Origin of the sequence: Kribbella sp. NPDC056861 (assembly GCF_040687575.1) — a bacterium.
Classification (GTDB): domain Bacteria; phylum Actinomycetota; class Actinomycetes; order Propionibacteriales; family Kribbellaceae; genus Kribbella.
On the sequence record NZ_JBFBNQ010000001.1, the window covers coordinates 1133760 to 1247282 of the forward strand.

The window sequence follows — 113523 nt, forward strand, 5'->3', positions numbered from 1 at the left end:
CCAGCTCGTCGGCCGCGATCTCGGTGGCGAACTGCTCGATCACCTTGTTCTTGAAGTTCACCTTGCGGCCGCCCGTGACCAGACCCGGGGTGCCCTTACCGTCGACCTCCGAGGACGGCAGCCCGGTGCCGTGCACCGCGCGCAGGTAGAACTCGGCCTCGAGGTACTCCAGGTTCAGTGCGAAGTTCAGTACTGCGCCATCGCTCGGCGCGGCAGCCGATGCCTCGCTGATCAGCCCCGTCGAGATGGCTCCCGCGGCGGCGACCCCCAGCCCCGCTACGCCGGCCGAGCGCATGAACCTGCGCCGGTCGAGCCCGTTCTCGGCGCTGCGGTCGATCGCTTGGCGGACGAACAGTTTGTCGAACATACGTCTTCACTCCCGGTGTCCGATGTCACCCGATCGGAAAGCCCGAGCGGGTGCCTCCCTGTGCCGGCCGGTAACAGCTGCGGCGACCAGCGCGAGGCATTCGGAGCCGGAACAGGCCCGGATGGGTCAGATCGGGATGATCACTGCCGCCGGCATGGTCGGTTGCTGCGAGCCACCATCTGGTTCGACCGTGACGCCGAAGGCGACCTTGCCGGTGACTCCGCCGGCCAGGATCTTCGTCTCGCTGGACGACGCCAGGCCGACCGAGTGCGCGGCCTTCGAACTGTCGATCAGCCACAGCTGGTAGGTCTTCTTCGACGGCAGAGCAGGCAGCCCACTCAGTACGACGACGGCCGCGTCGCGCCCATCGGAAGCCACCACGGTCGCTGCCCCGCCACCCGTCAGCACACCGCGAACGGTGCGTGCGTCAGGTTGAGCCAGTACTGCGGCGATCTGGTCGTTGGCGTCCTGAGTCGCGGAGTTCTTCCGGTACTGATCCACCGCGATGCCACCAGCCCCGGCGACGATCACCAGAGCAGCGGCCAGAGCCAGCAACGAGCGCCGCCCGAACCCCGGACGCGCCACCACCGCGGCCGGCTGCGCAGCCACCGAATCCCCAACCACCGAAGCAGATCCAAAAGTCACCGCAGGCGCAGAAGTATCAGCAGGCAGCGGCGGCAACTGCTCGACCTGAGCGATCGACGCCATCACCGAACTCTTCATCGCCGGCGGCGGATACATCGAGACACCCGTGCTCAGCTTGACCGCGGCCTCTCGCAGCTCCGCGACCTCAGCAGAGCAGACCACGCATTGCGGCAGGTGCTGCTCGAACAGCCTGCGCTCGTCGCCGTCCAGCGCGTCCAACGCGTAGGGACCTGCCAGCGTGTGGATGTCGTCACCTGTGCTCTCAGTCATCTCCATCACTCCCCCGCGACGCCGAGGCAGTCGCGCAGCCGCACCAGACCGTCCCGCATCCTCGCCTTGACGGTCGGCACCTTGGCCTCCAGCAGTGTGGCGACCTCGGTATAGGTGTAGCCCTGGTAGTAGGCCAGCGTGATCGACTCACGCTGCAACTCGGTCAGCGAGCCCAGACAGCGGCGTACCTGCTCAGCCTCGAACTGGTTCACCACGGCGTCGCTCACCTGGTCGAAGTCGATCTCCGCGGAGCGCGCCCCGACCGCGTGATCGCGATCGCTGGCCGCCTGCTCGGACCGGACCCGGTCGATCGCCCGCCGGTGCGCCATCGTCAGCGCCCACGAGCTCACCGAACCCCGGGCGTCGTCGTAGCGCGACGCAGTGCGCCAGATCTCGACCATCACTTCCTGCGTCACCTCCTCCGACAGCGCGGGATTGCGCAGTACGCGGCGGATCAGCCCGTAGACCCGGGGCGACAGCAGATCGAACAAGGTGCTGAACGCCTCGGTGTCCCCGCGGGCGACTCGCGCCATCAGTTCGCCGTCGAGCGACGGCGGTGGGACCTGGCCGCCGTCCGCCGGCCTGGGCAGGCCAATGGGTTGGCTCACAAGTCAGCCTTCCTGTTCGACGACTACGGTAGGCGGACCTGATTCTTACCACGCCGGCTGGGTTTACGTTGCGTCGCGGTCAGGTGACACCCGAGTACTACGCTCCGTCGCGTCGGCGCCGGTGTCCAGCCTCGCGGCCGTCCTGTCCCGCGGACCGACCTCTTCCTCCCAGATCTTCTTCGACTTGCCGAGCTGCTTCACCAGCGCCGGCAGCTTCGCCGAGCCGAACAGCAGCACGACGATCGCCAGGATGATCAGCCATTCCGGACCCTGCGGCATTCCGAGCAGTGTGAGCATGACGTCTCCAGTTCGTTGAGTACAGCCACCAGGGACTTCGGCGCCACCCGGCCTGGAGATAGGTCTGCCTCTGCACCGGACCTCGTCGCGCCTCCCCCGAAGAAATGCTGCCGAGTCACCTATCCATTGGCGCGATGCCTCCGAAGTCCCCGCTGATGAACCGCTTCGTGAGGAGATGGTCAGCGGTATGAAGACCTGGAAACCGATCTATCGGTGGCTGGCGGCAAGTATCGGCTTCGCCACGCTCGTCGCGGTCGGTGTAGTGGTGTTCGGGCCCGACGGTGAGCAAGCGACCTCGGCCGGCGGGACACAGAGCGTCAGCAGCCCCTCGGCAGCGGCATCGCCGAGCGCTCCGGCCGCCGAGGAGCCAGAAGCCCTCGTGAACCGGATGCTCGACCAGCTCCGCAACGGCAAGCCGGTCGAATCGCAGTTCGCGCCGGGTGAGGGCAATCCGGCCGACGGGGTGCCGATCGAGGCGATCAAGGCCCGGCCTGGCGAGCAGTTGCAGCTCGGCCGGCTGGCGATTCCCAAGCTGGGGGTCGACCAGCAGTTGAACAACGGAGTGGACGAGGCGGCACTGGTGAAGGGCGTCGGGCACTGGCCCGGTACGCCGTTGCCCGGTGTGGCCGGTAACAGTGTGATCAGCGGTCACCGCAGTACGAACGGAAAGCCGTTCCTGTATCTCGACAGGCTTCGGCCGGGCGACCCGATCAAGGTGACCGTCGGCGCGAAAAGCACGACTTACAAGGTCGTGAAGACCACGATCGTGCCGCAGGACGACTACGTGAAGTTCGTCCTGAAGCAGCCCACCGATCCCGGCGCCAAGGTCATCACCTTGTTCGCCTGCAATCCCATCACCGCTCACTTCCAGCGCATCGTCGTCGAGGCGCGCGCCACCTGAGTGTCAACTCAAGGAGAGTCATGGGTATCAAGGATATTTTCGGGGGCCGTCCGGTTCTCGAGTTCGCGGACGAGCACAACCGGCGCAGCTTCCTGCGCAACGCCGCCCTGGTCGGTGTCGGGATCACGTACGTCGCAACGCAGGCAGGTGACCCGGTGGCGTTCGGTACTGCGGACCGCGGTTTCGGCAAGGCCGACGCGAACGCGAGTGATCTGGACATCCTCAACTACGCGCTGACCCTGGAGTACCTGGAGTCGGCCTTCTACACCGCGGGCCTCAAAGCCAAGCTGCTCAAGGGCCGTGACCTCGAGCTGGTCGACCCGATCCAGCAGCACGAGGCCGAGCACGTGGCGGTCGTCCGGTCCACCATCGTGCAGCTGGGCGGCAAGCCGGTCGCGGCGCCGAAGGTGAAGTTCCCGGCCGGCACGTTCAGCAGCCGGGCGTCGTTCCTGAAGACCGCAGGGGTCTTCGAGGAGCTCGGGGTGAAGGCGTACCACGGTCAGGTCCCGCTGGTGAAGAGCGGCGAGCTGCTCGGCGCCGCGGCCTCCATCGCCGGTGTCGAGTCGCGGCACGCCGCGATCATCGCCCAGATCACCGGTGGGAACCCGTTCCCGCGGCCGATCGAGGCCAACCTGGCGATGGGTCCGGTCCTGCAGGCCGCCATGCCGTTCATCGCGAAGTAGAAGGGGCTAGTCATGACTGACACCACAGCTGATCTGATCCACGGCAACGCCTCCGCGGTCCCGGCCTCGGTCGCCCTCGGCGCCCTGAACAACGGCTTCACGCTGGCCAGCGCGAAGGACTTCAAGAACGACCTCGAGGTGCTGAACTACGCGCTCGCGCTGGAGTACCTGGAAGCGGAGTTCTACCGCCAAGGCAACGCCGCGAACCTGGTCAAGGGCAAAGAGAAGCAGTACCTGATGCAGATCGGCGCCGACGAGGCCTCGCACGTGGCGACCCTGACCGCGACGATCCAGAAGCTGGGCGGTACGCCGATCGGCGCACCGGCCGTCGACTTCGGTGGCGCGTTCGAGACCCGCAAGAGCTTCCTGACCACGGCGCACATCTTCGAGAACAAGGGCGTCGGCGCCTACCTCGGTGCGGCCGGGTTCGTGAAGGACAAGATGATCCTGCAGGCCGCGGCCGGCATCTTCGGGGTCGAGGCCCGGCACGCCGCGGTGGTCGGCAACCTGCTCGGTCTGAAGGCCGAAGGCGGCGTCTACATGAGCTCCTTCGAGAAGGGCATCGCCAAGGGCGACGTCCTCGCAGCGGTCGCACCGTTCCTGGTCGACCCCGGCAAGGTAGTTGCCGCGATCACCTACTGATCGCACGAACTGGTGCGGGCCGGCCTTCCAAGGGGGATGGCCGGCCCGCTCCTCTTTACACCTGACCTCTGAGCACGACCTGGTCCGCGTCGTCGAGCACCTCGAAGCTGCGGGCGTCAGGACGTAGTACCGAAGAGTTCAGGTTGCAGGACATCCGCCGGTCACCGGTGCCGATGAACTCCCCCGCCGGCGCGACCCGGCCCGCCTCGTCGAGCACGACGACGTGGTACCGCTTCCCGGCCTCGTACCCCGTGCCGACCAGTTTGATCTCCATCCCCCACGTGTGCGGAACCACATCGGCGGTCGACCGGACACCGGCCGCGATCGCCGTCACCGGGACCGGCTCGAGCGGGATCTTCGGCGGGTCCGGTGCGAGCCCGTAGCCCAGCCCGATCCCCGCTCCCCCGATCACCACGACAGCGGCGGCAGCCAGCAGCCACCGCCCCTTCGACCTGATCCGTCGAGGTTCGGCCTTGATCGCTGTGAGGATCGATGTCTCCAGCCAGTCAGGCGGACCAGCAGGTGCCTGATCCAGCCTGGCAGGGTCGATCAGCTTGAGCGGCGCGGCCAGCGGCGCGATCGCGCCCAGCTCGGCGCGACACTCAGCGCAACCGTCGAGATGAGCCTGTACTGCGGTGCGCTCGGCCGGAGTCAACTGGCCCAGCGCGAAGCCGCCCAGCAGTTCGCGCAGCCGGCGATGCTCGTCGAGGTTCACAGCTCCACTCCCATCTCGTCCATCGCCAGTCGCAGCGCCTTGAGGCCGTAGAAAACCCTGCTGCGCAAGGTGCCGACCGGGATACCCTGCTCGGCCGCGACCTCGTCGTACGGGCGGCCGCGGAGGTAAGTCTCCACCAGCGCCGAGCGTGCCTCCGGTCTGATCCGGCCCAACGCCTCCTCGACCAGCCAGCTCATCACCGCCCGGTCGTCGGGGTTGTCGGTCACCGGACCCAGCTCGGTCAGCAACTCGTGCGGTTGCGGAACAACCGGCCGAGCCGCTCGGCGGCGCGACTCGTCGACCACCAGATTGCGCGCGATCGCGAACAGCCAGACCCGCAGACTCGCCAGCGACGGATCGAACCGGTCAGCAGCCCGCCACGCACGAACAAAGGTCTCCTGGACGACGTCCGTCGCGGCGCCCTCGTCGTCGAGCTGCCGCAGGGCGAAGCGATACAGCTCCGCACCGTGTTCGGAGTACGCGGCGCGGATCCCGTCATCACGACTGAGGTCGTACTCCGTCGTGGTCGTGCGGCGCCGCGGTTGGGATCTGGGCACGGTTGTCGTCCTCTCGCACAGGCGGGCCGCCGGGGGTGAACCCGGCGGCCCGTGGACTCAGCGAGCGGCGTAGGCGAGGCCGACGACCTCGCCCAGCCCGAGCGCGAGCAGCGGCGTGGTGCGGCCGGTCCGCAGGTCGACCCGCACCAGCTTCGAACCGTTGAACAGACCGTGCTCGCCCTGGACAGCGGCGATCGCGTCGTAGTCGCGCGCGTTGTAGGACCCGGCCACCTTGCCCTTGCCGGTGATGTCGAACCCGTTCACGGCCGAGATGTCGGCGCCGAGGCGGCCGACGGTGAAGAGCTGACCCGTGTTCGGCGACACGGCCGGCGTCGTACCGGGGAGGGTGCCTTGGGTGACGAGCGTGTCGCGGCGGGCGTCGAGGCCGTACAGCCCGGTCGTCGTCGCACCGGCGAAGCTGTCCGTGTACGCCGCTGCCGCAACCTTGGGCACTGAGCCGCCGGCCGCATAGGCCAGCGTGGTGTCGACTCCGGCGACCGCTCCGGTGTCGGGGTGCAGTCGCAGGTTGCGGCCGTCGCTCTGGACCAGCCTGATCCGGTCGACGGTCGGGTTGAAGTCGAAGCCGACGGTGGTGCCGACCGCGCCGGCGGCCGCAGTACCGACGGCTGAGGCGCGGCCCGACTTGACGTCGAGGGTGTAGAGCTGGCCGGACTTGCCGATCGCGTAGAGCTTCGCGGTGGCCGGCCGGACGTCGATACCGACCAGGCGGTCGTGGGCGTTGAGCCCGTTGACCTTGACCCGGTGCAGGGCCAGCAAGGGGTGCTGCGAGTCCCGCACGCTCAGGGTCCCGTTGCCTTCGAGCAGGTAGAGGCCGGGCTCCGCACCGCGACTCGTGGCCGACGCGGCCGGTGCCGCGGTCAGGCCGGTGGCGAACATGGTGCCGAGAGCAACAACCGCTGCCAGCGTTCTCTTCATGACGAGCTCCTCGAATCAGTGGATGACGCGAGTGAGTACGGCGCCGGCGGTCTCCGCGTTCATTGCTTGGCGAGGTTTCTGCTCAGCCGCGGAAGGTGAGGACGATCAGGACCACGTTGAGCGTGGTGATCGCGGTGGCGACCAGGCAGGCGATGACCGTGGTGTGCACGCGGTTGACGAACTCCCCCATCACTCTGCGGGAGGCGGTGAGCCGGACCAGCGGCCACAGCGCGCACGGGATACCGAAGCTGAGCACCACTTGGGAGACCACCAGAGCACGACTCGGGTCGATGCCGATCGCCAGGATCACGAGGGCCGGAAGCAAGGTGATGAGGCGGCGGACGGCGAGCGGGACATGCCGCTTCCAGAAGCCTTCCAGGATCACCGACCCGGCGTACGTGCCGACCGAGGACGAAGCGAAACCAGAGGCGAGCAGGGCGAGCGCGAACAGCAGCGCGGGCATCCGGCCGAGGTTGTCGCCGAACGCCTGATGAGCGGCATCCAGCGTGTCGGCACCTGATCCTCGGAGGGCGGCCGCGGCGACCACGACCATCGCGAGGTTGACCGCGCCGGCCAGCGCCATCGCGATCCCGACGTCCAGTTTCGTTGCCTTGAGCACCTGCAGCTTGCCGACCGTCGACCGCAGCGTCTTGCCGTGCCGATCGGTGACGAGCGCGCCGTGCAGCCAGATCGCGTGCGGCATCACGGTGGCGCCGAGCATGCCGGCCGCGAGGACGAGCGAGTCGGTGCCGTCGAGGCGCGGCACCAGGCCGCCGATGACCGCCGAACCCGACGGGTGCGACTGGATCGTGGAGACCACGAACCCGATCAGCACCACCGCGAGCAGCCCCACGATCGCCGCCTCGAACGGCCGCTGACCCCGCTTCGACTGATAGATCAGCAGCGCGAAGGACACCAGCCCGGTGATCGCGCCGCCGAGCAGCAGCGGGATCCCGAACAGCAGGTTCAGCGCGATCGCCCCGCCGACCACCTCGGCCAGGTCGGTCGCGATCGCCACCAGCTCGGCCTGCGCCCACAGCCCGGTCGACGTCGACCGCTTGAACTGCTCGCGGCACAGCTGCGGGAGGGTCCGTCCGGTCGCGATACTCGCCTTGGCCGCGAGGTACTGAACCAGCACTGCCATCAGGTTGGCCCCGACGACGACCCAGCACAGCATGTAGCCGTACGTCGTACCGGCCGCGATGTTGGTCGCGAAGTTGCCGGGATCGACGTAGGCGACCGCCGCCACGAAGGCGGGACCGAGCAGCAGCAGACCCGATCGGTTCAGCTGACGTTTCAGTGGAGCCGGTGCGTACATCCGCCAGCCTCTCGCTCGACGACCCAGACCTGAGCCATTCGGAGCCACCGGGCCGCCAGATCGGTGCGGACCGTCAACTGGATGGATGGTCACGCAAAGTAATTGTCGGACGACACGCAGTTTCGACCCATCCGGAGGTGGGGCTGCGCCGAAGCGACCCGGATGGCTGGTCGCGTCAACCGCTCTTGAGACGGCTCGCTGTGACCGCCGGGTCGGCCGACCCGGCGAAACTCGACTCGGGAGTTCGAATGTTCGACAAGCTCTTCATCCGCAACGCGATCGATCGGAGCGCCGAGAACGGCGTCGACCGGCGCAAGTTCCTCCGCGCCGCCGGTGTCACCACCGTCGGCGCCGGACTGGCCGGCGGTGGCCTGCTGGCCGGCGGTGTGCTCAACCCGGCCAACGCCGACACCGCGGACCTGGATCTGGGCCTCGGTCTGGACAAGCACCACCCGAGCGCCGCGCCGAGCGACGGCGCAGTCCTGAACTTCGCCCTCAACCTCGAGTACCTCGAGGCGGAGTTCTACCTGCGCGCGGTCCGCGGTTACGGTCTGTCCGGCGCCGACGTGCACGGCAAGGGCAAGCCCGGTGGCGTCAAGGGCGGCCGCAAGGTCCGGTTCAAGTCCAAGATCGTCAAGGCGTACGCCGACGAGATCGCGGCCGACGAACTGGCCCACGTGAAGTTCCTGCGCAAGGCCCTCGGCAGCGCGGCCGTGGCGCGTCCGTCGATCGACATCGACGCGGCGTTCACCTCCGCGGCGCTGGCGGCCAAGCTGATCAAGCCCGGGCAGAAGTTCGACGCCTACGCCAACGAGGACAACTTCCTGCTCGCCGCCTACGTCTTCGAGGACGTCGGCGTCACCGCGTACAAGGGCGCGGCCCCGCTGATCACCAACAAGACCTACCTCGAGGCCGCCGCCGGCATCCTCGCGGTGGAGGCCTACCACGCGGCCAACATCCGCTCGACGCTGGTCGCGCGCGGCCTGGAGGTCCCCTCGGTGGCGATCTCCGACGCCCGCGACAGCCTGGACGGCAAGGCCGACCTGGACCAGGGCACGTCGTACAAGGGCAAGATCAACATCGTGCCGACCGACGAGAACGGCATCGCCTTCAGCCGCGGCGCCGACCAGGTCCTCAACGTCGTCTACCTGACGCCGAAGAAGGCCACCAAGGGCGGGTTCTTCCCGGCCGGCGTGAACGGCGAGATCAACACCAGCCGCGCGAACGCCTGATCTGAGACTCGGGGCCGGCCGCACGGGCGGCCGGCCCCGGCCCTCAGCGTGCGGCGACCCGGCTGGCGAAGACGACGATGTTGTCGCGGTAGCCGGACGCCTTGTCATAGGTCCCGGCGCAGGTGATCAGCCGAAGCGATGGCACCGGCGTGGGACCGTAGACCCGGGCTGTCGGGAATGCCGTCTTGGAGAACTGCTCGACCGAGTCAACGTGGAAAGCGACCGCGGTCCCGTCGCCCCGCTTGACGGTGATGATCTCTCCGGCCTTCAGCTCCGACAGCCGGTAGAAGACCGCCGGGCCGTCCTTGGAGTCGACATGACCCGCGAGGACCGCAGGACCTGGATCCCCCGGCGCTGGACCAGCTTGGAGCCAGCCTGCCAGCGCAGGATCCTTCGGTACGTCGATCGTCCGGCCGGCACCGATTCCCAGCAGCTCGAGCCCGGCGTCGACCTTGATCGCGGGGATCAGCACCCGGGTCGGCTTGCGCGCCGCGGGGACGTTCACGGGCTGGAGTTGCGGCACCGGGATCGGTCGGGGTGCTGCCTGGGCTGAGGCCGCTACCGACGGTGTCGCGGATGCCGTCGCCTCGGTCGCTGCAGGTGCTCCGGCATCAGGTGTCTGAGCGCCGCAACCCGTCACCACAAGCAGGGCGAGTACGGCGAGCACAGTCGTCGGCCTTCTCATTGGGTCGCGCCTTCCGGGCAGGGAGAGATGGGATCGGGTCGACCATCGAGCCAGATCGAGCCGAGCGCGGTCCAGGCCGCTCCGTAGTACGTCGGAGTCCGTTGGTTGAGCTCAGTCGCGGCCTCCGTCAACCTGCCTGCCGCCTGGTCGTCTCCCGCCGCATCAGCGGCGGCAGCTGCTGCCACGAAGGCCAGCGGATGCTGCCAATCCACGGTCTTCCCGCCACCGAGGTCGTAACCGCCCCGCACCTCGCCATTGCTCTTGGCAAGTACCGGCGCGAGCCGAGCAGCCTCGGTCCGGTCCGAAGCCAGGCACGAGATCGCCGCGCGGACCGGAACTCTGGCCGCGTCGAGACCGAAGCCAACCGGCCCGTTGTCCGGCGGAGGCATCGGAGCGACCTTCGCCTCAGGAGTGATCTGCACCCAGTCGGACGGCAGCGCAGTTCCTTTTCCGGCCAGCAATTTGCCGTAGCCCGCAGTGAGTTCATCCCAGCGCGGATCTCCGCTGGCCGTGGACAACACCTCGACCGCGACGGGCGAGAGATAGCTGGGGTTGACCGAGTACGGCGCGGTCGTCGCCCAGGAGCCGCCCAGCAGCATCCGGCCCAGCGGCGTCTGCTTGGTCTCGTGGTCGAGGATCGCCTTCCCCAGCCGGATGCCCTCGGAGCGGAGTACGGGCTTGTCGAAGGTTGCCGCGGCCGCGACCAGCGCGTGCGCCGCATCGAGATCCGCGTCGGCGGCCGAGTTGGCGTCCACGATCTGGCCGTCGTACTTCCACGACAACAACCCGTCGGACCTGGTCAGGTTGGTCCTGGTCCAGCTCCACACCTTGTCGAAGGTCGCTTCGTCGTCAGCAGCCACGGCCAGCAGCATCGCGTAGGCCTGTCCCTCGCTGACCGTGTCACCACCTTGGTCCCGCCGTACGACGCGACCGTCGGGGTCCACGTAGTCCTTCAAGAATCCGCGGACCGGGTCAGCGCCAGGTTCTGGACGAGGCGCCTCTCCGGCCTCAACCGTCGGCGCGGCGGAGCGCGACTGGTGCAGCGTCACGCCGGCCAGCAGAGCGGCGACGACCACCGCTACCGCGGCAGTTGCCAACAGCATCAAACGGTTCCTGGGCCACTTCATCCGCATCAGGCTCCGGTCCGGCGGCGCAGCGCGATGCCGCCACCCAGCAGAAGCAGCGAGCCGGCTCCGGCCAGCAGCATCCACTGGTTCCCGGACTGCTCAGTCGTGCCACCAAGACCGGTCTCAGCGCCCTTCTCGGGCATCGCCACCATGCCTGCGGCGTCGAGGACAGGCTGGATCCGGAGCGGCTGCGAGGCCGTTCCGAGCACCAGCAGCGTGTAGACGTTGCCGGCCCGGATGTCGAGCTTGCTGCTTCCGGCGAGCGAGGCAGCGCGTCCCGCGCCCTTGGCCTCGACTGTCCAGCCGCGACCCGGCACTTCGCCGTACTTCGTGGCGGTGCCGAACGGCGCGCCGGCGGCGAGGCTGGGTCCGTCCAGCGCGGAGACGTCGATCGTCTTCGATCCGGCGGCAGCGTTGATCAGCCGAACCCGAGCGTTACCGGCGGTCGGCGGCGTGAGGTCGTCGGCCAGCGTCTTGACCTGCGGCGCCTTCGGCGTCCCGAGTACGGCGATGGTGGTCGCGCCGCCGGCCTCGGTCCGCAGTGTCCCGGTGATGATCGGCGGCGCGCTCTGCGCCGCTCCGACCGGCCGGACGGTGATGCTGTAGACGCCGGTGGGCACCTGGCGGTACTCGCCGAGCTTGCCGTAGCCGGCGGTCTCGGTGATCGCCAGCATGCCGTTCTCGCTCGGCGCGGCCGGGACCTGTCCCTCGGCCATCGTGGCGCCCTTCGAGCCGTCGAAGGGGGTGAGGCCGACGATGACCTCACCGAAGCCCGGGACGAGGTGTCCGGCTCGGACCCAGGAGGTTGCGGTTGGCGCCGCGGTAGCCGGCGCGACGGTGAGACCGGTTGCGCCGAGCAACAGCATGGCACCGGCGACCGAACGAATGATGTGCTTCACAGAAAGTCTCCAGAGGTGGTTGGTGATAGGTCAGCCGCCGTACTGCGAGGCGACCCTGAGCTCGTAGGTTTCGTTGCCGTTGACCACCAGCTCGGCCCGGAACCGGCCGGACTGCGCCTGCAGCAGCGCCCGCAACTTGTCGGCCTCGGCCGCGGTGACGCCGGTCAGCAGCGCCCGGCGGCGTGGCACACCTGCCGCGTCCTCACCGGCCACGGCCGGGAAGTCGGCCAGCGCCACTTTCTGACCACTGGAGGCTGTGACCAACAGAGTCATCAGCGCGCCATCGACGCGGCCGTCGCGGAGCAGACCGCGAGCCGGGTCGGCGATCGCGAACGCAGTACTGCCTGCGAGGGCCTGGCCGGCGACCGTTCGCGCGGACGCTTGCTCCTCAAGCGCCGCCGGATCGACGGGAGCCGCCAGGATCCGGCGTACCTCGACCAGCTGATCGCCGGTGCCGAAGCTTGCCGCGACCACCGATCTCGCCAGACCGGACTGCAGGGTCGGGAACGCGCCGGGGTCGGCCCGCACCGAACCGGTGGAGACGATCCACTGGTAGTTGTCCGCACCGGACGGCACTCGACCGTCGGTGTCGGCCTTGTAGTACCAGACCACGTTCTCGCGCTGGTAGCCGGCGCGGACCAGGTCGACCCACAACGCGTCATCGGTCAGAATGCGATCGTTCTTGCCGACGTGCGCCGTGATCCAGCCGGTTGCCTGGGTCATCGGTCGGTCCAGCGGCGCGATCGCCAACCCGCGGAGCTGCCCGGCCCAAGCCGGTACTGCGACCACCCCGCCCGCGATCGCAGTACCGGCGAGCAGTAGCGCACCGCCGGTCGCCAGGCCACGCTTCCCCATCCCACGCCACTCCCCCGCCGCGGTCCGCCGCCGCAGGCCGGCGCGGATCGTCTGCCAGGTCCGAGCGGCGACTCCCGCGATCAGCAGCACCGCGATCGGGAGCATCAGGATCACGAACGGCACCGGCAGGTAGCCGCCGGGACGAACGATCATCACCAGCAGGAGCAGGAATACCACCGCCAAGGGGCGGAAGCGCTTGATCAGCAGAGCCAACGGTGTGGCGACGACGGCCAGGATGGGCAGCACCAGATCGAGCTGCAGCCAGATGGCCATCGTCTTGTGGCTGAGACTCGCGCCGTCGAACACGCTGCCACTGCTCTGCCTGCCGCCCAGCTGGAACTTGATCCCGTTCACCAGGCTGGTGTGATCGGCACCCGGCGTCAGCTCGCCCTTGACCGCGGCCAGCAACACGTAGCCACCACCGATCAGCGCGAACATCGACGCCGCGACCGCGACGGCGTACCGGCGGGTGCCGCCCGAGCTGCGGCTCCACAACATCCAGGCGAGCGCGGGCAGCAGAAGCAGCGACGTCTCCTTGGTGAGTACTGCGATCGCGAAACACACCGCCGACGCCGTGAACGCGCCGAGGCGCCGCTGCGGGGTGAGCACGAGCACGAAGGCGGCCAGCAGCCACGGCGTCGCCACGTTGTCCAGATAGACCGTGCGGTGGAACTGGATCGCCAGCGGCGACAAGCTGAACAGCACGACCGCGACAGCCGCGGCCCAGCGAGGCAGCGCCAGTCTGCGGGCGAGAACCCACAGCAACGCGACGCTGACCAGCTGGATGACGAGCATGAACTCGCGGCCGGCAGCGACTGCGTTCGGGGCCCGATCGAAGGCACCCGTGAGACCGCTGTAGCCGGCCAACTGCAGCCAGCCGAGCGGCGGATGGTCGTACCAGTAGGTGTAGTGCGTCAGCTCGCCGAGATTGAGCACCGCCCATGCCTGCGCGACATAGGTGCCCTCGTCATCGATCCGCTGCGGAGCGCCGAACATGCCGACGGCATGAACCACGGCGGCCAGCACCAGCAGAGGCGCGAGGACCGCGAGGTCCTTCCGGTTGAGACGCCACCAGCCGCGGTCAGGCTCGACAGCGCGGAGCTTGGGTGGCAGTTCTGGGTGTATGCGTTCAGGAGCAAGGATTGCCATGCGGAGGTCTCCAACCAGGGGGCAGAGCTGGATCAGGCAGCGGACTGCAGCGCGGTCGGCTGCTCTTCACGGTGGGCGCCGGTATGGGCGGTCTTCTCCCAGCTGCCGTCACCCCGCGCTTCTCGCAGTACCGCCCGGACCGAGGCTGCGGCGAGCATCATCTGGTACGGGAAAGTGCCGAGCAGCAGGCGCAGGTAGTCGCGGGGACGGACCTTCACGCCGTACGCGCGGGAGAACTCGCCGAGCCCCGCAGCCTCGACCGCGAGGGTGACCAGGGTCGGCACCAGCGGCAGGAAGCTGATCAACGCGACTCCGGTCGGGACCTTCGCGAACAGCATCACCGCGAGGGAGATCGGAATCATCAGACCGGTGAAGGCCTGCAGGAACGGCATCGCCAGCGTGTACCAGGCCAGCAGCCGCTGCCGCCGGGTCGGCAGCTGACGCCAGATCCCCTTGCGCAGTACCTGCAGGAAGCCTTGCGCCCAGCGGGTCCGCTGCTTGATCAGGGCCGGCAGATCGCCCGGTGTCTCCTCACGAGTGACGAGCTCCGGGTCGTAGGCCACGGCAACCACCGCGCCGCGGGTCGAGAGGCGTACGCCGAGCTCGCAGTCCTCGGCCAGGCATTCCGCGTCCCAGCCGCCGATTTCGCGGAGCAGCTCGGTGCGAACGAAGACGGTGTTGCCGCCCAGCGGGATGAAGCGCGCGCCGGCGTGGAAATGCAGCCGGGACCGGAACCAGAAGTAGTACTCCAGAACGTTGCGCAGCGACCACCAGCTGGTCTGCAGATTCATCAGCTGGACACCGCCCTGGACCACATCCGCACCGGTCTCGGCGAAGCGCGCCGCGATATGCGGCAGCAGCCCGACGTGGACCTCGTCCTCGGCGTCGAACACCCCGACGACCTCGCCGGTCGCTTCCACGAGGGCGGTGTTCAGCGCCTTCGGCTTGTTCTTCGGGACGTTGTGGTCGATCACGACCCGCACCCGGTCCGGGTGGCGGGCCGCCGCGCCCCTGGCGACCTGCTCGGTGCCGTCGTCGTCGTGACCGATGATCGCGATGATCTCCAGGTCGTCGTACTCCGAGGCCGCGAGCCGGTCGAGGGTGTGGCCGAGCACCGCCTCCTCATGCCGCGCGGGCACCAGCAAGGTGAATCGGGGCAGCGGCGCATCGCTCTTGCCGCCGCGGCGGAAGCGAGTGGCCTCGAGGTGCTCAGGCGTACGCCAGGCGTGCAGCATCCAGGCCAACGTTGTAAAAGCCACCAGGGTCAGCGCCAGTGAGACGAGAACCAGCAGCACGAGGCCGGCCCAGCCCAGCACCGAGGTCGGCAACGCTGTCCGCCCCGCCGGGGCCAGTGGTGCTTGTTCCGCCACGGCTGCAGGCGCCGGGGGCACCAGATCGCTGCCCGGGATCGACGAGCCATCCTCGGCAGGCGGCAGCAGCGGATCCTCCGCCGCAGCGACCTGAGTGGACGCCGGCGAGGGCGGTGCGGCGGACGAGACGGCAGCGGGAGCGAAGGCGAAAACGAGGGCGACGGGGGCGGCGATCAGGACGGATCTGACACGAGCAAGGCTCGGCAGCACGGGGAACTCTCCTCACAGAGTGGCGCCGGGCTTCGACCGGCCGTACCCCCTCGATTCGCACCTGTGAGGCTTTTGGATAGGTCTAATGCAGATTAATTCGATGTAAATGGGAGATGACAGGAAAAAACACGTCACCAAAAGACAGATCGCGTCACTGTGTGTCGAAAAGGTGTTTTCGGACACAGTGCCTTTTTGGCTAATATTTCGTGTATTTGGCGGAGTCGAAAAAGGCGGTCAGCGGCGTGCCCGGGTAGTTGAACGGGCCCAGCCAGCCGTCGACTCCGATGCCGGGCCAGAGGTTCAGCATCAGGCGTTGCGGGTGGGTCGGGAGCGGCCCGCGGGAGCCGTTCTCCTGGTGCACCAGGCGGCCGTCGACGAACCAGTTGATCGTGCCCTGGTTCCACCACTCGATCGCGTAGTCGTGATAGCCGGCCGCGGCGTCGAAGCCGAGGTTGATGATCGTCTCGTGACCGCCGACGCCGTTGGTGAAGTAGTTGGTCTGCAGTTGCGTGGTGTTTTTGCCGAGGATCTCGATGTCGATCTCGTCCCAGGGCTGACCGTCGCTGGACCCGGTGTAGGTGAAGAAGCCGGTCACCGTCCCGGACGCCTTGACCGCCTTCATGCGCACCTCGAACCGCCCGTACGAGAGCAGGTCGTTGGTGCGATATTCACCGGACGCGTAGGGCTTGCCGGAGCAACCGCCCGGGCAGGTCGCGGTGTCGAGATTGATGCCCGCGACGCCGCCGTTGAACCAGACATGGTCGGCGCGCCACCCGACGTTGAACATGCTGCCGTTGCTCCAGCCGTCGGCCTTGTGCCACCGTCCGGTGTCGAAACCGTCGAAGTTGTCGACGAAACTGCCACCGATCGCGGCCGGCGCCGCCTCACTGGCGACAGGGACCGTCACGGCACCAGCGAGACCGAGCGCGGCGAGGGCGAGAACTGCGAGAGCACGGGATCTGATCACGGAGCGCCTCCAAGGTTTTACAGATCGTGCCCGTGGGAGCGCTCTCAGTCAACAGCTCAGCTCGGCGGATACGGCTGGGCCTTCAGCAGCCGGGCCAGATGGGCGGTGTTCGCCGCCAGGGTCTTGGTGGCCGCGCCGGTGGTGTCGGGCTTCGGTCCGGCGTCGTTGTAGTCGACCTTGCCCATCGCCTCCCCCACCCAGTACGTCGAACCGTTCGCCGCGACGCTGAAGCCGACGTCGTTCAGCCCCTGCAGCACCTCGGCGGTCACGTGGTGCGCGCCGTCCTCGTTCCCGACCACCGCGACCGCCGCGACCTTGCCGAAGGTCAGCAACCGGCCCTGATCGTCCGTCTCCGCCAACTCGGCGTCGAGCCGCTCCAGTACGACCTTGGCCACGCTCGACGGCTGCCCCATCCAGATCGGTGTCGCGATGATCAGGATGTCCGCCGCCAGCACCTTCTCCCGGATGGTCGGCCACTCGTCGCCGTCCCCCTCGTCGGTGGAGACGCCGAACTTCACCGTGTGGTCGACGATCCGGACCACCTCGCCGTCGGTGTCGTGGTCGGCCAACGCCGCCAGCACCTCCCGGCCGAGCAGCTCCGAACTGGAGGGCGCCGGAGACTTCTTCAGCGAACATCCGAGCACCAGCGCACGAAGCGTCGTCATCAAAACTCCTTAGTGGGTCAGCAAAACCGGTCTTGCGGACAGCCCGGTACCCACGGCCGGGCCGGCGAACCCGGGTGAATGGATGCCAACGGCAACAGCCTGACGGCGGCCGTGAAGGCACCAGCACGACGAGGCCGCCGGGGTGGGCAGCTGTCCCATCCCGACGGCCTTGCTGAGGAGTTCGGCTCTAGGTCGGCCAGTCCGCCTCGGTCACGTGGCCACTGTGGACCTCCACGGTCAGTTGCACCGGCCCGTCCGGCAGGACGTGCAACTCGTAGGTGCCTTCCGGAACGTCGAAGAAGACCGCCGAGTAGATCACCTCGCCGTCCGGTGCCGGGCGAGGTACCACCGCGACGTGCGGGAACCCGGAGCCGTGCCCGTGCCCGTGGCCATGCCCGTGGTCGTGGTCGGCGTGGTCATGGCTGTGCCCGTGATCGGCCCCGTGACCGACCGCCGGGTCATGACCGTGCTCGCCACCTGCCACCTCGGCCGACCACCCGACCGGGCGGCGTTCGATCTCGGCGTCGTCCAGCTCGGCCGGCATCGTGATGACGACCGCGCCGACCCCGTCGCCGATGTCGAGCAACACCGAGGAGCCTTGCCCCGCATGCGGGTTCTCCTCGGCGTTGGTCAGCGGCTTGCTCATGACGCGGCCGGGACGCCCGGCTTCGACTGGTACCCGCCACCCGGCGTACCGAGGTACGGGAACACCTTCAGGTAGTCGGAGTTCGTGTTCGAGGTACCGTCCTGGACCGCCGAAGCAGCACCGTCGGGGGTGAACGTCGGGTCGACCAGCGGGATCGTCAGACCCGCGACCGCACGGATCTCGACCGTGACGACGTCGTCGAAGACCCGGCGACCGTTCGGGAACCCCGCGGCATCGCCCGCCACCAGGCCGAGCGGGTTCGGCGTCTTCGCCGGCGGCACCGCGACGTTCAGCCGCAGCATGTCGGCCTGCACCGGACCCGTGTAGTTCTGGAACCCCGGTACGACGCCCTTCGGGATCCCGGTCAGCAGGATCGCCGCCAGGTCGGCCCGAGGCTTCTTGTACGCCGCCAGGTTCGGGAACACTCCCGGGTACAGCACCGGCAGCAGCCCGGCCAGCTCCGGCTTGGTCACGTACTGCGCGTACTTCTTGTCCTCCGACGGCGGCCGGCTGTTCCACTTGTCCTTCTCGGCCATCGGCACGATGACCTCGTTGAACAGCGGGTTGCCGAGCCGGGAGACCTGCTTGTGTGGACCGTGCCACAGCGAGATGCCGAGCAGGTCGTCGAAGATCTTCGACTGCTGGCGGCTCGCGGTCGCGTAGACGCCGATCACGGACTTGGCGTCCATCACGTCGGTCGGCTTCTTGCCGTCGCGGGTCAGGTCGGTGATCGGCACCTGGAGCGCGATCGTGTGCACGTTCGAGCCCTGCAGGCCGTTGACGCCCATCGCCGCGGCGGACGGGATCAGGTGCGCCGCCTGGAACGGGCGCAGCGTGCCGAGGTCGAAGATCGCGCCGAGGTCGGCGAAGAAGCCGTCCGCGCGCTGACCGGCGAACACCTTGCGGTTGGTCCCGAAGGTGTGGATCGCCTCGCCGGCGAGCTTGGCGTAGTTCGGCGTACTGCGCGGGCCGACGTTGACCGGCGGCGCGGCCAGTTCGCGGGCCAGGATCCGGGACCGGCCGTTCTCGACCCGGGTGACCGAGTAGTACTGCGGCCGGTTCCAGGTGGTGTCCTTGATCGAGGTGATCGGGCCGGTGTTGTACAGGAAGGTCTTCTTGTTCCGGATCTCGGCGTGGAAGCGGAACTGGTAGCTGATGTCCGCCTTCCCCTGACCGCTGTTGGAGATGTGGATCTGGTAGAGCACGTCGTCGCCGAACTCGTAGAAGTTCGGCCCGCCGAACGGGTTCTGGAACGGGATGAAGTTGGCGATCAGCGTCACGGTGTCCGGCTTGTCCGGGCTGACGAACGCGTACACGTCGGTGTTGTCGGCGACCGGGTCCTTCGAGATCTCCGGCGCTTCGCGGTGCGAAGACATGAATGTTCCTCCAGTGAGAGCAGCGATAGCTGAGATGGACTGCTGACGAGCCGCGGAACGCGAGCCCATGACTGTCGCGCTAGGCGCCGGCGGTCGTGACCCCGGCCAGCCGCGCGGCCAGTTCGCGGTCGGTGACGGTGACCTCCCGGTCGCCGACCAGGATCACCAGCTCACCCTTCTTCACGTCCCTGACGTGCACGACGAACGACTCGGCGTTCGCCAGATCCGCCGCCTCGAGCTGAGCCGCGGCATCGGCGGACTGCTCACCGAAGATCTGCGGTACGGCGACCGCGCCGACCGCTGCCGCGGTACCGGCACCCGCGAACACCAGGAAACCGCGGCGTGTTGCGTCACTCATGACTGCCCCTTCCCTCTCCGAACCTGCAGGACGGCCCAGCTGCGACTCGATCGCATTTGTGATCTGGATCACAACCTCGGCCACAGGGCATTCGGCGCCACCCGGCGAGCGGATGGGCGGAAGGTTCGACTTCTCTGCGGCAGCTCAGGCCGACGCGAGCGGTACGACGGGCTGGAGTTCCCCGGTCGCGGGCACGGTCGGGCGGACGGAGCCGCCGCGCGGCTCAACGGTCACGCTGAAGGCGACCTGGCCGGCGATCCCACCGGTCACCACCGTGGGCTTCAGCGACCTGCCATCGGTCAGGCCGATGGAACGCGCGTTCTGCGCGCCGTCGATGAGCCACAGCTGGTAGGTCTGGCGGCTCGTCAGCGGCTTGAGGTCGCGGACCAGCACGACCGCAGCGTCCTTGCGACCGGACAGCACCACGGTCGCTTGGCCGCCCCCGGTGACGGTGCCATGAACGGTCCGGGTGTCGGGCTGAGCGAGCACCTCGGCCGCTCTGGTGCTGATGGCTGTCGTCGCCACGTTGTCGCGGTACTGGTCGAGCGCGATTCCGCCACTGGCCGCGATGGCCAGGAACGCGGCGGCCAGCGTGAGCGAGCGCTGAACGACTCGCACCCGGGCGGACTTGGCACGACCGGTGCCACTGACCTCGAAGCGGGATGCCGGCGCGAGTTGCCTGGTACGACCGGCAGCGCGGAGGACCCTGGGTTTGAGAGCTGCTGGTGGCTGCTGGGCGACGTACACGCTGAGTTTGGTGGCGGCCTCGCGGAGATCGTCAACCTCGGTGCCGCAGTCGGGGCAGGCGGCGAGGTGCCGCTCGAAGTCGGCGCGCTCTTGGTCGTCCACGGCGTCCAGGACATAGGGACCGCTCAGGGCATGAATGTCGGATGGAGAGGTCACTTGGTGTCGCTTCCCTGGAGCCGTCGCGGTCGTGAAGTGGATCAGGCCGTGTCGCGTTCCTCGTCTGGTGGGAGTACTGAGTACGGACGGTGGTGCCTCCCCGGAGTGGGGAGACACCACCGGTGCTGCTAGCTGACGATCACGCGGCCGGGGGCATCAGGACGGTGTCGATCAGGTACACGGTCGCGTTGGCGGTCTTGACGCCACCGCAGATCACCTTGGCGTTGTTGACCATCAGGTTGTCGCCGGAGCCGGTGACGGTGACGGCGCCCTTCTCAACGCTGACCTGCTTGCCGACGACCGCGGCCGGGTCGAGCTGACCGGGGATCACGTGGTAGGTCAGGATCTTCGACAGCAGCGCGCTGTCGGTCTTCAGGGTGTTGATCGTCGCGGCCGGGATCTTCGCGAACGCGGAGTCCACCGGAGCGAACACCGTGAACTCGCCACCGTTCAGCGTGGAGACCAGGTCGACCTTCGGGTTCAGCTTGCCCGACACCGCGGCGACGAGGGTCTTGAGGAGCGGGTTACCGGACGCGGCGGTGGCCAGCGGCGCGGCGGCCATGCCGTCGACCGAACCGGCGCCGGTCGGGTTCGCCTTGGCGTAGTCGGCACAGCCCGGGCCGACCAGACCGGCGGCGTTGTCCATCGACGCGGACGCCGACGGGGTCTCCATCGGGGCCGAGGACGAGGAGGTGGCCGACGGGCTGTCGCCGGCCTTGGTGTCGTCGCTGCCACAGGCAACAGTTGCGAAGAGCAACGAAACGGCGGAGGCGGCGAGGGCTACACGCTTGATGGTGTGGGACATGACGATGTCTCTCTTTCGATAAGTATTTGAGCCGGGGCGACTGGCAATTCCTGCGTGCCGTTCAATAACCCGGCTCGTCGCCACCAGATGCTTTTGAATCGCCTTGTGCGACTCGCAGCTGACATCACTACTTCGGCACCACCGCAGGGCCGGATGGGTCGAACCGGCAACATTTCTGTGGGCGGCTCTCTCGAGCCACCGCAACCCGCACGACACTGCGGCGCCCCGAAAGCTTCCGGTAATCAATTCCTCATCTATTCCACCCATCCGGAAGACCTTAGTGACACGAACTGGGGGTGACCTGTTGAACCTTCCCCAGTTGGAGTGACCCCATGTTGACGCTGGCCTTTATCGGATTGGTGGGCGGGCTGATCACCGGGGTCTCCCCATGTGTCCTGCCGATGCTCCCGATCATCTTCTTCGCCGGTACGAGCGGTAAGACCGAGCCCGCGTCGGCCGCCGGCGCCAAGCGCGGCCGTAAAGCCGGTACGCCGGACGGCGACGTCCTGGTCGCTGAAGCCGACTCGAACGAGGCAGTGAAGCCGAAGCGGGACTTTCGGCCGCTGAAGATCATCGCCGGGATCATCGTCAGCTTCAGCGTCTTCACACTGGCCGGCTCGGTCATCCTGTCCGCGCTCGGCTTGCCCGACAGCTTCCTGCGCTGGGGCGGACTCACCATCCTCACTCTGGTCGGCCTCGGCCTGATCTTCCCCGCCCTCGGGCACTGGATCGAGAAGCCCTTCTACCGGCTGCCCAAGATCAACCGCAACAACAACGGCGCCTTCGTCCTCGGCCTCGGACTCGGCACCCTCTACGTCCCCTGCGCCGGACCTGTCCTGGCAGCAATCACGGTGGCCGGCGCGACCGGCAACGTCGGCTGGCGGACCGTAGTACTGACCGTCACCTTCGCCATGGGCGCAGCACTCCCCCTGCTGATCTTCGCCTCCGCCGGATCGCGGATCTCCCAACGCGTCAAGGCCTACCGCGACCACCAGAAGGGCTTCCGGATCGGCGGCGGGATCGTGATGATCCTGCTCGCGATCGCGCTGGCCTTCAACATCACCGACGTCATCCAGCGCTCGCTGCCCAGCTACACCAGCGGACTGGAGAAGAAGGTCGCCGAATCCAAGACGGTCCAAGGCGCGCTCGCCCCTGCCATCGGGAACGACGCAAGCGCCGACCTGGCCAAGTGCACCCCCGGCGCGGCCGAACTGGCTTCCTGCGGCGCCGCACCCGAATTCCGGGGTACGCAGAAATGGTTCAACACCCCGGGCGGGCAGGCCGCCACGTTGAGCGGGCTGAAGGGCAAGGTTGTCCTGGTCGATTTCTGGGCCTATTCCTGCATCAACTGCCAGCGTGCGACTCCGCACCTGCTGGCCTGGGACAAGGCGTACAAGTCGCTCGGGTTGCAGATCGTCGGCATCCATTCGCCGGAGTTCGCGTTCGAGAAGTCCGCCGGGAACGTCCAGGCCGCCATCACCAACGAAAAGATCGGCTACCCCGTCGGTCAGGACAACAACCTCGCCACCTGGACCGCCTACCGCAACCAGTACTGGCCCGCGAAGTACCTGGTCGATGCCGAAGGCACCGTTCGCTCGATCAAGTTCGGTGAAGGCGACTACGGCCAGACCGAGAACCAGATCCGCGAACTGCTGAAGGCAGCAAACCCGGGCGTCCAGCTCCCCTCACCGGTCGACGGCACAGTCAAGGCCGACTCGATCGGCGCCGAAGGCACCACTCCCGAGACCTACCTGGGCTACTCCCGCTCAACAAACCTCAACGGCACCGGCAAGCTGACCCCGAACAAGACCGTTGCCTTCGGCCTCAATGACGCCCAGCCGAACGACACGTTCAGCCTCGGCGGCAACTGGGCGGTCGGCACCCAGAGCAGCACCTCCACCAAGGGCTCCCAAGCACGCCTGAACTTCCAGGCAGCCAAGGTCTTCCACGTCCTGTCCGGCGAAGGCACCGTCACCGTCTCCATCCCCGGCGAACCCGACAAAACCATCAAGGTCTCCGGTACGCCGAACGCCTACCAGCTGGTCGACAAGCCCAACCCGGAACGCAAAACCATGACCCTGACCTACAGCACCGGCGTCTCCGCCTTCACCTTCAGCTTCGGTTAAACCGAAACCCCCGAGAAAGAACCTGCCATGTCTCTTCGCAACGTCATCATCATCGGTTCGGGCCCGGCCGGTTACACGGCCGCGGTCTACGCCGCGCGCGCCCAGCTGGCGCCGCTCGTCTTCGAAGGCTCCGTCACGGCCGGTGGCGCGTTGATGACCACCACCGAGGTCGAGAACTACCCGGGCTTCTCCGAGGGCATCATGGGCCCGGCGCTGATGGACGAGATGCGCACCCAGGCCGAGCGCTTCGGCGCCGAGCTGATCGCCGACGACATCACCGCCGTCGACCTGACCGGTGAGATCAAGTCCGTCACCGACTCGGCCGGCACCGTGCACCACGCCAAGGCCGTCATCCTGGCGATGGGCTCGGGCTACCGCAAGCTCGGCCTGCCCGACGAGGACCGGCTGTCCGGCCACGGAGTCTCCTGGTGTGCGACCTGTGACGGGTTCTTCTTCCGTCAGCACGAGATCGCCGTGATCGGCGGCGGCGACACCGCGATCGAGGAAGCCACCTTCCTGACCCGGTTCGCCGACAAGGTCACCATCGTGCACCGCCGCGACGAGCTGCGCGCCTCCAAGATCATGGCCGAGCGCGCCTTCGCCAACGACAAGATCGAGTTCGCCTGGAACTCCGAGGTGGCCGCGATCTTGGGCGACGAGAAGCTGTCCGGCATCGTGCTGCGCGACACCGCCACCGGCGAGACGCGAGATCTGCCCGTGACAGGGCTGTTCATTGCCATCGGCCACGACCCCCGCTCCGAGCTGATCAAGGGCCAGATCCACCTCGACGACGAGGGCTACGTCCTGGTCCAGCCCAACTCGACAAACACCAACCTGCCCGGCGTCTTCGCCGCCGGCGACCTGGTCGACCACACCTACCGCCAAGCCATCACCGCGGCCGGCACCGGCTGTTCCGCAGCCCTGGACGCCGAACGCTTCCTCGCCGACCTCGACTACCGCTCCACCATCACCGAACCCGTCACCGAGCCCATCTCCTGCCTGACCCGAACCTGAGGAACCGATCATGAGCGACAAACTGAACGACGTCACCGACGCCGACTTCGACGCGACCGTACTGAAGAGCGACAAGCCCGTCGTCGTCGACTTCTGGGCCGAGTGGTGCGGCCCCTGCAAACAGGTCACCCCGATCCTCGAAGCCCTCGCCGCCGAACACGGCGACCGGCTCACCTTCCTCAAGCTGAACATCGACGAGAACCCCGCCACCCCCGGGATGTACGGCGTGATCAGCATCCCGACCATCAACGTCTACGTGGGCGGCGAGCTGGTCAAGTCCATCGTCGGCGCCAAGCCCAAAGCCGCCCTGCTCAAGGACCTCGCCCCGTTCGCCGGCCCGACCGCGTAGAGTGACGGAACCCCCGCTGTGCGGGGGCGAAAGTGACTTCCTGTCGTTTTCCGCGCGTCCCTCACGGCGCGCGGACTGGGGTGAAGGAGCCACGATGGCGATCGGCAACGAGCAGGCACCGCGGCACTGGATCCCGGTCGAGCATCGATGGTTCGGCCTGGACCGCCGGTCACTGCGGCCCGGACTGATCGCCCTCGTCATCGCGCTGGCCCTGATCTACGGCTTGCCCGCGATCAACTCCGCCATCCCCTGGCACAACGAGATCCGGGCCGGCCAAGTGCTTGACCTGGGAAATGGTGCGACCGCCGTCCCGCCAGTGGGCTGGCAGCTCGAGAACGGCACACTGACCGGCGGCAACGCGACCAGCCTGCAGGTGCTGCTGGCCACCGGTGGCGCCACGATCGAGCTGAACGGTACGACGTACGACGGAACAGCTGACGCGTTCCTCGATCAGGTCCGCCGGTCCGAAGGTGATCGGGCGGGCGTCGACGGCTCTCGCGGCACCCTGACAACCGACGCGGGCCTGGTCGGAGTCGTGCTGAGCAGGACGCTGCCCAGCGGCAACGACGAGGTCGACGCGGCCTTCAAGATGGCCACCGGCAGCCCCGACGCGGTCAAATCCGCACCCGCTCTGCTGGTCCGGATCCACACCGCCGGCGGCCAGTTCGCGCAGTACCAGGCCGAAGTCTCAGCGCTGCTCCGCAGCATCACTCCCGGAGCCGCCCGATGAGCGCCCCCGACGACAAGGCCGCACAGCTCACCGCGATCGAGGAGTCCGGCTGGGGACAGCCGTACGTGTTCCTCCAACCGCACAATATCTCGTTCTGGGTCTACCTGGTCGGCATCGGCGGCGGCGCCCTGACGATGCTCCGCTACTTCGGTGCCTCAGGCACCTTCTACACCCCCGCCCTGGCCGGCGGCGTCCTGCTCTTCGGCCTGTACCTGATCCCCTGGCTCCTGCTCCTCCGCCACCACAACCGCTTCACCGCCCAACCAGCCGGCCTGCTGGCCACCGGCTTCCTGTGGGGCGGAATCGCCGCCACCTTCTGGATCGCCCTCCCCGCCAACGGCGCCCTGCTGGAGATCTGGTCCAAGCTCGGCGGCACCACCTTCGGCTCCGCATGGGGCGCCGGCCTCACCGCCCCGATCAACGAGGAATGGGGCAAGGCGCTGGGCCTGGTCCTCCTGATCGGTCTCGCCCCACGCCTGATCCGCAGCGCCTACGACGGCTTCATCATCGGCGCCTTCATCGGCCTCGGTTTCCAGGTCTTCGAGGACGTGCTGTACGTCTACAACGGCGCCGCAGCGCAGTACGGCACAGACCAACTCGGTACTTCGCTGCAGGTGTTCCTGATCCGCGGCGCAGCCGGCATCGTCTCGCACGCCTTGTTCAGCGCCATCTTCTGCGCCGGCCTCATGTGGGTCCTCGGCCGGACACGTGGCGAACGCAACGTACTCCGAGGCGTCCTCACGATGCTGGCAGCGATGCTCTTCCACTTCGCCTGGGACGACATGACCGGCCTCTCCGGCGACGGCCCCGCGGCTGCGGTGCTGCCCTTCGTCATCGCTGCGGTGGAACTTGCGGCGCTGTTCTACGTACTACGCCACGCTGCGGCGCAGGAGCGAGCGTGGACTCGCGCACTACTGACACCTGAACTGGCGACCGGGGTTGTCGACGAACCGCTCCTTGATGCGGTCAGCGGGTTGCACCGAGACCGGAAGGGCTATCGAAAGCTGTTGCATAGTCGGAGGACTGCGAGGCATCGAGTCGAGGCCGCGGGAGATCTGGCGAGGGAGCTGGCGCGTGCTGGTGGCAGGGAGTCGGCCGGTGTAGTGCACGCACGCGGTGAGTTGCTGCGGCTGCAGGGGAAGAGTCAAGCGCCGCGAGGGTAAGGGGACGCGCGCCCGCGATCACCCCCGGGCATCTGCCTTGGCGACGGATCCAGCCACGCTGGCAACCACTCCGTCTTCCTCCAGCCCCGCTCTCTGACGATCGAGGCACACCAGCGCTCACGCGCTTTCACCAAGCGGGCGACGCAGGAGCCCGCGCCCCGGGGTGGGTGGGAGCTAAGCGCCGTGTGAGCGACGAAGGAGCGAGCGTGGCGCCAGCGCGGGCGCAGTACTAGCCAAGCGACTCTGAGAAGGCACTCTGCGCATCCTCAGCAAAATGGCACGACACAGTCTGCCCCGACGCGATCTCCCGCAGCTCCGGCACATCAACCGAGCAGCGAGCCTCGGCCCGCAAACACCGGGTGTGGAACCGGCACCCAGAAGGCGGGCTGACCGGCGACGGCGGGTCCCCAGCAAGCACGATCCGCTTCCGCCCCTGCCGAGCCAACCCGGGCTCGGCAGACAACAGCGCCTGCGTATAAGGATGAGCCGGTACGTCGTACACCTCGTGGTGCTCACCCAGCTCGGCCACTCGGCCGAGGTACATCACCGCCACCCGATCCGACACATGCCGGACCACCGACAGGTCATGCGCCACGAAAATGATGCTGAGCCCCAACTCCCGCTGCAGCCGCATCAGCAGGTTCACCACCTGCGCCTGCACCGACAGGTCCAGCGCGGACACCGGCTCGTCGCACAGCAACACATCAGGATTCAGCGCAATGGCCCGCGCGATGCCGATCCGCTGACGCTGCCCGCCGGAGAACTGATGCGGGAACCGTGTCTCGTCCTCAGCGCGCAGACCGACAAGCTCCAGCAACTCCCGCACCCGGGTCCGGATATCCAGCCCCTTCGACACATCCGGATGCACCTCGAGCGGCTCGGCGACAATCTCACCGACCCGCATCCGCGGATTCAGACTCGAATACGGATCCTGGAAAACCACCTGCACATTGCGACGCCAGCGCCGCAGCTCCCGGCCACCCATCTTGCTGACATCCGCACCGCCGTACATCACGGACCCCGACGTCGGCTTCTCCAGCGCGGCCAGCAACCGCACCAGCGTCGACTTACCGCAGCCCGACTCACCGACGATCCCGAGCGATTCACCCTTTCGCAGCACCAGATCGACCCCGTCAACAGCCCTGACCACGGTCTTCTGACCGAACGAGAACGCCGGGCTGATGTCGTAGTGCTTCACCAATTCCGTTGCCCTCAGCAACACGTCACTCATCAGACCGCCTCCTGCGCGGGGATCGACGTACGGCGGATGCAGGCAGCGTCTCGCCCGGGCGCGACCGTCAGCAACGGCGGCACGAGTACGGCGCAGTCCTCGATCGCGTGCGGACAGCGGGTCCGGAACGCGCACCCCGACGGGATGGAGCGCAACGACGGCGGCGTACCGGGGATCGTCGGCAACTCCTGACCCTTCAGGTCGGCCGACGGCATCGAGCCCAACAGCCCTTCGGTATAAGGATGCACCGGATGCTCCAGCGCCGCGGCGGTAGCGGCCCTCTCGACCACGTGCCCGGCGTACATCACCACCACGTTGTCAGCCACGTCCGCGACCACCCCGAGGTCGTGAGTGATCAGCACGACACCCATGTCCCGCTCGGCCTGCAGCTCCTCGATCAACTCCAGGATCTGCGCCTGCACGGTCACATCCAGCGCAGTCGTCGGCTCATCGGCGATCAGTACGTCGGGATCCAACGCGAGCGCCATCGCCAGCATCACCCGCTGCCGCATCCCACCGGAGAACTCGTGCGGATAGTCGTGCACCCGCTTCGCCGCCGCCGGGATCCGCACCTGATCCAGCATCTCGGCCGCACGCTTCATCGCATCCGACTTCGACATGCCGCGATGCACCCGGTAGCACTCCGCGATCTGCTTGCCGACCGACTGCACCGGGTTCAACGCGGACAACGAGTCCTGGAAGACCATGGTGATCCGGTCGCCGACGATCTTGCGGCGTTCCTTCACCGTCATCGTGATCAGGTCCACCCCGCGGTACTCCGCGGTGCCGGACACGATCCGTCCCGGCGGCATCTCCAGGATCCCGGTCAGCGCCTGGGTCGAGACGCTCTTCCCCGATCCCGATTCCCCGAGAATCGCCAGCGTCTCACCGGCCCGGACCTGCCAGGACACCGAGTCGACGGCCCTCACCCGCCCGTGCGGGGTCTCGAACTCGACGCTGAGGTTGTCGACCTTCAGCAGTACCTCGCCAGTTTCGGTCATCTCAGCAACTTCGGGTCGAGGGCGTCGCGGATCGAGTCGCCGATGATCATGAACGAGATCGTCATCGTCGAGATGAACAACGCCGGCCAGATGAACAGGTGCGGGGTGTCCCGGTACGACGCGGCGACACCGAACTGCGAACCCCACGAGATCGACGGCGGCTGCAGCCCGACCCCGAGGAAGGTGAGCGCCGCCTCGAGCCCGACCATGCCGCCGATCCCCAGCGTCGTCATCGCCAGCAGCGGCGCCATCGCGTTCGGGAAGACGTGCTTGCGCAGGATCCGCAGCGGCGGTACGCCGACCGACCGCGCGGCCAGCACGAACTCGCGGTTGCGGATGGTGAACACCGTCGACCGCATCAGCCGCATCCCGCCCGGCCAGCCGATCACCAGGATGACGCCGACGATGATCCAGATGCTGCGGTTCGGCACCGAGTTGAGGATGACGATCAGGATCACGATGCCCGGTACGGCGAACAGCACGTCCGCGGTTCGCGAGATGATCGCGTCGACGGCGCCCGGGAAGTAGCCGGCCAGCAGGCCGAGTGAGCCCGCGAGCACGAAGATGCCGAAGCTCGCGACCAGGCTGACCAGCACCGACGGGCGAGCGCCGTACACGACGTTGGCGAAGTAGTCGCAGCCCTGGATGTCGAAGCCGAACGGATGTCCCGGTCCCCTGCCCTGCCGGGACTTGCCCAGCTCGCAGAACCGCGGATCGACCGAGGTGAACAGCTTCGGCACCGCCGCCATCGCGAAGAAGACGAGCAGCAGCAGGCTGCACACGACGAACTGCGGCTTGCGCAGCAGGGCTCGCAGCAGCTCCCGGTTCGACAGCGTCCGGCCGTCGGCGAGCTCCTGCGCCTCGGCGCCGACAACCGCCTGGATCTCAGACATTGCGCACCCGCGGATCGAACAGGCCGTACAGCACGTCGACGAGCAGGTTGATCACGATGAAGGAGACGAACGCCAGCGTTGACAAGAGCACCACGACACCGCCCTCCTTGAGCTTGATCGCCTGGAACATGAACTGGCCGAGGCCGGGCAGGTTGAAGATGCTCTCGGTGATGATCGCGCCACCGAACATGCCGGCCAGGTCGATCCCGATGAAGGTGATGATCGGCAGCATCGCGTTCGGCAGGATGTGCCGCCACAGCACCCGCTGCTCCCCCAGGCCCTTGGCCCGGGCCGTCTTCACGAAGTCGGCGTTCACCGTCTCCACGATCGACGTCCGCATCAACCGGGCCAGCCCGGCGAAGCCGAGCAACCCGATCACCAGCGCAGGCAGCAGATACGCGTGGGGGAAGCCTTCCCGTACGCCGGACACCGGGAACCACTTCAGCTCCACGCCGAACAGGTACTGCGCCGCGAAGTACGCCACCAGCCCCGGTACTGCGAGCAGCACCAACGTGACCAGCAGCAGCGACCGGTCCACGAGCCCGTTGCGCTTGAAGCCGGCGTAGATCCCGAACAGCAGTCCGAGCGTCCACTGAAACGCGTTCGCGAGCAGCGTGAGCTTGAGCGTCACCGGGATCCGTAGCCGCAACTGGTCGGCGATGTCCGCGCCGGCGAACGTCGTACCGAAGTTGCCGGTCAGGATGTCCTTCATCGACAGCAGGTACTGCACCAGGAACGGCTGATCCAGATGGAACTGGGCCCGCTTGGCCGCCAGCACGGCGGCCGGGATCGGCTTGTCACCGGCCAGTTCCCGCAGGGGGTCCCCAGGCATCGCGAAGACGAGCGCGAAGACCCCCAGCGTGACGATCAGGCCGATCGGCACCGCCGCCAACCCGCGGCGCAGGATGAACCGGGTCACTTGAAGGTGGAGTAGAGCGCCTGGACGCCGGTGTACTTCGATACCCGCGGCTCGATCTTGGCCGAGTGCAGGAAGGCGTTCTGCTTGGCGTACAAGGGGATCAGCGGCATGTCCGCCAGGGCGATGTCCTCGGCCTGCTGGTACAGCTTGATCGCGGCCTCCGGGTCCGACTGCGCGTCGCCCTGGGCGAGCACCTTGTCGAGCTCGGGGTTGTTGTAGCCGGAGAAGTTCGCGTCACCGGTCGACTTGAACATCGGCGTCAGGTAGTCCTCGATCGACGGGTAGTCGTGGCCCCAGCCGCTGAACCGCAGCCCGTCCAGCTTGCGGGTGTCGGCCAGCTCGGTGATCTCCGAGCCCTGCTTGCCGGTGTACTTCACCTCCAGGCCGAGGTTCTGCCGGAGCATGTTGCCGATCGCCTCGGCGAAGACCTGACCGGTCGCCGAGGTGGTGTTGTAGTTGATGTTGACCGCGCCGGAGAAACCGCCGGCCTCGGCCAGCAGCGCCTTGGCCTTGGTCACGTCGAAGTCGCAGACCTTGCAGGCGTCGGCGCGGTAGCCGTCGATGTCCGGCGAGATCAGGCCCTTGGACGGGGTGGCCAGACCGACCAGGTCCGACAGCGCCTTGCGGTCGATCGCCAGCGAGAACGCGTGCCGCAGCTTGGGGTTCTTGTAGCGCTGGTCCCAGGCGGGCATCGTCAGGTAGTTCGCGCCGGAGCTCTCACCGGTCACCCAGCCGTCGGGCGCGTCGGTCTTGAACGTCTTCACCTTGGTCGGCGGCACATCGACGAAGTCGACCGTGCCGGCCAGGAACTCGTTGTACGCCGTGTCCGCGTTCGGGATGTAGCGGTAGGTGATGGACGTCGCCTCGGGGGCGTTCGGGCCCTTGTAACCGTCCCACTTGGCCAGCTTGATGTCGCCGCCCGCGCTCCAGTCGCCGTCCAGCTTGAACGCGCCGTTGCCGATCGGCTTGCGCTTGTACGCGTCGGGGTTCTTCCGGACCTCCTCGGGCAGCGGCGCCAGACCGAGGTACTGCAGGGTCAGGCCAAACTGCGAGAAGGGCACCTTCAGCTTCACCGTGAAGGTGAGGTCGTCGACCAGCTTGAGGCCGCTCAGTGTCTTCACCGTGGTCGGCTTCGGGGTGGCGCCGTCCGGGGTCTCCGGGTTCAGCGCCTCGTACCCCTCCACCTTGGAGAAGAAGCCGTTGTTCTTCCACGCGGTGGAGCCCTGCGCGGTCAGGTTCCAGCTGTCGACGTAGTCCTTCGCGGTCAGCGGCTGACCGTTCTGGAACGTGTTGCCCGACTTCAGCTTCACCGTCCAGGTCTGGCTGGACTTGTCCGGCGTGACCGAGTCGGCCATCACGTTGACGGTCTTGCCACTGGTCGGGTCGGTCGCCACCAGCGGGGCGAACATCGCCTGCGCGACCTGGATCCCGGCGCTGCCGTTCTCGTTCAGCGGGTTGATGTACTCGAGCGGATCCGCGGCGATCGCGATCACCACGCTCTTGTCCCCACCGGCTCCCGAGCCGTTGCCGCTGCTCTTGCCATCACCACAGCTGCTGAGCACCAGGGCGAGACCGAGCGTCACCCCCAGAACACCAGTGACACGTCGCACGTCGAACCAACTTCCTCGGCGGAGCGCCGGTAGGCGGAATAGCCGCCATGTTTGCCGCTCCAAACTGCTCATGTCAACGTTGTCAGCGACAAACCCGAGGCAAGTAACAAACGCGTGACCTTACCGAGACCTCAGAGCACCCCCGGCACACCGAGCCTGCGCTGGTCAAGATCTGAGCCCAATTACCCCAAGTCATCAGACCTCACCACAGCCCATCACCGTGGGTAAGCTCATGTCATATGACTGCAGAACCGAACCACCACAACGCGACCATCCTGTGGATCGGTGGGCCGGCGGCGGCTGGGAAGACGACGGTTAGCCGGCTGCTGGCGGAGAAGTACGGGTTTCACTGGTACAGCGTTGACAGTCATGCTCGTGAGCACGAGGAGCGGGCGGCTGCGGCTGGGTTGCATGTGATGGGGACCGGTCCGGGTGACTTTGATCGGAAGCCGATGATCATGGACGACCTTCGGGCGCTCCCCGCGGGCACCTCGGTGGTTGTCGAGGGGGCCGCGATCACTCCCGGGATGGCTGGGGTGGCTGCCAATGCGGTGTGGTTGATGCCTTCGCGGGAGGAGCAGGTCGCCAGGCTGCAGCGTAGGCATCCCGAGGGTGGGATCGATGGTTATGTCTGGGGCTGGGGGTTGGTGCAGAGCCAGCTCGAGGGGACCGGCGCGAGTGTCATCGTGGTTGATGGTCAGAGCGTTGAGCAGACGCTGGAGGCGGTCGAGGGGCAGTTCAGCGCTGAGCTGGCTTGCTGAAATCGACGAAAGCCGCAGCCTGTAGGGGCTGCGGCTTCGTCGGTGGAGCTGGGTCAGACGGTGAAGACGGACTTGTCGTCGAAGGGGCCCATGACCGTGAGGGTCTGGTTGCCGGCGTAGAGCTCGGCGGCCAGTTCGGCGACGTCGTCGAGGGTGACCGCGTCGATCCGGGCCAGGATCTCGTCGACCGTCGGGAGTTCGCCGTAGACCAGTTCGGCCTTGGCGATCCGGGTCATCTTGGCGCCGGTGTCCTCCAGGCCCATCACCACCGAGCCGCGCATCTGGCCCTTGCCGCGGAGCAGTTCGTCCGGGGTGATGGTGCCGTTGGCAATGTTTGCCAGCTCGGCGCGCACCACCTCGAGCACCTCGGGCGCCTTCTTCGGCAGGCAGCCCGCGTAGACGCCGACCATGCCGGAGTCCGCGTACGCCGCGCCGAAGGTGAAGACCGAGTACGCCAGGCCGCGCTTCTCCCGCACTTCCTGGAACAACCGCGACGACATCCCGCCGCCGACGATGCCGTGCAGCACACCGGCGGTGTAGCGGCGCTCGTCGTTGCGCACCAGCCCGGGCATGCCGAGCACGAGATGCGCCTGCTCGACGTCGCGGTGGTGAACCTCCACTCCCCCGTACGTCGGAACGCGGCGCGCCGTCCCCCGGCGTACCGGTGACGGCGTTGCCTCGCCGGTGACCCAGTGCCGCTCGAACGCCTTGCGGACCAGGCGCAGTACGTCGGAATGCTCGACGTTACCGGCCACCGAGACGACGATGTTCTCCGGCAGGTAGCGGCGTCTGTACCAACCGCGGACCTGGCGAGGCGTCAGGCCGGCCACCGACTCCGGCGTACCGGTGATCGAGCGGCCGAGTGGCGTCTCACCCCACAGTTGCTCGGCGAACAGATCGTGGATGTGGTCCGACGTCTCGTCGGCGTGCATCGCGATCTCTTCGTCGATCACGTCCCGTTCGCTCTCGATGTCCTCCTCGGTCAGCGTCGCCGAGGTGATCATGTCGCAGATCACGTCGACGGCCAGCGGAAGGTCGGAGTCGAGCACCCGGGCGTAGTAGCAGGTGTACTCCTTGCCGGTGAACGCGTTCATCTCGCCACCGACGGCGTCCAGGGACGCCGAGATCTCCAGTGCGTCGCGGCGCTCGGTGCCCTTGAACAGCAGGTGTTCGAGGAAGTGCGTCGCGCCGGACAGGTGGACCGGCTCGTCGCGGGAACCGACGCCGACCCACACGCCGAAAGTGACCGAGCGGAAGCCCGGTACGGACTGGGAAAGCACGCGGAGCCCGGAGGGCAGGACGGTCCGTTTGACCGGACCGCCTGCCTCCGAGCTCAGCAGCGTGCTGGTGATGGCACGTGTCACTCGGCGGGAGCGACCTCTGCGTCATCAGCCTTGGCTGCATCGTCAGAAGCAGCAGCAGCGTTGTCCTCGTCCAGAACCGGGATCAGCGACAGCTTGCCGCGGTCGTCGATCTCGGCGATCTCGACCTGGAGCTTCTGTCCGACGGACAGCAGGTCCTCGACTGCCTCGACCCGCTTGCCACCGGCCAGGCCGCGCAGCTTGGAGATGTGCAGCAGACCGTCCTTGCCCGGGAGCAGGGAGATGAACGCGCCGAAGTTGGTCGTCTTGACGACCGTTCCCAGGTAGCGCTCGCCCTTCTCCGGCATGGTCGGGTTGGCGATCGCGTTGATCATCGCGCGCGCCGCGTCGGCCGAGGGGCCGTCCGTCGCACCGATGTACACCGTGCCGTCGTCCTCGATGGAGATGTCGGCACCGGTCTCGTCGGTGATCTGGTTGATCATCTTGCCCTTCGGGCCGATGACCTCGCCGATCTTGTCGACCGGGACCTTCACCGAGATGACCCGCGGCGCGAACTCGCTCATCTCACCCGGGGCGTCGATGGCCTTGGCCATCACGTCGAGGATGGTCAGGCGGGCTTCCTTGGCCTGGGTCAGCGCGCCGGCCAGCACGCTGGCCGGGATGCCGTCGAGCTTCGTGTCCAGCTGGAGGGCCGTGACGAAGTCCTTGGTGCCGGCGACCTTGAAGTCCATGTCGCCGAACGCGTCCTCGGCGCCGAGGATGTCGGTCAGCGCGACGTACTCGAGCTTGCCGTCGACCTCACCGGAGATGAGGCCCATCGCGATACCGGCGACGGGCGCCTTCAGCGGCACACCGGCGGAGAGCAGGGACAGCGTCGAGGCGCAGACCGAGCCCATCGAGGTGGAGCCGTTGGAGCCGAGCGCCTCGGAGACCTGACGCAGCGCGTACGGGAAGTCCTCGCGCGACGGCAGCACCGGCACGAGGGCGCGCTCGGCGAGGGCGCCGTGGCCGATCTCGCGACGCTTCGGCGAACCGACCCGGCCGGTCTCACCGGTCGAGTACGGCGGGAAGTTGTAGTTGTGCATGTAGCGCTTGCGCGTCTCCGGAGAGAGCGTGTCGAGCTGCTGCTCCATCCGGAGCATGTTCAGCGTGGTGACACCCATGATCTGGGTCTCGCCGCGCTCGAAGATCGCGGAGCCGTGCACTCGCGGCAGCACCTTGACCTGCGCCTTGAGCGGACGGATGTCGGCCAGACCGCGGCCGTCCATCCGGACCTTCTCGGTCAGCACCCGGTTGCGGACGAGCTTCTTGGTGAGCGAGCGGAAGGCTGCGGACAGCTCCTTCTCACGCCCTTCGAAGGACTCGGCCAGCTTGGCGACCACGGCGGCCTTGACGGCGTCGGTGGCGTCGTCGCGGTCGTGCTTGCCGGTGATCGTGAGGGCCTGGGTCAGCTCCTCGGTGGCAGCGGACTCGATCGCGGCGAACGCGTCGTCCTGGTAGTCCGGGAACAACGGGAACTCGCCGGTCGGCTTGGACGCCTTGGCGGCCAGCTCGGACTGCGCGTCGACCAGGGTCTTGATGAAGCCCTTGGCGGCCTCCAGGCCCTCGGCGACGACCTCTTCGGTCGGCGCCTGCTTGCCAGCGGCAACCATGTCGAAGGTGCCCGCGGTGGACTCGGCCTCGACCATCATGATGGCGACGTCACCGGCGTCGGTGACCCGGCCGGCGACGACCATGTCGAAGACGGCGGTGGCGATCTCGGTGTGGGTCGGGAACGCGACCCACTGGCCGTCGATCAGCGCGACGCGGACGGCGCCGAGCGGGCCGGAGAACGGCAGGCCGGCGATCTGGGTGGACATCGACGCGGCGTTGATCGCCAGGACGTCGTACAGCTTGTCCGGGTTGAGCGCCAGGACCGTGATGACGACCTGGATCTCGTTGCGCAGGCCGGAGACGAACGACGGCCGCAGCGGGCGGTCGATCAGCCGGCAGGTCAGGATGGCCTCCTCGGAGGGACGGCCTTCGCGACGGAAGAACGACCCCGGGATCCGGCCGGCGGCGTACATCCGCTCCTCGACGTCCACCGTCAACGGGAAGAAGTCGAACTGGTCCTTGGGCTTCTTGCTGGCCGTGGTGGCCGAGAGCACCATCGTGTCGCCGTCGAGGTAGGCGGCGGCGGAGCCGGCGGCCTGCTGGGCCAGACGGCCCGTCTCGAAGCGGATGGTGCGGGTGCCGAAGCTGCCGTTGTCGATGACGGCTTCAGCGAACTCTGCGCCCTCCATGGGCGCGTTTGTGGATCCCGACACGGGATACCCCTCTCTCACTTGAGACGACTGTGAGGCGCGAGCTCCGGGGGTGCCGGTCTTCGATCGAGGCCCGCGGGTGGAGCGCTGTCGCGCTGTCCCGAAAGCCACTACCGAGGACCGGTCGTCGGCCGGTACGCGAATCGCGTCGTCTCGTTGTCGTTGATTATTCAGTTGTGCCGTACCTGGGGCCGTATGCCCCGGGCACAGATACGCGAGAAGCGGCCACCGGAATGCGGTGGCCGCTTCTCACGACGTCATCGACGGAGGCCGAGCCGCTCGATCAGGGACCGGTAGCGGTTGATGTCCTTCTTCGACAGGTAGTTCAGCAGCCGGCGGCGCTGGCCGACCAGGAGGAGCAGACCACGACGGCTGTGGTGGTCGTGCTTGTGCTCCTTCAGGTGCTCGGTCAGGTCAGCGATGCGGTGCGTCAGGAGCGCGACCTGGACCTCGGGGGAACCGGTGTCGCCCTCGGTCAGGGCGTACTCGCCGATGATCTTCTTCTTCGCCTCAGGATTGGCTGACGACACGTAATGATCCTCTCGATGTCCGTTGCGCGGCGCACCGGGGCTTATGTCACCCGGGCACTCTCGATCCGCGGCCGTTCAGACGGCAGCGCCCACGGTACCAGTCCGTGGACGCGTCACCCTAATTCTGGGTAAGGATTCGGCGTGCCCCGTCGACGTCCAGCTTCATCTGGACCAGCAGGTCGTCAATGGTGTCGAACCGGATCTGGGTACCGCGGAGCCGGCTGACGAAATCGACCGCGATCCGGGCGCCGTACAGCTCCAGGTCGTCGCGGTCCAGCACGTACGACTCCACCCGGCGGTCGACGCCGTCGAAGGTGGGGTTGCTGCCGACGCTGATCGCGGCCGGCAGCGGTTCGGCGTACTGCGGAGCGCCGGGTGCGGCTTCGAGGACGGTCAGCCAACCGGCGTACACGCCGTCCAGCGGGACCGCTGCACCCGGTACGGCGGGGATGTTCGCCGTCGGGTAACCCATCTCGCGTCCGCGCTTGTCGCCCTCGATGACGACTCCCGTGACCCGGAGCGGCCGCCCGAGCGCCTCGGCGGCGCCCTCGACGTCGCCGCTGGCGATCAGCTCCCGGATGTACGTCGACGACCACGGCTGCGCGTCGCCGGCCAGGGTCAGCCCCTCGACCTGGAACCCGGCCGTCGCACCGGCGGCGACCAGCGTGTCGACGTGCCCGGCGGCCTTGTGGCCGAAGCGGAAGTTCTCCCCCACCACGACCGCCTTGGCGTGCAACGTGCCGACCAGGACCCGCTCGATGAACTCCTCCGGCGACCAGGACGCGACGTCCTGGTCGAACGGCAGGATCAGCACCGCGTCCGCGCCGGCCGCGCCGAGCAGCTCGGCGCGCTGACTGGGCTCGCTGATCATCGCAGGGGCGTGCCCTGGCCGCAGTACCGACATCGGGTGCGGGTTGAACGTCATCGCGACCACCGGCAGGCCACCCAGTTCAGCGGCCCGCGCCCTGGCGTGCCGCAGTACCTCCTGGTGACCGCGGTGCACGCCGTCGAAGTTGCCGATGGTGACGACCGACGGCCCGTACTCCGGGTCCACCTCGCCCAAACCGTGCCAGACATGCATACGAGAAGGATTCCACGTGCGCCGCGGCGATCGTGCAACAGGTCCCTTGGTCACCCCTTGTAATCGGGTAGTGACTCAACCTAGGGTAGGCCCGCACTCTTTCGCACCCTCGGAGGTCCCGTGAAAGTTCAGCGCCTGGTCGCCGCCTGCACCTCGGTGGCACTTGTCGGTTTGATGTCCGTCACGAGCACCGCTCAGGCTGCCGCCCCGGCCTTCGCGCCAGTCACCTTCTCCCGGTACGTCGCCCTCGGCGACTCCTACACGTCGGCGCCGCTGGTGCCGCTGCCCGAGCTGTTGTCGCTCGGGTGTCTGCGCTCGATCAACAGCTACCCCAAGCAGCTGGCCGCGCAACTCCACGTCTCGTCGTTCGTCGACGCCAGCTGTGGCGGCGCGGACACCACCCACATGACCCAGCCGCAGAGCACCACGCTCGGGACCGCGCTCCCGCAGTTCCACGCGCTGCGGTCCGACACCGACCTGGTCACCGTGGGGATAGGTGGCAACGATTTCGGAGTCTTCGGCTCGATCGTCGGCACCTGCCCCGGACTGCGGGCCGGCGACCCGGCCGGCGCGCCGTGCAAGGAGCACTTCACGGTCGGCGGCAAGGACACCCTGGCTGCCAAGCTGGTGCAGACCCAGGCGCGGATCACCGAAGTGGTCAACGGCATCAAGCAACGGTCGCCGAAGGCGAAGATCGTGCTGGTCGGCTATCCGAAGATCGCACCGGAGAAGGGCTTCTGCCCTGGCATCCTGCCGTTCGCGGACGGTGACTACGCCTACCTGTACTCGATCGAGCAGAAGCTCAACCAAGCGGTCGAGAACGCGGCCAAGGCGGGTGGGGCGGTCTATGTGGACACCTTCGGCCCGTCGACCGGGCACGACGCCTGCGCTCCGGACGGCGAGGCGTGGATCCAGGGCAAGGACATCAACCTGCTGCGGGCGGCCAACTACCACCCGCGGTACGAGGGACAAGCTGGAGTCGCGTCCCTCACCTACAAGAAGCTGACCGGCAAACCGGCGACGGTGACCCCGGCAGAGCAGGCTCAGTGGGCCGTCGAGGCTCGCGAACTCAGCCGCAAGGCTGCCAAGACCACATCCAACCCGGCCACTCAGGCCTACCTGGACCGCCTACGGACCGGCGCGCAACGCTGACCCTTTCCAATCCGTACGGCGGACACCGGGCCGGATCCTCTCCACGCAAGGGGGTCTGGTCCGGTGTTTTTTCGCCGGGACTCAGACGAGCGCAGTCGTCAAGCTGGTCAGCGCTTGGCCGAGCGGCAGGTTCACCCGCACAGCGGCGTACGGGTCGCCCCGCGTCAGCCCTTGGTTGATGATCAGCACCGGCTTGCCCGCCTTCGCGGCGTACCGGACGAACCGGAAACCGGACATCACCGTCAACGACGACCCCAGCACCAGCACGGCCCGAGCGTCGTCGATCAGCCGATAGCAGCGCTCGACCCGCGGCTTCGGCACGTTCTCGCCGAAGAAGACGACATCCGGCTTGAGCAGTGGCGATCCGCAGTTCGCACACGCGACCAGGTGGAACTCCTTGACCACCTCCTCGGGCAGCTCGACATCGCCGTCCGGGTTGATCCGCGTCGCCTCGCCCTCGAAAGCCGGGTTGGCCTCGCGGAAGCGCCGGTCGAGCTCTTCCCGCGGAGTCGTCTGCCTGCAGTCCAGGCAGATCACGCGGTCGAGATTCCCGTGCAGCTCGATGACGTCGCGCGCACCGGCCGCGCCGTGCAACCCGTCGACGTTCTGGGTGATGACCCCATCGACGTACCCACGAGCCTGCAGCGCTGCGACCGCGCGATGCCCGGCGTTCGGGTCGGCCCGGGCGATCGTCCGCCAGCCGAGGTGGCTGCGCGCCCAATACCGCTGCCGCCCCGCCTCGCTCCCCACGAAGTCGCCGTACGTCATCGGGGTGTGGGTCCGCAGACTGCCCGTCTCCCCGCGATAGTCAGGGATCCCCGACTCGGTCGAGATCCCGGCGCCGCTGAGCACCACCACTCCCCCGTCGCGAACCACGTCGACCACGGGCGCGACATCCGTCGTACCGGGGGCGAGGGAGAGCACATCTGGCCCAGGAGACCAGGAAAGCGTGGGACGGGAACGCACCTGTCCAGAGTACTGGGCGGCGCGTAGTACCAGCTGCGTTCGAGCGCCGAGACGGGGGCGCTGGGGCGCGGGCCGGCGGATAGGGTTCGGGGACTGTCTCGCCTAGGTGGAAGTTGCATGTTCGACCGGCCTGAGTCTGCGTTGCGCATTGTCGTCCGGTCGCGGTTCTACCGTTCGGCCTTCTTGTCGTTGCTGATCGCCGGGATCGGGACGTCGGCCGCGACACCGCAGCTGACCTTGTTCCTGGTGAAGGAGCTCGGTACTCCGCTCCCCGTGGCCGGCCTGTACTACGTCACGAACCTGGCTGCTCCGATCGCCGGGTTCCTGCTCGGCAGGTTGTCGGATCGAAGCCCCGAGCGGATGTTCTGGTTTCGCCTGTGCGCTGTGATCGGCACGCTCGGCTGGCTCGCCATGGCACTCGCGAACTCGGTCTGGCTTCCCTTCGTCATCAGTGCGGTGGCGTTGAGTATCGGCGGCGGCGCGATGGCGCAGCTGTTCGCCGCCTGTCGCGATGACCTGAGTCGGCATCCGACGAAGGCCGACAACCGGGTGGTCGCGGCGATCCGGATGGCCTTCACGGTCGGCTGGATGCTCGGCCCCGTCCTGGGCAGCTGGTTCGGCGGTGTCTTCGGGCTGCGCGCGCTTCTCGTCGCGACAGCGGTCTGCGTCTTCGCGCAGATGATCCCGTTCGGCCGCCAGCGGATCGAGCGGTACGACGACCTGACGCTCGCGCCGCGTCCCGCGAACCGGCGGCAGATCGACCACATGATGCCGCTGCTGATCTTCACCGCGGTCTGCGTACTGGCGATGACCGGCGACACGATCAAGTTCGGCTACCTGCCCATCTACATGGCCGACGAGCTGCACATCTCCGACTCGCTGCGCGGCGCGGTGATCGGGATCCAGCCGCTCCTCGAGCTGCTGATGCTTCCCTTGGTGGCGCGGCTGGCCGACCGGTTCGGCGCCATGCCGGTGATGACCGGCGGCGCCGTACTCGGCCTGGCCGGAAACCTCGCCTACGCAACCAGTACGTCGGTCGGCACCCTCTTCCTCGGCCAAGCGCTGACAGCCGGCCTCTGGGCCTGCGTCGGGGCACTCGGCGTCTCGATCGCCCAGCAGCTGTACCCCGAGGGCGTCGGCACGGCATCGGGCGTCTTCCTCAGCGCCATCCCCGTCAGCTCAGCCATCGGCGGCGCGATCGGCGGACTCGGTGTAGCGGCCATCGGCCTCCCCCAGGTCTTCTTCATCCCGGCCGCGCTCACCGCCCTCGCCACGGTCGCCTTCGTCGTGCTCAGCGTCCGGACCAAGCGCCTGATCCACTAGCTGGTTGAGGGTCAGCGGTTGGTCACGTCGGTCAGGGCTTGGTCGAGGATCTCGACTCCGAGGGTGAGTTCCTCCTCGGTGGCGGTCAGCGGTGGTGCGATCCGGAAGACGCCGCCCATGCCGGGGAGCTGGACGATGTTCATGTGCAGGTCGAGTTCGAGGCAGCGCTCGGTGACCCGGGCGCCGACCTCGTCGGCCTTCTCGCCGATCAGTTCGAGGCCGACCAGTAGCCCGCGGCCGCGGATGTCGCCGACGACGGAGTGCTTGTCAGCCAGGCCGTCGAGTCCTTGGCGGAGGAACGCGCCCAGCTTGGCCGACCGCTCGTCGAGCCGCTCGCGGGTCAGGACATCAAGGACCGTGTTGCCGACAGCGGCGACCAGCGGATCCGAGACGTGGGTGGTGAAGAAGAGGTAGCCGCGCTCGTGGGCCGCCGCCTCGATCTCGGCGCTGGTGATCACGGCGGAGAGCGGGAGACCTGCGCCGAGCGTCTTGGAGAGGGTGAGGATGTCCGGTACGACGCCGTCGCGCTCGAACGCGTACCAGGTCCCGGTGCGGCAGAGCCCGGTCTGGGCCTCGTCGAGGATCAGCAGCATCCCGCGCTCGCGGCACTTCTGCTGCAGTGCTTGCAGGTAGCCGACCGGCGGTTCGAGGATGCCGCCGGAGCTCAGGATCGGTTCGACGATGCACGCGGCCAGGCTGCCGACCGACTGGGCATCGATCAGGTCGAAGCCGAAGTCCAACTGCTTGCGCCAGTCGAGCTGGCCGTCCTCCGTGGTGAAGTCCGGGCGGTAGGTGTTGGGCGCCGGGATGGCGAAGTTGCCCGGCGAGGCGGGCCCGTACCCCTTCCGCCCAGCGCTGTAGGTCGCATTGGCGGCGGCCTGGGTCATGCCGTGCCAGGACCGCGCGAACGAGACGATCTCGTGCTTACCGGTGACCAGCTTCGCCATCCGGATCGCCGCCTCGTTCGACTCGGCGCCGGTGGTCAGCAGCATGACCTTGTCCAGCGGGTCAGGCAGCGTCTCGGCGAGCCTGCGCGCCAGGTCGACCACCGGGCGACTCAGCATCCCGCTGAACAGGTGATCGAGAGTGCCGATCTGGCGCTGCACGGTGGCGGCGATCTCGGGATGCGAGTGGCCGAGGATCGCGCTCATCTGTCCGGAGGTGAAGTCGAGGATCCGGCGACCGTCCTCGGTGTACAGGAAGCTCCCCGCCGCGCGGTCGATGATGGCAGGACTGAACGTGCCCGGTCCCGCGTAGCGAATCAGATGGCGGTCGATATCGCTCCAGATCGTCATGGTCCCGACGCTATTTGCTGCCCGACCATCGCGTCCAGCACACGTTTCCGCACTTGCTGTTCGGCAAACCCGCACAACAATGAGGGTATGACGCTCAACCCCTGGCGACTCCGGTTGCTGAACAAGCTCGAGGCACACGGCACGATCCGCGCCGTCGCCACAGCCCTCGACCTGAGCCCATCGAGCGTCTCCCAGCAGCTCGCTCTGCTCGAGACCGAGACCCGGACCAAGCTGCTGGAGCGGACCGGGCGGCGGGTTCGGCTCACTCCCGCCGGGCTGATCCTGGCTCGCCGGGCGGCGGCGATCCTGGATCACATGGACGCCGTCGAGGCCGAGTTGCGGAGCTTCGGCACGGAACCGGCCGGGCTGGTGCGGCTCGGGGCGTTCCAGAGCGCGATCCACACCTTGGTGACTCCCGCAGTACTCCGGCTCGCTCGGACCTACCCTCATCTCGAGCTCCAGGTGCTGGAACTGGAGCCGCACGAGAGTCTGCCCGCGTTGCGGAGCGGCGATGTGGACCTGGTGATCACCACCACGGACTTCGTCGAGGAACCGCTCGGCCCTGATCTGGACCTCGTGCCGTTGACCACCGATCTGATCGTGCTACTCGTCCCGCCCGGTCACCCGACCGTCGGCCTGGGGCCGGCCGACCTGGCGGCGTACGCGGACGAGCCGTGGGCCTTCGACCGGTCGGGGTCCTACATGTCCAACCTGACCACGCGTCTTTGCCGCCAAGCCGGCTTCGAGCCGAAGGTGGTCGGGCGCTTCAGCAACTACTCGACGCTGCTGCGACACGTCGAGGCAGGGTTGTCGGTCGCGATGCTGCCCAGCCTTGCGGTGGATCCGCGGTACGAGGTCGCGACCCGGCCTCTCGTCGTACCGGTGCCTCGCGCGATCACTGCCGCAGTACGGCGGGGTGCGGCGCCTCGGCCGGCCGTGTTGGCGGTCCTTGATGCGCTCTCGTGAGCTGCCCGGGCTGGCTCTCAATCACGCAGCCCGACCACGTCATGCCGCCAGAACGTCTCGGCGTATACCAGCGTCCCGGTCATCCAAGGCTCGTACGCCGGCAGCTTGATCGCCTGGAACGCCACCTCCGGGATCCGCAACGACGGCCTCCGGAACTCCAGCGCAGCACCAGCGACGAACCCAAGACGCGAGTAGTAGCCCGGATCCCCCTCCAGGAAGACCACCGGAACAGCCTGCTCGGCGAGGATCTCCAACCCGCGTCGGACCAGGGCTGAGCCGATGCCGCGCCGATGGAACTCGGGCAGCACACCCAGCGGACTGAGGACCTGCACGTCCACTAGCCGCCGCGGCGCGTCGAGAAGACTGCGAGTGAACATGGCGTGGCCGACGATCTGCCCGTCCTGCTCGGCGACCAACGACAGGCCGCCCTCGGGCGCGATGGTGTGCCGCAGGGTGTCGACCAGGTCGGCCACGACCACGCCATGGCCGGCGCCGAACGCCTGCAGGTGAACGTCCCGCACAGCCGGTTGGTCGCTCGGCAGCTCTTCGCGAAGATCCATGCCCGGAGGGTAAAGGCCGCCCGGGCAGCGCGCACACGATTTACCAACCGGCCGGACTCCAACCTCATCAGATCCGGTGACGACCAAACCATCACCCTGCGACAAAGGTGGATGCCAACCGCAGTACGACCGATGATCAACCAGCGAAGGACTCCCCATGATCAGCGTTTTCCAGAGCGTGACCCTCGACGGCGTGATGCAGGGGCTGGGCCGTCCCGACGAGGACACCCGCGACGGCTTCGCTCACGGCGGCTGGGGCAACGGCTACCACGACGAGGTGTCGATGCAGGTCGCCGGCGAGGGAATGTCCGGTACAGCGGCGCTGCTGTTCGGACGTCGTACGTACGACGACATGCTCGGCTTCTGGACGACCACCCCGGACCCGAACCCGTTCACCGACGTACTGACCAACACCCAGAAGTACGTCGTATCGCGCTCCGCCGCCACCGAACTCGCCTACCCGAACTCCACCCTGCTGGCAGGCGACGCAGTCGAGACCGTCAAGACGCTCACCAAGGAGCTCGACGGCGACCTGACCGTCCTGGGCTCCGGCGAACTGGTCCGCTCGCTGCACCTGGCGGGACTCGTCGACAGGTACATCCTGCAGATCCACCCGATCGTGCTGGGCTCAGGCACCAAACTCTTCGGCGACGGAGACCGGGTGAACGTGATCCTCGAGCGCACGATCCCAACCACCACCGGCGTGATCATCGCCCAGTACTCCGTCGCCCACTGAGCCAGTCGTCTGCAAGACTCGCGCGTATGCCTGATGTGCTCAGCCTGCTGGCAGACCAGGCATACGCGTGGGACGACCACGACTCGTTGCCACTCGACGACCGGTACCGCGAGCGGCATCTCCCGCTGCTCACCGACCGCCCTCGCGGTCCACTCGGCCCGGACCCTGGCCCAGGTGAGTTCTGGCCTCCCGCCCGCTCGCTGGTCATCCCGCTACCCGATCCGCGACCCGAGCCGTTCTTGTCCGCCCTGGCCGACTCCAGCGTCGCTCCCCTGGTCTGGTGGCGCGGACTCGACCTCAGAGCCGACCGGCTCCACGCCACCCTCGTCCACGGCTCCGACCAACCGCGAGACCTCGACGCACCGATCGATCTCCTCATCCGCGGGCCGTGGGTCGGGCAGTACAACACCGGCCGGATCTACCTCCCGGTCGAGCCCGCCGACGACCGAGCCATGCCCGCACTAGCTGCCGAACGGCCCTTGCTGGCTGGGTATCTCCAGCTGACAGCCGACGTCACCGGCGATGCGTACCTCGAACTCCGCGAACTGGTAGCGACCTTCCAACCGCTGCGGATCCCGGTACGAGTCCCGAGGCTCCAAGTGCTGGAGACGATGGACGATCTGGCACTGAGATCCCGAGTCATCTAACCTCCCAACACCCGCGCATCGCGATGTTCAGTCACGGCTTGAGCAACAGGCGGGTGCACACGGTGGTCACTGCCTCGGCCAGTCCGGTCGCTCTCAGCTGAGGCGTCCGGGCCACGTCATTGGCGATCGACAGGGCCGCCTGGACCCGGATCCGCGCCGCCACCGGGTCCGCCGAAGGGTGCACCTCCAGGAAGAGCTGGACCCACTCGCTCACATAGTCGTACTGCGCCTGCCGGGACGCGCGTCGCTGGGCCTCCGGCAAATGATCCAGTTCGGTGATCATCAGCCCCACCACGCCGTCGTACTGCAAGGTGAAACCGGCATACGACCCCGCCAGCCGGCGGAGCGCGTCGGCCGGGTCCACAGCGCTGGAGTAGATCGCCGACAGATTCAGGAAAAGAGCCGCGGCGCCACGCTCGAGCGCGGTGGTGAGCAGGTCCCGCTTGGTCGGGAAGTGGTTGTAGATGCTGTTGCCGGCGATCCCGACCGCCGCGCCGATATCCTCGATGCCGACGCTGCTGTAGCCCTGCTCGGCGAACATCTGGATCGCCTGCGTCAGCAGCGCCTCTCGCCGCGAGCGGGGAGTCAGCCCCGGGCCTCGCGGTGCGGGTGACGCGCCGAAGTCGTCCGCGATGGGAGTGTCCAGCACCGTCTCGAAGAGCTCCCGCAACAACTCCTCGTACTGCGGACGCGGAAGCTCGAGCCGATGGAACGAGTTGCTGCTGAGCACCGACACCATCGCCCAGCCGATCAGCACCGTGGCCTGCTGGGACAGCTCGGGCCGGGCGATGCGCACCTGCTCGACCACGAGCCGGCCGGTCGCGCGGATCTCGTCGCGGATCTGCGCGTGGTTCTCCTCGGACAGTTGCCGGGCCTCACGCTGCCACAGCACCCCGAGCTGACGGTGATCCATGGTCAGCTGCGCCAGCTGGGTCAGCGCCGTCTCGCGGTCGCGCAGGTCAAGGGTCTCCAGCCCCTCCCGGACCGGCACCAGACCGTCCTGGATCACCTCGAACAGCAGGTCCTGTTTCCCGGAGAAGTGCCGGTACAGCGCGGACGGACCGATCGAGACCGCCTCGGCGATGTCGCTCATGCCGATCTGGTCGAAGCCGCGCCGGAAGAACAGATCGGTGGCGGCGGCAACGATCAGCGCCCGCCGGTTGCGCGGCCGCGTCCCGCGCGGTGGAGCGTACGACGCCGCGCTGTCCAGCGTCATGGTCCGTACTCCCTCTGCTCGCACGTCGATCGATTCAGCTTAGATCAAGGTCCCGGCCGACGATCTCCTTCATGATCTCCGTCGAGCCCGCGTAGATCCGGGCCGCCCTCGCATCCGCCCAAGCCCGGGCGATCGGGTACTCGATCATGTAGCCGTAACCGCCATGCAGCTGCAGACACTTGTCGGTGACCCGGCCGAGCAGCTCGGTGGTCCACCACTTCGCCTTCGCCGCGTCCACCCCGGTCAGCTCACCGGCGTTCAGCTCCTCGATGCACCGATCGACGAACTGCTGCGCGATGTCGATCTCGGTGGCCGCCTCGGCCAGTACGAACCGGGTGTTCTGCAGCGCACCGATCGGCTTGCCGAACGCCTTGCGCTCGCGCACATAGTTGATCGTCCAGTCGAGCGCGGCCGCCGCCTGCGCCACCGCGGCGACCGCGCAGGAAACCCGTTCCTGCGCAAGGTTGCGGGTCAGCCCGAAGAACCCCTCCCCCTCGGCACCGAGCAGATTGGCGGCCGGCACCCTGGCCCCGGCGAACCCCAACTCGGCGGTGTCCTGCGCATGCAGACCGATCTTCTCCAGTCGCCTGCCGCGCTCGAAACCCGGAGTACCGCGCTCCACCACGATCAGGCTGATGCCCTGATGCCGGTGCTCACCAGTGCGGACCGCGACGATCACCAGATCCGCGTTCACCCCGTTGGTGATGAACGTCTTCGCCCCGTCCAGCACATAGCTGTCACCGTCGCGCACGGCTCGCGTCCTGATCCCCGACAGATCTGACCCGGTCCCGGGTTCGGTCATCGCGATCGCGGTGATCAGCTCCCCCGAAGCAATCCCCGGCAACCACCGCGCCCGCTGCTCGGCATTCGCGAACTCCAGGAAGTACGGCAGGCAGATATCCGCCTGCAGCGCGGGACCGAGCGTCGCCGGCGACACCGCGAGCCGCGCGGACTCCTCCTGCAGTACGGCGTTGAACCGGAAATCGCGAACCCCCGCACCACCGAACTCCTCCGGTACTGCGAAGCCGAGCACGCCCAACTCCCCGAGTTCGGCGAACAACGAGCGCGGCACGATCCCGTCGAGCTCCCACTGCGCGTAGTTCGGTACGACGGCCTTCTCCAGATAGCCGCCGATGCTCTTGCGATAGGCCTCGTGCTCAGCCTCGTACAGCCGGCGTTTCATATCATGAACCCGCCGCCACAGACCAAGGTCTGCGCGCTGACGTAGTCGGATTCCGGGATGCACAGCAGGTAGACGGCGCCGGCCGCCTCCTCCGCCGTACCGGCTCGCCCGAGCGGGATCATCCGCTCCATCGTGGACAGCAGCTCGGGATTGACGCCGACCTTGATCTCCTGGCCCGCCACGTCGATCGTGCCGTCACCATCAGCCGGTACTTCGGTCAGCCGGGTCTTGATCATCCCGAACGCGACCGTGTTGACGGTGACGTTGTAGCGGCCCCACTCCTTCGCCAGCGTCTTGGTCAGCCCGGTGATGCCGGCCTTCGCGGCGGCGTAGTTGGCCTGCCCGGCGTTGCCGCCCAAGCCGGCGACGGACGAGATGTTGACGACCTTCCGGCACGGCACCGGTTGACCGGCGGCGACAGCCTGCTTGACCGCGGCCGAGATCACCGGCTGGGCGGCGCGCAGGATCCGGAACGGCGCCTTCAGGTGGACGTCGAGGATGGCGTCCCACTGGTCGTCGGTCATCTTCTGGATGACGGTGTCCCAGGTGTAGCCCGCGTTGTTGACGATGATGTCCAGCCCGCCGAAGTTCTGCACCGCCGCCTGGACGAACCGCTCCGCGAAACCGTCCTCGGTGACGCTGCCGACACAGGCGACTGCCTGGCCGCCGGCTGCCTGGATGTCGGCGACCGTCTCCTTCGCCGGGGTGTCGTCCAGATCGTTGACCACCACCGCGGCCCCGTCGGCGGCGAGTTTCAGTGCGATCTCCCGCCCGATACCGCGCCCGGAACCGGAGACGATCGCGACCTTGCCGGCCAGTTTTCCCATGGTGTCAGTGCCTTTCCGAGAGGTTGATGACGGCTTCGCCGGTGAGCGTCACGGTGCCGTCCGCGAGCGTGACCGTGAGCTCGACCGTGGCCAGGTCATTGTCGATGGCAACGACCTTGCCGGTGCAGGTCGGCTGACCGTGCACCGGCGTGATCGCGACGAACCGGACCCGGTACGACCGGATCGCCGACTGCGGCACCCAGCCGGTCAGCAGCCGGCCGAGGTACGCCATCGAGAGCATGCCCTGGGCGAACACATCGTCCAGCCCGGCGGACCGGGCCACGTCGAGATCGAGATGGATCGGGTTGTGGTCACCCGACGCGCCCGCGAACAGCGCCAGCGTCGTCCGGGAGATCGGCTCGACCGTGAGCGGCGGCAACGTAGTACCGACTGCGGTCATGACTGCACCTCCAGGTGACGCACGACCACCACAGCCGTGGCCTCGGCGACCAGAGCGCCGTCGCGGGTGATGTCGGTCTGCTTCACCACGAACTCCAGCGCACCACCCTTCTTGCTGTACGCGTCGACGATCCGCGGTTGCAGCGTCAGGGTGTCGCCGGCGTAGGCGATCGAGTGATACGTGAACGACTGCTCGCCGTGCAGCACCGTGCGCAGGTCGACCCCGAGCTCGGCGAGATAGCCGAACGGGTGCGGGCCGTCCAGTTCGAGGCTGAAGAAGAAGCTCGGCGGTACCGGCAGGTCACGATGCCCGGCCTGCTTGGCCGCGTCGAGGTCGGAGTACGCCGGATCCGTCTCGCCGATCGCCGCGGCGAAGAAGCGCAGCCGGCCCCGCTCCACGTCGACCGTGAACGGTGCGAGTTCGAGGGACTTGGCCTTGTCGAGATCGATCGCCATCGGTCAGCCCACCTTCTCGTAGAGCGTGACGACCGCGGCGCCACCCAGACCGATGTTGTGCTGCAAGGCCAGCCGCGCACCCTCCACCTGACGGGCACCGGCGTCGCCGCGCAGCTGCCACACCAGTTCGGCGCACTGCGCCAGGCCGGTCGCGCCGAGCGGATGACCCTTGGACAGCAGGCCGCCGGACGGGTTGGTGACGACCCGGCCGCCATAGGTGTTGTCGCCGTCGACAATGAACTTCTCCGCCGTACCTTCCGGCGTCAGCCCGAGTGCCTCGTAGCTGAGCAGCTCATTGGTGGTGAAGCAGTCGTGCAGCTCGACCACCGGGATGTCTTCCGGCGACACCCCGGCCTTCTCGTAGACCTGCTGTGCCGCGGCCTTCGACATGTCGTAGCCGACGACCTTGCGCATGTCCGCTTCGGTAAAGGTCGACGGGCTGTCGGTCGTCATCGCCTGCGCCTTGATCACCACGTCGGTGCGTAGCCCGTGCTTGCGAGCGAACTCATCGCTGCACAGCACGGCGGCCGCCGCGCCACAGGTCGGCGGGCAGCACTGCAACCGGGTCAACGGGCCGAAGATCTGCGGCGACGCGAGCACCTCCTCGACGGTGACCGCGTCGCGGAACACGGCGTACGGGTTGTTGGCCGCGTGCGCCCGCGCCTTGACCGCGATCCGCGCGAACGTGTCATCCGCCAGCCCGTACTCCGCTGCGTAGGCCGCGCCCGCGCCGCCGAAGTACTGCGCCGCGAGCGGTGCCTCCGACTCGCCCTGGATCTCGTGCGTCACCTCGTCGAACCGCAGGAACGGGCTCGGCCGATCCTGCCAGTGCGCACCGATCGCGCCGCGCTGCATCTGCTCGAACCCCAGCGCGAGCACGCAGTCGACCGCTCCGCTCTCGATCGCCTGGCGGGCCAGGAACAGCGCGGACGATCCGGTGGAGCAGTTGTTGTTGACGTTCACGATCGGGATGCCGGACTGGCCGACGCGGTACAGCGCGGCCTGCCCGCTGGTCGAGTCGCCGTACACATAGCCGACGTAGGCCTGCTGCAGTTGCCCGTACTCGATGCCCGCGTCGGTGAGCGCCGCCCGGGTGGCCAGCTCGCCCATCACGACGTACGGCCCGCTCGTTCTCGGGGTGGCGAAGGGCACCATCCCCACCCCTGCCACGTGTACTCGCTCGACCATTGCGCGCTCCTCGATTCAGACTCTCGGCTATTCACTTAATACGCTACCCCGCCTTGACAGCACCTGTCGATGCCGCCACTGTGTTCGGGAACGCACTTGTCGCGATTCACAAATGAGGGAATCGGAGGTGGCCGGGGATGTATCTGACCCAAGGTCTGCACCGCGCGCTCCAGCAGACACCGGACGCACTGATGACGGTCTGCGGCGAACGGCGGCAGACGGTCCGGCAAGTGGCCGACCGAGTGGCCCGGCTGGCCGGCGCACTGCGCGGCCTGGGTGTTGCGGACGGCGACCGGGTGGCGATGCTGTCGCTCAACTCCGACCGCTACCACGAGTACCTGCTCGCGGTGCCGTGGGCGAACGCGGTGCTCAATCCCGTCAACGTCCGCTGGAGTCCGGCCGAGATCGTCTACTCGCTCCAGGACTCGGCGACGACCGTGCTGCTGGTGGACGATGCCTTCGCGCCTATGCTCCCCGGCCTGCGGGAGGCGTATCCGGAGCTCACCACGGTGATCCACACCGGTGACGGCGAGCTGCCGGCCGGCGCTCTCGCGTACGAGGAACTGATCGCCGGTGCCGAGCCGATCAAGGATGCCCGTCGCGGCGGCGACGAACTGGCCGGTGTGTTCTACACCGGCGGCACCACCGGGTTCCCCAAGGGCGTCATGCTCTCGCACTCCAACCTGATGGTCTCGGCCCTGGGCTCGACCGCCAGCGGCAGCCTGATGTCACCGGGCGCGTGCCTGTTGCACGTTGCGCCGATGTTCCACCTCGCCGACCTCGCCGCCTGGTGCGCCGTACTGTCGCTCGGCGGCTCCCATGTCTTCGTGCCTGCCTTCGACCCGGTTGCAGTCTTCACCGCGATCGCGGAGCAGCGGATCACCAACGTGTTGCTGGTGCCGGTGATGATCCAACTGTTGGTCGATCACCCCGCTGTGTCGGAGTACGACCTGACCAGCCTGCAAGCGATCCTGTACGGCGCCTCCCCGATCGCCCAGGCGGTGATCGAACGCACCATGAAGGTCTTCCCGAACGCGCTGCTGACCCAGGCCTTCGGGATGACCGAGCTCGCTCCGGTCGCCACGCTGCTCTCCCCCGCCGACCATCGTGAACCGACCCTGCAGCGGTCAGCAGGTCGCGCTGCGCCGCACAGCGAAATTCTTGTCGCCGACCCTGACGATCATGAGGTCCCGCGCGGCACGGTCGGCGAGATCCTGGTGCGTGGCGGTCACGTGATGCTCGGCTACTGGAACCAGCCCAACGAGTCCGCTCAGGTCCTCCGCGGCGGCTGGATGCACACCGGCGATGTCGGCTATCTCGATGATGCGGGGTACCTGTTCGTCGTTGACCGGCTCAAGGACATGATCGTGACCGGCGGCGAGAACGTGTACTCCGCCGAGGTGGAGAACGCTGTCGCCAAGCACCCTGGCGTCGCGTCCTGCGCGGTGATCGGGGTGCCGGATCCGGAGTGGGGTGAGCGGGTGCATGCGGTGGTGGTGCTGCAACCTGGCGTGGCGCTCACGCACGACGCAGTACGGGCTCATGTGAAGACGCTGATCGCGGGGTACAAGGCTCCGCGCAGTACCGACTTTGTCGCGGCGCTGCCCATCTCGGGGACCGGCAAAATCCTGAAACGCGAACTCCGCAAGCAGTACTGGGGCGAGAACGCCCGCCAGATCCACTGACTCTCGAGGAGCGGTTTCGATGACGCAGGTGAAGACCGAGTACGGCGTGGTCGAGGGGGTGGAGGTCGACGACCTGCATCTGTTCCGGAACCTTCCCTTCGCGCAGGCGCCGTTCGGGGTACGGCGGTTCCGGCCGCCGGTCCGGCCCGAGTCCTGGGACGGGGTTCGGGACGCGACCCAGCCTGGGCCCGCGGCTCCCCAACCTGCTGACGGCAATCCGCTGAGCGCGCTCTACCTGCCGCCTGTGACGGGTGAGGACTGCCTGACGTTGGAGGTCTGGACGCCTGATCCGGGTGCGGTCGGGCTGCCGGTGATGGTGCACATCCACGGTGGCGGTTATGTCTACGGCGCTGGATCGGTGCCGGCGTACAGCGGACGGAACTTCGCCCGGGCGGGCATCGTGCACGTCGGGATCAACTACCGGGTCGGCATCGACGGCTTCCTGTATCTCGGCGAGGAGGCTGAGAACCTCGGACTGCAGGACCAGACGGCCGCGCTGAAGTGGGTGCAGGCGAACATCGCCGCCTTCGGTGGGGATCCGGGGCGGGTGACGATCTTCGGGCAGTCCGGTGGTGCGGTGAGTGTGATGGCGCAGCTCGGGATGCCGGCGTCCCGCGGGTTGTTCTCGCAGGCGATCGCGCAGAGCGGGTGCTCGATGGCACAGGTCGATGCCGAGGAGGCGATGCGGATCACCCGGAAGGTGGCGCGCAAGCTCGGGGTGGCGCCGACTGTCGAGGGTATGTCCGGGGTGCCGCTCGATCGGACGGTGGCGGAGACGGAGCGGATCCTGCAGAGATTTGCGCTCGGGCTTGCGTTGCGGGACAAGCGGTCGATGCTGCTCAGCCCGTTCCGCGGGGTTCATGGCACTCCTACGTTGCCGTTGTCGCCCTATGACACTGCGCGTGCTGGTCAGGATGATCCGGGAGTGCGGTTGCTTGCTGGGACTGTGCGGAACGAGGTCACGGATCTCGTTCAGGCGATCGCTGATCTGCCGGGGCTTGGCCGGTTTGTCCGTCGTGGGCTGCGCTCTGCTTTGGGTTTTGATGGTGCGTTGGTTGATGCCTACCGCAACGGTCCTCGTGGGATCAGTGGGTCTTCGGCGTTGGTGGAGGCAGGGTGGACCGACTGGGCGTTCCGGATCCCGACGATTCGGTTGCTGGAGGCTCGGTCGGGGCCTTCCTGGTTGTACGAGTTCCGTTGGCAGCCGGCGAATCGGCCTGCTGGGTTGGGGGCTACGCACGGTCTTGATGTCACGTTCGCGCGCGATGAGCTGGCGTCGCTGCGTGGGATCGAGGAGATGGCTTATCCGGTGTTCGGGGACGCGCCGCCGCAGTCTTTGGCGACTGCGATGCATGGGGCGTTTGTCCGGTTTGCCGTCGACGGGGATCCGGGGTGGGCGCAGTACGAGGAGGATGTGCGGCCGACGATGGTGTTCGACGAGGTCAGCGAGGTTGTGCCCGACGCGGCAGGTGTTGAGCGGGAGGCTTGGGCTGGGCGGCGGTAGTACTAGCTCGTCAGGCTCCAACTGCTCAGCAGTCGCAACGAGTCCGCGGTGGGCGAGCCGGGCTCGACGTTGTAGATGCACAGCAGCTGATCTGGATCATCCGGCAGGTGCAGGGCCTCGTACGAGAAGTGCAGCTCGCCAACCTCTGGATGGTTGTACCGCTTGGTGCCATGCGTTCGCCGCAGCACTTGGTGACTGTTCCACCAAGTACTGAACTCCGGTGACCTCACGGTCAGCTCACCAACAAGATCGGTCAGCCGACGGTCGTTGGGATAGCGCCCAGCATCTAGCCGAAGCATCGCGACGGTCTCGGCGGCGATCTGTTCCCAGTCGCCGACCCGCTCCCGCGCCTCCGGGTTGAGGAGGTAGTAGCGCGCGAGGTTGCGCTGCGGTACGGGTAGCGCCTCGAAGTCGGTGATCACCGCACGCGCAAGCCGATTGGCTGCCAGCACGTCCGTCCTACGTCCGATGACGAAGGCGGGGACCTGGTCCAGCGTCTGCAGCAGCAGATGCAGTCCCGGCCGGACGCGCTGCGGGGCGACTGCAGTACGGCGTACTGGTGTGGGGCGAGCCAGCAGATCACTCAGATGCTCACGCTCCCCCAGATCCAACTGCAGCGCCTGGCAGAGCGCCTCGACAACCTCAGGCGACGGCGAACCACCGCGCCCCTGCTCCAGCCGGGTGTAGTACTCCGTACTCACGCCCGCGAGCCGGCTGACCTCGTCGCGGCGCAGCCCAGGCACTCGCCGGGCGCGGCCGTCCTCAGCGATCCCGGCCTGATCAGGTGTCACCCGGACACGCCGAGAGCGCAGGAAGTCGGAGAGCTCAGCACTGCGGTCCATGTACCCAGTGTCGGTCATCGTCGGGAGCCCTGGTATGCCGTGGGTAGCCCTGCCAGTACCAGCCTGCACAGACCTTGCTTGCAGCCCCAAAACAGCGCCTGGACCTGGTGTTCTGGATAGGCAGTCACCATCCCGTTGTTTTGAAAGGTGTTCTCATGTCCAAGCCCCTCACCGGCCGCGTCGCAGTCATCACCGGCGCCTCCAGCGGCATCGGCGAAGCCACCGCCGAACACCTAGCCGGCCTCGGCGCCCGCGTCGCAGTACTGGCTCGCCGCGCCGACCGCCTGACCGACCTAGTCGCCCGGATCTCGAAAGACGGCGGTACTGCGCTCGCGATCGCCGCCGATGTGACCGACGTCGCCGCGGTCCGTGCCGCTGCCGACCAGGTCGCGTCCGAGTTCGGCGGCGCCGACCTGCTCTTCAACAACGCCGGCGTGATGCTCCCGTCCCCGATCGACGAGGTCGCCACCGACCAGTGGCAGCAGCAGATCGACCTCAACGTCACCGGCCTGATGAACGTCATCGGCGCCTTCGTCCCGCAGCTCGTCCAGGCAGGTGCCGAGCGCGGCGTCGCCGACCTGATCAACACCTCATCGATCGGCGCCCAGAACCCCTACGCCAACTTCGCCGTCTACTGCGCCACGAAGGCGTATGTCACCCAGCTCTCCAAGCAGATGCGCGCTGATCTCGGCCCGAAGAACGTCCGAGTCGCCGCGATCGAGCCAGGCTTCACCACCACGGAGTTGCAAAGCCACGTCACCGACACCGGCATCTCCAACTGGCTCGAAGGCGCCAAAACCCAACTCGAGTGGCTGACCCCTGGCGACATCGCCGAGACGGTCGGCTTCATCGCTTCGCTGCCAGCGCGGGTGAACCTGCAGCAGATCACCATCATGCCGACTGGCCAGGCGAGCTGACCCGCGACTCTCTCCGGGCAGCGCCTGCACTCTGCTGAAGCGTTTAACGGCGGTGTTCAAAGCTGCTCTTCGCGGATCCGCTGTCCTATCGTTCGATCATGTCCGATGTCCTGGTGGTGCATGATCTAGTCGGGCGGCTCACCGGCTGGCTGACTCGGCTGATGCCAGCAGGTGCCCGCCGCGACGCGCTTGTCGCCGTGCTCACCGAGCGGTTCGGGGACGTGGGCACGCCGGTCGCCGGCGCCGACTGTGAAGCGATCGAGCAGTGTGCGTGGACGGTCTCCCGGCATCTCGCGCTCACCTTCGAGCCCGGCGGCACCGGCCGGCCTGACACCGTGTCGCCAGGGTGGCCCGATCCCGATCCGGACGTGGTTCGGGCTCGGGCCGCGTGCGTTTCGCAGGTGCGACGGCTGGCAGATGGCACTTGCTTCATCAGCGTCGATGACCTCGATCCCATCAGCCTCGCCCAGCCGTATGTCGACGCCGCGTTTGCTCTGGCGCAGGGCTCGAGCCGGATCCTGCTCGATCTGCGCGCCAACGGGGGCGGCGATCCGGCGACGGTGGCGCACATCGCCGGGTGGTTGCTCGGTGATACGCCGACGCAGTTGTCCGAGGTCGTCTACCCCGATCGGCGGCGTGAGTGGTGGACTCCCGCTCTGCCGTCCGGCACGAGTCTGCGGCAGCCGGTCGCCGTACTCGTCGGCCCGGGCACCTTCTCGTCCGGCGAAGCACTCGCGTACCACCTGCAGACGCGAGGCCGGGTTGTTGTCGTCGGCGAAACCACCCCCGGCGCCGCCGATCACATCACGCCGATCCGGCTAGCCCCGACCGTGATGGCGTTCTTGCCCGAGGCGTACGTCGTCGACAGCACCTCCGGCACCAACTGGGAGGGCGTCGGCGTGGTCCCCGATGTCGTAAGCACTCCCGACCAGGTGGTCGAGACCGCGGTGGCGGCGTTGCGCTAAAGGCTGTAGGTGAGACGGATGAGGTAATCGCAGGCGCGGGGGCTGTGGGGATCAGCCGCCGCGCCTGCGGTTAATGGGTCAGGTTGTGGCGCAGGGGGTGTTGTTGAGGGTGAAGGCGGTTGGTGGGGTGCTGGTGCCTGTTGAGGTGGCGTTGAGGCCGATCTCGACTGTGGCTCCGGGGGGTATGGCGCCGTTGTAGGGAAGGGAGGCTGCGGTGACGGCGGAGGCGGATTGGGTCCAGGTGGCGCCCCAGCCGTTGGAGAGGGTTTGGCCTGGGGGGAAGGAGAAGGCGAGGGTCCAGGTGGTTAGGGCGGTGGGGGCGGTGTTGGTGATTCGGAGGGTGGCGGTGAGGCCGCCGGTCCAGGTATTGGCTCGGTACTGGATTGAGCAGGCGCCGGTTGATTGGCCGGCTGCGGTGGTGGCTGTGACTGCGGTGGAGGCGGGTGAGACGTTGCCTGCGGCGTCTCGGGCTCGGACGGTGAAGGAGTACGCGGTGGAGGGGGTCAGGGCGGTCGCGGTGTAGGTGGTGGTGGTTGAGGTGCCGGCCAGGGTCGTACCGCGGTAGATGTCGTAGCTGGCGACGCCGCTGCCGCCGGGGTCGGTGGATGCGGTCCAGCTGAGTGGGATCGACGTTGAGGTGGGGGTGCCGGCGGCCAGGGCCGTTGGGGTGCTGGGTGGGGTGGTGTCGACCGGGCCGGGGTCGCCGCCTGTTGCCTCTGACAACGAGATGCCGGTGGTGCTGCCGGGGCCGCCGAGGCGGACCTGGTGGTCGAGGCTGACGAACTTGGTGCCTTGCGTCCAGAGGGCCGGCTTGAGGAGCGCGTACTTCGGCTCGTCCCAGGTGGCCCAGTCGTTGTTGAGCAGGCCGCCGGTGTCACCGGAGTTGGGGTTCAGGACCCAGAAGGTGTGGTGCAGGCGTTGCTCCTTGATGAGGTCGCGGAGCGCCGTCATCCACTTCTGGTTGCGGCCGCCGTCCATGAAGCCGCCCCACTCGCCGATCAGCAGGGGTGCGATGTTCTGCTTGTGGATGTAGAGCCAGTTCGGGTCCCAGACATCCCGCTCGAGCGTCGTACGGTTCCAGTCGCCGGTGAACCAGGGCTGTTCGTAGACGAGCGGTCCGTAGTCGTGGGGTGAGTAGACCAGCTGGCTCTGGTGCTGGCCGAGGTTGACCGGACGCTGCGCGACGCCGCGCAGTTGACCGCCCCACCAGGTGCTGTACCAGTCGTCCTTGTTCTTTGACGTCCAGGAGACGCCGTCCTTGGGGTAGACCTCGGTGCCCTCGACGAAGATCAGCAGCTTCGGGTTGATCGCGAGGATCTTCTGCGCGGCGGTCTCGGCGAAGTACTTGAAGTTGGTCGGGTCGGTGGAGTTGTCCCACTTCGCGAACAGGGTCTCCGACCACTGCCCGTGCGGCTCGTTCTTTAGGTCGGCGCCGATGATGGTGTCGTTGGTCAGGTACCGCGTGGTCACCCAGGTCCACGCCTGGTAGACCTTCTCGGTGGTGATGGATCCCTTGTACCACAAGGGATAGGTGTGGCCGGAGTTGTCGGCCTCGGCGCTGTGCAGGTCCAGGAAGACCTTCAGGCCGTACTGCTCGCAGAGCGCGAGGAAGCGGTCGAACACCTGCAGGTTGTTCATCCCGGCGAGATCCGGGTTGACGCTGAGATTGACGTTCGGCGTGATCGTCTGGCCCGCGGACCATTCGAGCAGCAGTTGCGCGGAGATGGGGATCCGGACCACGTTCAGGCCGCGATCGGCCATCGACTTGGTGATCTGCTGCAGATTGCCGGACCACAGGCCGTGCAGGACGCGTTCGCTGGTGTTGAAGCCGAACCAGTTGGTGCCGGTCAGCCACACCTCCTTGCCGGCGTCGTCGACGATTTTGTTGCCCTGGACATGCAACCAGTCCTGGGCGGGGACGGCCTGGGCGGCGGCCGGCTCCTTGGTGGGTACGGCGGTCGAGGCCGCCGAAGCAGAGAGATTGGGTGCCAATGCGCCGGTGAGCAACGCGGCGGCCGCGACCAGCGGCAGCACCGCACGGCCATGCCGCCGTACTGGCGACAGCCATGACGAGAACTTCATCCTTGCCTCCTGAAACTGGGGCGGGGGCGGTCTTGGTTCCGCCCGGAGGGGCCGGGGAGGAACCAAGACCGCCGGTTTGAGGCGAGGTCAGCCGATCGTGCAGGGCTGACCGCTGACCGAGAACGCGGTCGGCGCGTTGTTGGTGCCGGAGTGGGCGCCGTTGAAGCCGAGATCGGCGGTCGCTCCGGGGGCGAGCGTCTGGTTCCCCGAGTTCGGGGAGCCGGTCGCCGTGACCGCGCTACCGGTCTGGGTCCAGACAGCGTTCCAACCCTGCTGGACGGTCTGCCCATTGGCGAAGGAGAACGTCAGCCGCCAGTTGGTCAGCGGCGCGGTCGACGTGTTGGTGAGCTTGACCGACGCCGTGAACCCGGTGTTCCAGGTGTTCGCGGAGTACACCACCTTGCAACTACCCGCCGGCGGGTTCCCGGTGCCGGTCGTCGTCACCGGCAAGGCCGTCGAGGCTGCGGACACGTTGCCCGCCGCATCCTTGGCCCGGACCGTGAACGAGTACGCCGTACTGGCGGTGAGCCCGGTCGCAGTGAAACTCGCGGTGGTGGAAGAGCCGGCGAGTGTCGTGCCCCGATAGACGTCGTACCCTGTGACCCCGACGTTGTCGGTCGAAGGAGTCCAGGTCAACGCCACCGACGTGCTGGTGATCGCACCGGCCTGCAGCGCGGTCGGTACCGACGGAGCCGTGGTGTCGGTGGGCGGAGTACCGCCGCCGTTGATCACCGGGTACGCGTTGCGGACCAGCTCGACGAACTGCGACTCGAACCAGTGGCCCGCGAGCGGAGCACCCGGCGAGGCGCCGGTGAGCCGGTTCGCCAGCTTGGGCGACACGAACGTCGGGTCGCACATCCGGTCGAACCGCTTGCCCTCGTCGTTCTCGATCTCGGTGGACGCGCCGTCGGACTCCCCCGGCGGCTTGATCCAGACGAAGGCGTCGAGGTGGGACGCCGCGGGGGCGGACGGCGTCGCTTGCGGGCGTTCGCCGATCCCGGCGCCGAGCGGGTTGCACCACGCGCCGCGATGGGTCCGGCGGTCGACCCGGGACTGGTCGATGTAGGTCTCCAGGACCGTACTGGTCGAGGTCGCCGTCGGCCGGGCGGTGCCGCCCCAGCCGTTGCGCGAGGTGTCGATCAGCATCCCGGTGCTGGCCGGGAAGCCCTCGGCGACGAGCAGGCTGTGCAGATGCGCGGTCCAGTCGAGCTCGTCGAAGTCGAAGTTCCATTCGTAGAAGGTGGACGAGCGGATCGGCGTACCGTTCAAGGTCAGTGAGGAGTTCGGCAGGTACGGTTCGGCCAACGGGGTGGTATTGGCCGTGTTCGTCACGAAGCCGTCGACCGAGGCGAGCCCGGCCGTGGTGGTGCGGGCCACGTCCGCGAAGAGCTTCGCGGCCGGACCTGCGTTGGTGTCCCAGCCCAGCCAGCCGGAGTGGGCGGCGTCGATGTAGTTGTAGACGTTGGGGATCGCGTGCAGTTTGTCGAGCGCGTACTTGACGCCCTCGCGGTAGAACGGCGCGGCGGTCTGGCACTCGGGGTGCGAGATGTTCGTGATCAGGTTCGGCAGCGAGTCCGGTTCGATCGTCGCCGCGATCCGCAGACCCTGGTACTTCGAGTCGGCGAGAATCGCCGCGATCGGATCGATGTACTCGGTCTTGTAGCGGGCCAGGCCGGCCGCGGTGGCCGGCAGTTCGCCGTTCGAGGCGAGCGCGTAGCAGTCCCGGCCGGGCAGGTCGTAGATCACCAGGTTCACGACCAGCGGAGTACCGGACTGCTTCTGGGTCAGGGCGTTGTCGAGATGGAAGCGCAGCCCGTTGCCGGCGGTGTTGCCGGTGATGGCGCTGATCCGGTCCATCCAGACCGCGGTCGGCTGGGTCTTGACGGCCCGCATCTTCGCGGCCAGGGCCGAGTCGGGGACGCGAGTCGCGGCGCCTTCGACGCTGGCGGCCCACGTGGGGTTCACGTACTGCGTCGCGCCGGCGTACGGGTTGTCGACGTGCGGCTCGGCGGCGTTCGCCGTGGCCATCAGGGTAAGCGGGAGGGCGATGGCAACGGCTGTGGTGGCGGCCAGCAGTCGTTTGGGGATCTTGATCACACGTGCCTCCAGGTGCGGTCGGTGTTTCGGCTTGAACTTCAACACGCGGCGTCACCTGGCGGGCATGGGGTGAAACGTTTAGGACGAAGGCGAGTTGTTGCAGCGTGACCAGGGGTTTTGCCGGTCACCGGGAGCGGGGCGCGGTACTGCCTCGGACGGCGAGGCCGCCGACCGGTTCGACCCGGCTGTACTCCGGTTGCCCGTCGAGCACCGCCAGCACGGCTCGGCCTACCGCGGTTCCGAGCTCGGCCGACGGCAGCGGCAGCGCCGTGATCGACGGAGTGGCGAGCCGGCAAAGAGCCGAGTCGGCGCCCGAGACGATCGAGAGATCCCACGGCACCTGCAGGCCGAGCCGCCGGGCGACGTCGAGTGCGGCCACCGCCATCTGGTCGGTGTCCAGCACGATGACCGACGGCGGCGCCGCTCCGGTCAGCAGCCGTCGGGTAGCCGCGGCGGCCTCCTCGGCGGTCGCGTTAGTGGCCTCGTGGACCAGAGAGCCACCGGCTGCGTCGAGCAGTTGCGTGAGCACCTCGATCCGCAACCGAGTGCGATGCAGGGCGATCGGCGCAGTCACCGCCGCGACGTCACGATGACCGAGCTCAACCAGGTAGGTCCCGACCCGCGAGTACGCGTCCTCCTCGTCGAGCCAGACCGAGGCCAGCCCGCGAGTGTGTGCTTGCGGACCCAGTACGACGGCAGGCGCACGCATGCGCCGCAAGGCGTCCACCCGGGGATCGCGGGTCAAGGCGTCGGGCACGATCATCACGTCGTACCGGCGCTCGGCCCACCAGATGCGGTACGTCGCGACGGCAGCCTCGGTCGAGTCCACGATCTGCAGCAGCAGGGCGAACCCGCGCTCGGCCACCACGTCCTGGACGGCGGAGACGAAGTCGAGGAACGAGGTCGCGTGCGCCGCACCGCCGGCCTCCCGGGTGAGGACCAAGCCGACCGCGCGCGGACCGTTGCGCAGCGAACGTGCCGCCGCGTTCGGGCGCCAGCCGAACTCGTCGGCGATCCGCAGGACCCGTTCGCGAGTGGCCGCCGAGACTCCGGCGCGGTCGTTGAGCGCGTACGAGACGACCGCGATCGACACCCCGGCCGCCCGGGCGACATCGCTGATCGTCGGGCGGCGCGCGGGCGATCCGGGATCGTCGACGGCAGGTGGCACCACAATTACCTAGTGTGTAGCGCGGTGCACCAGAGCGCATCGGTTCACCCCCGCTGACCTGACCAGGATGCGCATGGGTGGGATGGGACGCGAGGCGATGGCCAGGAGTGCGCGACGGACGATCGGGGTGCTCTCGCCGGTGGTCGGCGGGTTCTACTTCGGCGCGCTGATCGCCGGGATCGCGCGGGCCGCCCGGCGGGGCGGGCACAGCGTCGTCGCAGTACAGACCTATCCGGCCGGGCTTGATCGCGAGCGGTTCCCGGACGAACCGCTGGTCGAGGTACCGGTCGCGCTCGATGCGGTCGACGGCATCATCGTCATCACCAAAGCCGTCCAGCGCGACCGGCTCCCCTCGGTGCAGAACTGGGGTCGCCCGGTCGTGATGATCAGCGAGGACCAGACCAGCCTCCCTGCTCCGGTGGTCGTTCCCGACAACGCCGGTGGCGTCTACGCGGCGATGCAGCATCTGATCGAGCACGGGCACACCCGGATCGGTTTCATCGGCCGGCCGCTGCAGCGCGACATCCGGGAGCGGTACGACGCGTACCGGACCGCGCTTGCGCAGTACGGGATCACTCCTGGGCAGGGCTGGTTCTCGCGGACCGTCGACAACCACGAGCTCGGCGGGTCGGAAGCAGCGGAGCGGTTGCTCGCCGACGGGCTGCCCACGACCGCGACGATCGCGGCGACGGACCGGAACGCCGTCGGCTTCATCCAGGCGCTGCGGGCTTCCGGGTTGGTACTGCCCCGCGATCATGCCGTGATTGGGTTCGACCGAACCGAGACCGGTGCCCGGCTGGTGCCGCGGCTGTCGACCGTTGACCCGCACAACGATCGGGTGGGCGGGCTCGCGGTGAAGTTGCTGCTGGCCCGGCTGAACGGTGAATACGTGGCGGCTGGCGAGTACAGAACCCCGTCCACGTTGGTGATCCGCGAGTCCTGCGGGTGTGGCGAATCGACGGCTCAGCCCGACAACGACCTCGACGATCCCCTGTTCGAGAGCTACGGATCGACGCCCGCGCGAGCGCGGTTGCACCAGCTCTCCGACACCGGCTTCGGCGGACGATCCGCGGCGGCCGGCAGTCTCGCCCTCGGCGGCGACGAGTCGCGGGAGAGCTGGCTGCGCGCTGTCGTGGCTCCGATCGTTGCGGCCGCCGAGAGTGGCGTCGTACCCACTGCGACGGCGCTCGGCCGTCTCGGCGATCTGACGGCGGCCCGGCGACCGTACTCCGAGGCGCTCGAGCAGCTGGTCGCCGCAGTGCGGGAGCTGGAGACGGAGCTGATGGACGCGTTGCCTGCCGAGTCCGAGCGGCTGCCGACGCTGCGGCGCGTCACGACCGACGTACTGCTCGCGCTGACCAAGGGCTGCACCCAACCGATGCTGGCACGCGGCGGCTATCTGGAGCGGACGATCGCCGACCAGTACGAGGTCGACATGGACCTCCTGCGTGGAAGAGGCCCGAGCCCGCGCACACTCAGCTGGCTTCCGCGAACCGGGTCCGGCGCGGCCTGCCTCGGCCTGTGGCGCGGGCACGAACTGTCTCCCGGCGATCGGGAGATCGAGATCGTCGGCGTCAACGACACCTCGGGCATGCTGGCCCGCCTGGTCGGGAACCGTACGCCGGCCAGCCAGTTCCCGCCCGCGACGCTGACCCGCAGCGGAGCGTTGGGCAGCAGCGGTCTGACCTTGGTGCTCCCCGTGACGTTCGGCGGCAGCGACTGGGGACTACTCGCACTCAACGGCACGGTCGACACCCGGATGACCAGCGGCCGGGACAAGTACAACCACTGGGCTGCGCTGCTGGCAGTGGCGTTGGACCAGGAGCAGCTGATGTCGTCCTTGCGCGACCAGCGGCTGGCGCTGGAGGAGGCCGCCACCCGGGAACGCGCTCTCGCCGACACGATCCGGGCCAGCGAAGAGCGCTATGCACTCGCCTCGATGGCGGCCCAGGACGGCACCTGGGACTGGGATGTCTCAGCCGGCTCGGTCTACTACTCGCCGAGGTGGAAGCAGACGCTGGGCTACGGCGAGGACGAGATCGGCTCCTCCCCCACCGAGTGGCTCGACCGCGTACACCCGGACGAACGCAGTGAACTGTCCGCCGCCATCGCGGCGCAGCTCGGCGGCGCCCGTACGCCGCTGGAGCTCGAACACCGTGTACGAACCTCGACCGGCGACTACCGCTGGATGATGTGCCGCGCCGTCACGGTGCTCGACGATGCCGGCTGCCCGGCTCGCTTGGTCGGCGCGCTGGTCGATATGACTGAACGCAAGGAGCAAGAACTCGCCCTGCGCCGCAACGCGTTGCGCGACCCGGAAACTGGTCTGGTCAACCGGATGCTGTTCTTGGACCGTCTCGGCGCGGCCATCAACCGAACCCGGCGGTCGCCTGACTACGACTGCGCGGTCGTCCTGCTTCGCGTCGCCGCTGTCGCTGACCATCCTGTCGATGACGACCCAGCCGCGGCGGAAGCCGAGGCCTGGCGAGTGATCGTCGGGCAGCTACGACAGGTCTTGACCGATGGGGATTCTGCCGCCCGGCTGCGGAAGGACGAGTTCGCAGTACTGCTGGATGATGTCGGGGCGGACACCGGGCGGCTCAAGGAGCTGATCAGCTCGGTTGAGGCCGGGACCAGCGTGGGTGCGCTGCCGACTATTCGGTCATTCAAGGATGCCGATGAGGCTCTCCGGGCTGCTGATATTGCCTTGTTGAGAGCGCAGACCCGCTGAGCCGGCCGCGGTGCGGCCGGCTCAGATGCTGGTCAGGGGGCTGAGGTTGTCACTACCCGGAGTCCGTCGACGAGGTTGACCGCCGTGGCCACGACGGAGGCGCCGCCGATCCGGCTGCAAACTGTCCCCACGGGGCCTCTGAGTGTGCTGACGACGCCCGCGGCGATGACGGTGTTGCCGGTCCAGTAGTAGATCGGCCCGCCGCTGTCGCCGCGGCACCAGATGATGTTGGTTCCATCCCAAGCTGTCATGGCGATGTTCCAGAAGCAGCGGTCGGCGCAAACCCATTCCTGGGCGCCCGAGCGCACATTGCAGTTCACGGCAGTCATGCCGTGGACGCAGTAGTTGCCACCGGCCGGTACTCCCGCTGAGGCGTAGCCGGAGACCGGGATGGTGCCGTCGTAGGCGTTCTCCCCGACATAGATCGATGGCGCGTTGCTTCTGCCTGCGTCGAGACGCACCGTGCCGAGATCGTAGGAGTTCTGCCCGTAGAGCCTGCCGACGAAATCGGACTGCCCCATCCGGACGCCGGCCCCGTTGTCGACCCTGACGCCGTCGCTGTAGGAGACACAATGAGCGGCGGTGAGGGTGAACCGATTACCGGGAATGGCGCTCGCGTACATGCTGAATCCGCTGGTGCAGGTGTCGCCGAGCATGTCGATCCTCGCACCGGCCCAGTACGGCGAACTGTCGGCCTGCCTGGACGCGAACTGCGTCGTACCGGGCCGGGCAGCAGCGAGGGTGACCGGGACACCCGACGTCCTCACCGCGGCAACGCGTTGCAGCAGTGCCGCCTCGGCAACCGAGGCTCGTGCGGTCCCTCGGCCAATCGCAGGCAAGTTGCCTGCAGCAACAGTTAGGCCCGATCCGTCGACCGCCAACGAAACGGTGCCGTTCGATTCACCGCCAGGCATGACTCGCTGGGCAGCGGTCATCAACTGACGCTGCGAAAACCTGGCCGGCTTGACGTCCAGCACGACGCCCTCGGCTGTCTTGGAGCGAAGTCGGGTGAGTCCGGCAGGGACGGCGCCGGCCCAGTGCAGAGTCAGCGTCTTGCGCTTGGCATCCACCTCAGCGCCGGCGTACTGGGTCTCGTAGGCCTTCGGCTCGAGATCGCGGATGCGGTTGAGCAGTTCGAGCAGCGGCGCCTGGGCGAGCTGACTGGCTTGATCTGCGGGCGAGAGGCTCTCGATCCCGACGGCTCGGCTTGGTTTTGAATCAGGCGTGGCGACAGGCCCGGGCAGGCCTTGCGCCGGGGCGGCGACGGCCATGATGAGCAGTGCGACGGCAGCGGTGGGCAGGACGTTTCGACGCATCTGAATACCTCGCATTTGGAAGGTAGATTCCAAATACCGTAGAAGCAGTGCGTGCGTCGGCCAATCAGTTAGATGAGGAACCACATCGACAGTTCCAGCAGCGCGGCAGGCAGCCTCCGCTGGCACCCAACTCGTTGGCATGGCGCAACCCGCTCGCACTCACCAAGCGGGCGACGGAGGAGCCCGCGCACCGACGGGTGGGCGGGAGCGGCCGGTGGAGGGAGCGCAGCGAGCGGAACTGGACGCGCGGGAAAGAAGTACTAGCTGACGAAGACCGCAGTGGGTTTGGCTAGCGGGCCGTGGGGTTCGTACAGAGCCAGGAAGGTGCCGTCCGGGGCGAACATCGCGGTCTGTTGGTCAGCTGTCAGCTTCAGGCCGGGCAGCGGGCGACCGGTGCGGATGGCGGCGGTCTGCTCCTCGTCAGCGTCGTAGCGCGGGAAGGTGTCCGCAGCGACGTCAGCGATCGGGAGCATCGCGAACGTCTCCCCCAGAGCCTCCAGCGTGTGGGCCGAGGACATGCCGAAAGCACCGACCCGCGTACGACGGAGCGCGGTGAGGTGGCCGCCGACGCCGAGGTCGGCGCCCAAGTCGCGAGCCAGGGCACGGATGTAGGTGCCGCTGGAGCAGTCGACGGAGATGTCCACCTCGATGCCGCCATCGACAGGGCGGACAGCGAGTACGTCGTACCGGCTGATTGTCACCTCGCGGGACTTCAGCACGACCTCTTCGCCGGCTCGCACACGCTCGTAGGCGCGTTTGCCGTCGACCTTGATCGCCGACACCTTGGAGGGCACCTGCGAGATCGGGCCGCGGTAGGCGCCGACTGCCTCCTCGATCGCTGAAGCGGTGACAGCCGCAAGAGACTCGGGAGTGGAGGAGACCGTGATCTCCCCCTCGGCGTCGTCCGTGGAGGACGTAGCGCCGAGCAGGATGGTCGCGTCGTACGACTTGTCGGCCAGCTGGAGATGGCCGAGCAGCCGGGTGGCGCGGTTGAGGCCGACCACCAGTACTCCGGTCGCCATCGGGTCCAGCGTGCCGGCGTGACCCACCTTGCGGGTGCCGGCCAACCGGCGGACCTTCGCCACCACGGTGTGGGACGTCAGTCCGGCCGGTTTGTCGACGATGACGATCCCGTCGGCAACCGAGGCATCGAACGCTGCGTGGACGGAGGCATCCAAAGCCTCCGAACCAACAGCATCGACCGCCCCGTCGACAGGCGAGGTCACAGCGTCACTCGTCGTCGGAGTCATCGTCCTCGCGGTGCTTGTACGGGTCGGCATCGCCGGCCGGCTTCGCACCGGCAGCAGCCTTCGCCACCTCAGCGTCCGCCGAACGCGCCTTGGCCAGCAACTCCTCGATCTGGCCCGCCGTCTCCGGGACAGCGTCCAGGTAGAACTGCAGCGTGGGGGCGCGGCGCAGCCCCAGAGCCTTGCCGACCTCGCTGCGGATCAGCCCGCGGGCCGACTCCAGCGCGGCCGCGCTGGACACCCGGTCCTGCTCGCCGCCGTACACCGTGTAGAAGACGCTCGCCTCGCCCAGATCGGCGGTCAGCTTGGCGTCCGTCACGGTGACGAAGCCGAGCCGCGGATCCTTGATCCGACGCTCGAGCATCTCCGCGACCAGGACCTGGATCCGGTCGGCCAACTGCTTCGCCCTTGCTTGGCCCATCAGGGCTCACTCCCTCTGTTCCTGCTGGTGGTCCTTCATGCGTAACGTCCGGAGCGGCGGGTGTGAAACCGCCACTCCGGACGTTACTGGTGCATCAGTCGTGCTCGAGATCAGCTACGGGGCTTCTCGCGCAGCTCGAACGCCTCGACCACGTCGCCGAGCTTGATGTCGTTGTAGTTGTTCACGGTCAGACCACACTCGAAGCCCTCGCGGACCTCGGACGCGTCGTCCTTGAACCGCTTGAGCGACGACAGTTCGCCGTTCTCGACCACAACCACACCGTCGCGGATGACCCGCACCTTGGCGTTGCGCTTGATGACGCCGCTGGTGACCCAGCAACCCGCGATGTTTCCGACCTTGGAGGAGCGGAAGATCTCGCGGATCTCGGCCGAACCGAGCTTGAACTCCTCGTAGATCGGCTTGAGCATGCCCTTGAGAGCAGCCTCGATGTCGTCGATCGCCGAGTAGATGACCGAGTAGAACCGGACATCCACGCCTTCGCGCTCGGCCAGGTCCCCGGCCTTGCCGGCCGGCCGCACGTTGAAGCCGATGATGACGGCGTTCGACGCGATGGCCAGGTTGATGTCGTTCTCGTTGATCGCACCGACGCCGCGGTCGATGACGCGGAGGTTGACCTCGTCGCCGACCTCGATCCGCACCAGTGCGTCCTCGAGCGCTTCCACCGAACCGGACACGTCGCCCTTGAGAATGAGCAGGAGCTCCTGGCTCTCGCCCTTCTCCATGGAGGCCATGAAGTCCTCGAGCGTACGGCGCACGCGGCGCTTCGCGTTCGAGGCCGCCCGAGCCCGGGCTTCCCGCTTCTCGGCGATCTGCCGGGCCATCCGGTCGTCGTCGACAACGAGGAAGTTGTCGCCGGCTCCCGGCACGCCGGACAGACCCTGAACCAGGACCGGTCGCGACGGCAGTGCCTCGGTCACGTTGTTGCCGTGCTCGTCGAGCATCGCCCGGACCCGGCCGTACGCCGGACCCGCGACCATCGAGTCGCCGACCCGCAGCGTTCCGCGCTGAACCAGCACGGTCGCGACGGGGCCACGGCCCTTGTCCAGGTGCGCTTCGATCGCCAGACCCTGCGCCGGCTGGTCCGGGTTGGCCCGGAGGTCCAGCGAGGCGTCGGCGGTCAGGATGACGCCCTCGAGCAGGCCGTCGATGTTCAGGCGTGCCTTCGCGGACACGTCGATGAACATCGTGTCGCCGCCGTACTCCTCGGGGACCAGGCCGTACTCGGTCAGCTGACCGCGCACCTTGACCGGGTCGGCGTTCGGCACGTCGATCTTGTTGACCGCGACCACGATCGGGACGTTCGCCGCCCGGGCGTGGTTCAGGGCCTCGATCGTCTGCGGCATCACGCCGTCGTCGGCCGCGACCACCAGGATGACGATGTCGGTGGCCTGCGCACCACGAGCACGCATGGCGGTGAACGCCTCGTGACCCGGGGTGTCCACGAAGGTGATGGCGCGCTCCTTGCCGTCCACCTCCGTGGTGACCTGGTACGCACCGATGTGCTGGGTGATGCCACCGGCTTCCTTCGCCACCACGTTCGCGTGCCGGATCGCGTCCAGCAGCTTCGTCTTACCGTGGTCGACGTGACCCATCACGGTCACCACCGGCGGACGGGCCGCCAGGTCCTCGTCGCCACCGTCGTCGGCGCCGAAGTCGATGCTGAAGGACTCGAGCAGCTCGCGGTCCTCGTCCTCCGGGGAGACGACCTGAACGTCGTAGTTCAGCTCGGTCCCGAGGACCTGCAGCGTCTCCTCGTTGACGGACTCGGTCGCGGTCACCATCTCACCGAGGTGGAACAGCACCTGGACCAGCGCCGCCGGGTCGATACCGACCTTCTCGGCGAAGTCCGTCAGCGACGAGCCACGGGCGAGCTTCACGACCTCGCCGTCACCGTGCTTGACGCGCACGCCGCCGACGGCCGGAGCCTGCATGTTGTCGAATTCCTGGCGCTTGGCGCGCTTGGACTTGCGACCACGACGGGCCGGACCACCCGGACGACCGAAGGCGCCCTGCGTTCCGCCACGGCCCCGGTTACCCGGGCCCGGACGACCGCCACCGCCACCACCGGGGGGACCGCTGGGGCCACCACCCGGACGGAAGCCGCCGCCACCGCCGCCACCCGGACGAGCGCCACCGCCGCCACCGGGACCACCGGAACCGCCGCCGGGACGGCCACGGCCGCCGGCGCCAGGACCACCCGAACCGCCACCCGGACCAGCCGGACGGCCGGTGAAGGTACCGGCTGAGGACTTCGGCATCATCGCCGGGTTCGGACGCGGAGCGCCCGGTACGCCGCCGGCCGGACGCGGACGGTCGGAACCGCCGCTACGAGCCTGCGGGGGCCGCGGCGGCATTCCTGCCGGACTTCCGCTGCCCTGGCCGCCACCCTGGGCCGGGGCCGCCGGAGCGCCACCCGGACCCGGACGCGCGCCACCGCGCTGCATGCCCTGGGTCGAGCTGAAGGGGTTGTTGCCCGGACGCGGCGCACCCGGACGACCGCCGGCGGCACCCTGGCCACCGGGAGCTCCCGGACGCGGCGAACCACCCGGACGGGGTGCGCCCGGACGAGGTGCGCCACCCGGACGCGGGGCGTTGCCACCCGGCGTGGCCGGGCGAGGAGCACCCGGACGGGCCGAGCTGTCGCCGGCCGGACGCGGCGCTGCCGGACGCTGACCGGCCGGAGCCGACGGCGCCGCGGAAGCGGCAGGAGCCTGTACTGCGGGGGTCTCCGGAGCCTGGACGGCCGGAGTCTCGGCAACCGGCGCCGGAGCGGCCGGGGCCTCGGCGGCCTTGGCCGCAGGTGCCTCGAACGCCGGCGTCGCGGCCGGTGCGGGGGTCTCGACGCGCGGACCGGGCTTCGGGCCGGGACGCGGTCCCGGACGAGCCGGAGCAGGCGTCGCGGCCGGAGCCGGGCTCGCCGGTGCTGCTTCGCCGGCCACCGGAGTGGAGCTGCGCGGAGCAGCGGACTCGGTGACCTCGGCGCCGGACGTGCCTGCGCTCGCGGCGGTCTCGACCACCGTGGGCTCAGCCTTGACCGGAGCGGCCGGTACCGGCGCTGCGGCCGGTGCGCTGGCCTCTGCGGCCGGAGCCTGCGGTGCGGCCGGGACCGGAGCAGTCGCCTGCGGCGCTGCTGAGGTGCTGGCGGCGGCCGACTTGGCCGCGCGCTTCTTCGGCGGGTTCTTCTCGAACTCCTCCGCCAACCGTCGGACGACGGGTGCCTCGATCGTCGAGGACGCCGATCGGACGAACTCTCCCATGTCGTTCAGCCTAATCAGGACGACCTTGCTGGTAACTCCGAGCTCTTTCGCGAGCTCGTAGACGCGGACCTTTGCCACTACTCTCCCTCTGGTCCGAGCCTTGGGGGCGCGGACCGTTCAGTTGACGTACATGCTCATCGCATTGCACTCATCGTTTGACACTCATCGAGTGGTCATGAGTCGATGACCCGCCTTCATGTCTTCATAGCCGAGGCCATGGGCGGCCGGGCGGCCGCTCTTGTTACCGCAACTCATTGCTCTACCTGTGCCCGCACGAGCGAGAGATCAAGCGGACCCGGGACCTTGAAGGCCCGTGGGAACGCTTTCCTCCGCTCAGCGAGATCGAGGCACTCGGTCACCGGGTGCAGATGCGCCCCACGTCCGGGTGCTCGATGCGCGGGATCCGGGAGGACAAGTCCTCCGGACACCGTCATCCGCAGCAGGCCGGCCGGACTGTCTCGTTTCCGACACCCGATACAGGTGCGTTCCTGAACCCTCTCAGGGCGCGCTTCTGCAGTGTGAATCTTCAGTTCCTCAGGGTGTGGTGACGACTCAGTCGACCGACGAGAGATCAGTCTACCTTCTCGTCCTCACGAGTCACATCAGTATCCGGCCTGATGTCGATTCGCCAGCCGGTCAGCCGGGCCGCGAGGCGGGCGTTCTGCCCCTCCTTGCCGATCGCGAGCGACAGCTGGTAGTCCGGTACGACGACCCGCGCGGCGCGTGCCGCGGCGTCGACGACCTCGACCGAGGAGACCTGGGCCGGCGACAGCGCGTTGCCGACGAAGGTGGCCGGGTCGTCGCTGTGATCGATGATGTCGATCTTCTCGCCGTGCAGCTCGTGCATGATGTTGCGCACCCGCTGGCCCATCGGGCCGATACAGGCGCCCTTGCCGTTCACGGACGGGTTCAGGGTCCGGACGCTGATCTTGGTCCGGTGGCCGGCCTCGCGGGCGATCGCGGTGATCTCGACGGTGCCGTCGGCGATCTCCGGGACCTCGAGCGCGAACAGCTTCTTGACCAGGTTCGGGTGCGTCCGGGAGACGGTGATCTGCGGGCCCTTGAAGCCCTTGCGGACCCCGACCACGTAGACCCGCAGCCGGGAGCCGTGCTCGTACTTCTCCCCCGGCACCTGCTCCGGGGCTGGCAGCACGGCCTCGATCTTGCCCAGATCGATCATCACCGAGCGCGGGTCGCGGCCCTGCTGGACGATGCCCGACAGGATGTCGCCCTCCTTGCCGGCGAACTCGCCGTACCGGACCTCGTCCTCGGCGTCGCGCAGCCGCTGCAAGATGACCTGCTTGGCGGTGGTCGCCGCGATCCGGCCGAAGTCGGCCGGCGTGTCGTCGTACTCACGGGCCACCGTGCCGTCCTCGGCCAGCTCGCGCGCGGTCACCGTGACGTGCCCGCTCTTGCGGTCCAGCTCGACCCGCGCCTGCGCCTGCGCGCCCTCGGTCCGGTGGTAGGCCACCAGCAGCGCCTGCTCGATCGCCTCGACGACGATCTCGAAGGCGATGTCCTTCTCCCGCTCCAGGGCCCGCAGGACGGCCATGTCGATGTCCATCAGTTCTCCTCCGTGCCGTCAGCGGCAGGTTCGTCGTTGCCGGCAGGCCGGTTGAACTCGATCTGGATCTTGGCCTTGGTGATGTCGGCGTACGCGATCGTCCGCGGCCGCCCCTTGACGTCCAGCTCGGCGCCCTCGTCGGTGACGGACGTGATCCGGCCGCTCACCTTGCCGCCGGCCACCAGGGTGACCTCGACCAGCCGGGTGACGTTGCGGCGCCAGTGCCGCGGCAACGTCAGCGGGCGGTCCACCCCGGGGCTGGAGACCTCCAGCGTGTACGCCGTGTTGCCCATCACCTCGTCGGTGTCGAGCGCCTTGGAGATCGCCCGGGTCACCTCGGCGACGTCGTCCAGGTTGATGCCGCCGTCGCGGTCGATCAGCACGCGCAGCAGCCGCTTCTTGCCGATCGGCGTGACATCGGACTCCTCCAGGTCGCATCCGAACTGGGACACGATCGGCTGAAGGAACTTCACGAGGCTGTCGGGGTCCGAGTGGTCAATTCTTCGGCTCACAGGTGGACCTGCCTCTCTGCAGTTGTATACGCCTGTCGCACCCCGGCGATCCGGCCGAGGGGCAGTGGTCCACCTTATCTGGCCTCAGGCAGTGTCCGAGCACGTACCTCCGGTCGGGATAGTGTTTCGGCCGTGCCGAACCCCCCTGAGCCCCTCACTCGCCGGGCCGCGCTGCAGGTCGCAACCCTGTCGGCCGGTACTGCGCTGCTGCTGGCCGGCTGCAAGGACGACCCCGCCCAGCCCGGAGCCGGCAGCACCGGTACGACGAGCGGCGGCACCAAGGGCCCGGACGGCACCAGCAAGCCCGAGCCGAGCACCGACCCGGCAGTAGTCGCCGCGATGTCCACCGCGGCCGGCCAGGTGGCTCAGGCCGCCCAGCGCCTCACCGCGGCCGGCAAGACCTACCCCGCGTTGAACGCCCAGCTCGCCGTCGCGGCGAAGTACCACGCCCAGCATCTGGCGAAGCTCAACGAGCTGTCCGGGACCACTCCGGCCGCCGTCGGCAAACTGCCTCCCCTGCCGAAGGGCTCCGCGGCCGCCCTCGCGGACCTGGCGAGCGGCGAGCAGAAACTCTCGGTCGCCCACGCGACCGCCGCGGCCAAGCTGTCCGGTCCGGCCGCGCGCCTGCTCGCGATGGTCGCCGCCTCCGAGCTCCAGCTGGCAGCCACCCTGACCGTGAAGAAGAAGGACGCCGGCCGGTGAACCAGATTCAAGCGCTCCAATCAGCCCTGGCCGGCGAGCACGCCGCGCAGTACGGCGTCGGTGTTGCCGGAGGCAAGTTGAGCGGCGCCAAGGGGCAGGCCGCCGAGGAGCTCTACGAGCAGCACCGCAAGCGGCGCGACAAGCTGGCCGACCTGCTCTCCGCGGCCGGCGAGAAGCCGGTCGCCGCGGCGCCGGCGTACGAGTTGCCGCTCACGGTGACGAACGCGCTCTCGGCAACCTCTTTGATCCTGCAGATCGAGCGCCGGCTGGCCGCCGTCTACGGCGACCTGGTCGAGAACGCCGAGCAGGCCCCGGTCAGGGCACTGGCGGTCGAGTACCTGCTCGCGGTCGCCGCGACCCAGATCCGCTGGGGCGGCGCCCCGGCCGCGTTTCCGGGCGCGATCTGATCTGGACCGGAATCGACCGGTTGCCTAAAGTGATTGGCCGGGCACGTAAGGGCGCGGAAACGGCGTCATAACGAATAATTTCCGGTGCGGTTACGGATGATCTGGAATTCGTTGCGTACATCCCTTTACTCAGAGCGCTACCTTCCATATATTTCCGGTCACGGAGACTGGGGGGTCGCCGGGTATTCACCTTCACCACAAGGGCTTTCGCCTGCGTGGCCGCTGGTGATGATCCAAGGCTGAAGCAAAACGTCTGGTCCGTACTTTCCCTTTGTTTCAAACAACTTCTTGAGCCGCGTCCAAGCCCGGCTACGGAGGGTAGTGAAGCATGCGTACATTCGACCTGATCACGGGCGAGAGCCTGTTTGTGAAAGACCTCCGAGTAGTCCGATGGGAGCAATACGACCTGGACCGGCACCTGCCGTTCCAAGCCATGTGGTACTCCGTCCCGCCCGGTTCGGAGAGCCCACTCGACACCCACCCCGAGCTAGAGCTGTCGATCGTCGTGGCCGGCACCGCCCATGTGATTGCGGGCGGCACCGAACACGAGATCCGGCAGGGCAACGCCTTCCTGCTCAGCAGCACCGAACACCACGTGGTCCAGAACCGCTCGGCCGACGTCGAGCTGACCATCTTCAGCGCCTACTGGATGCCACTCCCGGAACCGGTCGGCACGCCAGCGGAAGCAATGGCCGGCCATGACTGAACCCGGCTCTGGGCCGGTCACGGTCATCACCTTCCCGCAGCCGACCGCCAACGGTCCGCTGCACGTCGGGCACCTGTCCGGCCCGTACATCGCCGCCGACATCGCGGCCCGGGCAGCGCGTGCCCGGGGCGAGAACGTCGTGGTGACCAGCGGTCTCGACGTCCACCAGAACTACGTCCTCACCCGGGCCGAGAACGAGGGCCTCGAGGTCGGCGCGATGATGGCCGACTTCAAGTCCGACATCCTGACCACCTATAAGCTGGCCCGGATCGGTTTCGACCGGTTCAGCGACCCGCTGAGCGACGAGCACGCGCCGGTCATCCGGCAGTTGATGAACCGCTTGGTTGCCTCCGGCGCCACTCCCCTGACCGAGCTCACGCTCTACCGGTGCGGGGACTGCAGCCGGACGCTGCACGAGTCGTACCTGACCGGTCTGTGCGGCGCCTGCCAGGCGCCGGCGGCCGGCGGCGCCTGCGAGCAGTGCGGCAGCTACACGTTCGTCGAGACGATGATCGACCCGGTCTGCGGCCGGTGTGGTGGCCCGCCGCAACCATTCCGGGCGACGGTGCCGGTACTCCGGATGGAGGACCACCGCGCTGCGATGACCGCGATGTGGCTGCAGGCGGAGTTGCCGCCGGCCGTTCGCGACCTGATCGGCCGGCAACTCGCGCAAGGTCTGCCGGAGATCCCGCTCGCCTACCCGACCAACTGGGGTATCGAGGGCGACGGCCCACTGACCGGCCTGCGCTTCGGCCCGTACTCCGAGGTCGCGCTGACCGACCTCTACAACATCGCCAAGGCGGTCGACCCGGCCGCCGACGACCTGGCCGGCTACCTGGCCGCGTTCGGCCGGGTGGACCAGCTGTGGCACTTCCTGGGCCTCGACAACGCCTACTGGTACGCCATCTACTGGCGGGCCATCTGGGCCGCGGCGGGTCTCAGCCCGCTGCCGCTGTCCGGGATGGTGGTCAACGAGTTCTACACCCTGGACGGATCGAAGTTCTCGACCAGCCGCAACCACGCGATCTGGGCGAACGACCTCCTCCACGACGAGGACCCGGCGATCGTGCGGTTGTTCCTCGCCTGGGACCGGCCGGACCGCAGCCAGACCGACTTCACCTGGAAAGCCTTCCGGGCGTTCGCCGAGCTGGTCGGACCACTGCTGGACGGCACGCACACCGTGACCGCTCCACTCCATCCGGCGCTGGCCGCGATCGAGTTGGCACGGGGTGAAGCCGCCTTGCGGCCGTCGGGTTTCGACCCGGCGCTGGCGGCTCGCAGCCTGATCACTCTCCTCTCCGGAGGAGCTCAGACCGGTGCCCTGCGGAGGGCTCTGACCGGTTCGGGCGAGGAGTAGCGCCGTGCGAGTCTGCGTGATCGGTTCGGGGATCGCCGGCACGCTGCTGGCCTGGCGGCTGAGCGGCGACCCCGGTCTCACGGTGGACCTCGTGACGGGGTTGCCCGGCGCGGACGCCACTGCCTCCTCAGGTGGCGGCGTCCGCGCCTTCGAGACCCATCCGGCCCAACGCCGGCTGGCGGCCGAGAGCCTGGCCGAGCTGCTGGAGAGCCCGGCGCTGCTCGACCACGCCCACTACACCGAGACCGGCTGCACCTATCTGCTCGAAGAGCACGCTGGGCTGGCAGCCGCCGTCGCCGAGGTGGAGAACCTGCACCCCGGATCGACGGAGATCGTCGGCAGTGCCGAACTGCGGCGCCGTGGTTGGCACGGCCTGCCGGACAGCACGGTCGGCGTACTGGAGAAGCGGGCCGGGTTCATCCGGCCCGACCAACTGCGCAACGCCATTGTCGAGTACCTCGCCCGTGGCCAGCGCAGCACTGTCATCCCGGGGCCTGTCCTCGGGTTGGTGCCGCACCCCGATGGTTCCGTCAGCTGCCGCACTCCCGGCGACAGCTCCCGGTACGACGTCGTCGTGGTCGCGGCAGGACCTTGGACGCCGGGCCTGCTGGCGGGGAACTCCCTGCCGGCCGAGCCCTACCGGACCAAGGCGATCCAGGTCGCGGTCTACAAGGTGGACGGTGCACTGCCGACCATGTTCGTGGACGAGAGCAGCGGCCTGTACGGACGACCGACGGCCGACGGCGAGCTCCTGCTCGGCGTCGACTCCCACCGTTGGTCCGTTCCTCCCGGCAGCAGCCGGCCGATCCAGCACCTGGCCGACCAGGCCATCCGGATCGCCGGCGAAAGACTGCCGCACCTGAGGCTGCTGGAGACCGCCAAGACGGTCAACGCAGCCGACTGTTATGCCGATCCGCCGGTGCTGACCCTGTGGTCAGTGCTCGGCAGCACGCATCGGCTCTTCACTTTCACCGGTGGGTCCGGCGGCAGCGTGAAAACCGCGCTGGCCGCCAGCCGGACGGCAGCGAGCGACCTGCTCGGGCCCCTGGCCACCGGGGGAAACACCCGTAACACCACTTCGCGGACGGAGAACAAGCGCATGACCATCACGGATCGACCCACCGGCAGCCCGCCCAGGTACCACACGATCGGCATCGGCGCCGGTCCCTCGAACCTGTCCCTGGCGGCTCTGTACAAGAACGTCACGACCGAGAAGCTCGCCCTGTTCGACTCCCGCCCGGTCGCCGGCTGGCACACGCCGCTGCTCTACCCGGGTGTGCGGATGCAGACGGGCTGGATGAAGGACCTGGTGTCGCTGGTCGACCCCCGGCACGAGCTGACGTTCCTGAACTACCTGGTCACCTCCGGGCGGCTCTACGCGCTGATCAACTCCCAGTTCGACTCGCTCCCCCGGATCGAGTACGAGCGCTACCTGGCCTGGGCCACCGAGAAGCTCGGCGTGGTGAACTTCAGCTCCCGGGTCGAGACGATCTCGATCACCGACAATGGGTTCGAGGTGACCGTCGGCGGTGAGCCGGTGGCCGTCTCCGAGCACCTGGTGCTCGGGCTGGGCACCCGGCCGGTCTGGCCGGAGTACGTCCAGGGCCTGCCGCGCGAGCGGGCCTTCATCGCCGACGAGCTCGGCGCCCGGATGCCCGACCTGGAGGCCTACAAGGCCGAGCCGATCGCCGTGGTCGGCGGTGGCCAGACCGGTCTCGAGTGCGTCCTGCGGCTGCTCGGCTCCGGCTTCACCGACATCCGCTGGATCGGCCGGAACCAGTGGTTCCGCAGCATCGACGACTCGCCGATGGCCAACGAGCTGTACCGGCCGTCGCACATCGAGTTCCTGCAGGGACTCAACCGTGGCAAGCGCCGGGAGATGATCGTGGACTCCCGGTACAGCGGCGACGCCATCACCCCTGGTGGGCTCCGGGCGCTCTACCAGGGCAACTACGACGGACTGCTGACGCTGGGCCGGTTCCCGGTCACGCTGCTGCCGGGCCGGACCGTCACGTCAGCCGAGGAACTGACCGACGGCCTGCTGCGGCTGCACTGCACCACCCCCGAGACGCCGGAGCAGCAGGACGTCCGGCACATCGTGGTGGCGGCCGGCCGCGAGCACGTCCAGGCGCCGTTCGACGACGACCTGCGGGACCGGATCGACTACGACGACGACGGCGAGATGCTGGTCGAGCCGGACTACTCGGTGCGCTGGAAGGGCATGAACGGTCACAAGATCTACTCGTTCAACGCCAGCCGCTACAGCCACGGCCTGACCAACGCCGGCCTGACCCAGCTGCCGGTCCGGGCCGCGATGGTCCTCAACTCGATGTTCGACCGGGAGATCTACCCGATCTCCGACGAGCTGTGCGCGGTGCAGTGGTGAGCGCCGCGGTCCCCGAGCCGCTCACCCCCGACGTGGACGGTGTGTGGTTCCAGCTCGTCGCCGACGAGCCCGGCACCGAGGTGCCGTACGGCCAGTACCACCGCGACGGCGACCTGGTCTGGGCCGAGTTCTACGCGGGCGGCTCGCTGCGCAGCGGCCGGCTGGTCGGTCACCTGCAGGACGACGGGTCCTTCGACGCGGCGTACTGCTTGCTGACCGCAACCGGTGACCTGGTCAGCGGCGAGTGCCACAGCATCCCGCAGTACGACGACCGCGGCCGGCTGCGGATCGCGGATCACTTCAAGCGGAGCGACGGCAGCTCCGGAGTCACGTACATCGAGCAGATCCCTGCTCCGGTCAGGGAGGTCTGAGATGTCCGATAGCCCCGAGCTGATCATCGAAGAGGTCGAGCGGCCGCACCTGCTGGTGGTGGCGACCGGAATGCGTCTGTTCCGGGAGTACATCCTGAGCTCGATCGCACCGCAGTACCGGATCCACATGTTCCTGCACGCGGAGCCGTCCTGGGAGAAGGACTACATCGAGGGCTGGACCGTGCTGGAGAGCACCCTCGACGCCGAGGCGCTGGTGGTGGCGGCGAAGAAGCTGAACGCCGAGCAGCCGATCGACGGCGTGCTCTGCTGGGACGAGGCGAGGATCCTGCAGACCGCGCACATCGCCGAGGCGCTCGGCCTGCCGGGCGGCGACGTGGCGATGATCGACCGCTGCCGGGACAAGCACCTGACCCGTACCGCGCTCGCCGAGAAGGGCGTCCCGCAGCCCGAGTCGATCCTGGTCGACACGGTGGAGGACGCGCTGGTGGCGGCCGAGAAGGTCGGCTACCCGGCGATCCTGAAGCCGCGGGCGATGGCGGCCAGCCTCGGCGTGGTCAAGGTGAACTCGCCCGAGGAGCTGAAGGAGAACTGGGCGTTCGCGCACGACACGACCGTGCCGGAGGCGCCGGAGTACGACGTCAAGGTGCTGGTCGAGGAGTTCGCCGACGGCTACGAGATCAGCATCGACGCGGCCGTCTTCCACGGTCAGGTGACGCCGTTCTGCCTGGCCCGCAAGGAGATCGGCTACCCGCCGTACGCCGAGGAGATCGGCCACTTCGTCGACGCGCACGACCCGCTGCTGGTCGACGAGCACCTGATGCAGGTGCTGGTGGACGCGCACGCCGCGATCGCCTTCACCGACGGCGTCACGCACACCGAGATCATGATGACGGCCGACGGCCCGAAGGTGATCGAGATCAACGGCCGGATCGGCGGCGACATGATCCCGTACCTCGGCCTGCAGGCCACCGGTGCGGACCCGGGCCTGGCGGCTGCGGCCGTCGCGTGCGGCCGGGCACCCGAACTGGTGCCGGACCGGACCGTCGCGGGCGGCGTGCGGTTCTTCTACGTCGACGAGAACGACACCGTGCTCGACGGCGTCGAGTGGGACGAGAGCGCCGAGCTGCCGGCCACCATCGACAAGCTGGTGCTGTTGATGGAGGCCGGCCAGACGACCAGCCCGCCGCCGGAAGGCACCCTGTGGGGCCGGATCGCCTACGCGACCGCCGTCGCTCCCACGCTTGACGAGTGCCGGGCCGGGCTGGACGCTGCTGAGAAAGCACTGCGTTGGTCCGGCCACGTGGTCACCGAACCCCCGAAGGAGCCGGCATCATGACAGCCGCCCCAACTGACGAGAGCACCGGTATCTGGGCGACCATCCGGGAGGCTCCGGTCCCGGTGAAGGCGCTGCTGGTCGGTGTCTTCGTCAACAAGCTCGGCTGGTTCCTGCAGGTCTTCCTGGTGCTCTTCCTGACCACCTCGAAGGGCTTCAGCGACGTCCAGGCCGGTACCGCGCTGGGCATCTACGGCGGCGGGTCGGTGATCGGCCTGATCATCGGCGGTTCGCTGTCGGACAAGATCGGGCCGCGCGCCGCGGTGATGATCAGCATGTTCGGCATGGCCGCGTTCGTGCTCGGTATCGCCTACGTGCCCAGCTACACCGCCATCCTCATCACGGTGGCGCTCGCCGGCGCGGTCGGCCAGTTCTACCGGCCGGCCTCGGCCGCGCTGCTGACCGAGCTGACACCGAAGAACCGTCAAGTGATGATTTTCGCGGTCTACCGGCTGGCGATGAACCTCGGTACGACGGCAGCTCCGCTGATCGGTGCGGCCCTGGTCGCGATCTCGTGGAACCTGCTGTTCATCGGTGAGGCGCTGGCCGCGCTGGCGTACGCCGCCGTGGCGATCGTCGCGCTGCCGAAGCGTCAGGCTGCTGCTCCCGCCGGTCCGGAGGACACCGCTGACGCGGTCGCCGCCGCGGAGCCCACCGCCGGTGGGTACCTCGCCGTACTGCGGGACTACAAGTACGTCCTGTTCCTGCTGTGCATGTTCATCAACGCGGCGATCTACATGCAGTACCTCGCCGTGCTGCCGCTGCACATGAAGTCGGAAGGCCTGTCCACGTGGTGGTTCAGCGCGATGGTCGCGCTGAACGGGTTCATCGTGATCACCTGCGAGTTGCTGGTGACCAAGGTGGTCCAGCACTGGCCGGCCCGGCTGGTGGCGATCGCGGGCTTCGTCCTGCTGGGCGGCGGACTGGCGTTCTACGCCCTGCCGGGTGGAGTGGCGATCTTCGTGATCGGCACCCTGCTGTGGACGCTGGCCGAGATCATCGCCGGACCGACCATGTTCGCCTACCCGGGAATGGCCGCCAAGCCCCACCTGCTCGGCCGGTACGTCGGCTCCGCACACGCGATGTTCGGACTCGGCTCCGCGCTGGGCCCGTTCCTCGGGGTCTGGATCTGGAACAACTCCGGGACCCAGGTCTGGGTCTGGTGCGGGGTCGCGGGCGCCGTCGGTGTCGTGTGCGCGTACTTCGGTATGTCGAACGCGGCGGCGTCGGACCCGGTTGACGAGCCTGTTGTGGACACCACCCCGGCCAGTGAGCCGTTGCCGAGCGAGAGCTCGTAGGAGAGTCTCATGTCGAAATACACGATCATCGTGGACCCGTTGTCCACTGGGCAGGAATACCCTGCCGCTTTCAAGGAGGCCGGGCAGATTCCGGTCGCGGTGCTGAGTGGGACGGAGCCGCCGCCGGCGTTCACCGGCAGCTGGCATCCGGAGGAGTTCGAGCACATCCACTACTTCACCGGTGATGTCGCGGCGTTGGCCGAGGACCTGCGGCAGTACGACCCGCAGTACCTGGTGCCGGGCGCCGAGAGCGGGGTCGAGCTCGCCGACGCGCTGACCGAGATCCTGCTGCCCGGCACGGGCAACGTGCCCGAGCTGGCCTCGGCACGGCGGGACAAGTGGCAGATGGCGCAGGCGCTGGCCGCGGCCGGCGTACCGCGGTTGCGGCAGTTCCTGACGTCCGACCCGGCCGAGGCCGAGAAGTGGCTGAAGGAGAACGACCTGATCGGGCGGCGGCTGGTGATCAAACCGCCGAAGAGCGCCGCCGGTGACGAGGTCTACGTCGTCTTCGAGGACGGTGACTGGCGCGAGCGGTTCGACCGGGTGCTCGGCCGGACCAACAAGATGGGTCTGGTCAACGACTCGGTCCTGATCCAGGAGTACGCCGAAGGCACGGAGTACCTGGTGGACAGCTACTCCATCGACGGGAAGCACGCGCTCGTCGACGTCTGCCGGTACACCAAGATCAGCCGGGGCGACAAGATCGGCATCTACCACCGGATCGACTTCCTCGCGGCGGACGATCCCGAGGTGCTGGCGTTGTGGCCGTACACCCAGCAGGTGCTGGACGCGGTCGGCATCCGGGTCGGCTGCGGGCACGCCGAAGTGATGATGACGCCGGACGGACCGCGGCTGATCGAGGTCGCCGCCCGCCCGTCGGGTGGCGGTCACCAGATGGTCAGCGACCTGGCCACCGGCGACAACCACATCAAGCGGACCGTCGCGCACCGGGTGCGCGGCGAGTTCCGGGACAGCTTCGACCTGGTCCAGCACCTCCGCGGTGTCTTCATCTCCGCGGTCCGCGACGGCTACTTCCGCAACCGGGAGGTCTTCGACGGGATCGAGGAGCTGAAGTCCTTCCACTGGATGAAGATCCTGCACGAGGAGGACGCGGTCGTGCCGGAGACGGTCGACCTGTTCACCTGCCTGGCCTGGGTGATCCTGATCCACAGCGACCCCCAGACATTGGACGACGACTACCGCCGAGTGCTCGAGATGGAGGCAGCGATAGTCATCGACGAAGCCTGACCACCCTGCTCAGCCGAGACCCCCCAGTCCAACTGGCTGAGCCCCCGGGCACGGACGTTCCCCCAAACGCCCGTGCCCGGGCCTTTTCTGTTCATCTGCCGTCGGCACACTCGGTGGCATGAGCCTTCGGGAGCTGGTGGGCGGGCGGCGGCGGATGCTGGCCTACTGGGCTGCGGCCGCGGTGCATGTGGGAGCTGTTGCTGTTGATCTCGAGGTGTTGAAGCAGGCCAGCAAGGTGACGTTGATGCCCTTGCTGTTGGCGTGGAGCCGGAGTCAGGAAGTGCCGCCGTTGATCCAGGCCGCGCTGTTGGCATCCGCGGCTGGTGACTTGTTGCTGGAGACGGAGCTGCAGTTGGCGGGGATCGCCGCGTTCGCGGCGGCGCATGCTTGCTACCTCGCGGTGTTCTTGGCCAAGCCTGGTGAGCGGTCGTGGCGGGTGCTCGCGGCGTACAGCGCGTTGTGGGCGGCGTTGATCGCGGTGTTGTCCCGGGATCTCGGTGCTCAGCGGGTGCCGGTGGCGGCCTACGCTTTGTTGCTGACGGCAACTGCTGTCGCGTCGCGGTGGCACAACCCGCGGAGTGGGCTGGGTGGCGCGCTGTTCCTGGTCTCCGACGCGTTGATCGCGCTGCGGCTGGCCGGCCGTGATTTCCCGGGGCGTGGGGTGCTGACGATGTCGACGTACGTCGCCGGGCAGTACCTGCTGGTCTCGGGGGTCAGGGCACAATCTGGGGATGGCGAAACTCCCCTGTCCCTGCGGTCTCGACGCCGCCTACGCTGACTGCTGCGGCAGCCTGCACGAGGGCCGTACTGCGGCCGCCACCGCCGAGCAGTTGATGCGCTCGCGGTACTCGGCATTCGTCGTACGGGATGCGGCTTATCTGCTCCGCACCTGGTCGGCCGCCACCCGGCCGCGCGACCTCGATCTCGAGGACGACATCGAGTGGACCGGGCTGGAGATTCTGGGCAGTACCGGCGGCAGCGCCTTCCACGCCGAGGGAACGGTGGAGTTCCGGGCCAACTACATCGCCGAGGGCGAGCCAGGTCATCAGCAGGAGGACAGTCGCTTCCTGCGCGAGAACGGCGCCTGGGTGTACGCCCGTCCGGTTTGACGGTTCTGAGCAGCTCCCGCGGTTGAACGTGCGCCAAAGTCTCAATCGGGGCTTCAAAGTTATGATTGAGACTCATGAGCCAGGACATCAGCGAGTTCGTGACAGCGTCGGGTGAGTTGCTGGGCTTCGGAGAGCCGACCCATCTGGAGCCGTGCTTCGGGCAGGTGCGCAACGAGTTGGTCTTCCAGCTCGCCGGGCTGGGGTTCCGGTCGGTGGCGCTGGAGACCGACCGGGTCGCCGCACTCCGGGTCGATGCCTTCGTCCGGCAGGGAGTGGGATCGCTGGACGAGGCGATGGCCGGAGGGTTCTCGCACGGCTTCGGCGAGGTGGCCGCCAACCGTGAGCTGGTTAGCTGGCTGCGGGACTACAACGCAGCCCGGCCGGCCGATCAGCAACTCGCCTTTCACGGCTTCGACGCCTCGCTGGAGACCATGAGCGCGCCGAGCCCGCGACCGTACCTCGACCATGCGCGCGAATACCTGCAACTCGATCTCGACCTGGCACCTCTCGTCGGCGCCGACGACCAGTGGAGCCGCACCGAGGCAGTCATCGACCCGGCCTCCTCGATCGGCGCGACCCCTGCCGCCGACAGCCTGCGAGTGATCGCCGACGACCTGCTCATCGCCCTCTACGCGCGAGCACCGGAGTTGATCGCGGCAACTTCTCGCGATGAGTGGCAACAGTCCGAGACGTACCTGACCGCCGCCCTCGGAATACTGCGCTACCACAAGGAGTGCGCTCGGGTGGAAGCCGATCAAGGCCTCCGGATAGCACGCCTCTCCAGCCTTCGCGACGCCCTGATGGCTCAGAACCTGCTCGCCGTCCGCGCCCTCGAAACCCGGCGCGGCCCGACCTTCGTCTTCGCCCACAACACCCACTTGCAACGCAACCAGAACACCTGGCAGTTCGGCGACACCGACGTCACGCTGGCCAGCGCCGGCGCGATCCTGAGCACCCTCCTCGACGACCGCTACACCTTCGTCGCCGGCTCACTCGGCCGCAGCAGAACCATCGGCCTGGAAGAACCAGCACCCGGCACCTACGAGAGCCACCTGCAACGCAGTACGCCGACGTCCTGGTCGCTGACGCCGGCTGCCGCCACTCCAGAAGGCACCACCCGCACAGACCCCACTCCACAGCAGGGCTACTTCCCACTCACCGCGGCAACCATCAAGGGAGCCGACGCGATCCTCCACCTCAGCGACTGACCCGCGGTGGTAGCCATGCCGCGGGGCGGTGGGCACGGCTACCAAGCGGAAGTCAGCGTCTGGATCAGCGGCGGCGGCGCCAGGGGCCGGTGATCGCGTAGGTGATGCCGGGGGTGTAGATGTTGAAGAACATCGTCCGGCCGTCGGCGGAGAAGCCGACACCCGTGAGCTCGCCGTACTCCGGCTCCTCGGGGGTGCCGTTGTTGACCCGGTTGCGGGCGAACTTGAAGACCTCGCCGTCCTCGGTGGTGCCGAGCATGTGCTGGTCGCCGAGGCCGTCCTCGCACATCATCAGGCCGCCGTACGGCGACATGGTGATGTTGTCGGGGGAATCGAACTCCGGGTTCGGGTCGGTCGGGACGGCGCGCTTGAAGATCACCTCAAGGGTGAGCGTCTTGCGGCGCGGGTCGAACTTCCAGACCTGGCCGTTGTGCTCCATCTTCGGGCCGAGCGAGGTGAGCGCGAACGACGAGACGAAGTACACGCAGCGGTCGACCGCGCCCCACCAGGCGCCTTCCAGCTTGTAGCCGCCGGTGATCGGCTTGGCGAAGTCCTGCGCGCGCACCGACTCCGAGGTCGCGAGCGGGTCGGGCACCTTCACCCACTCCACGCCACGCAGTACGGTGCCGGCTTCCTGGATGACCGACAGGTCCGGTACGCCGGCGATCCGCATCGCCTGCAGTTCGCCGCCGGCGCGCAGACTCCCCCAGCCGCCGCGGGGGCGGTTCGGCAGGAAACGGTAGAAGCCGCCCAGCGGCGCGACGAACGCGTCCTCGGTCTCGTAGACGATCCCGGTGGCCGGGTCGACGGCGACGGCCTCGTGCTGGAACCGGCCCATCGCCTTCAGCGGAACGGGATTGCGGTTGCGGCGGTCGTCGTACGGGTCGACCTCGAAGATGAAGCCGTGGTCCTTGGTGTAGCCCTTGACGCCGGCCTTGTCCTCGGTCTCCTCGCAGGTCAGCCAGGTGCGCCACGGGGTCTTGCCGCCGGAGCAGTTGATCGCGGTACCGCCGAGCGCGACGTACTCCTTCTCGACGTTGTTGTGCCGGTCGAGGATCAGCGTGCTGTTACCGCCGCCGGCTCCCGGGTCGTAGGTGCGGATCGGCGGGCCCTTCACCGGGATCGGCGCGTCCGGGTAGCACTCGTGGTTGCGGACCAGCCGCGAGCCGCCGTGCCGGTCCGGGAAGGTCCCCATCCCGTCGAACCGGCTCGGGATCAGGCCGCCGTCGGGGCGCTTGGTGCCCTCGCGGGACAGGATCTTGTAGCTGAACCCCTTCGGCAGGTCGAGCATCCCCTTCGGGTCCTCGATCAGCGGGCCGTAGCCCACCTTCGGGCCGGACGTGCCGAGCGCCGGCTCAGCCGTGTAGAGGGCGTCCACCGAGCCGACCACGCCGACCGCAACACCGGCCACGGCCGCGCGCGCGACGAACTGACGTCTGGACAGGGGGTTTTCGACACTCATCGGGCGATCTCCTTGTCAGCACAAGCAGTGGTCGCCAGTGAACGTACGGTAAACAACTGCCCAACGGCAAGAGAACGCGTGTCAGGAATCGCTCTGTGATCGTCCGCCCCGCTGCCAGCGACGCGCAGTGAGGATCGCGGGCTCTCCCCGCAGCCCGTCCGCGATCGGCTGGACCACCGTCAAGGCCTTGTCCGGCAACGCATCGACCGCCGCGACGATCCCCACCGACCGCGAGCCTTCGTCGTCCACCAGCATCGCCAGGAAGCTCACTCGCTCGTCCGAGCCGTCGAGCTCACCCACCTCGGCCGCCGGCCACTCCCCCGTCACCAGCGTCTTCGGTACGCCGTCCGCCGAGTCAGCCAGTACGACGGCCTGCACGACCGTCAGCGGCTGGTAGAAACCAGCGGACCAATAGGGCTCTTCATAAGCGAAGCGCTCTGCCTCGGCCCGATCGTCCACATCGACGACGTGCACGCTGCCGGTGTGCTCCTCCGCGTCATCGGTCAGCGTCGGACCCCGCAGGATCAGCCGGTCGGCGTACTGATCCATATAGGACCAGTGCGCCTCGGCCTTCTCCATCAGCCCGGGCAGCACGCCCGGCTTGTCCTCGCCGTAGACGAAGTACGGCACGTCAGAACGACCGGATCCAGTTGGCCAGCAACTCCGCGCCCGCGTCGCCGGACTTCTCCGGGTGGAACTGAGTCGCGGTCAGCGGCCCGTTCTCGACCGCGGCGACGAACCGGTCTCCGCCGTACTCCGTCCAGGTCACCGTCGGTGTCACCGAGGGACGGGTGCCGACCAGCTCCCACTCGCGGACGCCGTACGAGTGGACGAAGTAAAAGCGTTCCTTGTCGATCCCCTCGAACAGCTTGGTCGGGCCGTCGACGCCGACGGTGTTCCAGCCCATGTGCGGGACCGGCTCACCTCCGGTCGGCTGCAACCGCTCGACCGTGCCCGGCCACTGGTCGCAGCCGTCCGTCTCGACGCCATGTTCGATGCCTCTGGCAAACAAGATCTGCATGCCGACGCAGATTCCGAGCACCGGCCGGCCACCGGTCAGCCGGCGGTCCACGATCTCGTCGCCGCGGACCGACCTCAGGCCCTTCATGCACGCCTCGAAGGCGCCGACGCCGGGGACCAGCAGCCCGTCGGCGTTCAGCGCCTCCTGGAAGTCCGAGGTGACGGTGACGTCCGCGCCGACCCGCTGCAGCGCGCGTTCGCCGGAGCGGATGTTGCCGGAGCCGTAGTCGAACAGGACGACCTTCTTGCTCACAGAGCGCCCTTGGTGGACGGGATGCCCGGCTGCCGCGGGTCCAGCTCGGCGGCCGCCCGCAGCGCCCGCGCGAAGGCCTTGAACTGCGCCTCGACGATGTGGTGCGGGTCGCGGCCGGACAGCACCCGGATGTGGATGCAGATCGCGGCGTTGAAGGCGAGCGTCTCGAACACGTGCTGGGTCAGCGAGCCGGCGTAGTCGCCGCCGATGATCGCGTAGACCTGACCGTCGGGCTCACCGGTGTGCACGCAGTACGGGCGGCCGGACAGGTCGACGGTGCAGTGCACCAGCGCCTCGTCCAGCGGCACGGTCGCGTCGCCGAACCGGCGGATGCCCTTCTTGTCGCCCAGTGCTTCTTTCAGCGCCTGGCCGATCCCGATCGCGGTGTCCTCGACGGTGTGGTGCGCGTCGATCTCGAGGTCGCCGACCGTGTTCACGTGCAGGTCGAGCAGCGCGTGCTTGGCCAGCGCGTTGAGCATGTGGTCGTAGAAGCCGACCCCGGTGGAGATCTCCGCGCGCCCGGTGCCGTCGAGGTCGAGCTCGACCAGCACCTTGGACTCACTGGTCTCCCGATCGACCCTGGCCGTGCGTGTCATAAGGACCTTCCCAGATCAGTCTTGAGCACCTTCTCCAACGAGGCGCGGAACGCGGCCATCTCGGCGCCGGTGCCGATCGAGACCCGCAGCCAGCCGTTCGGCCCGGTCTCCCGGATCAGCACGCCGTCGTCCAGCAGCGACCGCCAGACCGCGTGCCGATCGGCGAAGGTGCCGAACAGGACGAAGTTCGCATCCGAGTCGACCGCCCGCAAGCCGTGCGCCCGCAGCCACTCCACGGTCTCGTCCCGCTCGATCCGCAACTGTTCGACCCGGCCCAGCAGCTCGTCAGAGTGCCGGAGCGCTGCCCGCGCGACCGCCTGGGTCACCGCCGACAGGTGGTACGGCAGCCGGACGATGCGCAGGGCATCGACCAGTTGCTTGCTCGCGGCAAGGTAACCGACCCGGGCCCCGGCCAGCGCGAACGCCTTGGAGGTGGTCCGGGCGACCGCGAGATTCGAGTACGACGGGAGCAGCGTGACCGCGCTCGGCGTCCCGGTACGGCGGAACTCCGCATACGCCTCGTCCACCACCACGACGGCCCCGATCGCGGCTGTCCGGGCGGCGACCGCCTCGACCAGCTGGATCGGCAGCGCAGTACCGGTCGGGTTGTTGGGTGAGGCAAGCAGAACGACCGACGGCCGGTGCCGCGAGATCGCGGCCAGCGCCTTGCTCTGGTCGAGGGTGAAGTCCTCGGAGCGGCGACCGGTCACCCAGGCGGTGTTCGTGTTGCGGGCGTACTCCGGGTACATCGAGTACGTCGGCGCGAACGACAGCGCGGTACGGCCTGGTCCGCCGAAGGCCTGCAGGATGTGCAGCATCACCTCGTTGGAGCCGTTGGCCGCCCACACCTGATCAGCCGTGAGCTGCGCACCCGACTCACGCCCCAGGTACGCCGCGAGGTCGGCTCGCAGCGCCATGAACTCGCGATCGGGGTACCGGTTCAGCCCGCGGGCCGCCTCGGCCACCGACGCGGTGATGTCCGCGACGACCGCGTCACTCGGCGGGTACGGGTTTTCGTTGACGTTGAGCAGGACGGGGACGTCCAACTGCGGAGCGCCGTACGGCTCGAAGCTCTTCAGCTCTTCGCGGATCGGCAGCCCGTCGAAACGGCCCATCAGTTCTCACTCGCAAAACGCACCGACACCGCGGCACCGTGGGCCGGCAGGTCCTCGGCGTTGGCGAGCGCGACGACGTGCCCGGCGACCTCTTGCAGGGCTTCGCGGGAGTAGTTCACGACGTGCATCGCCTTCAGGAAGCTGCGCACGGACAACCCGGACGAGTGGCACGCGCAGCCCGCGGTCGGGAGCACGTGGTTCGACCCCGCGCAGTAGTCGCCCAGCGAGACCGGCGACCAACTGCCGACGAAGATCGCGCCGGCATTGCTGATCAGCAGCGAACGCTCCTCGGCGTCGACGGTCTGGATCTCCAGGTGCTCGGCCGCATAGGCATCGACGACGGCCGTGCCCTGATCCAGGTCATCGACCAGTACGACGGCAGACTGCTGCCCGTCGAGCGCCTCGGTCACCCGCTCGTGGTGCTTGGTCTTCGGGACCTGGACAGCAAGCTCCGCCTCGACCGCGGCGGCCAGCGTCTCGCTCGGCGTGACCAGCAGACTCGCGGCCATCGGGTCGTGCTCGGCCTGGCTGATCAGGTCGGCGGCAACGTGCACCGCGTCGGCAGAGTCATCGGCCAGTACCGCGATCTCGGTCGGCCCGGCCTCGGAGTCGATCCCGACCTCGCTCTGCAGGAACCGCTTGGCCGCGACGACATAGATGTTGCCCGGACCGGTGATCAGGTTGACCTTGCGGCAGCCCTCGAACCCGTACGCGAACCCGGCGATCGCCTGCGCGCCGCCCATCGCGTAGACCTCGTCGATCCCGAGCATCTCGCACACAGCGAGCACCGTCGGGTGCGGCAGGCCACCGAACTCCTTCTGCGGCGGCGATGCCAACGCCAGCGACGTGACCCCGGCCACCTGCGCCGGCACGACGTTCATCAGCACGCTGGACGCGAGCGGCGCGCGGCCGCCCGGGACATAGAGCCCGACCCGCTGCACGGGAACCAGCCGCTGGGTCACCCGGCCACCCGGCGCGGGCTGCGACTCGATGTCACTGCCCCGCTCGTCCAGGCTGACCTCGCGGACCCGGCGAATCGACTCCTCCAACGCTGCCCGCACGGCCGGATCGAGCTCTTCGAGGGCGTTCTTGAGCGCCTCGGCCGGGACCCGCAGCTCCTGCACCCGGACATGGTCGAACTTCTCGCCGTACTCCCTGATCGCCTCGAGGCCGCGATGACGGACATCCAGGCAGATCGGTCGGACGACGTCGAGGGCTGCCTCGACGTCGAATACGGCTCGGGGGACCAGGGCTTGGAGGTCGAGGACCTCTCCGGCTGCCACTCGGCCCCGCAGGTCGACGCGGCGAATCATGACGCTCAGTCTACGGGCAGCCGCACTCCCCTTTCGCGGGCCGTCCACAGGCTCGCCCGTACTCCGCCGCAGGCGGAGCGGAGTACGGGCTGGTGGTTGCCTACTTACTCCAGCGGATCGCGTCGGTCACTGTCTGTGCGGTGCTGTTGCCGTCACCGTCGACCACGGTGGCCCGCAGCGACACCGAGTCGCCCACCGGCGTCGGGAACTCGGCGACGTACTGACCGGTCGCCTTCCGCACCAGCTTGGCGGCTCGCCACGGAGACCCTGCGGCGCCTTGGTACTGGAGGGTGAACTGCTTGATCCGCGGCAGCGGCGCCCCAGGCTGCGGGGTGAGCACGACCGGCATCCTGGTGATCGGCTTGCGGGCAGTCAGGTTGTGGTCGTCCACAACCGGCCGGTACCTGACGCTCAGCAAGGGCAGCAGATCCTCCGCGTTGCCGGTCTCCCCCGACCGGAACGTCCAGACATGCTCGACCCGGGTGCTGAACCGCGAAACGCTGTGCCGGTCGATCGTGCTGACCAGCTTGTAGGTGGCCGGCTCCGGCGGGAGGTCGAACGGGTTGGCCCAGCCGAAGCGGTCTTTGTAGCCCACCACCAGTTCGCCGTCGCGATAGAGCTTGGTCTCCCTCAGGTCCGCGGTGGAACCGTAGGAACTGCCACCCCACTGGCCGTCGGCATCCGCGAGTGGCGTCAGCACCACCGCCATCAGACCGCCACCCCGGACCGCGAGGCTGGGCCCCGGTGCGAACACACCGGCGTTGTACCGCGCCCGGTAGTTCCGTCCGCCCAGATAGCTCGCCTTGTGCTGGACGTCGGTCAGATAGACCCTCTCCGGTCCTGGCTCGAACTCACTGACAACGGTGAAGACCGCGGTGCTCGGATCGTCCAGTGAGGCGGGATCGTGGAACGAGCGTCGCCGGGCCGGCAAGTCGTAGTCGATGACCGCGGCGTAGGCATAGCCGTCGCCAGAGCTCACCTCGGCCCGCCTGCCTGAGGTGGCATTGATCGTCTCGTCGACGCGGACCATCTTCGCCGGGTCGATCACGCGTCGCGAACCGGTCGGGAATCGTCCCGGCAGCTTGTCGAGCTGATTCAGCTGGTACGGCGAATTGTCGAACGTCCCGTCGGCGTTCCGGCGGGCCCAGCGGGTCGCGACGGAGCCGAGCACATCCTTGGCGGGCGGGCCGACCTGCGCGGTGAACAGACCTGCCTGGTCGACGAAGTACAGGCTGGTGGCCCAGCCCCATTCCTCCGGAAGCATCAGCCGGACGGCGCCCTCGACCAGCGTCGCGCCTGGTTGCTTGGTGGAGATCCGCAGCGGCTTGGCCTGCCGGGCGTCCATCACCACGGTGGTGTCGGCGGCGAGATCCAGGATCGGCAGGACCAGGTCGTACCGGTTCGGCCCGGGAGTCTCCACGGTACTGCGGAGCGCGTACTCACTTCTCGGCAGCCGGAGCTTGACCGTCCCGCTGGGATCCGACACGACGACGGCCCATTCGGTCTTCGGGAGCAGCGCGGTCGTCGCCTCGGCCGGCTTGCCGTCCGGGCCGAGGGTCTTGATGGTCAGGTCGAAGCTCGGGACCTCTTTCTCGACTGCGATCGATGCCGTGACGGTCCGCTCACCGGCCTTCGCGACCACTTGGCCGGAGTAGCGGCCGTCCGGTCCCGAGTGCTTGGTGTCCACGATGACCGGGACGCTTGCAGTGCCGCCGGCCGGAACCGTCAGAGTCTGCGCGCCCAGCTTGATCGCACCAGCCGGAGCAGGCTTGCTGTCCGGGCCGAGGAGGGCGGCGCTGATCGCGAGCGCGACCGGCTGGTCACCGGTATTGCGGTAGGTCAGCGTCTTGGTGATCGGCTGGTCGTCGTCGTGTGGATACAGGGCCTTGCCGAACCAGAGCGAACCGGGCTCGGCGACCACCGTGGACGCGACGGCGTTCGCCACGTCGAGACGGCCGGTTCCCTGCTCGTCCCCGGACTGACCCTCGATCGGCTTCGCGGCCGACATCAGTTGGGTCTTGAGCCGACCCGCCTTCCAGTCCGGATGCTGCTGGGCGAGGATCGCTGCCGCGCCCGCGACGTGCGGAGTGGCCATCGAGGTGCCGTTGAGGGACGTGTAGTGCTCGTCGACCGGAGTACCGGCTTCGGTCCCGGCGGCGCGGGCAGCGACGATCGCCACGCCAGGGGCCGTCAGATCGGGCTTGACCGTGCCGTCCGGCAACGGGCCGCGGCTGGAGAACCAGGCCAGCTTGTCCTGCTTGTCGACAGCGCCGACCGTCAGCGCGGCGGCCGCGCTGCCGGGCGACTCGATCGTTCCCGCGCCCTCACCGCTGTTGCCCGCGGCAACGACGAAGAGGGTGCCGGTCTGCTCGGTGAGCCGGGCCAGCGCCTCCTCGACCGGGTCGGTCTCCGGATCGTCGTAGCCGCCGAGGCTCAGGTTCACGACCTTGGCCCTCACCTCGGTGGCGGCCCACTCCATCCCGGCCACGATCGCCGACAGCGTGCACCCGTCGATCGAGCACACCTTGCCGTCGTACAACCGGGCCCCGGGCGCGACGCCTTTGAACTTGCCACCAGCCGCGGCGCCGGTGCCTGCGATGATGCTGGCCACGTGGGTGCCGTGGCCGACCTTGTCGCCGTCGGCCTCGTCGGTGAAGTTCCGCTGGCCGGCCAGCTGCGCCTTGAGATCGGCATGAGTGGCGTCGATGCCCGTGTCGATGACTGCGACGGAGACGCCCGTGCCGGTGAATCCCGCCTGCCAGGCAGCGGGTGCGCCGACCTGCGGTACCGACTTGTCCAGGGTCGGCTTGAACTTGGTGTCCAGCCAGACCTTCTTGACTCCGGCCGCGGCTCGCGCGCCGGTCAGTTGGGTCAGGAAGGAGGCTGCGTCTCGCTTCGCGACCTTGAGGGCCACTCCGTCGATCGACGGGAGTTGGCGACTGCCCTTGGTCTTCGCGAACGACTGGGGCTTGCCGTCGTAGGTGACCAGCAGCGGGAGTTCCTTCGCGCGTTGGTCGTCCAGGCCTTGCCGGATCAAGCCGGCGACCTCGAAGAGCGCCCGGTCCAGCTTGCCGGCGGTGACGGCGGACGAGACATCCGACGGTACGACGTACAGGCGGCCTCGGCCCTGCTGCACCTCGAACCGCACCTTCCGTCCAGGGCCGGCCTGCGCCTGCACCTGACCCTGCTGGTCGATCGTCACCCGGTCTCCGGTCAGCAGGGTCACCCGCCCGGGTGGTAGCGCCTCTGCCGCTTTCCCTGCCGGTTTCCCTGGTCGCACTGGCTCGGCCGCGGGCGAGTTGGCCTCGGCGGCTTGCACCGCGGGCGCGCCTTGCAGGCTCGTCAGCACCAGTCCCAGCAGTACCCCGGCCGCGATCGCCGGTCTCCCTCTGCTTCTCATTCGATCCTCCTAGGTGGAGCACCTGTCGGCGCTCACCTAGACGACTCCTGACCCGGCCGGAACGCTGCACCTTTCGATCGGGGTCGATGCCCTAGGCTCAACGCCATGGACTCCCGCCTGCCACTACTCACTGTCGAGACAGTGATCTTCCCTGGGCTGGTGCTCCCGATCCCCGTCACCGACGTGCAAGGCCGGTCGGTCATCCGCGACCTGGTGGAGAACGGCGGCGAGCTGGCGTGCGGCGCTGTCGCCGTACGGGACGGGTACGAGCTCGGCGACCGGGTCTTCCGCTCGCTGTACGGCACCGGCTGCGCGGCGACGATCTCGGAGATCTCGCTCGATGCCGACGACGACGGCCCGGTGGAGATCACGCTGACCGGCAACCGCCGCTTCAAGGTGGCCGAGCTGGACAGCGGTGGCGACTACCTGGTCGCCGACGTCGAGTGGCTGGACGAAGAGCCGGGCGACGACCCGTTGGGTACTGCGACGATCGCGGTCGAGCGGTTCCGCCGGTACGCCGCTGCCATCAGCGAGATCTCGCAGCCCGGCCTGCACATCGGCTCGCTCCCCGACGACCCGGGCATCCTCTCGTACCTGATGTCGGCCGCGATGACACTGGTCACCCCCGACCGGCAGAAGTTGCTGGAGGCACTCGACACGACCACCCGGCTGGCCCAGCTGGTCGGCCTGCTCGACACCGAGCTCTCGGCGATGAAGGCACTCCCCTCGCTGCCGGCCGTGGACATCCCCTGGTCCGACATGTGCCCCAACTGAGCTGGCGTAGAATCGGCTCATCGGAGTAGAAACGTGCTGATCGGCACGCGTATACGCGGCATCGGATGATCCGCCACTTCCTTCAGAGAAGAGGCGCGTCATGAAGGCTGCACAGTTCACCCGGTTCGGTGGCCCTGAGGTCCTGGAGTTGGTCGAGCTCCCCGATCCTCACGCTGGCGCGGCCGAGATCCGGATCAGGGTCCGGGCGGCCGGCATCAACGCGAGTGACTGGAAGAAGCGCCAGGGCCTGATGGATCAGGAGCTGCCGCAGACCCTGGGGTACGAGGCTGCGGGAATCGTCGACGAGGTCGGCGCGGGGGTCCGCGGGGTCTCGGTAGGCGACTACGTCTTCGGCGCATCGCCGTACGGGGCAGCGCAGGCGGAGCTGGCCGTGCTGTCCGACTGGGCACCGATCCCCTCCACGCTCGACTTCGCAAGCTCTGCCGCGATCCCCGCGGCGGCCGAGGCGGCAGCCCGCGCACTCGACCAACTCGGCGTCGTCTCGGGCAGTCTCGTCCTGATCAACGGCGCTTCCGGCAGCATCGGAACCGCCGCCGTCCAACTCGCCGTCGAGCGCGGTGCCCGCGTGATCGGCACCGGCAGTCCAGCCACCCACGAATCCCTCCGCTCCCTGGGCGCCGAGCCGGTCGCGTACGGCGAGGGTCTGGTCGACCGAGTCCGCGCTCTCGCGCCGTCAGGTGTCGACCTCGCGCTGGATGTGGCCGGCAGCGGCGTACTCCCCGAACTCATCGAGCTGTCCGGCGCACCCGAACACGTCATCACGGTCGCCGACTTCCTCGGCGCCCAGCAGACCGGCGTCCGCTTCAGCCGGGGCGACACCGGCCGCGCCACCTACGCCCTGGCATTGGTGGCCGAACTCGCCGCCGTCTGCCGCTTCTCGGTCCAGGTCGGCCGGACCTTCCCGTTGGCCGAGATCGCCGAAGCTCATCGCGTCGGTGAGTCCGGCTCGGTCCGCGGAAAGCTCGTCCTGCTCGTCGACTAACTTATTCCTTGACACGAATATTCTTTGTAGTGAATACTTTGGGCCATGGAAGCACTGATGGTGGCGCTGGGTGATGCGGCTCGGTGGCGATTGGTGGGGTTGCTGGCTGAGCGGCCTCGGTCGGTGGGGGTGCTGGCTCAGTTGGCAGGGGCTCGGCAGCCGCAGACGACCAAGCATTTGCAGACGCTGGAGCGGGCCGGGCTGGTCAGTTCTCAGCGGATCGGGCAGCGGCGGGTCTACTCGCTGGAGGCTGGGCCGCTGCGGGAGTTGGCCGAGGCGCTGGGTCAACTGGCGGACACCGTGGAGCGGCCGGATGGGCCGCAGGCGGCGTACGAGCGGCATGGCGGCACCGTCGCGGCGGAGCGGCTTGCAGCCGACCAGGAGGGGTGGGCCGATGACCGGGTGTTCCGGTTTCAGCGGGCACTCGACGCGAGCCCCGAGGTGGTCTGGCGGCATCTGACCGAGGCCGAGCTGATCAGTGACTGGATGACCCCGGACGGCTTGCGTGTCTCCGAGCTTGTCTTCGAGGCGACACCGGGTGGCCGCGTGGTGCTCGAATACCGCGACGCAGAGGACGCTGACGGGTCCGATCAGGTCGTGGGGCGGTCGCAGGGCGTCGTCACCGGCGTACGGGTGGGCGAACAGCTTGCCTACAGCAACTCACCGCTGCTGCCGGACGGGAGCCTCGCCTTCACCGCCCACATCGAGCTGAACCTCCGGCCGACCGGCGCCGGTACGACGCTCGACGCCACCTATCGGATCACCGACAGCACCATCGACTCCGCCGACTTCATCGCAGGAATCGAGCTCGGCTTCGGCCAGAGCCTCGACAAACTCACCGCAGCAACTACGACAAGGAGCACGAAATGACCCGCCTGGTCACCGCCAACCTGAACCTCTCCCTCGACGGCCACTACAACGGCCCCGGCGGCGCTGGGGACCTCGGCGCGATCATCCCGTTCGCGACCACCGACGTCGCTCGCGACCAGATGACCCGCCTGTACGAGAACGCGACCACCGCAGTACTGGGCCGGCTCAACGCCGAGGGATTCCTCGGCTTCTGGCCGTCGGTCGCCGACAACGAGGACGCCGACCCGCGCGATCGCGGCTATGCGCGGTGGATCCGCGACACGGAGAAGGTGGTCTTCTCGACCACGCTGACCGAGTCGCCGTGGGCGCACACCCGCCTGGTCAACGCTCCGGCCGCGGACGTCATCACCGACCTGAAGACCACCGACGGGGGCGAGATCCTCGTCAACAGCAGCGCCAGCGTCATCAAGGCCCTGCTCGCGGCCGACCTGCTCGATCGGCTGTATCTGATGATCACCCCGGTGATCACCGGCGGCGGGCAGCGGCTGTTCGAGGACGGTCTGCCGGCCACCCGGTGGGGCGTCGCGCACCAGGAGACCGGCAAGCTCGGCGAGCTCGCCATCGTCTACGACCGGCTCCGGTAGAGAAGTGAATCCCAAGGCGGTATGGTTTTGGTATGAGTAAGCAGATCACGGTGCGGTTGCCGGACGAGCTCGTGGAGTTCATGGACCGGCTGGTGGATGACAACAAGGCGTCCAGCCGGGCGTCGGTGGTCGCGCGCGCGATGGAGCGGGAGCGCCGACGCGAGCTGGCCGAGCGGGACGCCGCCATTCTGGCGGCGCACGGTGACTACGACGACCTCGACGGACTGGCGGTCGCCGCCGGCGGGACTGTGCTGGCCGACGTCGACTGATGCGGCCACTGCACATCGCGCGGCTGGACAAGCCGCGCCCGGTGGTCGTCCTGACCCGCGAGCTGATCCGCCCCCGGCTGACCAACGTGACCGTCGCGCCGATCACCAGCACGATCCGCGGCCTGTCCACCGAAGTACCGGTCGGCCCGCAGAACGGTCTGGATCACCCCAGCGCGATCAGCTGCGACAACATTCAGACCATCCCGAAACTCCAGCTCGGCCGCTTGATCGGCTATCTCCTCCCAGCCCAGGAGGCAGCCCTGGCCGAGGCGATCACCCTCGCCTTCGACCTGGAGTTCGACCTGTGAGAACAAGAGCGGTCGCCGTCATCGTGCGCGACAACCTGCTGCTGACGATGCACCGGCGCAAGAACGGCGCGGAGTACTACACGCTGCCTGGCGGTGGAGTCGACGAAGGCGAGAGCATCGAAGAGGCCTGCCTGCGGGAGATCCACGAGGAGACCGGGCTGACCGCGACGCTCGGCGATCGGCTGTTGGTGCTGGGCAACGAGTACTACTTCGCGGCGGATGCGCCGGCCGGCGAAGCACGGCTGGGTGGCGAGGAAGCGCGGCTCAACTCCCCCGGCAACCAGTACACGTTGGTCTGGCTGCCGTTGGAGGAGTTGGCAGCGACCGACCTGAAGCCGGCCGCTGCCAAGGAGTTCCTGCTCAGCCGAGCTTGGTGACGTCTCGTACCGCGCCCTTGTCGGCGCTGGTGGCCATCGCGGCGTAGGCGCGGAGGGCGGCGGAGACCTTACGGTCGCGGGACTTCGGGGCGTAGACGCCGCCGAGGGCCTCGCGGCGGGCAGCCAGTACGTCGTCCGACACCAGCAGCTCGATGGAGCGATTGGGGATGTCGATGCGGATCCGGTCGCCGTCCTCGACCAGCGCGATGGTGCCGCCGGACGCCGCCTCCGGGGAGGCGTGGCCAATGGACAGGCCCGAAGTACCGCCGGAGAAGCGGCCGTCGGTGACCAGGGCGCAGACCTTGCCCAGGCCGCGGCCCTTCAGGAAGGACGTCGGGTAGAGCATCTCCTGCATGCCGGGGCCGCCCTTGGGGCCTTCGTAGCGGATCACCACGACATCGCCGGGTTTGATGCCCTTGGCAAGGATCTTCTCGACCGCCTCGTCCTGCGACTCGCAGACCACCGCGGGGCCTTCGAAGGTCCAGATCGACTCGTCGACGCCGGCCGTCTTCACCACGCAGCCGTCGAGCGCCAGGTTGCCCTTCAGCACCGCCAGTCCCCCGTCGACCGAGTACGCGTGCTCGAGGTCGCGGATGCAACCGCCGGCCGCGTCGGTGTCAAGCGTCTCCCAGCGCTCGGACTGCGAGAACGCCGTCGCCGACCGCTTGCACCCGGGCGCCGCGTGCCACAGCTCGACAGCCTCGGCCGACGGCGAGCCGCTGCGCACGTCCCAGTTCTTCAGCCAGTCGGCCATCGACGGGCTGTGCACGGTGTGGATGTCCTCGTTCAGCAGACCCGCGCGGTACAGCTCGCCCAGGATCGCCGGAATGCCACCGGCGCGGTGCACGTCCTCCATGTAGTACGTGCCGCCGGGAGCGACGTTCGGCGCGACCTTCGCCAGGCAGGGCACCTTGCGGGAGACCGCATTGATGTCGTCCAGGTCGAACTCGACCTCGGCCTCCTGGGCCGCGGCGAGCAGGTGCAGGATCGTGTTCGTCGAGCCGCCCATCGCGATGTCGAGTGCCATCGCGTTCTCGAACGCGGCCCGGGAAGCGACGTTGCGCGGCAGGACGGTCTCGTCATCGGTCTCGTAGTACCGCTTGGTGATCTCGACCACCGTCCGGCCGGCGTTCTCGTAGAGCGCCTTGCGGGCGGTGTGGGTGGCCAGCACCGAGCCGTTGCCCGGCAGCGCCAGGCCGATCGCCTCGGCCAGGCAGTTCATCGAGTTCGCGGTGAACATGCCCGAACACGACCCGCAGGTCGGGCAGGCGTTCTCCTCGATCCGCAGGATGTCCTCGTCGGAGACGTTCTCGTTGACCGCCTCGGACATCGCGTCGATCAGGTCCAGCTTGCGCACGGTGCCGTCGACCAGGGTGGCCCGGCCGGCCTCCATCGGGCCGCCGGAGACGAACACGGTCGGGATGTTCAGCCGGAGCGCGGCCATCAGCATGCCCGGGGTGATCTTGTCGCAGTTCGAGATGCAGATCAGCGCGTCCGCGCAGTGCGCCTCGACCATGTACTCGACCGAGTCGGCGATCAGGTCCCGCGACGGCAGGCTGTAGAGCATCCCGCCGTGGCCCATCGCGATCCCGTCGTCGACGGCGATCGTGTTGAACTCGCGGGCGATCCCGCCGGCCGCGTGGATCGCCTCGGACACGATCCGGCCGACCGGCTGCAGGTGGGTGTGCCCGGGGACGAACTCGGTGAAGCTGTTCGCGACCGCGATGATCGGCTTGCCGAAGTCCTCTCGGGCGACCCCGGAGGCCATCATGAGGGCGCGGGCGCCCGCCATGTTGCGGCCGTTGGTGACGGTACGGGACCTCAGTTCAGGCACGGCGATCTCTCCAAAACTCGACGCTGACTCTCGTTAGCATGGTGCCACTTCGAGTCCAGATGCCGAAACGCCGGTCCCGGATGACGGATGGCGCGCAGGGCGGGGCGGCGCCCTGCGCGCCCGGTTCCGGCTCAGTACGAGCGCGTGGTCCCGCGGTAGATGGTGTAGCCGGTGTCGTTGGTGCCGGACGCGTGCGAGGTGTAGCCGGCGTCGTTCAGCATCGCCGTGCTGCACGAGCCGTCCTGGCCCGCGTTGCAGCGGTCGGCGGCGCCGTCCTGCTCGCGGTAGATCAGTGCGGTTCCACCGGCGCTGTCACCGGGGCGGGGGGCGGCCGCACCGCTGACGTGGGCCCAGATGGTCCGGCAACTCGGGCTGTAGCGCAGCCAGATGTCGGCGCCGCCGCCGAACGGCTTCCGCTCGATCGTCACGGCGTCGTCGCCGCAACTGGTCGCGCCGACCTCCAGACCGGCGTACTTGTTGACCGTCGGGGCGGCCGAGGCGCTGGTGGCGCCGAGCGTGGTGACACTGGCCACGGCGGCCAGGCTGAGGGCAATCGCGGCCTTACGTCGCAGTCCGTACATGATGAATCACTCCTTGTCGTGGGGCGGCGGCGCCGAACTTACCGGAGGATCGGGCAGAAAACTACGCCAATGACCGTTTGAATGTTGCTCACTTACTAGACCGCGGATTGTCGGATGCCGCCCCTAACCTGAGGGCATGGAGGGCTTCGAGCACCACGTACGCCGGGCGCACCCTGCCCTGCGCGACTACCTCGGCGACCTCACCGGCTACGCGTACTACGGCGAGCCGCTGGAGCTGCATCGCGGCCTGCCCTCGCAGTACCTGACGATCGTGATCAGCCTCGACGAGCCACTGGGCATCGCCTGGCCCGACTCCCCGGTGGAGAAGTTCCAGACCGTGGTCAGCGGGCTGCACTCGACCGCCGTCCGGATCGGCGACTCCCCCAACCTCGCGGGGATCCAGCTCGCGCTCACACCGGAGGGGTCGCGAGCGCTGCTCGGGCAGCCGTCCGGCGAGCTCGCGTCCACGATGCTCGATGTCGACACGCTGCTCGGCGTCTCGGCGCAGGAGGTGGGCGAGCGACTTCGCGCCGCGCCGCTGTGGCACCAGCGGTTCGACATCGTCGAGCGGATGCTGCTCGATGCGTGGCGGGACGAGCCGATCGCTGCGCCACGCGCCGAGCTCGGCTGGGCCTGGCGGCGGCTGCGGGAGACGGCGGGCGGCGTCGGCGTACAGGAGTTGGCGCGGGAGGTCGGGTGGAGCCGGCGGCATCTGACCGAGCGGTTTCGTTCGGAGTACGGGTTGACGCCGAAGGTCGCCGGCCGGGTCCTGCGCTTCGAGCGCGCTGTCGGCGTGCTCAAGGCGCGACCGCAGACCAGGCTCGCGGATCTCGCGGCCGACCTCGGGTACGCCGACCAGGCGCACCTCACCCGCGAGTGGCACGCGATGGCGGGCTGCTCACCGCGGCAGTGGATGACCGAGGAGCTCCCATTCGTCCAAGACGAGCTCCGCACCGAGGTCGCAGACTCGGGGGTATGAACACGACGACGAACGACACCGTGATCGGGGTCTGGCCGACGCTGGTCTACCGCGACGGTCAAGCCGCGCTGAAGTTTCTCACCGAAGGGCTCGGGTTCACTCTGGTCGCCTCGTACGCCGGGGTCGCCGAGGGCTCGATCGCGCATGCCGAGCTGGCCTGGCCGGCCGGTGGCGGCGTGATGGTCAGCTCGATCGACCGCAACACCGAGCCGAACGAGTTCGACAAGCTGGCTGCGCTGACCGCTTCGGTCTATCTGGTCTGCGACGATCCGGACGCCGTGTGGCCGCGAGTGCTGGCGGCGGGCGCGACCGTAGTACGGGAGATGCGGGAGGAGGACTACGGGTCGCGGGGGTTCAGCGTGGCCGATCCGGAAGGCAATGTGTGGAGTCTCGGCACCTATCGGGGCGTGTTGTCCACAGGGGGCCAGCAGTGACTGCGGGACCTCCGTAGAATCGCCGGGTGACGCAGACGACCCAGCCGCTGGATGACACCTCGAGCGAGGCCTTGCAGGTCTTGCACCGGGTGTTCGGGTACGACTCGTTCCGGGGTGAGCAACAGGACATCATCGAGACCGTCGTCGGCGGCGGTGACGCCCTGGTGCTGATGCCCACCGGCGGCGGCAAGTCGCTGTGCTACCAGATCCCCGCCCTGGTCCGGTCGGGCGTCGGGGTGGTCATCTCGCCGCTGATCGCGTTGATGCAGGACCAGGTCGACGCGCTGACCGCGCTCGGCGTCCGGGCCGGCTTCCTCAACTCGACCCAGGACTACGACCAACGGCGCGACGTCGAGCAGGCGTTCCTGTCCGGCGATCTCGACCTGCTCTACCTGGCGCCCGAGCGGCTCCGGGTGGAGGCGACCACCCGGCTGCTCGACCAGGGCAAGATCGCGCTGTTCGCGATCGACGAGGCGCACTGTGTGTCGCAGTGGGGACACGACTTCCGCCCCGACTACCTGATGCTGTCCGAGCTGCACGAGCGCTGGCCCGACGTACCGCGGATCGCGCTGACTGCCACGGCGACCGAGGCGACCCATGCCGAGATCGCCACCCGGCTGAACCTGGGCTCCGCCAAGCACTTCGTCGCGAGCTTCGACCGGCCCAACATCCAGTACCGGATCGTCTCGAAGGACAGCCCGCAACGCCAACTGCTCGACCTGCTGCGCACCGAGCACGCGGGCGACGCCGGCATCGTCTACTGCCTGTCCCGCAACAGCGTCGAGAAGACAGCGACCTTCCTGACCCAGAACGGCATCGAGGCGGTCCCGTACCACGCCGGTCTGGACAGCCGGGTCCGCGCGAAGAACCAGTCCCGCTTCCTGCGCGAGGACGGTCTGGTGGTGGTCGCGACGATCGCCTTCGGGATGGGGATCGACAAACCGGACGTGCGGTTCGTCGCGCATCTCGATCTGCCGAAGTCGGTCGAGGGCTACTACCAGGAGACCGGCCGCGCCGGGCGTGACGGGCTGCCGTCGACGGCTTGGCTCGCCTACGGTCTGCAGGACGTCGTCCAGCAACGCAAGATGATCGACACCTCCGAAGGCGATGCGGCGCACCGCCGGCGCCTCGGCACGCATCTCGACGCGATGCTCGCGCTCTGCGAGACCGTGCAGTGCCGCCGCGAACAACTCCTGGCGTACTTCGGCCAGAAGGGCGAGCCGTGTGGCAACTGCGACACGTGCCTGTCCCCGCCGGAGTCGTGGGACGGCACCATCCCGGCGCAGAAGCTGCTCTCGACGGTCTACCGGCTGCAGCACGAGCGGAACCAGAAGTTCGGCGCCGGCCAGGTGATCGACATCCTGCTCGGCAAGACCACCGAGAAGGTGAAGCAGTTCCGGCACGACGACCTGTCCGTGTTCGGGATCGGCACCGATCTGAAGGACACCGAGTGGCGCGGGGTGATCCGGCAGCTGCTGGCCCAACGCCTGCTGACGGTGGAGGGCGACTACGGCACGCTGGTGCTCACCGATGACAGCGCCGAGGTGCTCGGCCGCCGGCGGGACGTGATGATGCGGCGGGAGCCGGAGCGGGCGGCTCGCTCCTCGCGGTCCTCGCGGTCCAGCGGCGGTGGCAAGAAGGCCGTGGTCGAGCTGGCGCCCGAGGCCGAGCCGATCTTCGAGCGGCTGCGGGCCTGGCGTGGAGCGGTCGCGAAGGAAACCGGCGTCCCAGCGTACGTGATCTTCCACGACGCGACCCTGCGGCAGATCGCGACCGAGCTGCCGACCAGCCTGGCCGAGCTCGGCCGGATCAGCGGTATCGGCGAGAACAAGCTGGCGAAGTACGGCGACGGCGTGCTGGAGGCGCTGGCCGCCGAGTGAGTGTGACGTGGCGGCCGCTTCAGCGCGTCTGAAGGGGTATGCAAACCATCGTTTCTTCTTTGCTGTTGGCAACTACCGTGGGCGGCCTGGCGGCGCCCGCGCCGATCGACTGGACGGCGACCCCGACCGGTCCTGAGAACGCTGTGCTCTACACGACGGAGAAGGCCGGCAACTCGCTCTGGAGCGTCGGGATCAACCTGGAGCCGGGCCCGGAGGGAACGCTCGCCTTCCATCCGCTGGCGCTGCGCTGGAACGGCAAGGCCTGGCAGCAGACCAAGCAGCCGGTCCCTGACGGCCGGCTGGACGACGTACTGGCGAAGTCGGCGAACGACGTCTGGGCTGTCGGCGCAACTGAGAACGGCGCCGAGACGGAGCCCGTTCTGCAGCACTGGAACGGCAAAGCCTGGAAGCTGCTCGACACTCCAACCGGAGCGCCCGAGGAGTCCACGCAGTTCACCGCGATCGCCAAGCAGGGCAACGGCCTGTTGGTCGGCAGGTACGGCGATCAGAGCAGCGTGCTCCGGTACGTCGGCGGCAAGTGGACGGAGCTGCCCCGCGAAGGTCTCCAGCACGTCGTGTACCTCGACGATCTCGCGGTGGTCAACGACAAGGAAATCTGGGCCGCCGGGATCGGCGGGGTCGCACGGTTCGACGGCACCCGCTGGACCAAGGTGGAGTTGCCGGTGAAGGTTCCCGAAGGCAGGAGTCTCGAAGTCGCCCAGCTGGTGGTGAAGTCGGCGAATGACATCTGGGCGGTCGGCATGAAGAACGACACTGACCTGTGGCGGCGGCCGCTCGCCCTGCACTTCGACGGCAAGGTGTGGACCGAGCTCGCCGCACCTGCGGTCACCGGGCAGTTCCACGACCTCGAATTCCTCGACGGCAAGGCGGTCGCCGTCGGCGGCAACCCGAACACCGGCAAACCGCTGGTGACTGAGCTCGTCGGCAAGGAGTTCGTGCAGACCACTCCCCCGGCCGGCGCCGGCTACCTGCACGGCAGCACCCAGGTCGGCAAGTGCCTCTGGACGGTCGGAGTGGCCGCCGAGACGACACCGGACGGCTTCGAGAAGCCTTTCGTCGCAGTCGGAAAGCATCGGGCGGACGCCGGTCACGGCTCGCTGCCGGCCGCCTGTTAGCTCGTCACCAGCCCGCCGTTGGCTCGCAGCAGACGAGGAAACTCATCCGCCGGGGCGACCGTTGAACCGCACATGAGCAACCTCACGAGCCCGTACGACGAACTGGCCGACGCTTACCACGCAACCATCGACCCCGACGGCGCCGGCCTGATCGACCCGACATTCGACGCGTTGGCCGGCGAGGTCCGCGGCCAACGCGTCGCCGCGGTTGCCTGCGGTCAGGGGCGCGATGCCCGCCGCCTCGCCGATCTCGGCGCCGAGGTGGTCGGCATCGACGCCTCCGAATCGCTGCTCGCCCACGCGCGTGAGCTCGAGCGGCAGAGCCCGCGCGGGATCGAGTACGTGCACGGCGACGCCCAGGATCTCCGGCCGCTCGCCGACGCGTCGTTCGACGGGGTGGTCTGCTACATGGCGTTGATGGACATCCCGGAGCTGGAGCCGACGCTGCGCTCGGTCGCGCGGATCCTCAAGCCGGATGGCTGGTTCGTCGCCGTCATCACGCATCCCTGCTACAAGTCGCCGGCGCACGGCGAGCTGGTCGATCATGTCGAAGGCACCTATCGGCGGATCGCCGGCCGGTACTTCGAAGAGGGTCCGCACAACAGCGCGACCCGCTGGGAAATCCTGCCGCGCGTCGCCTACCACCGCATGCTCTCGACCTATGTGAACACTCTGGTGGGTGCCGGGTTGTCGATCGAGCAGATGGCCGAGCCGATCGGTGACAGGCCGGTCTGGAAAGAGGCGGCTGGACTGCTTTATTTCAAGTGCCGAGCAGCCCGCTGATCAGCTCGCCCGCAGCGCCCCGCGCTACTGCTCGGCCTTGAGCTTGCGCCAGCCGCCCGCTCGGTTGTTGGCGATGATCTGCCGGAACATCGCCGTCAGCGCCGCCTCGTTGATCGGCTCTCCCTCGCGAAACGACACCGTCCGAGCCGTCTTGTTGTCGTGCCCGGCGGTGATGATGCCTTCCGGATCGGGGACGATCGCCCCGTCGTACAGGAAGACGTTGACGTGGCTCTTGGCGGCCAGCAGCGCGCAGACATTGCCCTGCAACACGAAGTACGGCTGGACGGTCCGTTTGATCGTCTCCTCCAGCTCGGGATCAGCCGCGTGCACGAGCTCGCGCACCCGGTGGCAGATCTCCTGCTGCCAGTCCGGCAACTTGTCGATGTACTCGTCGACGCGAGGATCCTTCTCGTAGCTCATCAGGCACTCCATTCAAGAGCAGTAGCAGGCGCTAGGTATGCCTCAAGGTCGGCGTCGCCAACCAGCATGTGCCGGACCCACGCCTCCCGCTCATTGTGGGCGAGCGCCAGTTCCCACACACAGCCAGTCGAGTGCTGCGGCATGGGAGCAAGGCCGGCCGGCCGGTCCAGCGGCGAGCGGAAGTAGGCCAGCGAGAGATCCACCGAGCTGGACCACCAATAGACGAGCACGAAACAAGCCGGCCGAGCTCGGTGGGCAATCACAAAGGCTGCCCGCCCACCGTTGTCCGCAGGGAGCGTGGCGGAGGCAATGGCTCTGGCGGCATCCAGCAGATCCTTGTCGGGCTCGCCCTCGACTGCCAGGCCGTACAGCTTGGTGGGCCAGCCGTTCAACTGCTCCACGCCGTACTGCGTGACCGGTCGCGGCTGGTAGCTCATCGCGTTCCTCTCCTGGGCAAGCAGAAAGCCCGGACCACCGTACTGCGTGGTCCGGGCTTCTGGGTGGTGCGGTTACTTGGCGACTACTCGCAGGGTGAAGTCGGCCTTGCCGTCGCCGGTGATGCGGCTGCTCAGGCCGGCGGAGCGCAGTGCCGCGTAGTCCTTGTCGGTGCTGGTGCGCTTCGACAGGGAGCTGACGGCCTGGAAGTCGACGTAGCCGACCAGCACCGCGCCGGAGGTGTCCGGGACCGCCTGCTTGAAGTTCTCGGTCTGGCCGAGGTTGCCGCCCTTGAGCACCTGGTCGGCGTAGGACTGGTCCGTCGCGATGACGAAGTTCTTGTCGTCCTTCGCCTTCTTGATCGGGATGTCGACCGTCGAGCGGGTGCGGAGCAGGTTGGTCACCTTGTCGACCACCTCTTCGGCCTTGCCCGGGTCGGTCTCGATCTTGGCGGCGATCTTCGGCGTCTCGCTGCTGTCCTTGTCGATCGCGATCGCCAGGTTCTTGCCGAGCAGCGGCTTCAGGTCGTCCGGCAGCACCAGGCCGTACTCGTCGGTGAAGTTCTTGGTCAGCTCCGGCAGGTTGAGGCCCGAGCCGGACTTCTCCAGCTGCTTCCAGATCGTGTCGACCAGGTTCGCGCCGTCGGACAGCGCGAACGCGCCGGCCGTGGTGTCGGGCAGCTTGGCGAGCTGGTCACCGGCGTTCGTCGAGTTGACCTTGATCGACTGGTCGCCGTGGGCGATGCCCTTCAGCTCGACGTACTGCGCGTCGAACCGCAGCGCCGCGGCCGCGCTCCCCTGCACCGTCGTTTCGGTGGGGAGCTTCTTCGGCGACAGCGCCGCCAGGCCCTTCATGTCGGCCCAGAAGGAGACGAAGCCCTGCTCGCCGAGCTCGTCCATGTCCGCCTTGAAGGTGGCGTTCTCGGACAGCGGGGTCTGCTTGCTGTTGGCAACTGCCGCGTCGACGGTCGCCTGGTCCTCGGAGAGCAGCACGTAGCCGTCGGTGAAGACCCGGCCCGGCTTCTTGTCCTCCTTGGCGAACAGCTTGTCCAGGCCGGCGTTGGCCTTGTCCTCGTTCTTGACCTCGATCGCGACGACCGGGTCGGGCTCCTTGCCGTCGCTGCCGGGGATCGCCGCGACGCCCGCGCGGTCGCCCAGCCACGGCTTGACGTCCTTCTCGAAGTCGACGTCGGCCAGGTCGTCGCCGGCGTCCTTCTTGATCAGGTCGAACAGCTTCTGCCGCAGGTCGTCGTTGTCGCTGGTCAGCCCGATCTTCTCCTTGGCCGACGGGAACTTCATCAGGAACCGGACGGCGGCGACCTTCTGGCCAGCCGACGGGTTCAGGTCGATGCGCGCGTAGGCGACAGAGTTGCCGGGCAGCACCGCTGCCGGCTGACCGCCACCGGTGAGCTTCGCGTAGGCGAACACGCCGCCGCCCGCCACCACGGCCAGTACTGCGAGTACCGCGACCAGCGGGATCAGCTTGCCGCGCTTCTTCGGCTCCGGCTGCCACTGCATGGTCTCAGGCGCACCGTACGGCGGTTGTCCCCCGCCGCCGTGCTGCTGCGGGTAGTCAGGCTGCCCCTGCTGCGGCCACAACTGCTGCCCACCCGGTCCGTACTGCGGAGGCTGCTGGCCGCCATAACCCGGCTGCTGCCCCTGGTACGGCCCCTGCGGTCCACCCTGCCCGTACTGCGAAGGCTGTCCGTAACCCGGCTGCCCCTGCTGCGGCCCGCCCCCGGCGTGACCGGGCTGCTGACCATAGCCAGGCTGACCCTGCTGCGGCCCCTGCGCGCCGGTATGGCCGGGCCGCCCCTGCGGTCCGCCTCCGGCGTGCCCAGGCTGCTGGCCCTGCTGGCCATAGCCAGACTGACCCGGCTGGCCGTAGCCAGGATGGCCCTGCTGCGGGCCGCCGTACGGGCCCTGCGGTCCGCCTGCGGCACCTGGTTGGTGCCCACCTGCCGGCGGGTTGGTGTGGTCGGACATATGCCCCCCTCGCGTCGCCGGCGGCCTCACCACCGGGCCGAAACAGGCTAATGCACCTGCGGCGAGGATTCTGACGCAGCAGATACCGATCCGGTTGCAACGGGGTCCGCGCGCCAGGTGGCGGTGGCGATGATCGCCGCCGCGAGCGCCGCTCCGACCAGCCAGGCGGCCAGCGGGGTCCACGTGTGCAGCTCCAGCGGAGCGTCGATCAGATCGCCCGGCTTGGCCGTCTCCAGCCGCGGCTGCAGCGGGTCGTGCCCGAGCAGCATCCCAACGCCCCAAGCGATTCCGCCGCCGAGCGCCGCGCCGAGCACCACGATGCCGACCGTCCACGGACCGTAGTTGCGCAACCACCAGAACAGACCGGCGCCGAGCACCAGCGCGGTCAGGAACCCGATCGCGGTGAAGCTGCCGTCCGGTCCGAAGACCTTCGTCATCTGCTCCTCGCCGAGCGCGCCGCCGTTCTCGTCCACCGCGTACTGCGCGAGCGGCGCGAACTGCTGCCAGGCCCAGCCGGCGATCGCTCCGGCGACCAGGAACACCGCGATCGTCACCGCGATCGCCTTGCTCCACGGCAGCTTGGGCTCCACCACCACTGGAGTACCGAACTGGTACTGCGCGGCGGGGTGGCCGTACGACTGCCCGTACGCCGGTGCACGCCCGAGCGGGTTGTGCTGGTTGTCCTGTGGCTGACTCACTTCACAAGTGTTGCAGGTCCGGTCAGCTCGCCAGGCACGACGGGCCCAGCAACGCCTTCAGGTCCGCCATCAGCGACGAGGTCGGAGTCACCCGGAACCGGTCGCCGATCCGCATCACGGTCGTCTTCTGCCGTGCCTGCAACCGCAGTTGCACCTCGGTCATCCCGGGGTGCGCCTGGAGCACGTCGCGCAACTGGTCGACCAGCGGCGGCGTACAGCGGTTGACCGGCATCGTGATGACCACCGGGCCGCTCGGCCCTTCGGTCAGGTCGGGCACCGACACGTCCGACCCGCTCAGCTCGACCCGGTCGTCGCGGCGCCGCAGCCGGCCCTTCATCAAGATGATCGCGTCGTTGGTGAGCAGGTGCGCCGCCAGCTGGTACGCCGAGGAGAACATCATCACCTCGATCGAACCTTCGAGGTCCTCGATGGTGACGATCGCGTAGATGTCACCGCGCTTGTTCACCTTGCGCTGGACCGCGGTGACCAGGCCGCCGATCGTCACCTGGGTGCCGTCGGGGCGGTCCTCGTCGGCGAGCAGCTGACCGATCGTGCAGTCGGTGCCGTTGGTGAGCACGTGCTCGACCCCGAACAGCGGGTGGTCGGAGACGTACAGCCCGAGCATGTCCCGCTCGTGCGCCAGCTTGGTCGCCTTGTCCCAGTCCTCGATCTCGGGCACCCGCACGGTCAGCCGGCTGTTGCCGTCGCCCGGCTCGTCGTCGTCGCCCATGCTGAACAGGTCGAACTGGCCGTGCGCCTCGTTGCGCTTGAGGTCGATCGCCTCGTCGACGGCCTGCTCGTGCACCGCCACCACCGCGCGCCGGGCGTGGTTCATCGAGTCGAACGAACCGGCCTTGGCCAGCGACTCGATCACTCTCTTGTTGCAGACCGGCAGCGGCACCTTGTCGATGAAGTCGACGAAGTCCACGAACCGGCCCTCGGACTCCCGCGCGCCGACGATCTCGGCCACCACGTTGACGCCGACGTTGCGGATCCCGGACAGGCCGAAGCGGATGTCGGTGCCGACCGGGGTGAAGTTCGAGTCGGACTCGTTCACGTCCGGCGGCAGCACCTTGATGCCCATCCGGCGGCACTCGTTCAGGTAGATGGCCATCTTGTCCTTGTCGTCCTTCACGGACGTCAGAACCGCTGCCATGTACTCCGCGGGGAAGTTCGCCTTCAGGTACGCGGTCCAGTACGAGACCAGCCCGTACGCCGCCGAGTGCGCCTTGTTGAACGCGTAGTCGGAGAACGGCACCAGGACGTCCCACAGCGCCTTGATCGACGCGGGCGAGAAGCCGTTCGCCTTCATCCCCTCGGAGAAGCCGACGTACTCCGCGTCCAGCACCTCGCGCTTCTTCTTGCCCATCGCCCGGCGGAGCAGATCCGCCTTGCCCAGCGTGTAGCCGCCGAGCTGCTGGGCGATCGCCATCACCTGCTCCTGGTAGACGATCAGCCCGTACGTCGTACCGAGGATCGGCTCCAGCGCGACCGCCAGCTCGTCGTGCGGGTAGCTGATCTCCTGCTGCTTGTTCTTCCGCAGCGCGTAGTTGGTGTGGCTGTTCGCGCCCATCGGGCCGGGCCGGTAGAGCGCGCCGACGGCCGAGATGTCCTCGAAGTTGTCGGGTTTCATCAGCCGCAGCAGGGCCCGCATCGGGCCGCCGTCGAACTGGAAGACCCCGAGGGTGTCACCGCGGCCGAGCAGCTCGAAGGTCGGCTTGTCGTCCAGGCTGCGGCCGAGCGCGTCCAGGTCCAGCGTGATGCCGCGGCTGGCCTCCACGTTCTTGACCGCGTCGTCCATGATCGTCAGGTTGCGCAGACCCAGGAAGTCCATCTTGACCAGGCCGAGCGTCTCGCAGCTCGGGTAGTCGAACTGGGTGATGATCTGGCCGTCCTGATCGCGGCGCATGATCGGGATCAGGTCGATCAGCGGCTCGCTGGACATGATCACGCCGGCCGCGTGCACACCCCACTGGCGCTTCAGGTTCTCCAGGCCACGGGCGGTGTCGACGATCTTGCGGACGTCCTGGTCCGACTCGTACAGCTGACGGAACTCGCCGGCTTCGGAGTACCGCTTGTGCTGCGGGTCGAAGATGCCGGACAGCGGCACGTCCTTGCCCATCACCGCAGGCGGCATCGCCTTGGTGATCCGGTCGCCCATCGCGAACGGGTAGTCCAGCACCCGGCCGGCGTCCTTGATGGCCTGCTTGGCCTTGATGGTTCCGTAGGTGACGATCATCGCGACCCGGTCGTCGCCGTACTTCTCGGTGACGTAGCGGATCACCTCGGGGCGGCGGCGGTCGTCGAAGTCGATGTCGAAGTCGGGCATCGACATACGTTCCGGGTTGAGGAAGCGCTCGAAGATCAGGCCGTGCTGGAGCGGGTCGAGGTCGGTGATCCGCATCGCGTACGCGCACATCGAGCCGGCGCCGGAACCACGGCCCGGGCCGACCCGGATGCCGTTCTCCTTGGCCCAGTTGATGAAGTCGGCGACCACCAGGAAGTAGCCGGCGTAACCCTTCGAGGTGATCACCTCGATCTCGTACTCCGCCTGCTTGCGGACGTGGTCCGGGACGCCCTCGGGGTAGCGCTTGTGCAGGCCGGTCTCGACCTCGGCGACGAACCAGGACTCCTCGTTGTGCCCGTCCGGGCAGGGGAAGCGCGGCATGAACCGGCCCTCCCCCTCGGTGAAGCTGACATCGCACTGCTCGGCGATCAGCAGCGTGTTGTCGCAGGCCTCCGGGTAGTCCTTCCAGACCTCGCGCATCTCGGCGGCGGTCTTGACGTAGAACTCGTTCGCGTCGAACTTGAACCGGTTCGGGTCGGACAGGGTCGAGCCGGACTGCACGCACAGCAGCGCCGCGTGCGCGACCGAGTCCTCGGGCTTGGTGTAGTGCAGGTCGTTGGTCGCCACCAGCGGCAGGCCGAGGTCCTTGGCCAGCTTCAGCAGGTCGCCCTGGATGTTGCGCTCGATGCCGAGGCCGTGGTCCATCAGCTCGCAGTAGTAGTTCTCTTTGCCGAAGATGTCGCGGAACTCGGCGGCCGCCTTGATCGCCTCGTCGTACTGCCCCAGCCGCAGCCGGGTCTGCACCTCGCCGGACGGGCAGCCGGTGGTCGCGATCAGGCCCTTGCCGTAGGTCTGCAGCAGCTCGCGGTCCATCCGGGGCTTGAAGTAGTAGCCCTCGATACTGGCCAGCGACGACATCCGGAACAGGTTGTGCATGCCGGAGGTGTTCTTCGCCAGCAGCGTCATGTGCGTGTACGCGCCGCTACCGGAGACGTCGTCCCGGCCGGAGTTCGCGTCGCCCCACTTGACCCGCTTGCGCTCGCTGCGATGGGTGTGCGGCGTCAGGTACGCCTCGACGCCGATGATCGGCTTCACGTCGTACTTCTTCGCGGTCTTCCAGAACTCGTACGCCCCGAAGACGAAGCCGTGGTCAGTGGTCGCGATGGCCGGCTGGCCCAT

Annotated in this window: 107 protein-coding genes (2 of these 107 running past the window's edge); 44 read left to right on the forward strand and 63 right to left on the reverse strand. The window is 68.2% G+C overall.

What is annotated here, in order from left to right:
- From AB0P21_RS05130 to AB0P21_RS05145, 4 genes are all read right to left on the reverse strand, one after another.
- Positions 1-367, reverse strand: partial view of a ferritin-like domain-containing protein gene (locus AB0P21_RS05130; RefSeq protein WP_363693797.1) — the 5' portion only. It extends 560 nt beyond the left edge of the window; only the first 367 of its 927 coding nucleotides appear in the window; its start codon is at positions 365-367; its stop codon lies beyond the left edge, outside the window.
- 126 nt (positions 368-493) lie between these two features.
- On the reverse strand, positions 494-1282 hold the full coding sequence (locus tag AB0P21_RS05135) for an anti-sigma factor (protein ID WP_363693799.1): 789 nt from the start codon (positions 1280-1282) through the stop codon (positions 494-496).
- A gap of 5 nt (positions 1283-1287) precedes the next feature.
- Positions 1288-1890, reverse strand: a complete 603-nt coding sequence (gene sigK, locus AB0P21_RS05140; RefSeq protein WP_363693800.1) for an ECF RNA polymerase sigma factor SigK — start codon at positions 1888-1890, stop codon at positions 1288-1290.
- Between the two features lie 63 nt (positions 1891-1953).
- A complete protein-coding gene (locus AB0P21_RS05145) occupies positions 1954-2187 on the reverse strand; it encodes a twin-arginine translocase TatA/TatE family subunit (RefSeq protein ID WP_363693802.1) in 234 nt (77 codons plus the stop codon).
- Between the two features lie 187 nt (positions 2188-2374).
- On the opposite strand from AB0P21_RS05145, the gene AB0P21_RS05150 reads away from it, so the two are divergent.
- The 3 genes from AB0P21_RS05150 to AB0P21_RS05160 are packed head-to-tail and all read left to right on the forward strand — an operon-like array spanning position 2375 to position 4413.
- Positions 2375-3088, forward strand: a complete 714-nt coding sequence (locus tag AB0P21_RS05150; protein ID WP_363693804.1) for a class E sortase — start codon at positions 2375-2377, stop codon at positions 3086-3088.
- A 20-nt stretch (positions 3089-3108) separates the two neighbouring features.
- Positions 3109-3771, forward strand: a complete 663-nt coding sequence (locus AB0P21_RS05155; RefSeq protein ID WP_363693805.1) for a ferritin-like domain-containing protein — start codon at positions 3109-3111, stop codon at positions 3769-3771.
- A gap of 12 nt (positions 3772-3783) precedes the next feature.
- Positions 3784-4413 (forward strand): ferritin-like domain-containing protein, encoded by a 630-nt coding sequence (locus tag AB0P21_RS05160; protein WP_363693806.1) that lies wholly within the window; start codon positions 3784-3786, stop codon positions 4411-4413.
- A 55-nt stretch (positions 4414-4468) separates the two neighbouring features.
- On the opposite strand, the gene AB0P21_RS05165 is transcribed toward AB0P21_RS05160, so the two are convergent.
- The 4 genes from AB0P21_RS05165 to AB0P21_RS05180 form a co-directional block, all read right to left on the reverse strand.
- Positions 4469-5128 (reverse strand): zf-HC2 domain-containing protein, encoded by a 660-nt coding sequence (locus AB0P21_RS05165; protein ID WP_363693808.1) that lies wholly within the window; start codon positions 5126-5128, stop codon positions 4469-4471.
- Positions 5125-5685, reverse strand: a complete 561-nt coding sequence (locus AB0P21_RS05170; RefSeq protein WP_363693809.1) for a sigma-70 family RNA polymerase sigma factor — start codon at positions 5683-5685, stop codon at positions 5125-5127. Before AB0P21_RS05170 ends, AB0P21_RS05165 begins: the two co-directional genes overlap by 4 nt.
- Before the next feature lie 57 nt (positions 5686-5742).
- Positions 5743-6621 carry a DUF4394 domain-containing protein gene (locus AB0P21_RS05175; RefSeq protein ID WP_363693811.1) on the reverse strand — a complete coding sequence of 293 codons (879 nt, stop codon included), beginning with the start codon at positions 6619-6621 and terminating at the stop codon, positions 5743-5745.
- A gap of 82 nt (positions 6622-6703) precedes the next feature.
- Positions 6704-7939, reverse strand: a complete 1236-nt coding sequence (locus AB0P21_RS05180) for an Nramp family divalent metal transporter (RefSeq protein ID WP_363693813.1) — start codon at positions 7937-7939, stop codon at positions 6704-6706.
- Positions 7940-8187: 248 nt separating this feature from the next.
- On the opposite strand from AB0P21_RS05180, the gene AB0P21_RS05185 reads away from it, so the two are divergent.
- Positions 8188-9171, forward strand: coding sequence for a ferritin-like domain-containing protein (locus AB0P21_RS05185; protein ID WP_363693814.1), 984 nt, complete (start codon positions 8188-8190; stop codon positions 9169-9171).
- 43 nt (positions 9172-9214) lie between these two features.
- Here the strand turns inward: AB0P21_RS05185 and AB0P21_RS05190 are convergent, their stop codons facing one another.
- From AB0P21_RS05190 to AB0P21_RS05245, 12 genes are all read right to left on the reverse strand, one after another.
- Positions 9215-9856 (reverse strand): class F sortase, encoded by a 642-nt coding sequence (locus AB0P21_RS05190; RefSeq protein ID WP_363693816.1) that lies wholly within the window; start codon positions 9854-9856, stop codon positions 9215-9217.
- Positions 9853-10959, reverse strand: coding sequence for a glycosyl hydrolase family 8 (locus tag AB0P21_RS05195; RefSeq protein WP_363693818.1), 1107 nt, complete (start codon positions 10957-10959; stop codon positions 9853-9855). Before AB0P21_RS05195 ends, AB0P21_RS05190 begins: the two co-directional genes overlap by 4 nt.
- A gap of 29 nt (positions 10960-10988) precedes the next feature.
- Positions 10989-11882 carry a DUF4397 domain-containing protein gene (locus AB0P21_RS05200; RefSeq protein ID WP_363693820.1) on the reverse strand — a complete coding sequence of 298 codons (894 nt, stop codon included), beginning with the start codon at positions 11880-11882 and terminating at the stop codon, positions 10989-10991.
- Positions 11883-11912: 30 nt separating this feature from the next.
- Positions 11913-13886: a glycosyltransferase family 39 protein gene (locus AB0P21_RS05205; RefSeq protein ID WP_363693821.1), complete on the reverse strand. Its 1974-nt coding sequence runs from the start codon at positions 13884-13886 to the stop codon at positions 11913-11915.
- A gap of 32 nt (positions 13887-13918) precedes the next feature.
- Complete coding sequence (locus AB0P21_RS05210; RefSeq protein WP_363693823.1) at positions 13919-15466, reverse strand: glycosyltransferase family 2 protein; 1548 nt, start codon at positions 15464-15466, stop codon at positions 13919-13921.
- 196 nt (positions 15467-15662) lie between these two features.
- Positions 15663-16433 carry a glycoside hydrolase family 16 protein gene (locus AB0P21_RS05215; protein WP_363693825.1) on the reverse strand — a complete coding sequence of 257 codons (771 nt, stop codon included), beginning with the start codon at positions 16431-16433 and terminating at the stop codon, positions 15663-15665.
- A gap of 56 nt (positions 16434-16489) precedes the next feature.
- On the reverse strand, positions 16490-17098 hold the full coding sequence (locus AB0P21_RS05220; protein WP_363693826.1) for an NAD(P)H-dependent oxidoreductase: 609 nt from the start codon (positions 17096-17098) through the stop codon (positions 16490-16492).
- Between the two features lie 187 nt (positions 17099-17285).
- Complete coding sequence (locus tag AB0P21_RS05225) at positions 17286-17744, reverse strand: hypothetical protein (RefSeq protein WP_363693827.1); 459 nt, start codon at positions 17742-17744, stop codon at positions 17286-17288.
- Complete coding sequence (locus AB0P21_RS05230; protein ID WP_363693828.1) at positions 17741-19120, reverse strand: DUF4331 domain-containing protein; 1380 nt, start codon at positions 19118-19120, stop codon at positions 17741-17743. Before AB0P21_RS05230 ends, AB0P21_RS05225 begins: the two co-directional genes overlap by 4 nt.
- A 79-nt stretch (positions 19121-19199) precedes the next feature.
- Positions 19200-19478 carry a twin-arginine translocation signal domain-containing protein gene (locus tag AB0P21_RS05235; RefSeq protein ID WP_363693829.1) on the reverse strand — a complete coding sequence of 93 codons (279 nt, stop codon included), beginning with the start codon at positions 19476-19478 and terminating at the stop codon, positions 19200-19202.
- Between the two features lie 144 nt (positions 19479-19622).
- On the reverse strand, positions 19623-20381 hold the full coding sequence (locus AB0P21_RS05240) for an anti-sigma factor (RefSeq protein WP_363693830.1): 759 nt from the start codon (positions 20379-20381) through the stop codon (positions 19623-19625).
- Positions 20382-20520: 139 nt separating this feature from the next.
- Positions 20521-21186, reverse strand: a complete 666-nt coding sequence (locus AB0P21_RS05245) for a fasciclin domain-containing protein (protein WP_363693832.1) — start codon at positions 21184-21186, stop codon at positions 20521-20523.
- A 332-nt stretch (positions 21187-21518) separates the two neighbouring features.
- Here AB0P21_RS05245 and AB0P21_RS05250 point away from each other — a divergent pair, with 332 nt between their 5' ends.
- The 5 genes from AB0P21_RS05250 to AB0P21_RS05270 all read left to right on the forward strand — a co-directional run bounded on the left by AB0P21_RS05250 (position 21519) and on the right by AB0P21_RS05270 (position 26568).
- A complete protein-coding gene (locus AB0P21_RS05250) occupies positions 21519-23312 on the forward strand; it encodes a cytochrome c biogenesis protein CcdA (RefSeq protein ID WP_363693834.1) in 1794 nt (597 codons plus the stop codon).
- A gap of 27 nt (positions 23313-23339) precedes the next feature.
- Positions 23340-24326, forward strand: a complete 987-nt coding sequence (gene trxB, locus AB0P21_RS05255; protein WP_363693836.1) for a thioredoxin-disulfide reductase — start codon at positions 23340-23342, stop codon at positions 24324-24326.
- A gap of 10 nt (positions 24327-24336) precedes the next feature.
- Positions 24337-24675 (forward strand): thioredoxin, encoded by a 339-nt coding sequence (gene trxA / locus AB0P21_RS05260; protein ID WP_363693838.1) that lies wholly within the window; start codon positions 24337-24339, stop codon positions 24673-24675.
- 94 nt (positions 24676-24769) lie between these two features.
- Entirely contained in the window at positions 24770-25405 is a 636-nt protein-coding gene (locus AB0P21_RS05265) for a hypothetical protein (RefSeq protein ID WP_363693839.1), read from the forward strand.
- A complete protein-coding gene (locus AB0P21_RS05270) occupies positions 25402-26568 on the forward strand; it encodes a PrsW family intramembrane metalloprotease (protein ID WP_363693840.1) in 1167 nt (388 codons plus the stop codon). The genes AB0P21_RS05265 and AB0P21_RS05270 overlap by 4 nt, the downstream gene beginning before the upstream one ends.
- A 229-nt stretch (positions 26569-26797) precedes the next feature.
- Here AB0P21_RS05270 and AB0P21_RS05275 read toward each other — a convergent pair whose 3' ends face one another.
- From AB0P21_RS05275 to AB0P21_RS05295, 5 genes are read right to left on the reverse strand one after another with little or no spacing between them, the layout of a single operon-like run.
- Complete coding sequence (locus tag AB0P21_RS05275; protein WP_363693841.1) at positions 26798-27799, reverse strand: dipeptide ABC transporter ATP-binding protein; 1002 nt, start codon at positions 27797-27799, stop codon at positions 26798-26800.
- Positions 27799-28800, reverse strand: coding sequence for an ABC transporter ATP-binding protein (locus tag AB0P21_RS05280; RefSeq protein WP_363693843.1), 1002 nt, complete (start codon positions 28798-28800; stop codon positions 27799-27801). The genes AB0P21_RS05275 and AB0P21_RS05280 overlap by 1 nt, the downstream gene beginning before the upstream one ends.
- Positions 28797-29693, reverse strand: a complete 897-nt coding sequence (locus AB0P21_RS05285) for an ABC transporter permease (protein ID WP_363693845.1) — start codon at positions 29691-29693, stop codon at positions 28797-28799. The genes AB0P21_RS05280 and AB0P21_RS05285 overlap by 4 nt, the downstream gene beginning before the upstream one ends.
- Positions 29686-30612, reverse strand: coding sequence for an ABC transporter permease (locus tag AB0P21_RS05290; RefSeq protein ID WP_363693846.1), 927 nt, complete (start codon positions 30610-30612; stop codon positions 29686-29688). Before AB0P21_RS05290 ends, AB0P21_RS05285 begins: the two co-directional genes overlap by 8 nt.
- A complete protein-coding gene (locus AB0P21_RS05295; protein ID WP_363693847.1) occupies positions 30609-32222 on the reverse strand; it encodes an ABC transporter substrate-binding protein in 1614 nt (537 codons plus the stop codon). The genes AB0P21_RS05290 and AB0P21_RS05295 overlap by 4 nt, the downstream gene beginning before the upstream one ends.
- 239 nt (positions 32223-32461) lie before the next feature.
- On the opposite strand from AB0P21_RS05295, the gene AB0P21_RS05300 reads away from it, so the two are divergent.
- Positions 32462-32983, forward strand: coding sequence for a hypothetical protein (locus AB0P21_RS05300; RefSeq protein WP_363693848.1), 522 nt, complete (start codon positions 32462-32464; stop codon positions 32981-32983).
- Between the two features lie 53 nt (positions 32984-33036).
- On the opposite strand, the gene AB0P21_RS05305 is transcribed toward AB0P21_RS05300, so the two are convergent.
- From AB0P21_RS05305 to AB0P21_RS05320, 4 genes are all read right to left on the reverse strand, one after another.
- The gene (locus tag AB0P21_RS05305) at positions 33037-34347 is read right to left on the reverse strand and encodes a pitrilysin family protein (RefSeq protein ID WP_363693850.1); all 1311 of its coding nucleotides are present in this window, start codon (positions 34345-34347) and stop codon (positions 33037-33039) included.
- The gene (locus tag AB0P21_RS05310) at positions 34344-36587 is read right to left on the reverse strand and encodes a polyribonucleotide nucleotidyltransferase (protein ID WP_363693852.1); all 2244 of its coding nucleotides are present in this window, start codon (positions 36585-36587) and stop codon (positions 34344-34346) included. Before AB0P21_RS05310 ends, AB0P21_RS05305 begins: the two co-directional genes overlap by 4 nt.
- A gap of 278 nt (positions 36588-36865) precedes the next feature.
- The gene (gene rpsO / locus AB0P21_RS05315) at positions 36866-37138 is read right to left on the reverse strand and encodes a 30S ribosomal protein S15 (protein ID WP_164604166.1); all 273 of its coding nucleotides are present in this window, start codon (positions 37136-37138) and stop codon (positions 36866-36868) included.
- A gap of 118 nt (positions 37139-37256) precedes the next feature.
- Positions 37257-38219: a bifunctional riboflavin kinase/FAD synthetase gene (locus tag AB0P21_RS05320; RefSeq protein WP_363693853.1), complete on the reverse strand. Its 963-nt coding sequence runs from the start codon at positions 38217-38219 to the stop codon at positions 37257-37259.
- Between the two features lie 120 nt (positions 38220-38339).
- On the opposite strand from AB0P21_RS05320, the gene AB0P21_RS05325 reads away from it, so the two are divergent.
- Positions 38340-39371 (forward strand): SGNH/GDSL hydrolase family protein, encoded by a 1032-nt coding sequence (locus AB0P21_RS05325; protein ID WP_363693854.1) that lies wholly within the window; start codon positions 38340-38342, stop codon positions 39369-39371.
- Between the two features lie 81 nt (positions 39372-39452).
- On the opposite strand, the gene AB0P21_RS05330 is transcribed toward AB0P21_RS05325, so the two are convergent.
- Positions 39453-40337, reverse strand: a complete 885-nt coding sequence (locus tag AB0P21_RS05330; RefSeq protein WP_363693855.1) for an NAD-dependent protein deacetylase — start codon at positions 40335-40337, stop codon at positions 39453-39455.
- Between the two features lie 117 nt (positions 40338-40454).
- On the opposite strand from AB0P21_RS05330, the gene AB0P21_RS05335 reads away from it, so the two are divergent.
- A complete protein-coding gene (locus tag AB0P21_RS05335; RefSeq protein ID WP_363693857.1) occupies positions 40455-41660 on the forward strand; it encodes an MFS transporter in 1206 nt (401 codons plus the stop codon).
- An 11-nt stretch (positions 41661-41671) separates the two neighbouring features.
- Here AB0P21_RS05335 and AB0P21_RS05340 read toward each other — a convergent pair whose 3' ends face one another.
- Entirely contained in the window at positions 41672-42955 is a 1284-nt protein-coding gene (locus tag AB0P21_RS05340) for an aspartate aminotransferase family protein (RefSeq protein ID WP_363693858.1), read from the reverse strand.
- Between the two features lie 87 nt (positions 42956-43042).
- Here AB0P21_RS05340 and AB0P21_RS05345 point away from each other — a divergent pair, with 87 nt between their 5' ends.
- Positions 43043-43921 (forward strand): LysR substrate-binding domain-containing protein, encoded by an 879-nt coding sequence (locus tag AB0P21_RS05345; RefSeq protein ID WP_363693859.1) that lies wholly within the window; start codon positions 43043-43045, stop codon positions 43919-43921.
- A gap of 17 nt (positions 43922-43938) precedes the next feature.
- Here the strand turns inward: AB0P21_RS05345 and AB0P21_RS05350 are convergent, their stop codons facing one another.
- Positions 43939-44481 (reverse strand): N-acetyltransferase, encoded by a 543-nt coding sequence (locus AB0P21_RS05350; protein ID WP_363693860.1) that lies wholly within the window; start codon positions 44479-44481, stop codon positions 43939-43941.
- A 157-nt stretch (positions 44482-44638) separates the two neighbouring features.
- Here AB0P21_RS05350 and AB0P21_RS05355 point away from each other — a divergent pair, with 157 nt between their 5' ends.
- A complete protein-coding gene (locus AB0P21_RS05355) occupies positions 44639-45217 on the forward strand; it encodes a dihydrofolate reductase family protein (RefSeq protein WP_363693861.1) in 579 nt (192 codons plus the stop codon).
- Positions 45218-45243: 26 nt separating this feature from the next.
- Complete coding sequence (locus AB0P21_RS05360; protein ID WP_363693862.1) at positions 45244-45864, forward strand: hypothetical protein; 621 nt, start codon at positions 45244-45246, stop codon at positions 45862-45864.
- Positions 45865-45895: 31 nt separating this feature from the next.
- On the opposite strand, the gene AB0P21_RS05365 is transcribed toward AB0P21_RS05360, so the two are convergent.
- Genes AB0P21_RS05365 through AB0P21_RS05390 form a run of 6 tightly spaced genes read right to left on the reverse strand, consistent with a single transcriptional unit; the run spans position 45896 to position 51133 of the window.
- A complete protein-coding gene (locus AB0P21_RS05365; RefSeq protein WP_363693863.1) occupies positions 45896-47080 on the reverse strand; it encodes a TetR family transcriptional regulator in 1185 nt (394 codons plus the stop codon).
- A gap of 34 nt (positions 47081-47114) precedes the next feature.
- Positions 47115-48263 (reverse strand): acyl-CoA dehydrogenase family protein, encoded by a 1149-nt coding sequence (locus tag AB0P21_RS05370; RefSeq protein ID WP_363693864.1) that lies wholly within the window; start codon positions 48261-48263, stop codon positions 47115-47117.
- Complete coding sequence (locus tag AB0P21_RS05375) at positions 48260-49090, reverse strand: SDR family oxidoreductase (RefSeq protein WP_363693865.1); 831 nt, start codon at positions 49088-49090, stop codon at positions 48260-48262. The genes AB0P21_RS05370 and AB0P21_RS05375 overlap by 4 nt, the downstream gene beginning before the upstream one ends.
- Positions 49091-49094: 4 nt before the next feature.
- Positions 49095-49490: a MaoC/PaaZ C-terminal domain-containing protein gene (locus AB0P21_RS05380; RefSeq protein ID WP_363693867.1), complete on the reverse strand. Its 396-nt coding sequence runs from the start codon at positions 49488-49490 to the stop codon at positions 49095-49097.
- Positions 49487-49945, reverse strand: a complete 459-nt coding sequence (locus AB0P21_RS05385) for a MaoC family dehydratase N-terminal domain-containing protein (RefSeq protein ID WP_363693868.1) — start codon at positions 49943-49945, stop codon at positions 49487-49489. The genes AB0P21_RS05380 and AB0P21_RS05385 overlap by 4 nt, the downstream gene beginning before the upstream one ends.
- 3 nt (positions 49946-49948) lie before the next feature.
- A complete protein-coding gene (locus AB0P21_RS05390) occupies positions 49949-51133 on the reverse strand; it encodes a lipid-transfer protein (protein ID WP_363693869.1) in 1185 nt (394 codons plus the stop codon).
- A 137-nt stretch (positions 51134-51270) separates the two neighbouring features.
- Here AB0P21_RS05390 and AB0P21_RS05395 point away from each other — a divergent pair, with 137 nt between their 5' ends.
- Positions 51271-52818 carry a long-chain fatty acid--CoA ligase gene (locus tag AB0P21_RS05395; RefSeq protein ID WP_363693870.1) on the forward strand — a complete coding sequence of 516 codons (1548 nt, stop codon included), beginning with the start codon at positions 51271-51273 and terminating at the stop codon, positions 52816-52818.
- 19 nt (positions 52819-52837) lie between these two features.
- Positions 52838-54322 carry a carboxylesterase family protein gene (locus AB0P21_RS05400; RefSeq protein ID WP_363693872.1) on the forward strand — a complete coding sequence of 495 codons (1485 nt, stop codon included), beginning with the start codon at positions 52838-52840 and terminating at the stop codon, positions 54320-54322.
- Between the two features lie 2 nt (positions 54323-54324).
- Here AB0P21_RS05400 and AB0P21_RS05405 read toward each other — a convergent pair whose 3' ends face one another.
- Positions 54325-55182: a helix-turn-helix transcriptional regulator gene (locus AB0P21_RS05405; RefSeq protein WP_363693874.1), complete on the reverse strand. Its 858-nt coding sequence runs from the start codon at positions 55180-55182 to the stop codon at positions 54325-54327.
- 137 nt (positions 55183-55319) lie between these two features.
- Between AB0P21_RS05405 and AB0P21_RS05410 the strand changes: the two genes are divergently transcribed.
- Both AB0P21_RS05410 and AB0P21_RS05415 read left to right on the forward strand, forming a co-directional pair.
- Positions 55320-56081, forward strand: coding sequence for an SDR family oxidoreductase (locus AB0P21_RS05410; RefSeq protein WP_363693876.1), 762 nt, complete (start codon positions 55320-55322; stop codon positions 56079-56081).
- Between the two features lie 98 nt (positions 56082-56179).
- Positions 56180-57046 carry a S41 family peptidase gene (locus tag AB0P21_RS05415; RefSeq protein ID WP_363693877.1) on the forward strand — a complete coding sequence of 289 codons (867 nt, stop codon included), beginning with the start codon at positions 56180-56182 and terminating at the stop codon, positions 57044-57046.
- Positions 57047-57124: 78 nt separating this feature from the next.
- Here the strand turns inward: AB0P21_RS05415 and AB0P21_RS05420 are convergent, their stop codons facing one another.
- The 3 genes from AB0P21_RS05420 to AB0P21_RS05430 form a co-directional block, all read right to left on the reverse strand.
- On the reverse strand, positions 57125-59128 hold the full coding sequence (locus AB0P21_RS05420; RefSeq protein WP_363693878.1) for a cellulase family glycosylhydrolase: 2004 nt from the start codon (positions 59126-59128) through the stop codon (positions 57125-57127).
- Positions 59129-59215: 87 nt separating this feature from the next.
- Positions 59216-61270: a glycoside hydrolase family 6 protein gene (locus tag AB0P21_RS05425; RefSeq protein ID WP_363693880.1), complete on the reverse strand. Its 2055-nt coding sequence runs from the start codon at positions 61268-61270 to the stop codon at positions 59216-59218.
- Between the two features lie 79 nt (positions 61271-61349).
- Positions 61350-62396, reverse strand: coding sequence for a LacI family DNA-binding transcriptional regulator (locus AB0P21_RS05430; RefSeq protein WP_363693882.1), 1047 nt, complete (start codon positions 62394-62396; stop codon positions 61350-61352).
- Positions 62397-62466: 70 nt separating this feature from the next.
- Between AB0P21_RS05430 and AB0P21_RS05435 the strand changes: the two genes are divergently transcribed.
- Entirely contained in the window at positions 62467-65124 is a 2658-nt protein-coding gene (locus AB0P21_RS05435) for a substrate-binding domain-containing protein (protein WP_363693883.1), read from the forward strand.
- A 32-nt stretch (positions 65125-65156) separates the two neighbouring features.
- On the opposite strand, the gene AB0P21_RS05440 is transcribed toward AB0P21_RS05435, so the two are convergent.
- The 7 genes from AB0P21_RS05440 to rimP all read right to left on the reverse strand — a co-directional run bounded on the left by AB0P21_RS05440 (position 65157) and on the right by rimP (position 73462).
- The gene (locus tag AB0P21_RS05440; protein ID WP_363693885.1) at positions 65157-66440 is read right to left on the reverse strand and encodes a trypsin-like serine protease; all 1284 of its coding nucleotides are present in this window, start codon (positions 66438-66440) and stop codon (positions 65157-65159) included.
- 260 nt (positions 66441-66700) lie between these two features.
- On the reverse strand, positions 66701-67618 hold the full coding sequence (gene truB / locus AB0P21_RS05445; protein WP_363694424.1) for a tRNA pseudouridine(55) synthase TruB: 918 nt from the start codon (positions 67616-67618) through the stop codon (positions 66701-66703).
- A gap of 52 nt (positions 67619-67670) precedes the next feature.
- Entirely contained in the window at positions 67671-68108 is a 438-nt protein-coding gene (gene rbfA / locus AB0P21_RS05450; protein ID WP_363693886.1) for a 30S ribosome-binding factor RbfA, read from the reverse strand.
- A 110-nt stretch (positions 68109-68218) separates the two neighbouring features.
- Complete coding sequence (gene infB, locus AB0P21_RS05455; RefSeq protein WP_363693888.1) at positions 68219-71464, reverse strand: translation initiation factor IF-2; 3246 nt, start codon at positions 71462-71464, stop codon at positions 68219-68221.
- 173 nt (positions 71465-71637) lie between these two features.
- Complete coding sequence (locus tag AB0P21_RS05460; protein ID WP_363694426.1) at positions 71638-71961, reverse strand: YlxR family protein; 324 nt, start codon at positions 71959-71961, stop codon at positions 71638-71640.
- A complete protein-coding gene (nusA, locus tag AB0P21_RS05465; RefSeq protein WP_363693890.1) occupies positions 71958-72950 on the reverse strand; it encodes a transcription termination factor NusA in 993 nt (330 codons plus the stop codon). Before nusA ends, AB0P21_RS05460 begins: the two co-directional genes overlap by 4 nt.
- Positions 72950-73462, reverse strand: coding sequence for a ribosome maturation factor RimP (gene rimP, locus AB0P21_RS05470; protein WP_363693892.1), 513 nt, complete (start codon positions 73460-73462; stop codon positions 72950-72952). Before rimP ends, nusA begins: the two co-directional genes overlap by 1 nt.
- A 132-nt stretch (positions 73463-73594) precedes the next feature.
- On the opposite strand from rimP, the gene AB0P21_RS05475 reads away from it, so the two are divergent.
- The 12 genes from AB0P21_RS05475 to AB0P21_RS05530 all read left to right on the forward strand — a co-directional run bounded on the left by AB0P21_RS05475 (position 73595) and on the right by AB0P21_RS05530 (position 85548).
- The gene (locus tag AB0P21_RS05475) at positions 73595-74164 is read left to right on the forward strand and encodes a cell division protein FtsK (protein WP_363693893.1); all 570 of its coding nucleotides are present in this window, start codon (positions 73595-73597) and stop codon (positions 74162-74164) included.
- Positions 74161-74571: a ferritin-like domain-containing protein gene (locus AB0P21_RS05480; protein WP_363693894.1), complete on the forward strand. Its 411-nt coding sequence runs from the start codon at positions 74161-74163 to the stop codon at positions 74569-74571. Before AB0P21_RS05475 ends, AB0P21_RS05480 begins: the two co-directional genes overlap by 4 nt.
- 328 nt (positions 74572-74899) lie before the next feature.
- A complete protein-coding gene (locus tag AB0P21_RS05485) occupies positions 74900-75277 on the forward strand; it encodes a cupin domain-containing protein (RefSeq protein ID WP_363693896.1) in 378 nt (125 codons plus the stop codon).
- Positions 75270-76634 (forward strand): class I tRNA ligase family protein, encoded by a 1365-nt coding sequence (locus tag AB0P21_RS05490; protein ID WP_363693897.1) that lies wholly within the window; start codon positions 75270-75272, stop codon positions 76632-76634. Before AB0P21_RS05485 ends, AB0P21_RS05490 begins: the two co-directional genes overlap by 8 nt.
- Positions 76635-76638: 4 nt before the next feature.
- Positions 76639-79020, forward strand: coding sequence for an FAD-dependent oxidoreductase (locus AB0P21_RS05495; RefSeq protein WP_363693899.1), 2382 nt, complete (start codon positions 76639-76641; stop codon positions 79018-79020).
- Complete coding sequence (locus tag AB0P21_RS05500) at positions 79017-79391, forward strand: hypothetical protein (protein WP_363693900.1); 375 nt, start codon at positions 79017-79019, stop codon at positions 79389-79391. Before AB0P21_RS05495 ends, AB0P21_RS05500 begins: the two co-directional genes overlap by 4 nt.
- A 1-nt stretch (position 79392) precedes the next feature.
- Positions 79393-80688: an ATP-grasp domain-containing protein gene (locus tag AB0P21_RS05505; RefSeq protein WP_363693902.1), complete on the forward strand. Its 1296-nt coding sequence runs from the start codon at positions 79393-79395 to the stop codon at positions 80686-80688.
- Positions 80685-81983 carry an MFS transporter gene (locus tag AB0P21_RS05510; protein ID WP_363693904.1) on the forward strand — a complete coding sequence of 433 codons (1299 nt, stop codon included), beginning with the start codon at positions 80685-80687 and terminating at the stop codon, positions 81981-81983. Before AB0P21_RS05505 ends, AB0P21_RS05510 begins: the two co-directional genes overlap by 4 nt.
- Before the next feature lie 9 nt (positions 81984-81992).
- Complete coding sequence (locus tag AB0P21_RS05515; protein WP_363693906.1) at positions 81993-83231, forward strand: ATP-grasp domain-containing protein; 1239 nt, start codon at positions 81993-81995, stop codon at positions 83229-83231.
- 118 nt (positions 83232-83349) lie between these two features.
- Positions 83350-84009, forward strand: a complete 660-nt coding sequence (locus AB0P21_RS05520; protein WP_363693908.1) for a lysoplasmalogenase — start codon at positions 83350-83352, stop codon at positions 84007-84009.
- Positions 83963-84340, forward strand: a complete 378-nt coding sequence (locus tag AB0P21_RS05525; RefSeq protein WP_363693909.1) for a YchJ family metal-binding protein — start codon at positions 83963-83965, stop codon at positions 84338-84340. The genes AB0P21_RS05520 and AB0P21_RS05525 overlap by 47 nt, the downstream gene beginning before the upstream one ends.
- 74 nt (positions 84341-84414) lie before the next feature.
- Positions 84415-85548, forward strand: coding sequence for an erythromycin esterase family protein (locus AB0P21_RS05530; RefSeq protein WP_363693911.1), 1134 nt, complete (start codon positions 84415-84417; stop codon positions 85546-85548).
- 64 nt (positions 85549-85612) lie between these two features.
- Here AB0P21_RS05530 and AB0P21_RS05535 read toward each other — a convergent pair whose 3' ends face one another.
- The 7 genes from AB0P21_RS05535 to AB0P21_RS05565 form a co-directional block, all read right to left on the reverse strand.
- Positions 85613-87010, reverse strand: coding sequence for an alkaline phosphatase PhoX (locus AB0P21_RS05535; RefSeq protein ID WP_363693913.1), 1398 nt, complete (start codon positions 87008-87010; stop codon positions 85613-85615).
- 81 nt (positions 87011-87091) lie between these two features.
- Positions 87092-87640 carry a YciI family protein gene (locus AB0P21_RS05540; protein ID WP_363693914.1) on the reverse strand — a complete coding sequence of 183 codons (549 nt, stop codon included), beginning with the start codon at positions 87638-87640 and terminating at the stop codon, positions 87092-87094.
- Position 87641: 1 nt separating this feature from the next.
- Positions 87642-88283: an imidazole glycerol phosphate synthase subunit HisH gene (gene hisH, locus AB0P21_RS05545; RefSeq protein ID WP_363693917.1), complete on the reverse strand. Its 642-nt coding sequence runs from the start codon at positions 88281-88283 to the stop codon at positions 87642-87644.
- Complete coding sequence (gene hisB, locus AB0P21_RS05550) at positions 88280-88879, reverse strand: imidazoleglycerol-phosphate dehydratase HisB (RefSeq protein ID WP_363693918.1); 600 nt, start codon at positions 88877-88879, stop codon at positions 88280-88282. Before hisB ends, hisH begins: the two co-directional genes overlap by 4 nt.
- Complete coding sequence (locus AB0P21_RS05555; RefSeq protein WP_363693919.1) at positions 88876-89994, reverse strand: histidinol-phosphate transaminase; 1119 nt, start codon at positions 89992-89994, stop codon at positions 88876-88878. Before AB0P21_RS05555 ends, hisB begins: the two co-directional genes overlap by 4 nt.
- Complete coding sequence (hisD, locus tag AB0P21_RS05560) at positions 89994-91307, reverse strand: histidinol dehydrogenase (RefSeq protein WP_363693920.1); 1314 nt, start codon at positions 91305-91307, stop codon at positions 89994-89996. The genes AB0P21_RS05555 and hisD overlap by 1 nt, the downstream gene beginning before the upstream one ends.
- A gap of 100 nt (positions 91308-91407) precedes the next feature.
- Positions 91408-94707: a S8 family serine peptidase gene (locus tag AB0P21_RS05565; protein WP_363693921.1), complete on the reverse strand. Its 3300-nt coding sequence runs from the start codon at positions 94705-94707 to the stop codon at positions 91408-91410.
- A gap of 105 nt (positions 94708-94812) precedes the next feature.
- Between AB0P21_RS05565 and AB0P21_RS05570 the strand changes: the two genes are divergently transcribed.
- The 7 genes from AB0P21_RS05570 (at position 94813) to AB0P21_RS05600 (ending at position 98892) form a co-directional block, all read left to right on the forward strand.
- Positions 94813-95481, forward strand: coding sequence for an LON peptidase substrate-binding domain-containing protein (locus AB0P21_RS05570; protein WP_363693922.1), 669 nt, complete (start codon positions 94813-94815; stop codon positions 95479-95481).
- A 100-nt stretch (positions 95482-95581) separates the two neighbouring features.
- A complete protein-coding gene (locus tag AB0P21_RS05575) occupies positions 95582-96484 on the forward strand; it encodes an NADP-dependent oxidoreductase (RefSeq protein ID WP_363693924.1) in 903 nt (300 codons plus the stop codon).
- Positions 96485-96529: 45 nt separating this feature from the next.
- Positions 96530-97354, forward strand: a complete 825-nt coding sequence (locus tag AB0P21_RS05580; RefSeq protein WP_363693925.1) for a metalloregulator ArsR/SmtB family transcription factor — start codon at positions 96530-96532, stop codon at positions 97352-97354.
- Complete coding sequence (locus tag AB0P21_RS05585) at positions 97351-97938, forward strand: dihydrofolate reductase family protein (RefSeq protein WP_363693926.1); 588 nt, start codon at positions 97351-97353, stop codon at positions 97936-97938. The genes AB0P21_RS05580 and AB0P21_RS05585 overlap by 4 nt, the downstream gene beginning before the upstream one ends.
- A gap of 32 nt (positions 97939-97970) precedes the next feature.
- Positions 97971-98207: a ribbon-helix-helix domain-containing protein gene (locus AB0P21_RS05590; RefSeq protein WP_363693928.1), complete on the forward strand. Its 237-nt coding sequence runs from the start codon at positions 97971-97973 to the stop codon at positions 98205-98207.
- Positions 98207-98515, forward strand: a complete 309-nt coding sequence (locus AB0P21_RS05595; protein WP_363693930.1) for a type II toxin-antitoxin system PemK/MazF family toxin — start codon at positions 98207-98209, stop codon at positions 98513-98515. The genes AB0P21_RS05590 and AB0P21_RS05595 overlap by 1 nt, the downstream gene beginning before the upstream one ends.
- Complete coding sequence (locus AB0P21_RS05600) at positions 98512-98892, forward strand: NUDIX domain-containing protein (RefSeq protein WP_363693932.1); 381 nt, start codon at positions 98512-98514, stop codon at positions 98890-98892. Before AB0P21_RS05595 ends, AB0P21_RS05600 begins: the two co-directional genes overlap by 4 nt.
- On the opposite strand, the gene ilvD is transcribed toward AB0P21_RS05600, so the two are convergent.
- Positions 98876-100726, reverse strand: coding sequence for a dihydroxy-acid dehydratase (gene ilvD, locus AB0P21_RS05605; RefSeq protein WP_363693934.1), 1851 nt, complete (start codon positions 100724-100726; stop codon positions 98876-98878). The genes AB0P21_RS05600 and ilvD overlap by 17 nt on opposite strands.
- Positions 100727-100857: 131 nt before the next feature.
- Positions 100858-101307, reverse strand: coding sequence for a DUF2690 domain-containing protein (locus tag AB0P21_RS05610; protein ID WP_363693936.1), 450 nt, complete (start codon positions 101305-101307; stop codon positions 100858-100860).
- Positions 101308-101443: 136 nt separating this feature from the next.
- On the opposite strand from AB0P21_RS05610, the gene AB0P21_RS05615 reads away from it, so the two are divergent.
- The 5 genes from AB0P21_RS05615 to AB0P21_RS05635 all read left to right on the forward strand — a co-directional run bounded on the left by AB0P21_RS05615 (position 101444) and on the right by AB0P21_RS05635 (position 106519).
- Positions 101444-102286, forward strand: a complete 843-nt coding sequence (locus AB0P21_RS05615) for a helix-turn-helix domain-containing protein (protein ID WP_363693938.1) — start codon at positions 101444-101446, stop codon at positions 102284-102286.
- Positions 102283-102720, forward strand: coding sequence for a VOC family protein (locus tag AB0P21_RS05620; RefSeq protein ID WP_363693939.1), 438 nt, complete (start codon positions 102283-102285; stop codon positions 102718-102720). The genes AB0P21_RS05615 and AB0P21_RS05620 overlap by 4 nt, the downstream gene beginning before the upstream one ends.
- Positions 102721-102746: 26 nt before the next feature.
- Positions 102747-104600 (forward strand): DNA helicase RecQ, encoded by a 1854-nt coding sequence (gene recQ / locus AB0P21_RS05625; RefSeq protein ID WP_363693941.1) that lies wholly within the window; start codon positions 102747-102749, stop codon positions 104598-104600.
- Between the two features lie 65 nt (positions 104601-104665).
- Entirely contained in the window at positions 104666-105736 is a 1071-nt protein-coding gene (locus AB0P21_RS05630) for a hypothetical protein (protein ID WP_363693943.1), read from the forward strand.
- Between the two features lie 72 nt (positions 105737-105808).
- Complete coding sequence (locus tag AB0P21_RS05635) at positions 105809-106519, forward strand: class I SAM-dependent methyltransferase (protein ID WP_363693945.1); 711 nt, start codon at positions 105809-105811, stop codon at positions 106517-106519.
- A 24-nt stretch (positions 106520-106543) separates the two neighbouring features.
- Here AB0P21_RS05635 and AB0P21_RS05640 read toward each other — a convergent pair whose 3' ends face one another.
- The 5 genes from AB0P21_RS05640 to dnaE all read right to left on the reverse strand — a co-directional run.
- The gene (locus tag AB0P21_RS05640; protein ID WP_363693946.1) at positions 106544-106939 is read right to left on the reverse strand and encodes a DUF1801 domain-containing protein; all 396 of its coding nucleotides are present in this window, start codon (positions 106937-106939) and stop codon (positions 106544-106546) included.
- Positions 106939-107376, reverse strand: a complete 438-nt coding sequence (locus AB0P21_RS05645; protein WP_363693948.1) for a hypothetical protein — start codon at positions 107374-107376, stop codon at positions 106939-106941. The genes AB0P21_RS05640 and AB0P21_RS05645 overlap by 1 nt, the downstream gene beginning before the upstream one ends.
- Positions 107377-107448: 72 nt before the next feature.
- A complete protein-coding gene (locus AB0P21_RS05650; RefSeq protein WP_363693950.1) occupies positions 107449-109359 on the reverse strand; it encodes a DUF3352 domain-containing protein in 1911 nt (636 codons plus the stop codon).
- Between the two features lie 47 nt (positions 109360-109406).
- Positions 109407-110057 carry a hypothetical protein gene (locus AB0P21_RS05655; RefSeq protein ID WP_363693952.1) on the reverse strand — a complete coding sequence of 217 codons (651 nt, stop codon included), beginning with the start codon at positions 110055-110057 and terminating at the stop codon, positions 109407-109409.
- 22 nt (positions 110058-110079) lie between these two features.
- On the reverse strand, positions 110080-113523 hold the 3' portion of the coding sequence (gene dnaE, locus AB0P21_RS05660; protein ID WP_363693953.1) for a DNA polymerase III subunit alpha. Its footprint extends 102 nt past the window's final position; 3444 of the gene's 3546 nt are visible here — the last part of the coding sequence; its start codon lies off the right edge, out of view; its stop codon occupies positions 110080-110082.

What these genes read in the sequence shown, in the direction of transcription:
- AB0P21_RS05135 (WP_363693799.1), bottom strand. Translation starts at nt 1,282, where the DNA reads ATGACTGAGAGCACAGGTGACGACATCCACACGCTGGCAGGTCCCTAC.
- AB0P21_RS05145 (WP_363693802.1), bottom strand. Translation starts at nt 2,187, where the DNA reads ATGCTCACACTGCTCGGAATGCCGCAGGGTCCGGAATGGCTGATCATC.
- AB0P21_RS05150 (WP_363693804.1), top strand. Translation starts at nt 2,375, where the DNA reads ATGAAGACCTGGAAACCGATCTATCGGTGGCTGGCGGCAAGTATCGGC.
- AB0P21_RS05155 (WP_363693805.1), top strand. Translation starts at nt 3,109, where the DNA reads ATGGGTATCAAGGATATTTTCGGGGGCCGTCCGGTTCTCGAGTTCGCG.
- AB0P21_RS05160 (WP_363693806.1), top strand. Translation starts at nt 3,784, where the DNA reads ATGACTGACACCACAGCTGATCTGATCCACGGCAACGCCTCCGCGGTC.
- AB0P21_RS05175 (WP_363693811.1), bottom strand. Translation starts at nt 6,621, where the DNA reads ATGAAGAGAACGCTGGCAGCGGTTGTTGCTCTCGGCACCATGTTCGCC.
- AB0P21_RS05180 (WP_363693813.1), bottom strand. Translation starts at nt 7,939, where the DNA reads ATGTACGCACCGGCTCCACTGAAACGTCAGCTGAACCGATCGGGTCTG.
- AB0P21_RS05185 (WP_363693814.1), top strand. Translation starts at nt 8,188, where the DNA reads ATGTTCGACAAGCTCTTCATCCGCAACGCGATCGATCGGAGCGCCGAG.
- AB0P21_RS05190 (WP_363693816.1), bottom strand. Translation starts at nt 9,856, where the DNA reads ATGAGAAGGCCGACGACTGTGCTCGCCGTACTCGCCCTGCTTGTGGTG.
- AB0P21_RS05195 (WP_363693818.1), bottom strand. Translation starts at nt 10,959, where the DNA reads ATGCTGTTGGCAACTGCCGCGGTAGCGGTGGTCGTCGCCGCTCTGCTG.
- AB0P21_RS05205 (WP_363693821.1), bottom strand. Translation starts at nt 13,886, where the DNA reads ATGGCAATCCTTGCTCCTGAACGCATACACCCAGAACTGCCACCCAAG.
- AB0P21_RS05220 (WP_363693826.1), bottom strand. Translation starts at nt 17,098, where the DNA reads ATGACGACGCTTCGTGCGCTGGTGCTCGGATGTTCGCTGAAGAAGTCT.
- AB0P21_RS05225 (WP_363693827.1), bottom strand. Translation starts at nt 17,744, where the DNA reads ATGAGCAAGCCGCTGACCAACGCCGAGGAGAACCCGCATGCGGGGCAA.
- AB0P21_RS05230 (WP_363693828.1), bottom strand. Translation starts at nt 19,120, where the DNA reads ATGTCTTCGCACCGCGAAGCGCCGGAGATCTCGAAGGACCCGGTCGCC.
- AB0P21_RS05235 (WP_363693829.1), bottom strand. Translation starts at nt 19,478, where the DNA reads ATGAGTGACGCAACACGCCGCGGTTTCCTGGTGTTCGCGGGTGCCGGT.
- AB0P21_RS05245 (WP_363693832.1), bottom strand. Translation starts at nt 21,186, where the DNA reads ATGTCCCACACCATCAAGCGTGTAGCCCTCGCCGCCTCCGCCGTTTCG.
- AB0P21_RS05250 (WP_363693834.1), top strand. Translation starts at nt 21,519, where the DNA reads ATGTTGACGCTGGCCTTTATCGGATTGGTGGGCGGGCTGATCACCGGG.
- trxB (WP_363693836.1), top strand. Translation starts at nt 23,340, where the DNA reads ATGTCTCTTCGCAACGTCATCATCATCGGTTCGGGCCCGGCCGGTTAC.
- trxA (WP_363693838.1), top strand. Translation starts at nt 24,337, where the DNA reads ATGAGCGACAAACTGAACGACGTCACCGACGCCGACTTCGACGCGACC.
- AB0P21_RS05265 (WP_363693839.1), top strand. Translation starts at nt 24,770, where the DNA reads ATGGCGATCGGCAACGAGCAGGCACCGCGGCACTGGATCCCGGTCGAG.
- AB0P21_RS05270 (WP_363693840.1), top strand. Translation starts at nt 25,402, where the DNA reads ATGAGCGCCCCCGACGACAAGGCCGCACAGCTCACCGCGATCGAGGAG.
- AB0P21_RS05275 (WP_363693841.1), bottom strand. Translation starts at nt 27,799, where the DNA reads ATGAGTGACGTGTTGCTGAGGGCAACGGAATTGGTGAAGCACTACGAC.
- AB0P21_RS05280 (WP_363693843.1), bottom strand. Translation starts at nt 28,800, where the DNA reads ATGACCGAAACTGGCGAGGTACTGCTGAAGGTCGACAACCTCAGCGTC.
- AB0P21_RS05285 (WP_363693845.1), bottom strand. Translation starts at nt 29,693, where the DNA reads ATGTCTGAGATCCAGGCGGTTGTCGGCGCCGAGGCGCAGGAGCTCGCC.
- AB0P21_RS05300 (WP_363693848.1), top strand. Translation starts at nt 32,462, where the DNA reads ATGACTGCAGAACCGAACCACCACAACGCGACCATCCTGTGGATCGGT.
- AB0P21_RS05310 (WP_363693852.1), bottom strand. Translation starts at nt 36,587, where the DNA reads ATGGAGGGCGCAGAGTTCGCTGAAGCCGTCATCGACAACGGCAGCTTC.
- AB0P21_RS05320 (WP_363693853.1), bottom strand. Translation starts at nt 38,219, where the DNA reads ATGCATGTCTGGCACGGTTTGGGCGAGGTGGACCCGGAGTACGGGCCG.
- AB0P21_RS05335 (WP_363693857.1), top strand. Translation starts at nt 40,455, where the DNA reads ATGTTCGACCGGCCTGAGTCTGCGTTGCGCATTGTCGTCCGGTCGCGG.
- AB0P21_RS05340 (WP_363693858.1), bottom strand. Translation starts at nt 42,955, where the DNA reads ATGACGATCTGGAGCGATATCGACCGCCATCTGATTCGCTACGCGGGA.
- AB0P21_RS05345 (WP_363693859.1), top strand. Translation starts at nt 43,043, where the DNA reads ATGACGCTCAACCCCTGGCGACTCCGGTTGCTGAACAAGCTCGAGGCA.
- AB0P21_RS05350 (WP_363693860.1), bottom strand. Translation starts at nt 44,481, where the DNA reads ATGGATCTTCGCGAAGAGCTGCCGAGCGACCAACCGGCTGTGCGGGAC.
- AB0P21_RS05355 (WP_363693861.1), top strand. Translation starts at nt 44,639, where the DNA reads ATGATCAGCGTTTTCCAGAGCGTGACCCTCGACGGCGTGATGCAGGGG.
- AB0P21_RS05360 (WP_363693862.1), top strand. Translation starts at nt 45,244, where the DNA reads ATGCCTGATGTGCTCAGCCTGCTGGCAGACCAGGCATACGCGTGGGAC.
- AB0P21_RS05365 (WP_363693863.1), bottom strand. Translation starts at nt 47,080, where the DNA reads ATGACGCTGGACAGCGCGGCGTCGTACGCTCCACCGCGCGGGACGCGG.
- AB0P21_RS05370 (WP_363693864.1), bottom strand. Translation starts at nt 48,263, where the DNA reads ATGAAACGCCGGCTGTACGAGGCTGAGCACGAGGCCTATCGCAAGAGC.
- AB0P21_RS05375 (WP_363693865.1), bottom strand. Translation starts at nt 49,090, where the DNA reads ATGGGAAAACTGGCCGGCAAGGTCGCGATCGTCTCCGGTTCCGGGCGC.
- AB0P21_RS05380 (WP_363693867.1), bottom strand. Translation starts at nt 49,490, where the DNA reads ATGACCGCAGTCGGTACTACGTTGCCGCCGCTCACGGTCGAGCCGATC.
- AB0P21_RS05385 (WP_363693868.1), bottom strand. Translation starts at nt 49,945, where the DNA reads ATGGCGATCGATCTCGACAAGGCCAAGTCCCTCGAACTCGCACCGTTC.
- AB0P21_RS05390 (WP_363693869.1), bottom strand. Translation starts at nt 51,133, where the DNA reads ATGGTCGAGCGAGTACACGTGGCAGGGGTGGGGATGGTGCCCTTCGCC.
- AB0P21_RS05395 (WP_363693870.1), top strand. Translation starts at nt 51,271, where the DNA reads ATGTATCTGACCCAAGGTCTGCACCGCGCGCTCCAGCAGACACCGGAC.
- AB0P21_RS05400 (WP_363693872.1), top strand. Translation starts at nt 52,838, where the DNA reads ATGACGCAGGTGAAGACCGAGTACGGCGTGGTCGAGGGGGTGGAGGTC.
- AB0P21_RS05405 (WP_363693874.1), bottom strand. Translation starts at nt 55,182, where the DNA reads ATGACCGACACTGGGTACATGGACCGCAGTGCTGAGCTCTCCGACTTC.
- AB0P21_RS05410 (WP_363693876.1), top strand. Translation starts at nt 55,320, where the DNA reads ATGTCCAAGCCCCTCACCGGCCGCGTCGCAGTCATCACCGGCGCCTCC.
- AB0P21_RS05415 (WP_363693877.1), top strand. Translation starts at nt 56,180, where the DNA reads ATGTCCGATGTCCTGGTGGTGCATGATCTAGTCGGGCGGCTCACCGGC.
- AB0P21_RS05420 (WP_363693878.1), bottom strand. Translation starts at nt 59,128, where the DNA reads ATGAAGTTCTCGTCATGGCTGTCGCCAGTACGGCGGCATGGCCGTGCG.
- AB0P21_RS05435 (WP_363693883.1), top strand. Translation starts at nt 62,467, where the DNA reads ATGGGTGGGATGGGACGCGAGGCGATGGCCAGGAGTGCGCGACGGACG.
- AB0P21_RS05440 (WP_363693885.1), bottom strand. Translation starts at nt 66,440, where the DNA reads ATGCGTCGAAACGTCCTGCCCACCGCTGCCGTCGCACTGCTCATCATG.
- rbfA (WP_363693886.1), bottom strand. Translation starts at nt 68,108, where the DNA reads ATGGGCCAAGCAAGGGCGAAGCAGTTGGCCGACCGGATCCAGGTCCTG.
- nusA (WP_363693890.1), bottom strand. Translation starts at nt 72,950, where the DNA reads ATGGACATCGACATGGCCGTCCTGCGGGCCCTGGAGCGGGAGAAGGAC.
- AB0P21_RS05485 (WP_363693896.1), top strand. Translation starts at nt 74,900, where the DNA reads ATGCGTACATTCGACCTGATCACGGGCGAGAGCCTGTTTGTGAAAGAC.
- AB0P21_RS05490 (WP_363693897.1), top strand. Translation starts at nt 75,270, where the DNA reads ATGACTGAACCCGGCTCTGGGCCGGTCACGGTCATCACCTTCCCGCAG.
- AB0P21_RS05505 (WP_363693902.1), top strand. Translation starts at nt 79,393, where the DNA reads ATGTCCGATAGCCCCGAGCTGATCATCGAAGAGGTCGAGCGGCCGCAC.
- AB0P21_RS05510 (WP_363693904.1), top strand. Translation starts at nt 80,685, where the DNA reads ATGACAGCCGCCCCAACTGACGAGAGCACCGGTATCTGGGCGACCATC.
- AB0P21_RS05515 (WP_363693906.1), top strand. Translation starts at nt 81,993, where the DNA reads ATGTCGAAATACACGATCATCGTGGACCCGTTGTCCACTGGGCAGGAA.
- AB0P21_RS05520 (WP_363693908.1), top strand. Translation starts at nt 83,350, where the DNA reads ATGAGCCTTCGGGAGCTGGTGGGCGGGCGGCGGCGGATGCTGGCCTAC.
- AB0P21_RS05525 (WP_363693909.1), top strand. Translation starts at nt 83,963, where the DNA reads ATGGCGAAACTCCCCTGTCCCTGCGGTCTCGACGCCGCCTACGCTGAC.
- AB0P21_RS05530 (WP_363693911.1), top strand. Translation starts at nt 84,415, where the DNA reads ATGAGCCAGGACATCAGCGAGTTCGTGACAGCGTCGGGTGAGTTGCTG.
- AB0P21_RS05535 (WP_363693913.1), bottom strand. Translation starts at nt 87,010, where the DNA reads ATGAGTGTCGAAAACCCCCTGTCCAGACGTCAGTTCGTCGCGCGCGCG.
- hisB (WP_363693918.1), bottom strand. Translation starts at nt 88,879, where the DNA reads ATGACACGCACGGCCAGGGTCGATCGGGAGACCAGTGAGTCCAAGGTG.
- AB0P21_RS05555 (WP_363693919.1), bottom strand. Translation starts at nt 89,994, where the DNA reads ATGGGCCGTTTCGACGGGCTGCCGATCCGCGAAGAGCTGAAGAGCTTC.
- hisD (WP_363693920.1), bottom strand. Translation starts at nt 91,307, where the DNA reads ATGATTCGCCGCGTCGACCTGCGGGGCCGAGTGGCAGCCGGAGAGGTC.
- AB0P21_RS05565 (WP_363693921.1), bottom strand. Translation starts at nt 94,707, where the DNA reads ATGAGAAGCAGAGGGAGACCGGCGATCGCGGCCGGGGTACTGCTGGGA.
- AB0P21_RS05570 (WP_363693922.1), top strand. Translation starts at nt 94,813, where the DNA reads ATGGACTCCCGCCTGCCACTACTCACTGTCGAGACAGTGATCTTCCCT.
- AB0P21_RS05575 (WP_363693924.1), top strand. Translation starts at nt 95,582, where the DNA reads ATGAAGGCTGCACAGTTCACCCGGTTCGGTGGCCCTGAGGTCCTGGAG.
- AB0P21_RS05580 (WP_363693925.1), top strand. Translation starts at nt 96,530, where the DNA reads ATGGAAGCACTGATGGTGGCGCTGGGTGATGCGGCTCGGTGGCGATTG.
- AB0P21_RS05585 (WP_363693926.1), top strand. Translation starts at nt 97,351, where the DNA reads ATGACCCGCCTGGTCACCGCCAACCTGAACCTCTCCCTCGACGGCCAC.
- AB0P21_RS05590 (WP_363693928.1), top strand. Translation starts at nt 97,971, where the DNA reads ATGAGTAAGCAGATCACGGTGCGGTTGCCGGACGAGCTCGTGGAGTTC.
- AB0P21_RS05595 (WP_363693930.1), top strand. Translation starts at nt 98,207, where the DNA reads ATGCGGCCACTGCACATCGCGCGGCTGGACAAGCCGCGCCCGGTGGTC.
- AB0P21_RS05610 (WP_363693936.1), bottom strand. Translation starts at nt 101,307, where the DNA reads ATGTACGGACTGCGACGTAAGGCCGCGATTGCCCTCAGCCTGGCCGCC.
- AB0P21_RS05615 (WP_363693938.1), top strand. Translation starts at nt 101,444, where the DNA reads ATGGAGGGCTTCGAGCACCACGTACGCCGGGCGCACCCTGCCCTGCGC.
- AB0P21_RS05620 (WP_363693939.1), top strand. Translation starts at nt 102,283, where the DNA reads ATGAACACGACGACGAACGACACCGTGATCGGGGTCTGGCCGACGCTG.
- AB0P21_RS05635 (WP_363693945.1), top strand. Translation starts at nt 105,809, where the DNA reads ATGAGCAACCTCACGAGCCCGTACGACGAACTGGCCGACGCTTACCAC.
- AB0P21_RS05640 (WP_363693946.1), bottom strand. Translation starts at nt 106,939, where the DNA reads ATGAGCTACGAGAAGGATCCTCGCGTCGACGAGTACATCGACAAGTTG.
- AB0P21_RS05645 (WP_363693948.1), bottom strand. Translation starts at nt 107,376, where the DNA reads ATGAGCTACCAGCCGCGACCGGTCACGCAGTACGGCGTGGAGCAGTTG.
- AB0P21_RS05650 (WP_363693950.1), bottom strand. Translation starts at nt 109,359, where the DNA reads ATGTCCGACCACACCAACCCGCCGGCAGGTGGGCACCAACCAGGTGCC.